Origin of the sequence: Streptomyces sp. NRRL S-244 (assembly GCF_000717915.1) — a bacterium.
Taxonomy (GTDB): domain Bacteria; phylum Actinomycetota; class Actinomycetes; order Streptomycetales; family Streptomycetaceae; genus Streptomyces.
On sequence record NZ_JOCX01000025.1, the window covers coordinates 1 to 112,420 of the forward strand.

Sequence of the window (112,420 nt, forward strand, 5' to 3'; positions counted from 1 at the left end):
GATCTCGGACGGGCCGGCGTTGAAGGACTGCGGCTTGATCGCGGTCGCGCCCAGTTCCTTCTGGATCAGGCCTTCCTGGAGACCGACCAGCGCGGTGGCGTGCGTCAGGTTCGGGAAGTACCCGATACGCACCTCGGAAGCCGACAACTTCTTATCGCCGACGGCCGCGGCAGTGGCCTTGTCGTCGTCCTTCTTCGCCTCGGAACCGTATCCGCAGGCGGTGAGCAGCAGGGGAAGCGCCGCTGTGACGGCGATGGCGCGAAGGGTGGTGAGCGGTCTTGCGGCAGACACGGAGGTGTCCTTTCACGGGATGGTGTTCGGGGACGCACGGAGAGATGGGTGACGCGAAGTCGTCGGCGCACGGGGCACCCGCTGCCGGCCGTTGCCGGCGGGATCGCGGTCGCAGGCTGAGGAGTGGGTGACTGTCGGACGTCCAGGGGGCGGACGTGGAGCCCGCACTTCGGACACCCGCGCTCGAAAGCACGCGGTCGGTGAGGCCGGCCGAGGGGTCTGCCCGCCCGGCGGGGGTACGCGCGGAGCCGGCTGCCCGGCGAAGGTGTCAGCCGGGCTGACAGATGGCGCTGGAGGTACGGCCCAGGTCGATGTGCCGGCGGGAGGTCAGGGACAGCATCCGGCCTGCGTGGTGCAGTGTTCGCACGGACACCTCCCTTGATTCCTAGTTTTCCCACCTGGTTGGTAGGCATATTGGCAGAGCCGGACACCGGCCCCAAGAGGTTGACCGCATGGTGGACGCCGATATCTCGCAATGCGAGAAACCGCAGGTGGGGGAGGGGTCAGGGATTGGTCCAGGCCCCGGGGGTATCGGCCAGTGCCGATACGCCGGAGGGCAGATCGGAGGACGCGACGTCGGCCAGGCTCACGCCGTCGAGGATTTCGCGCACGTTGGCCCGCAGCGCGATCCACAGGGGGAGCAGCGACTGGGCGGGGCCGGTGTAGGACAGGTCCGGTGGACGGACCCCGCGCACCGAGACCAGCGGTCCGTCCACGACGCGGATGACGTCCGCGATGCTGATGGACCGGGCGGGCTTGGCCAGCCGGTAGCCGCCGTTGCCGCCGCGCTGGCTGAGCACGAGACCGCCCCGGCGCATGTCGTTCAGGATGCCCTCGAGGAACTTGTGCGGGATGTCCTGGGCGTCGGCGATGGCTTCTGCCTTCACCGGCCCGTCATCCTGTGCCGCGGCAAGCTGCAGTGCGGCACGTACCGCGTAGTCCGCCCTGGCTGAGATCCGCATAGGGCCATTATCCGGCATGGATCACACCGGCGTCCGTCGTGGGTGGCCGCAGGCTGCCGGGCAGGTGTTCGTGCCCGGCAGCCGAGGGACCGAAGGTCGCGGACCTGCGTCCTTCGTGGCACCCCGCGTCAGTGGAAGGCCGCCGCCACCGCGCGGTGGGAGCCGTTGAGGTAGTGCTCGCCGATGGAGCGCAGGCGGTGCGCGACCGGGCGGTGGGCCGTCAGGACTCGGGCGTTGCGCCAGAACCGGTCCAGTCCGGGGGCGTCGGCGAGTTCCAGCACCCGGGCGGTGATGTGCAGCGCGGCCTTCGACATCACGGCCTCGGCCGTGGCGACCAGGGCGGCGACCCCCGCCGGTACCTCGGCGTCGAGCTGCGCACCCGTGGCGAGAGCCTGCGCCATGACCTCCGTCGCCCGGTCGACCACGGCGGTGGCGGTCTGAGCGGCAGAGGCGAGTTCCCCGTAGGTCAGGAAGAGGTCCGGGTCCTCGCCGGGCAGCCGGTGTGCGCGGCCGCCCCTGCTGAGGTCGCGTGCTTCGGTGAGGGCGCCCTCGGCGATGCCGAGGCCGACGTGGCACAGGGCGAGCCGGAGCGCCGGTTCCGCGAGCGCGGTGACGGGTGCGGTCGACTCCTCGTCGTGCGGCCGGCGGCCCAGCACCTGCTCCGGCGTGATGGCGACCCGGTCCAGGACGACCCGACCCGCGCCGGCGACCCGCTGCCCGAGGCGATCGTGGGCGGGCTCGACGGTCACGCCCCGTGCGCCGGCTGGGATCCGTACGACCAGGACGTCGCCGGTCGTGGCGCAGACGGCGTCCACCACGATCTGGTCGGCCGCGGCCACCGCCGTGTCCACGGACCGGCGCCCGTTCAGCAGGTAGCCGGTGGTGCGCGGCCTCAGGGTGAGGTCCGGTCCCTCGGTGTCGTCGCTGGACGAGGGAGTGCGGACCGCCCCGGTCCACAGCCACTGCTCGCGCACCGACTCCTCTTCGAGGGCGGTGGCGTGCTCGTGATCCGCGTAGAAGCGTCCGCTCCAGGCGTGTACGTAGTGACGGGCGAGCAGGTCGCCTACAGAGCTGTCCGCTGCGGCGATCTCCCGTACGACGGCGCATCCGGTACGCCAGTCCGCCCCGCGGCCGGGCCCGGGCGGGGTCAGGGCCGCCGGCAGGCCGGCCTCGCGCAGGCGGGCCGTTTCGTCGGTCGGCGGCTTGCCGGCCTGGTCGCGGGCGATGGCGTCCGCGGCGAGGTCGTCCGCCACATCGCGGGCGGTACGCAGGAGCGCGCGGTGCCGCTCGTCGGCGGATCGGGGCCCGGCGGGGCTGGGTGTCGTCCGCATGGGTGTCACCGGCAGGCCCCGGTGCCGCCGTGTGGCGCGGGGGCTGGGCGGACAGCGGTGCCATCGGGGCTGGCGGTGGTCATGTCGGCTACTCCGGAACGTTGTTGGTCGGCGTCGCCCGGTTGCTGGGCGGGTGAGGGAGGCGCACGAGAGGTGGCGGACGGTGGGTGTGCGAGCCGGCCGCGATCGGACAGGGCGGCGGGCAGCGGATCCCCACCTTTCCCATCGGATTGATAGGGATACTCGCCCGAAGCTGCCTTCCCGGCAAGAGCGTGACCGAATGATGGACAGTGCGATCTCGGGATGAAAGACGATGCAGATCAGTGGCCGGTGGGTGGGATCGCGACCGGATCCCCCGTCAGGGAGTGCGTGGAGTCGGGGAGTTCCGCCCCCGGTCCTTGCGGCGGCGCGGCCCTTCATCCGGCCATTTCCTATTCAATCAGTAGGGAAGTATTGACGCGCGTCCGCCACGCACCCCACGATGTGCCCATGTCCCCGTCGCAGCCGTTGCTCGTACGCCGCAGGCACGTTGACCTCCGTCGCGTAGCCAGCGCCGTCTGCCGACCCGTCTAGGGCTTCTTCGTCAGGGCATTTCCTCGATGCGCGCCGGTGATCCGGCTTGCGCTTCTCTGTGTGCGTCGCGCTTTCGTGACCCCGGCTCTTCCGGAGCGTGAGGGTCGGTCCGGCGTGTGACGCGCCGACCCTCACGGTCGGCTCCGTCACGGAGACACCTTGCCCTGTCGCGCCCGAACACCCGGCCTCCGTACCTCACTCCGCGCAGCCGAAGGGGCTCATCGTGACCACCGCCATCTCCGCACCCGTACCCGCATCCGCCGTCCGCCGTTCCCCGGCCCCGCGCCTCCAGCTGGTCGGCGACCGTCCGCCCGCTCTCCCCGTCGGCGGGACCGATGGCGGTCGCGTCGGATACCTCGTGTTCCTGCCGGCGAACGTCGACCCGGTGGCGCTGATGCAAGCGCACGGCATACGCCCGGAGATCCATCCCCTCGGGCTCGGGCTGCCCCAGGCTCCCGCGTCGGAACCGGCCCCGCACCCCGAACCCGTCGGGCTCGACGACGCGATCCGGGTCGACCGGGCACGCCGGCTGGTCGAGGTCGACGGGCGCGAACTGGATCTCACCTACCTGGAGTTCGACCTCCTGGCCCACCTCGTGAGCCACCCGTACACGGTTCACACGCGTGATGCCCTCATCTCGGGCATCTGGGGCTACGGGCACATCGGCGACGGCCGTACGGTCGACGTCCACGTGGCCCGGCTGCGCCGCAAGCTCGGACCCGCCTACCGGGACCGCATCTCCACCGTGCGCCGCGTCGGCTACAAGTACGTTCCGGACCACCAGTAGGCCCCGGGGCCGGCCGGGGAAGGACTCCTGTCCCGTACCGGCCCCAGGTGCCAGGGGCGGCAGCCCCCGCTGCTACCGGAACAGACGGTCACCGGGGGTGGCCATGCGGTGGGTGCCGCCGTGGCGGTTCACCCAGTCACGGACGAGGTTGACGGCGTTGGCGCACTGCCAGGTGTCGTCGTACTCGCGCACTCCGGTGAAGGCCCCGTAGCCCGCGATGATCCCGTCCACGCGCCCGTCGCCCAGCAGTTTGTCGACGTACCACGGGTCGTTGTAGGTGGTCGTCCAGGACAGCGTGGCCGCGAGCTGTCCCGCGTCACGGTCCCCGGAGCCCTTCTTCAGTTCCGCGCAGGTGTTGTAGGTGGCTTCCGTGCAGTTGCCGAACCCCTTGGTGATGTCACTGTCGCCGTAGTCCATCACCCGGCGTCCGGCCGGGAATCCGGAACCGGACCGGTTGAACGCGCCTCGGACCTGGTCGCGGGTTCCGGTCGTCGTGATGCCCTCCAGGCCGCCGAGCCGTCCCTCCAGGCTCTTCCAGCCCCTGCCGCCGACGTCCGGGGTGCTGCCGCCGTGGTACTCGTAGAACCCGTAGAGCACCTGGATGCCGGCAGCCGTCAGCCGCTGTGCCTTGTCGCGCAGTCCGGCGACGCTGCACCCGCGGTTCTCCTGCTCTCCGCAGTAGTTCGGGTCCTTGATGTCCAGCCAGACCATCGCCAGCCGGCGTCCTGCGTTGGCGTGGGAGAGCATGCGGTCGATCATGCTGTCGAAGCTGGGGCCCAGCCGGTTGTCACCGGCCGAGGAGCAGTCGTGATAGGCCCGCCATTCGTTGGGGTTCCACCAGGCGCAGACGTCTATCTCGATGCTGTTGGCGCCGTGCTTGAGTGCGGCGTCCACACCGTCCAGGGTGTCGACGCGGTGCGCGATGGCGTAGATGGGGTGCCGCTGATCGGCTGCTGCCGCCGGGGTCGTGCCGAGCGCGGTGGTGCCGATGACTGCGCACAGGGCCGTGAGCAGCGCCAGTAACAGCCGTGGGCCGGCGCCGCGCTTGAGGTGAGTGGTCAAGAAGATGCTCCTTCATGCATGTTCATGCCGCTGTCCTGAACCGGACAATTGATCTCACCCGTCACATGTTGACGCACGATAAATGCATGATGAACGAAATCGGTTCCCGTCGGCCGTCGGCCGTCGGCCGTCAGGTGCGGGCGGCGCGGCGGGAGCGCAGCACCTCCAGGCCGACCGGGATCAGGGACACGGCGACGATGGCCGCGATGATCGGCAGCAGGTAGCGGTCGACGTTGGGCACGGAGGCGCCGAGCGCGTATCCGGCCAGGACCAGGCCGACGGTCCACAGCAGACCGCCCAGGACCTGCCAGAGGGCGAACGTGCGAGCCGGTACGTTCAGGATCCCGGCGAGCGGGTTCAGTACGGTCCGCACGATGGGCAGGAAGCGGGCCAGGACGATGGCCTTCGCGTACCCGTAGCGTTCGAGGATCTCCGCCGCCCGGGCGGCGCCTGCGCCGATCTTGCGGGACTTCGCCCGGGTCAGGAACGCGGGCCCGGCCTTTCGGCCCAGCAGATAGCCGGTCTGAGCGCCGGCGAGGGCGCCGCCCGCGGAGGCGAGGAGGACCCAGGGCAGCGACAGGTGCCCCGGGGAGGCCGCCGAGCCCGCGCACAGCAGTCCGGCCGTGAACAGCAGCGAGTCCCCGGGCAGGAAGAAGCCGACGAGCAGGCCCGTCTCGGCGAACAGGACGACCGCGATGCCGATCGTCCCGAACGTGGCGAGGAGGGATTGGGCGTCGAGCAGGTTCACGGCGAGGTGCATCGGCGGCGCTGCGGCGAGCTGCGTCAGGGGCATCGGCACGGTCCCATCGATAATGGTGGTCGGGGTGGGGTTCACCGCCGCAGGCAAGGGGCTGCCGGACCGCACGGGTGCCGTCCGCCCCTCCTTGTCTACAAGACAGTAGTCCGTCTACTTCACTGTAGACGATCTCTCCGAGGGGAAGGTTCCATGACGGACAGCGCGAGCGAACGCCGGCCGGCGGGTGAGCTGGAGTCCAGCGTTCTGGCGGCCTTGTGGGCGGCGGGAAAACCGCAGTCCGCGGCTCAGGTGCGAGCGGCGATACCGCAGCCGCTGGCCCGGACCACGGTGGCCACGCTGCTCGCCCGGCTGCACGAGAAGGGCGTCATCGACCGGAATCCGGCCGGGCGGGGCTTCCTGTACTTTCCGGTCGAGGACGCGCACGGCCTCACCGCCCGCCGGATGCATCGTGAACTCGACCAGGACGGCGACCGCAGTGTCGTCCTGGCGCGGTTCGTCGAAGGACTCAGCGCCGACGACGAGGCGGAGCTCAGGCGCCTGCTGGAGGGAGGCGGTCAGTGATCGTCCTGCTGCTCGTCCCCCTCCTGCTGCCCTGGGCCCTGCCGCCGCTCGCGCGGCGCGTGGCCGCCCGGGTGAGGCCCGACGTCGCGCTGTGGACGATCACCACCGCCTCCGGGGCACTCGCCGTCGGGGTCGTGGCGTGCCTGGGTGTCCTGCTGTTGCCCCTCGCGCTGACCGTCCCGCCCCTGGCAGCCCTCGTACACCTGGTCCAGCCGCTCCAGGCCGGGCCGGCGCCGCTGGCCCTCGGGGCGTCGGCGCTGTCCGCCGGGGTCGTCGCGGTCACCGGCGTCACCGTGGTCCGGCACGGATGGTCCGAGGTGAAGCGCCTGCGCAGCGCCCATGGCGATGTCGCCCACCTTCCGCATGTGGGAGGAGTGTGCGTACTGGATGATTCCCGGCCGGACGCCTACGCCCTGCCCGGGCTGACGGGCACGGGCCGGGTCGTGGTGACCAGCGGCATGCTGCGCTCCCTGGACCCGCACGAGCGCGAGGTGCTCCTGGCCCACGAGCGCGCCCACCTCGCCTCGCGCCACCACCTCTTCCTCGCCGCCGCCCAGCTCGCCGGTTGGTGCCACCCGGCACTGGCCGCGGTCGTTCCCCAGGTGTCGTTCGCCGCCGAACGCGCCGCGGACGAGGCCGCCGCCGGCGTCACCGGCAACCGGTTGCTCACCGCGCAGGCCGTGGGGCGCGCGGCGCTGGCCACCACCCGTGGCGGCGGACGGTCCGGAGGGTCAGAGCGGTCCGGACGATCCGGGCGGTCCGGGCGGTCCGTGCTCGCGGCGGGCGCCGTCACCGGACCCGTCCCCGCCCGCGTGAAGGCCCTGCTGACCCAGGCGCCCGCCCGGCGCATCGCCCCCGCGGTGCTGGCCATGGCCCTGCTCTGCGCCACGGCCGGCGCTTCCTCCCTGGCCGGGGCGGCCTGGCTGCACCGCGGGGTCGAAATCGCCCAGGGGGAGCACCCCTCCGACTGAAGTCGGACCGGCCCCGAGGGCTACCCGGACCGCAGCGCCCCCCGCCTCCGCCTCCGGCCTCCGGACCGCGCTCACCGAGGGCGTTCCCCGGCTGGTGGGCCGTCAGGAAGGCGATGGGTCCCGGGGAGCCGAGGGCCGGTCGCCGGTGCGCGACAGGTACGCGAAGGCGAGGAGGGACAGCCAGGCGGTGGCGAAGAGCCAGCCTCCGATGACGTCCGTGAACCAGTGGACCCCGAGGTAGACGCGGGTGAGGCCGATCGCCACACCCCACACCGCGATCACTGCGGCCGCGGTCCGGGGCACCCTGGGGCCGCGCAGGAACAAAGCGGCGATCAGGAGCCCGGCGGTCATCGCGCCGGTGCTCGCGTGACCCGAGGGGAAGGACCAGCCCGAGGCCTGGGTCGCCCAGTCCGCTACCGCGGGGCGGGGTCGGGCGATCAGCATCATGGTCGCGTAGCGCAGGCTCTGGCCCGCGCCGAGGCACAGGACCAGCGCGGCGGCCGTGAGGGCACGCTGCCGGGCGGTGCGGCCGGCGTAGAGGCCGGCCAGTACGAGCAGGACGTACGGGACGAACCCGGTGCCGGTGTAGGTGACGATGCGGGCGAGCGCCGTGGGGACGGCCGGGCGGTGCTCCACGGACCAGCGGTGCAGGGCCACATCGGCGGGCAGCGGATGATCCGGGGTGCGTACGACCCACACCGCCAGCAGGGCGAAGAGCGCGGCGGCGGTCAGGGCCAGCCAACCGGCTCGGTGCGCGAGTCGGGCGCGGGTCACGCGCAGCCCGCCGGCTGCGGACGCAGCGGGCCGGCCTTCGGATGTGTGTCGAGCAGACTGACCGCGAGGTTGGTTGCGGTGTGTACGGAAGCGGCCATGCGGGTGGAGCCTCTCAAAGCAGCCGGGCGAAAGGCGACCGGACGGAACCCCCGGGCGACAACCGGGCCGTAGGTGGTCTACTGCACTGTAGACGACTGTGGGGTAAGGGTGAGGTCAATGGCCGGGCCGCCGGCCGATCGCGGACCGGCCGGCGAACCGGAGGCATGCGTACGCGCGGCGCTGTGGGCGGCGCTGTGGGCGGCGAAGGAGCCCCGTGTCCCCGTCAGGCGGTCAGGATCCCGGTGCCGAGGAGGCCGAAGAGCAGGACTCCGATGACGATCCGGTAGATGACGAAGGCGTTGAAGGAGTGCTTGGCGACGTACTTCAGGAGCCAGGCGATGGAGGCGTAGGCGACGGCGAAGGAGACCGCGGTGCCGACGACCAGCGGAACGGTGTCCACACCGGCGCCGATGGCGTCCTTGAGCTCGTACAGGCCCGCACCGGTCAGGGCGGGAATGCCCAGGAAGAACGAGAGGCGGGTGGCGGCGACGCGTTCGAGGTCGAGGATGAGACCGGTGGACATGGTGGCGCCGGATCGGGAGAAGCCGGGGAAGAGCAGGGCGAGGATCTGCGAACAGCCCACCAGCATCGCGTCCCTGAGGTCGGTGTCGTCCTCTCCGCGCTTGTGGCGGCCCATCTGGTCGGCGGCCCACATCAGGCCGCTGCCGACGATGAGGGAACCGGCGACCACCCACAGGGAGGCCAGGGTGCTCTCGATCAGGGGTTTGGCGGCCAGTCCCACGACGACGATGGGGATGGTGGCGTAGATGACCCACCACGCGAACTTGTAGTCGTGGTGGTACCGCTCTTCGCGGTTGGCCAGGCCGCGTCCCCACGCGGTCATGATCCGCACGATGTCCTTGAAGAAGTACACCAGGACCGCGGCGATGGCGCCGACCTGGATGACCGCGGTGAAGGCGACGACGGCCTTGTCGTCCACCGGGATGCCCATCAGCCCCTCGGTGATCTTCAGGTGGCCGGTGGAGGAGATCGGCAGGAATTCGGTGACCCCTTCGACGATGCCGAGGACCGCTGCCTGTCCGATGCCGATGGTGCTCAATTCGTCCGTCCCTGGGGTTGGTCCGATGTGTTGGTGGTGAAGCGTCGACCGGCGGGTCCCGGACCCGGGTACCGGGCGCCGGCCGCTGCCGAGCCGGTGACCGCGATGGCGGCGGGTGGGGTGTGGGGGGAGGGCGGGCACGGCACACTCGGGGAAGACCCTCGTCGTCTACACGTATGTAGACGACGAGGGTGACTGTAGAGGATGAGCGAGGAGGCAGCCAACATCGGACGGGCATGACCCCGCCGGTCCCGCGCACGCGGGGGACCGCCACCCGGCCAACGGGAAGCGAGCGGTCGGCGGTCCTGCTGCCATCCGGTAGACGTCGTCCGTGGACAACCTCCCTGCTCGGCCGGACGGTCGTCCGACCTCGAGGGTTACAGTCGGCGGATGGAACTGCGGCAGCTGAGGTACTTCGTCACCGTCGCCGAAGAGCTGCACTTCGGTCGCGCCGCAGAGCGGCTGCACATCGTGCAGTCGGCGGTCAGCCAGCAAGTGCAGCGGCTGGAACGGGAGCTGGGGGCCGATCTCTTCGACCGTTCGCCACGCCACGTTCGGCTCACCGGCGCGGGGGAGCGGCTGCTGCCCGAGGCGCGGGCCGTGCTCGCCGCCGCCGAACGGGCCAGGGCCGCCGTCCGGGAACAGGCCGGCCTGCGCCTCGGCACCAGCACCGGCCTCGGGGAGCACCTGGACCGGGTGCTCGGAGACCTGGCCGTCCTGGCCCCCGACACCTCGGTCCAACTGGTTTCGGCCCCGGCTCACGACCGCCTGGAACAGGTCGCGGACGGCCGCCTCGACGCCGCGTTCGTACGTTCCCTGGAGCCCACCCCGGGCGTGCGGATCCTGCCGCTGTGGAAAGACCCCCTGGTGGCGGCCCTCCCGGCGGCCCATCCACTCGCCCGCGAAACGGAACTGGCCATCTCCGACCTGGCCGGCCTGCGACTCTGTATCACCGCCCGCCGCAACAACCCGGCCCTGGTCGATCTGGTCGTCGGGGCCTGCCACTCGGCCGGCTTCGAGCCGCTGCCCGGACCGGTCAGCGGATCGCTGCAGGACACCCTCGCCACCATCGGCGCCGGCTCCATGCCGATGTGGACCGTGCTGTACGCGGCCCAAGCGCGCGTGCTGCTCAGCCCCCGGGTCGCCTTCCGCCCCTTCCGTGCCCCCGGCCTGGCCCTGCCCATCGGCCTGGCCGTCCGCCGCGAGACCCCGCCCGCTGCTCTCGCGGTCCTCCTGAAGGCGCTCCCAGCAGTCCCGACCGGCAACGATCACGAGAGCTGATCGCTGCGGTCGCGGTCTGCTTCTTGGTCGGTCGGCACGGATCCGATGGACTGGCGTCACGCCGGTGAGCGACCCGGAAAGGCCGGGAAGCCGCCGCTGGCAAGGGAGTTCGGTCATGCCCATCGTCACCATTCAGCAGGGTCCCCGCGATGTCGAGCTGAAGCGCGAGCTCGTCAAGCGGGTCACGGACGCGTTCGTCGACGCGTACAAGATCCCGGCCGAGACCGTTCAGGTGTGGATCCACGAGGTCCCGACGGACAGCTGGGGCGCGGCCGGCACGCTCATCGCCGACAAGTAGCACCTGAGCGCGCGGTGTCGGAGGAGCCGGTGCGGGCGAGGGCGGCCTGCACCGGCTCACCGTTCGTACCCATGACGGCGTGGAACGCTGTCAACTGTGAGCCCGCTGATGCCCAAATCGCCTTCCGCCGCACGGGTGAGCAATCCTTCACAAGCGCCGGTGCATCGGGGTCACGCACCTCGTCGGCACCCCACATGACACCCGCCGGCAGAATGCCGGACAGTGCCTCCACCCACGTCAGACGGACGAAGTGGCGGCGCTGAGCGAACAGGCGGCTGCCGGTGCCTCCGCCCCGGCCTCCTCCTCGCCGTCTCTCCCCTCCCCGTCCAGGCAGGCCGCGTACACGCTCGTCTTCGAGGACAAGCCCTTCACGCTGCGCGCACCGGCCTACAGCACCGGCACGCACGTCGATCTGGACGCGCCGAAGGTATTTCCCAGCGGCAAGACCGGCCAGGCCGCCGGGCCGGCGGGGGAGCCTGCGCCTTCAGGGGCGTAGGCCGGCTTGTCTGAGTGCCACCCGGGACAGGTCGCGGATGACCCGCTCGTCCGCCCGGCGCCAGGCGTCGGCGAGACCCTCCGGTGGAACGGGGACCGATGCGAGGTCTCGCGTCGGCCCGGTCAGGGCGCGTAGGGCAAGCAGATCGGCACCGCCGGGGGCGTCGAGGAGACCTCGGATCCGAGCGCTGCGCCGGATCCAGCGCACGCGCGGGGGAAGCCAGAGTGCCAGCACGATCGCCACGGAGGTGACGATCAGGACCCATGTGGTCAGGTCAGCCACCCGGCCCACCACGTCCTGCATCGACTGGCCGGCATCGGAGAGCCCGTTGCTGGCCTCGGCGGCGGACTGCAGCGGCTTCTTCAGGATGCCCCCGACCAGCGGCACGTTCGACGCCGCATCCCCCGCGTCGCCGAGGCCGGAGGCGAGGCTGCCGCCCGCGTCCTCCACCTTCCGCCCGGGCTCGGCCAGCAGCATGATCGCCCCGTGGACGGCCAGCGCGAACCTCACCGCGGTCACCATCAGGACCACGGCGATCAGGTCGGCGAGCACCTGCCGGCAACGACGTGCTCGAGTCTGGGCGTAAAGACGCATCGGCGTGCTCCTGTTCCGGCGCCATCAACGGACGAGACCGGTCCTCAACCGGATGAGGGGCGGCAGCCGTGACAGCAAGCCACGGCCCACCGCCGACCGTACGCGGCACCCTTCCCGTCCAGTGGTCATCACATGCCGAGTTCACCGCCACGTTCACCAGAGCGCCCCGCGAGCCTGTCCGGCAGTGCAGCTGTTCGTCGGCTTCGCGATTGCCCATCGCCCACGCAGTGTTATAGCCTCTAATGACAGCTTGATGCTCTATCGCACGATGACGCCCATCCACTGAACAAGACAGGGGAACCCCATGCCCGGCATCCACCGCACCCGCATCCACGCCCTGTTCACGATCCCGCTCGCCATCGGCCTCCTCGGCGCCGCCGCGTTACCCGCCGGCGCAGCCACCTCCCCCAGCCCCCGCACCGCCAAGTCCCTCACCTGCCGCGGCGCCGGTGTCGATCCCGCCGCCCGCGTACGCCACCGGGCCGAGATCCTCATCAACGCCCCGCTGCGCACGGTCTGGAAGCTGCAGACCGACGTCGAGGGGTGGCCGTCCTGGCAGGCTCCCGTCACCACCGCGGAGCGCCTCGATCGCGGTCCCCTCCGTCGGGGTTCGGCCTTCCGGTGGACAACCCCGGTACCCCCCAACCCGACTCCGGCCACCAGTCTGGAGATCACCTCGACCGTCGAACAGCTCGCGTACCGCTCCTGCATCCGCTGGACGGGCCCCGCGGCCGGCGAGGGACTGCACATCGACGGCATCCACGTGTGGAACTTCACCGAGACCCCCGGCGGCGTCAGGGTGAGCACCGAGGAGACCCACACCGGCCCTCAGGTCGACGCGGACGTCCCCACCGCGACCGCCATCCTCCGCCAGGGACTCGAGGCATGGCTGAGCGACCTCAAGGTCACCGCCGAGCCGCGCCCCGCACCGGCAACCGCGCAGTGCAGCACAGTGCAGTGCAGTCTGCCGGGTCGGTCGTTGGGAGTAGGGCCGACGCCCGATGTGCGCTTCGATGCCGCTGCCTAGGGTCGGTACTCATGCAGAACACGGAACCTGTCCGCCGCCCGGTAGCGGAACGCAGGCGCGACTCTCTGGAACGGCTCGCCACGGAGCGGGACATATGGGTAGCCACGGCCCATCCTGATCACGGACCGCATCAGGTGCCGCTGTGGTTCACGTGGGACGGCCGAGCACTGTGGATGTGCACCGGCGCGACTTCCGCGACCGCGCGGAACATCCGCAAGGAACCGCGGGTGCGCCTGTCGCTGCCCGACACGTTCGATGTGGTGCTCATTCAGGGCGAGGCGGAGTGCTTCACCGACCGGGACGTGCCCGGAGACGCAGCGGATGCATTCGCCGGAAAGTTCGGGTGGGACCCGCGCACGGAGGACGGCCCCTTTGTGTACGTACGTGCGGTACCGAAGACCGTGCGCGCCTGGAGAGGTGAACGAGAGCTGCAAGGCAGAGTCATCATGCGCGACGGAGCGTGGCTCGAGTAGAGGTCGGGCCGTCAGGGGCGGCGGCCCCACTCTGCCCCCCGTCCGTGAAGCCACAGGCCGCGGAGCGCCCGTAGCGCCTGGATGTGGCCGCATGTCGTTGACACCTGCCGAACGGCGTGCGACAAAGGCCTTATGAGTTCGGCCGGTCTCCTCGTCTGAGGTGCGGTTCTCCGCGTGACCCGGCCACCAGTAGTACGAACCCGTGCCGACGCCGGGGCCGCGTGAAAATTCACTGTCGCCATACGCGAGACTGTCGAACAGTGGGCACACCACCGCACATATGTGAACGGACAACTCTCCTTTGACCACGATTCCCGGATCCCGTGTCCCGGGGCGGACCTGGACGGTCCGTCTGACCGGCCACGGCGACCACACCGTCTCCGTCAGCTGCACCACAGAGGCATGCCGCATGCCGCCCCGGTCCAAGGACACGGCGGCCATGCGACGGTTCGCCGCCGAGCACGCCCGCGCGCACGCCCGCCTCGCCACCGTCCGTCCCCACGCGGCGTGTGCCTGCCGGGCCGCCGAATGCGGATTCCACGAGGACACCAGAGCCGCCTGTACCGGTGCCCCGCTGCTCGTCCTCATCCACAACCCGGCCGTCGGCCAGGTCTGGACCCTCGCCGAGATCTGCCAGGCCTGCGCACCGCTGATCTCCCACACCGCCGTCCTCGGCCGCGCCCAGCAGTCGGCGCCTCCTCGTACCCCCGCGGCATCGGCCGCCGCGTCGCCCCTCCCCGCCTCGCCGGCTCCGGCACGTGTGGCAGTGGCGGGCGGCTTCTCGTCCCCCGAGGCCGCGCCCGAAGCCGTCTCCCGCCGCCGCCCGTACCGCGGCGGCCCCCGACGCACCCGCTGACGGTCCGCTCGGTCGCGCCCGGTGGTGACGGCGAGGGTTGTTGTCAGTGGTGGGCGGGAGGATAGGGCGTATCGCTGAGCCGCCCACATTCCGAGGGGTTTTCCATGTCTGCATCCGTTTCCGGTCTTGCCTCAGATGCCGTGTCCGCCCGGTTCCCCACCGGCTGGTGCGCCACGGACCTGGGGCGATACCGGTCGTGTGCGTCCACCTATGAGGTGTACCCCTTGGACAGCCTGCCGCCGCTGGACGCTGGGCAACTCGACGGCGGCTTCGGCTGGCTGGGTGGGGTGGACGGGCCGGGGTCGGAGCATGGTGAGCATCTCGCGGCCGTGGAGCGGGATCTGGCGTCGGTCGGGCTGGCACTCCCCGGGGACTTCGCCGCCTTCTACGGCAGTGAGCGCGTCTGCCGTTCCTTCGACGAGGTCTCGGTGACGGGCTGCTGGAGCCACCTTTCCCGTCCGCTGCGCAGCCCGGCCGAGGAGGGTGCCCGTCTCGTACGGTTCCTGCGGGACCAGCAGGACTGCGTCATCTGGTACCTGTACCTGCGTCCCTCCGGTGAGGCGTTCGTGGTCTGCTCGCCCGTGGAGCTGGAGTCCGCCGGGTGGCGCTCGGACGGGGAGCCGGCGGAGGAGGTCCGGGGCGCGGTGGCCTCCTCGCTGATGCGATGCGCCGGCAGCTTCGAGGAGTTCGCGTATCGCTTCGTCGTGGAGAACGAGCTGTGGATACAGGTGAATTCCACCGGGGCTGACGGCCCGCTCGCTCCTCGCCTTCAGTCGTACGCCGACCACTACGGTGCCGCCGCCTCCTGATCCGCCCGCGCAATGATCGGCCGTGTTGTCAGCCGGCGATCTGGTCCCCGTCAGGTACATCCTCGACCGTGACAAGGTGCCGGGGCAGTCCGAGTCCCTGCGATACCGCATCGGCAAGTCCTTCGGGGTCCGGGCGTGCCGGGTACGGAGGCTGTTCCCCCTCGCCGTAGCTCTCGATCGCCTTCACGAAGTAGCTCGGGTGCCAGGCGCCGACGGCCCCCTTGACTTGGACCGCGGTCACGGGGCGGTGGCCGACGAGGTGCTTGAGCGCGGCCGGAATCTCATCGGATCGCAGTTCACCCGCAACCTGGAACAGGCTGGCGTGAGCGCCGACGAGGCCGCCGTCCCGCAACCGCACGGTCACGGTGAGGCAACTGGTGACGCTCGGATAGGTGATCACGCCTCCGGGCGCGACCTCCTTGACCTGCCCTTCCGTGACCGTCGCCTTGTCGGGTGCCGCAAGGCTGAGCGCCGGGCGCGGTCTTCCGTGGGCGGGTTCGTAGAGTGCCCCGTCAGCGGCTGTACTGGGTGAGGTCAGGGCCAGGGCGCCCACAAGGGCAACTGCGAGGGTGGCGACGCCGCGCTTGAGTTCGATCACAACTGGGCATTCTCCGCCATCAGCTGCCCTGTGTCGCCGGACCTTGATCATTGCCATTGAAGCCTGATGATCATTAGGTTTGTGCCATCGAAGTTTGAGTGTCACAGGGACGTCAGAAGGTGAGTAGACAGATGCAACCGACGTTCGTACTGGTTCACGGAGCCTTTTCGAACTCTTTCTCATTCGCGCCGCTCCAGGCCGAACTCGGACTCCTCGGGCACCGTTCGGTCGCGGTCGACCTGCCCGGCCACGGTTTCGGGGCGACCTTCACGCGGGCCTACCAGGTGCCACAAGATCTCGGCGGGCTCGCCACGGAACCCGGCTCGATCAAGGGCGTCACGCTCGCCGACAATGCCGCGCACCTGATCGGGATCCTCGAACGGGCCAAGCAGAACGGGCCGGTGATCCTCGTCTCCCACAGCCGCGGCGGTATGACGGCCACGGCTGCGGCCAACGCACGGCCGGACCTGATCGACCGCGTCGTGTACGTATCGGCCTGGTGCCCTGTCGATCTCGACGTCAGCGACTACTACGCCGAGCCGGAGATGGCCACGGTCGACGCCGCTTCCCTGGGCCTGGCGCTGGCCGGGAACCCGGCCGAACTCGGCCTGCTCCGCATCAACTTCCGCACCGCGAACCCGGAGGCCCTCGCGGCCCTCAAGACGGCCTTCCTCGCTGACGGCACCGACGAGGAGTTCCTGACCTTCCTGAACACCTTCCAGCCCGACGAGAACCTGGACGTCGGCACCTCCGCCGACCGGGCACAGGCCGAAACCTGGGGCCGCATCCCGAAGACCTACATCCGCCTGACCGACGACGCGAGCCTGCCGCTCGCCCTGCAGGACCGGCTGATCCGCGAGGGCAACGCGCTGACGCCGGACAACCCCTACGACGTCCGCACCCTTGAGGGCAGCCACCTGAAGTGGCTGGTCGCACCGGCACCAGCGGCCCGGGTCCTGGGCGAACTCGCAGCAATGGAGGGATAGGGACAACGCCACGGCGGAGTCGTGGCAGAGGTGCTGGACCTGGCCGGCGGCCCGCTGTGGGACGGGTATGCCATGCGGTGAGCCGGTCCCCATAGGGGTCCGCCGGGCTGTCGGAGCGGTGCTGCCCGATAGGCGCGCCACGCCCCCCGTGCCCGCCCGATGCGCTCTTTCGATCGGGCCGGCGGTCGGGCAGGATGCCCGGTGCACCGGGAACTCCCGGGCGCCGGCCGCGAGACGGAGGCTGTGTGTCAGCAGGGCACGAGCAAGCGGAGCAAGCGCTTCGGGACGCGTTCTACCGGGATCCCTACGCGCGCTACGCCCTGGCCCGCCGAGCCGAAGGACTGACCTGGGTGCCGGAGGTCGACGCCTGGTTGGTCGCGCGCGAGGGCGACGTACGGGAAGTCCTGCGGCGCGCCGAGGACTTCTCCTCCGCGAACGCGTTGCTGCCGGACGTCCCACTCTCGGAGGCTGCGCTCGGTGTCCTCCCGCGCGGGTTCGGGCCGCGTCCGACCGTGGTCTCCTCGGACGGAGCCGCCCATCTGCGCTACCGGGCCCCGTTGAACCGGGGCCTGTCCTCCGGCCGGATCGCGGCGCTGATGCCGTACGCGCGAGAGCAGGCGCGCGAGCTGGTGGACGCCTTCGCCGGTGACGCCTTCGCCGGTGACGCCCTCGTCGGGGACGCCCTCGCCGCGGACGGCTCGGCCGAGCTGGTGGAGGCGTACGCCCGGCGGTTGCCGGGACTGGTCATCGGGCGGCTCATCGGACTGGATCCCGCCGATGTCCCCTCGGCGGTGCACGGCGGCTACCGCGCCGAGGAGCTGTTCTTCCGCCCGCTGTCACCACCCGAGCAGGCGGCCGCCGCGGAGGACGTCGTGGCGCTCCAGCACGTGCTGGACGGCTACGTCCGCGACCGCCGGGCCCACCCCCGTGAGGACCTGTGCTCGGACCTCGTGGCCGCCTTGGCCCCGGGGGACGGCGAGTTGACCCTCGAGCAGCGTCACGAGATCGTGGCCAATCTGCAGAACCTGCTGATCGCCGGTTTCCTGACGACGAGCGCGCTGATCTCCACCGCCCTGCTGCACCTGCTCGGCGACCGGGAGCAGTGGCTCCTGCTGTGTTCCGATCCGACGCTGATCGGCGCAGCCGTGGAGGAATGCGCCCGCTTCGACACGGCCATCCAGGGCTTTCGCCGGGTCACGACGCGGCCCGTGACGCTGGGCGGGACGAAGCTGCCGGCCGGGGCCACCGTGCTCGTCGCCTACGCCTCCGCCAACCGCGACGAGCGCCGATACGCGCAGGCCGACCGGTTCGACATCCGCCGTCCCGCGGACCGGCGCCACCTCGCCTTCGGCCACGGGCCGCACAACTGCCCCGGCTCCCGCCTGGCCCGGGCCCAGCTCCACCTGACGCTGGAGCTGTTCTCGCAGGCCCTGCCCGGTCTGCGGCTGGACCCACGCCGCCCGCCGCCATCCATGCGCCCCACCCTCATCCACCGTTCACCCGAGACCCTGCACGTGACGTGGTGAGCGCCGGATCCCAGCCGCAGCATCGACCGGCATGAGCCCCATCTGGCCCCATCAGGCCCCGACAGGCCCCAACAACCCCTGGAATCAACCCGGTTCACGATCCCTCTCAAACGACTGACAGGGCTGCGGCGCCGTGCGAGGTTGTACGTGCAACGACCGCCGAGGGGGAAGGGGGACGCATGCCCGAGTACGCAAGTTCCGACGAGGAAGCGGAAAAGGACCTCATCGCGTACTGCGAGAAGATCGATTTTGACCCGGAGTGGGTGGCCGCGGACAAGTGGGCCTCGTCCATCAGGATTGCCCAGCAGAAGGAGTACGGCTTCGTACAGGCCCGCAAAACGATCCTCAGCGACCAGGAGGAGCTGGTCAAGGCGGGCGCCCGGGACGCCCGCAAGGCGAAGCTGGACTCGGACGCAGCGGATCTGCTCGCCCAGATCAAATACGACCACAACCTGAAGGATTCGCTGGTCGTCACCATCCTCAACCAGTGTGCCGCCGCCTACGTGGGCGGGGAGCGCGTCAACCTCGGCCTCGGCGGTGCCCCCATGGACCGCGGCGCCTACGGCGACCTCCGCGACGAGTGGACGGCGGCCGCGGAACTCGCCGACGGAGGCGTGTTCACCGGGTTCGTCAGCCACGCCCCTCAGAACAAGGCCGTGCTCGGCAAGGGCCAGGTCGGCAGCACCCTTGCCAAGCGCAAGGTCCAGGGCAACCTTCTCGTACGCATTGCCGGCGTCCGCTTCAACATGCACATCGACATCGCCGACTAGTCCGTCCGCTTCTTGGCGAGCACCTCGCCGACCAGATCGCTCCTCGCACCCCCGGCAGCCAGCCGGAAGGGCACCGTGTACGGGCGCCTCGACCGCACCCCCCGACCCCTTGTCCGGGTCAGCCGAGGGCGCGGTCGAGGTTGAACGCGGCGCTGATCAACGAGAGATGGGTGAAGGCCTGCGGGAAGTTGCCGAGCTGCTCGCCGGTCAGCCCGATCTCCTCGGCGTAGAGGCCGACGTGGTTCGCGTACGTGAGCATCTTCTCGAAGGCCAGCCGCGCCTCCTCCAGCCGTCCGGCGCGGGTGAGCGCCTCGACGTACCAGAAGGAGCAGATCGAGAAGGTGCCCTCGGCTCCCCTCAGGCCGTCCGGGCTGGCTTCGGGGTCGTAGCGGTAGACCAGCGAGTCGGAGACCAGGTCCGCGGTGAGCGCGTCCAGGGTGGCGAGCCATTTGGGGTCGGTGGGTGAGATGAACTTGGCCATCGGCATCATCAGCACCGAGGCGTCGAGCACGAGGTCGTCGAGGTGCTGTACGAACGCCCCTCGCTCGGGCGACCAGCCGCGTTGCATGATCTGCCGGTAGATCGCGTCACGGCTCTGGCGCCAGCGGGGGAGATCCGCGGGCAGGCCCCGCCGGTTCGCCATCCGGATGGCCCGCTCGATCGCAACCCAGCACATCAGCCGGGAGTACACGAAGTTCTTTCGTCCCCCGCGCGTTTCCCACACGCCGTCGTCGGGCTGGTCCCAGTGGTCGCAGAGCCAGTCCACCAGTACGCAGAGCTCCTCCCACCGGTCGCTGCTGATGGGCTGCCCCCACTTGTCGTACAGATACACGGAGTCGATGAGCGCTCCGTATATGTCCAGCTGGAGCTGCCCGGTCGCGGCGTTGCCCACCCGTACCGGGGCGGACCCCAAGTAGCCCTCCAGGTGGGGTAGTACCTGCTCGGGCAGCTCGCTGCGCCCGTCGATCCCGTACATGATCTGCAGTGGGCCGGCGGGGCCGCTGCCCCGCATGATGCCCCGCTCGGACAGGAAGCGCATGAACGCCTCGGCCTCGCCGGTGAAGCCCAGTCTGAGCATGGCGTACACGCAGAAGGCGGCGTCACGGACCCAGACGAAACGGTAGTCCCAGTTGCGTTCGCCGCCGATCTTCTCGGGCAGGCTGGTCGTCGGGGCGGCCACGATGGCACCGGTCGGGGCGTACGTGAGCAGCTTCAGCACGAGCGCCGAGCGGTGCACCATCTCCCGCCACCGTCCGTGGTAGCGCGAGCCGGCCAGCCAGCCGCGCCAGAACCTGACCGTCGTCTCGAACTGCCGCTCGGCTTCGGCCTGGGGGCAGGCCTGCGGGATGACGTCGTCAACGACGGGGTCGAGGGCGAACACCGCCGACTCGCCCTCGAGGAGCTTGAAGCGGGACCACGCGTCGAGGCCGTCGCACTCCAGCGGCGCGGTGGCGGTCAGCGCCAGCGCCAGGCTCCCGGAGTGGAAGACCACGGTGTGGCTGCTCCGCGCCTGCGCGGAGTGGGGGTCGGCGCCGTAGCCGAAGCGCGGAGCCACGTGCGCCGTGAAGGGAAGCGATCCCCGTACGCAGATCACCCGCCGGATCAGCCGGTGCGGGGCCGGCGCGCCCGAGTCGTCGGTGATCGGCATGAAGTCCTGGATCTCGGCCACCCCGTCGGAGGCGAAGAACCGCGTGATGAGAACGTTCGTGTCGGGAAAGTAGAACTGCCGGGTCCGCGTCGGCACGTCGGCGGCGAGTTCGAACGACCCGCCTCGGTCCGCGTCCAGAATGGAGGCGAACACGCTCGGTGAGTCGAAGCGCGGGCAGCAGTACCAGTCGATGGTGCCGTTCGTGCCCACGAGCGCCGCACTGTGGAGATCACCGATGAGGCCGTGTTCTGCGATCGGCAGATAGGACGAGAGGCCCGTTCCTTCGAAACCGGCGTTCACGATACCGGCCTCCCTACGATGGCAGGGCGCATAGTGCGTACACGTGATGGTAGATCTTCACGGGTGCGGCTGCCATCGCGTCCGGCGGTGCCGCGCGCCCTCGCAGGCGGCGCAGTACTTACCCTCACTTACCCTCGCGGCCTGGGGCTGGGCGGTCAGCCGCAGGTGCTCCGCGGCGCGGGTGCCGCCGAGGATTCGCCGCACCCCCTGACGACGGACGAGGAAGCGCTGCTGCGCGAGATCGGCCGGGTGATGGTCGTCCTGCCCCGCGTCATCGACGCCGACATGGTGCGAGAGCAGCGCCTGCCGCTCGGAGGAGCAGGGGCTGGTCGAACGGGCACGTGCGATGCGGACGCCCGCGGGTGGAACGCGGTCCTCAGCGATGCGGGCCTCGCCCGGCTGGAGCAGGCCTGGCCCTGCCACCTGGCCAGCGCCCGCCGCCATGTCTTCGACCACCTGGAAGACGCCGACCTGGCTCTGCTCGTCGGAGCGCTGAGGCGCATCGCCACCCCGCCGTCCTAACGGCCGGTCGGCCCGTCGGCCCCGGAGGCGGAGAAGCTTCGCGTGCTAAGGTTTTTGTGATCTAAGATGGTTGGTCATATTGCACGAGGGGGTGCTCCCGGTGGGCAGAAGGAGCATGCGCGAGGAGATCGTCGAGGCGGCGGTCGAACGGTTCCATGCCCGCGGGTTCAACGGGGCCGGCGTCAAGGACATCACCGACGGCGCCGGGGTCCCGAAGGGGTCGTTCTACAACCACTTCGAGAGCAAGGAAGCGCTGGCCGTGGTGGCCCTGGAGCGGTACGGCGAGAGCCGCCGGCTCCACGAGCTCACCGATGCGTCCGTCGATCCGCTGCTGCGGCTGCGGCGGCACTTCGAATTCCTCCGCGATGAGAACACCAGCCGGGACTTCACCCGCGGCTGCCTCATAGGAGGCCTCGGCACGGAGATGGCCGATCACAGCGACCTCATCCGCGAGGCGGTACGAACCGGCCTGGCTGGCTGGGAGCAGGCGCTCGCGGCCCCGATCGCAGAGGCCCAGGCGTCGGGCCGGGTGGCGGCGACCACGGACGCGCGGATGCTCGCCCGGTTCATCCTGAACGCCTGGGAGGGGACGCTCATCTCCACCCGGTCCGACCGTTCGGAAGACTCCTACGAGGTGTTCTTCGACGTGGTGTTCGGCACGCTGCTCGCCTGATGACACCGCCTGTCTGACGCCCTCTGCGTCAGACCGCCGCATCCAGCACGACACGGAAACGGGCTCCGCCGGACATCATGCGCTCGTACGCCTGGGGAGCCTGGGCGAGCGGCATGACCTCGGTCATGGGGCGGACGTCCCGGTCCGCGGCGAACCGGAGGTTGTCCTCGTTCTCGATGGAGCTGCCGGTCAGGCTTCCGCTGATCGTCCGGGTGCCGAAGATCAGGTCGCTGGTCTGCACCTGGATCGGATCGGGGGCGGCCCCGAGGACCACCATGTGGCCGCGCGGCGCCAGTCCGGAGACCAGTGGCGACATCGAAGCACCGCTCGCGGCGGTCGCGACGATCGCGGCCGCCCCGCCGAGCCGCCGCAGCGCCTCGCCGGCGTCCTCGGCGGAACTGTCGATGTAGTGGTCGGCGCCGAGCCGCTCGGCCAGCTCCGCCTTGTCGGCGCCCCGGGCGATCGCGGCGACGCGGTACCCGAGCCTGTCCGCGTACTGCACGCCCAGGTGCCCGAGGCCGCCGATCCCCTGCACGGCCACCAGGGCGCCGGGGGCGCCGGCGGCCTGCCGAAGCGCGCTGAAGACCGTCAGCCCCGCGCACAGGAGCGGTGCCGCGTCGATCGCGCTCAGCGTCTCCGGGATCCGTACGAGGCCGCTGGCCCTCGCGACCAGCACCTCCGCGTAGCCTCCGTCGATGTCGGTGCCCGTCTGAGGCTGATCCTCGCAGTTGACGAAGTCGCCGCGCCGGCAGAAGCCGCACACTCCGCAGTGGCCGTTCAGGTAACCCACGCCGACACGCTCGCCGACCCGCCACGTCGTCACCCCCGGGCCGACCGCGTCGATCACGCCGACGACCTCGTGCCCGGGAACCACCGGGCTGGACGGGTCGGGCCGCATCCCCTCGACGGCCAGGACGTCGGAGTGGCAGACCCCGCATGCCTCGACCCGCAGGCGTACGTGCCCCAGCGGTGGCTCCGGCGTCTCACGCTCCACCCACTCGAACTTCCGTGACCCGGTGACCTCGAACGCTCGGTATGTGGACATGTCATTCCCTCGTGTGTGTGGACTGGGCGGTCAAAATGACCGGTCGTCTCACTTCCATAGTGATCGGTCGTCTTGAACCCCGTCAAGCGGGCGGGGCGCGGCGTACGGGGTGGAGCGGTACGTGATCCATTTCTGGCGGAAGGCCGGAAGGCCGGAAGGCCGGATGGCGGGAGCGGGCAGCAAGGGTCGGCCGCCCGGCGTGCCGGAGCGGCCGAAGCCCTGCACGCTGGACGCATGCCGGACCAGACCGAGATCATCATTCATCCCGTGTCGCCGAAGGGCGGGCGGAAGATCACCGTGCACGCGCTCGGCGTGGACGCCGACCTCGGCCGCGCCCACCGCCCGGCCGACGTGTCCGAACTCCTGCGGCGCGCCGGCTTGGAAGGCGTGGACCTGTCCGAGGACGGACCGATCCGCTGGGAAGGCGGCGGCCCCGAGGTGTGGACCGCCGACACCTGACACGACTACTCGGCGTCGAGCAGCGGGGCTTCGCTTGACCGACCAGGTGTAGCGGGGGCCGTGTCCTGGATCGTGAGACGGGTTCGCTCCGCCCACGCGGCCACCGGCGGGCCCGCCGCCCCCAGAGCCGCGAAGAACGCGCCGAGCAGCAGCCAGCCCGCGTGTCCGAGTCCAAGGACTGCCGTTGTGAGGATCACCGGAGCCAAGGCCTGTCCGGCGTTGAAGCCGATGCCGAAGAGGCCCTGGTATTGCCCCTGGGCGTGGTCGGGGGCGAGGCCGAAGCCGAGCGCGAAGCCGGCCGAGGACTCCCACACCTCCCCGAGACTGTGCACGCAGACGGCGAGGACGGCGAGCCCTGGCGCGACCCAGACCGGAACGTCCGCGGTCAGGGCCATCAAGGGGCAACTGACCAAGAAGAGCAGCCCGGCGACGCGGAACGCCCGGCCGCCCTGGCGCGGTGTTTCCACCCGCGAGCCGATCCTGCTCTGGAGCAGTACGCACACCCCGCTGTTGACCGCGTAGACCGCCGCCACGGTCCAGCGGGGCGCGTCGGTGTGAGCGGAAAGCCAGATCGGCAGCAGCAGGGAGACGGTCTGGTATTGCAGGCCCATGGCGCCGTAGAGCGCGACGAAGGCCATGTACGGCCGGTCGGCCAGGACGGCCCGGCCGTGGTGCTCCCGGGGCCGGGGCAGGGGCTGGTAGTTCGGGACGCCGATCAGGGCGATCAGGCCGGCGCAGGCGAAGCTGGCGGCGTTGGCGAGGATCAGCGCGGTGTATGCCGGGCGGGTGTTGACCGAGACGGCGAACGCGGCGCCGAGGGTGCCCAGGACCACGCCGAGGTTGACGAACGTGCGGAGTTTCGCCCTGAATGCGGCCGGGCGTTCGCCGCCGGCGCGGGCGACGAGCGCACCGCCTGCGCTGCCGCTCGCGGTTGCTGCCAGCCGGTCCAGGGTGGCGATGAACGTGAACGTGACCCAGTCGTCGATGAAGACGAAAGCGGCCATCGCCGCGGCTTGCATCGCGACGGACGTCAGCCAGACCGTACGCGGCCCGTAGCGGTCGGCCAGATTCCCCGCCGGAACCCCGGCCAGCAGTCCGGTCACACCGGCGATCGTGAGGCCGACACCGACCTGTGCGGCGGGCAGGTGTACGACCAGCGTGAAGTAGAGCACCGAGGCGGTGTTGAACAGCCCGTTGCCCACCCGACTGACGAAGCTCGAGATGATGAGAGCGCGCTGCGGACCGTTCGGCGCCGATAAGCTGGATATCCGCTGCTTGGAACTCTTCCCGATCATGCGGAGCAGGCTAGCAGCGCCCCTTCCAGGACCTTCCAAGTGGGCCGGGTCGGCGAACGCTGCCTGTCAGGGCGCTAGCGCGCAGCGAGGCGCTCCAGCAGGGCGGCGCTGCGTGCCAGCAACGCCCGCTCCTCATCGCTCAGTTCGGCCTCGATGGCCTGCGCGAGCCAGCCGGCCCTGCGGCCGCGCTCCGCTTCGAGCGCGATCCGGCCCGCGTCCGACAGCTCGACCAGCGACTTGCGGCCGTCCGTGGGGTGCGCCCGGCGCGTGACCAGGTCCTGTTCCATGAGCAGCCCCACCGCCCGGGCCATCGACTGGGGGCGTACGCGCTGATCGGCGGCGAGGTCGCTGGTGGTCATGGCGCCGTTGCGGTCGAGCGCGCCGAGCACGGCGGCCTGGCCCAGCGGGATGCGGTCCTCGTGTTTGACGCGTCGGGTGAGCTTGCCCATCGCGGTGCGCAGTTCGGTGGCGATGGCGGCGGCTTCCGAGGTGGGCATAGGGCACCTTACCCCGGTGGTCAGCATTGCTGTGCACCTGACCTGCACAGCAATGCTGTACAGCAAAACTGCGCAGCATTGCTGTACGGTTTGGTGTTGCCGGGCTCAGCGTCAGCGTCGTCGCAGCCGGGGCCACGGCATACGACCACGGGAAGGAACTCCCATGTCCGCACAGGCAGTCGGAACCGTCGACGCCGCCATCGAGACCGTCACCGCCCGCCGGATCATCGACAGCCGGGGCAACCCCACGGTCGAGGTCGACGTCGTCCTGGCGGACGGGTCCCTGGGGCGCGCGGCCGTCCCCTCCGGCGCCTCCACCGGTGCCCGGGAGGCCGTGGAACTGCGCGACGGGGACTCCGCGCGCTGGCACGGCAAGGGCGTCGACCGCGCGGTGGCCCACGTCAACGGGGAGATCGCGGCGTCCGTACGCGGCAGGGACGCGGCGGACCAGGCGGGCCTCGATGCCGCGCTGGTCGCCCTCGACGGCACCGCCACGAAGTCCCGGCTCGGCGCCAACGCGATCCTCGGCGTCTCCCTCGCCGCGGCCAAGGCCGCCGCGGCGGCCCACCGCCAGCCCCTCTACCGCTACCTCGGCGGCGCCGACGCCCACCTCCTGCCGCTGCCGATGATGAACATCGTCAACGGCGGCGCCCACGCCGACAATCCGCTGGATTACCAGGAGTTCATGATCGCGCCCGTGGGCGCGGACACCTTCGCCGAAGCCGTCCGCATGGGCAGCGAGGTCTTCCACACCCTGCGCCGCGACCTGCTGGCCGCCGGGCACTCCACGGGCGTCGGCGACGAGGGCGGCTTCGCGCCCGCGCTGCGTACCGCCGAGGAGGCGCTCGACTTCGTGATGGCAGCCATCGAGCGCACCGGCTACCGCCCCGGCACGGACATCGGTCTGATCATGGACCCGGCGTCGTCGGAGTTCTTCCGCGACGGGGTGTACGACTACGCGGGCGAGGGAGTGCGCCGCACCCCCTCCGAGCACGCCGACTACCTGGCCAAGCTCATCGACGCCTACCCGGTCCTCTCCATCGAGGACCCGATGGCGGAGAACGACTGGGACGGCTGGCGCGAGCTGACCGCCCGCGTCGGCGACCGGTGCCAGCTCACCGGCGACGACGTGTTCTGCACCAACGAGACGCTGCTGCGCGAGGGCATCCGTACCGGTGTCGGCAACTCGGTCCTGGTCAAGGTCAATCAGATCGGGACCCTGACCGAGGCGCTGGCCGCGGTGGCCACGGCCCACCAGGCGGGCTGGACGGCCGTCATGTCGCACCGCTCGGGCGAGACGGAGGACACCACCATCGCGGATCTGGCGGTGGCGACCGGCTGCGGTCAGATCAAGACGGGCTCGCTCTCCCGCTCCGACCGTACGGCGAAGTACAACCAACTGATCCGGATCGAAGAGGAGTTGGGTGCCTCGGCGCGCTTCGCGGGCCGCTCCGCGCTGCGGCGGGCGTGAAGGGCAGAATCGGGCTGGCTCGGCGCCAGGTGCTGGTGTCGACGATCTCGCCGGTCTCCAGGTGGATGCGGCCTCCGGCTCCCGCTCGGCCGGCGTTCATCAGCTGCTTCCTCGGCCGTTCTCGGCCGGGGGCAGGGGGCGCTTGTAGTAGCGCCACGGGAACCAGCCGTTGCCGACCGGGATCCATCCCTCGGCTTCCAACCGCCGTTGGCGTCCGCCGTAGGCCAGCGACATCCGGCAGTGCTGCCAGGGGTGGCCGGAGGCCTCCACCTCGTGGAAGAAGGCTCCGTAGCCGACGAGATGCCACCCGTCGCGCCCGGCTTCCTCGAGGGCGGCCATCTCGTTGAACGCGGTCAGGGGGGTGAGGGTACGGCGCTTCGGAGCATCGGGACCGCTGCCGGACGCGCCGGACCGTACGGCGTCCTCCGCCTTGTTCGAGAACCGCTGCTGCGCAGCCTGGCGGCTCACGCCCAGGACGCGCCCGATGGTGTCCCAGCTGTGCCCGGCCGCTCTGGCGCCCTGGACGGCCTCGCGCAGCAGTCGGCTCGCCTCCTCGGCGCCGACGCGGGAGGCATCGACCAGCCGCAGGTAGCCGGCCGCGTCGTGCTCGAGGGAGTCGGCCAGATTGGCGGAGACGTCCAGTACGGCCGCGGCGATGCCCTCTCGGATCCGCGCGGACTCCTGGGGACGCAAGGGTTCGCTGTTCAACGTCGCGCTCCGGCAAGGGGTTCGAGGGCGTCGAGTATTTCCTCGTCGCTGCGTACGCGGTCGGCCGCGGCCCGGGCTGTCTGTGCCATCTTCAAGATCGACATGCGTCAAGGAAACCTTGACGCGGGTGGCTTGTCAAGAACTCCTTGACGCCCAGGGGGGAGTCGCAGGGCCGACCCGCTCCGCCGCGGAGTTCCGCTGCGGACGCAAGGCGGCTCGTGCCCGGAGGTGGCTCCAATCACCGGGATCACGCGCCGATTTCTTAGCATCAGAGGCCAACTATTCGCCCGGCCTCCACCAGGACGACTACAAAGGACCGAACCGATCCGAACCCTGCGATGGGGATGATGTCAAAGGCGGTGGATGCGATGCGCATGTACGCGTACAGCACGATTGAACCGAACGCGGTCAGATTACTTCAGGGAAGGCCGAGTCCCGGCTACCTCCCGTGATGTGGGCGGCCATGCTGAAACCTGTGTGGTTTTCCCCGACGCACGCATCGGTGGACGAGTATCGGCACCTGACGTCGACGATCCGGTCGAGGGCCGAGAATGCTCAGGGATTTTTCGGCGGGGCCTCGCGCCGACCGGGGGAGATGGCCCACATCCCCCTCCGTATTCAGCTGCGGGGTTTGTCCATCGAGCTCTACATCGAGCTCGGCCTGCAGAATGCGGGCATGCGCATCGCCGGATTCCGCAACACTTTCGAGAACGGGCAGGCACCGCCGGAATCGTGCGCCCGCCTGGTACGGGACTCCATCGCACCACCGGGGATCCGCCGAACCGCAGTCCTGCCGTTCGGCGGCAGCCGCTCCGACCTGGAGGCGGCCGCCGCCGTTCGGCGTTCGGGGATCGTCCTGGGGCGCCGGCCCCTGGGCAACGCGGTTGTCTGGCTGCACCAGAACCGCGATCCGAAGTGGACCGCACACGGAATGCTCGTGCTCTCGGAAATGATTTGTGAGGCCGCCCGATACCCGGCCCTGGCCGATGCGATGTCACGTATCTGGATGATCGGCGGCCGCCTGTCGGCCGCAGCACCCGCCTGAAAATTCCTTACCCGGCATCAATACGCAGGCGTTGGGGCATCGAATAAGGAGCGATCCCCTCGCCAGGAGCTCCGGCGTTCTGGCGAATCTCCGCGGGACCTCACAGTTCAGGTGAAAGGAGGGTCAGGCGCAGGAGCACGGAAAGTGCCAGCAGTGCCGGAATGGCGAACCACACCCTGCGCAGCCACTCGGCCTTCACGAACACCCACGTGAGCAGTGCCGTCACGAAGGCCAGAGCCAGAGCCAGGCCGGCTGCGATGCCGGAGTGGGCGGCGGTCTCACTGTCCCAGGGGCCACGCGGCTGAGCCGCATAGGCGAGCATGGCGAGGTAACCGGTCGCCAGGTTGCCCACCATGAGGAAGAGGGCGCATACGACAGTACCCACCCTGCGGGAGTCACCGCCGGGGCGCTGCTGGGCCACATTCCTCGTCTCGTTCACCGCAACGCTCTCCCCACGTCGTCCGGACTGCCGTCGAACAGCCGACCGTATACCTCCGCACCTCCGATGACCGGGTGCGGGTACGTGGGTCACAGAACGCGGAAGGGCGGCATGAAGGGTCGCTGGTCCGGTCCGCCGTTGACTCGGATACCCCGAACAGTGGGGCGAGTTGACGTGTCATCAGGTTTGTGTGCCAGTGCGTCGCGGTTCGGGACGGGGCCGCTGCGTTGGTGTCCGTCAGCGGCGCGCCGGCGCCGAAGACGAACACCAGGATGGCGATGCCGGCGGTGACCATTCCAACGGCAACGCGACCGCTCAACTTGAGCGAGTCGATCGTCGGCAGGCCGAAGGCCTTCCCGACCAGGTAGGTGATCAGGCTGATGACGAGCACGGTGATCATCAGCAGGCCGACGAGGAGCAATACGAATGCCAGACGCGCGGGCATGGCAAAACCTCACGATGATGTCGGTGGTGATGGAAAGGTGATGATGGAAAGGTGACGGTGGAGCCGGCTCATCGGCGGTCTCAGCGACGGGTGCGGTCGCTCCAGATGCTCCGGTTGACGACCATGGCGGAGACTCCGATGGCGATGGTGAGGACGCTGTCGGGAATCAGCCCGATCATGGTGGCGGTGAACACGCAGGGGAGCACGGCCATCGTGATCGGCACGCGGAGCGAGGCGAGGTTCCTGCGCTGGGGCGCCTTCGGGAGGTTCTCCGGCCGGGCTGCCGTCCGAAAGGCGTTCTCCGTCATCGTGACTGCGTCCAGAGGCTCCTCCTCGACAAGCCCATCCCGCTCGTGGACGGAGGCTCGCCGAAGCAGGTCCAGTCGGTCGTCAACGTCGTCGGCCCAGTCCGGCCTGACCAGCTCACGCCCCAGCAAGCGGCTGAGGAGGAGCTGCAGCTTCGTCGGGAGGTTGTCCCGGCTGTGCAACGATCCGTCCATGTCGGTCCGGTGGATCTTCATGCCTGTCCTCCCTGCGTGCGCGGCGTGATCGGGAACTGCTCGGGGTGGAGGCGGAATTCGCGAAGCCGCCGCCGGCCACGTTCGATGTTCCGGGTGACGCTGGCCGGCTGGATGAGGAGGACTTCGGCGATCTGCTCGGTCTCGTAGCCGATCACGTGGAGCAGCAGGCACTCCCGCTGTGCCTTGGGCAGGTGCTGCTCGATCACGGCGAGGATCTCCTGGAGTCCGTAGATTTCCTCGGGCTCCGACCACACGTGCAGAAGGCCGCTGAGCGGAATGAAGGCCGGGCCTCGCCGGTCCTTCCGCCGCTGTTCCAGCGCCTTGCGGGTGGTGACGGTGGTGATCCACGCGTGCGGGTTTCTGATGTGGGTGCCGCCACGCAAGTCGACGATCAGGAGGGCGAACGCTTCCTGGATGCGATCGTCGGCATCCGACAGATCGCAGTTCTGGATGGAGCGGACCGTGTGTCGCAGTTGGCCCATGAGTTGCCGGTCCCCGCTCATCGTCGTGACCAGCGTCCGGATCTGCTCCTCGGGCATCGGGAGGCCCTCGGGCATCGACGCACCGAAGATGGTTGCCAGCCTCACGCGGCCACCTCCGTGGGGATGACCAAGCGGGTCCCGAGCACCACTTCGGCGCCCCTGAGTTGTTCCGTCATACCCATACCGATGCCAAAGCGGCTCCCAGCCCGACAGCCGGATCACGACTTCTTCGGGATCCTTTGCTCACGAGGCCTGAGCAGAGTCTCCGAGGGTGGGTGACGGCCACGTCGGCGTCCTGCCCATGACGACATTCCTGGCCCCTGGCTGCGGAGAGTCGAGGCGTACGAGTCATGCCTCCATCGATTCATGGCCGTACGAGACGCCCTGCGTAAATGACGTGCTCACCTGCCTCCACCGCCTGGGCCGACCCGGGGCCGGCGCGATAGCTTCGGCCGGAGTCACTTCACCCAGTCACGGACAACCCGGGGGAAGACATGACAGATGCGGTCACTCTCGCCGGGGTCAGCGCCATCGTGCTGGCCGAGGGCATCAGGTTCTGTTACGAGCAGGCAGGCGTACTGCTCTCCGGCTGGCAGGAGCGCAGGGCCGCGCGCCGGGAGGCGGGGACGGAGGCCGTCACCGTGAGGACGCCGGCCGCACTGGGCGGTGAAACATTCGACGCGGTAGTGGATCCGGCCCTGGTCGACGAGATCGCCGAGCCCCTCATCAGGGTACGCGGGCGACTTGCGAACGTCGCCGACGGGACGCTTGAGGCCGACCTCTCCGACCAGCAACTGCTGTCGGACTTCTGCACCGCGCGCGAGCTGCTGGAGCGGGCCTACGGCGTACGGCTGATGCTCACCGGCGAACTGCCCCCGGCCACGGGAGCTCCCGTGGTCCACAGCCACATCCAGATCGAGCACCTCACCGGCCGGGCACACGCCACCAGCGCGCACCTGGACGAGATCAACGGTGGCGCCACGGTCGACGCCAGTGCCACCGCCGGCACCGTGGACGGCGAAAGCCGCCTCGAAGGGCTTCGTGCCAAGCGGGTGGGAGAACCGACTCGGCGGGAGCACTGACCGGTGACGATCACGACGATCACCACCTTCGCCGACGTCGTCGACGCGAACGTCGACGACGCGGACACAGTGGAACGCACATGGCTGCTGGAGGCCGTGGAAAGCGCGGTGGGTGCGGGCGACGACGTCCTGGTGGTGGCCGAGCCGGGCGCGGGCAAGACGGGCCTGGCGGCGGCACTGGCGCACCGCAATCCGCAGTGGCTGCGCTACTTCGTCCGGAAGGACAGTGTCACCCGGCTGTCCGGCGGCGACGTGCAGACCTTTCTGCTTGCCATCGGCCACCAGCTCGCGGCGCAGCGGCCCGAACTGTTCGATCAGGGTCTGTTGGAGATGGTGGTCCGGCAGCGGATCGGCCAGGTCGGCCCCGACGCGGCGGTGACCGGCATCAGGATCGACGACCTGGTCGTCTCCCCGTTCTACCGCATCGCGTTGCTGGCCGAGCAGTGGGCGGACCGGGTGGACGGACGGTTGGAGGGGATCGTCATCAGCCGTGCCGAGGTCGAGCCGCGCCTCCTGCAGCCCGACAACCTCGCGATGCTCGCGCTGGGCGCCCCGGCAGCGGTGCTGGCCGGCCGGGCGCCGGGTGAGCGGATCGTCGTCGTGGTCGACGCCCTGGACGAATTGTTCGGATACCACGGCGGCGAGGGACTCCTGGACTGGCTCAGGTCCCGCCCCGAACTGCCGGCCAACGTGTCGTTCGTCATGACCTCACGACCCGGCCGGGAACTGCGCTCCCTCACGGCCGGCAGGGGCCGGCGACAGCCGCGGGAGATCATCATCAGCCCGGCCTCCGGAGACGTCCGCGACGACGTCGGCAAGTACGTCACCGCACTGGCCCGCAAGCCGGCCGCCGCCGACGTCATCGCCGGCCGGGACGGCGGAGCCGCTCGGTTCCGCACCTCGCTGGTCGCCCGTGCGGACGGCAACTTCTCCTACGTCGTCTCCTACTCCCGGGCCCTGCTGGCCGCGTTGGGGCGAAACGACACGGCGACCGTGGACAGGCTGCTGTCGTACGAGGAACTGCCGCACGGACTGGACGAGATGTACGGCTTCTTCCTGGACCTCGTGCGCAGCGGCGTCGAGCAGATCGGGGTGCTGACCGTCCGCACCCCGCTGTCTCCCGAGGACCGCGCGGTGCCGGCCTGGGAGGGCGTGGGCCGGCCCGTGCTCGCCGTCCTCGCCGTGGCGTTCGAACCGGTCTCCCGCGAGCAGGTCATCCGGCTCGGCGGCATCCGCGTGTGGCCGGACGGGTGCAAACCCGTGTTCGAGTGCTTCACCCCGTTCCTGGACATCGAGAACGGCGCGATGCGGTTCTTCCACAGCTCTCTGGGCGAGTTTCTCGTCAAGCCGACCACGCGGGAGCGGTATCCGGACCTCGCCGTGGACCCGGCCGAATGGCACGCCCGGATCGTGCGGAGCTACCTCGACGGTACGGGGGCGGGCTCGCTGCGCGATCCCGACTGGGCCGCCATGGACCGCTACGGGCTGGCGCGCCTGCCCGAGCACGTGCTGGCCGGCGAGGCGGACGCGGGACCCGACGGCGAGGCGGTCCGGCTCGCCGACTTCGTGACCCCGCGCTACCGCCGGGCGCTGCTGCGGGAGTTCGGTGGCGACGAGCGGTTCAACGCCGTGCTCCAACTGGCCTCGGACGACGTCGTGTACCGGCCGTACGACGAGCGGACCGTGCCGGACGTCGTGTTCCTCGGGCTCGTACGGCGCGGGCTGCACGAGTCGGGATCGAACGTACCCCCGCTCGCCCTCGGCCTGCTGGTCCGTCTCGGCCGAACCGACGAGGCGTTGCAGAGGCTCTCGCTCCTCGACTCCACTGCCGCGCGCTTCCAGTGCCTGCAGCAGATGCGCCGCTTCGCCTCGCCCGATGAGATACGGCGGCTGGAGTCCCGGATCGGGCTTGAGGCCCTGGTCGACTGTGCGTTGGCGGTACCCGGCAGGGGGCTTCCGGAGCGGTCCACGCGGGACGAAACCGTCCTGAGTGCGGCGGAGGAGCTGGCGGCCGTGGACCTCGACCGGGCGCTCGCCCTGGCCGAACTCATCGGGCATGAGACACGGATGTCCGGCAGACCCTCAGCCGCCCCCAGGTTGCGTGACCGGGTGCTGCGGGCGGCCGCCGCCCGCGCCGAGCCGGACCGGGCCGTGGAGCTGATCGATCTGATGAGCGAGGAGCGGACCGTCGCCCTGCTCGATGTCGCCGAGCGGGTGGCGGACCCGGTCGCGCGGTCGCGGGTGCTGTCGCGGCTGGAGGCCGCTCTGGACGCGATGCCGGGCGAGGAGCCGCAGGCCCGACGGCTTCGCCGGCGCTGGGTGTCCGAGGCCCGGCTGGCCGTGCTCCTGCACGCCTCCGATCCGGAGCGGGCCACCGCGCGCATTGCCCGACTGCATGCGGGACTCGCCCAGGAGCGCACGGAATGGGCCGCTGAGGAGTTCCCTGACATCGGGCAGTGGGTCCGGGCGGCGGAGAAGCTTCGCGACATCGCGCCGCGTGACGCGGAGCGGATCCTCGACGGCGCCTGTACCGTGCCCGCGTCCAGCTCCACCAGCGGTACCCTCGCCACAGCCGCCGGCCTGTGGGCCCGGTGGTGTGAGCCCGAGCGCAGTCGGCAGGCGGCAGAACGGGCACTCGACTACTACCGGGGCCTCGGTTGGTTCGGCCCGGCCGGAGACATCGCACGCGTCGCCCTGAACGTGCTGCCCGTCGATGCCGCTTACAGCCGTCGGCTGCTGGACGAGGCCCTGGGCATGGTGCCCCCGCCGGACTCGGACATCTACCGTTCGGACCCGCACGTCGAATCCGTCGTCGCGAAGCTGGCGCAGACCCTGTTCGACCTGGGCCGGACCGACGAAGCCGTCGCGATGGCGAGGGAGCTGCCGCGCACCGGCCCGGTGCCCGGGTCCCAGCCCGACTGGGCGGACGACCGGGATTCGCTACTGGCCCGCTTCGCACGGGGTCTGCTGGAGGCATCTCCGCGGCGCGCCGAGGAACTGCTGAGCGAGTGTCTGCGCCGGCCGACGACGCCCGTTCCCGTCGACGTCCACGTCGGCGGCCATGGCGGCGCGGCGCCCAATCCCCTGTTTCGCCGGGAGGCGGAAGCCCCCGAACCGTCGGTCGACCCGTCACCGCACACCCTCTTGGAGGCGGCCGCCTACCTGTCGAACCTGCTGGAGTCCTACCGCGTCGCGCGCCTCGTCAGGTTCTTCTGGCACCCCTGCGACATCGCCAGGGCCGCCCTTCCCCCACCCGGCTTCTACGGGTCCACCCAGAGCTGGGATCTCGTCGTCCGCACGGCGGCCGAGACCCTGGCCGAGACCGATCCCGCTCTCGCGCGCCGGATTCTGGACCGGGTCACCGATCCGGTGGAGTCGGCCATCGGTCTCGCGGCACTGACGGCGAGGGCCCTGGCCACCGGAGATTCCGAGGCTGAGGCCCTGCGCCGGGAGTTGGACGCGTCGCTGGCCGCCCTTCCGCCGTACACCGCCGTGTTCGATGTGGACAGGCTGGATCCGATGGGTGTCTCCCGGCTGCTCGACCCGTCGGTCCGTGCCCGCTTCGAGTGCGCGGTCCGGCTCCACCCCGTGGCCCCGGAGGCGGCGATGGCCCTGGTGGAGGGGACCGGGGCCCGGTACCTCTCCCAGGCCATCGCCGCAGCGATCCTGTGCGGTGAAGCGGAGAGGATGGCAGCCATGCCGGACGCGCGACTGCGGCTCCTCCGGTACCAGGTGGAGCGGTACGCGGCGGCCCTCCCGGCCAAGTTGGCGCAGGGCGACCCGCCGGTCGTGTCAGTCGTCCTGATGCACTCCGCCCTCGTGCTGGCGGGCATCGGTGTGGCCGTGCCGACCGAGCCGATTCCCGGACCGGCCTACCGGGCCATGGCTCAAGTGCTGACCTCACCCGATGTCGCCACGGCGGTCGCCGTACTGGACGGGCTGCCCGCATCGGTGCTTCCGCACCATGCCGCGCTGATCACGGCGGTCGTCGCCGGCGGCGCGCTCCTCGTCGAGAGCTCCGGTACGGGACGGGTCCAGCACGGCACCAACGCCGCCGGGCTGACCCAGCGGGCACTGGCCCTCGCCCGCTCGATCCAGGACCCCGCTCTGCGGGCGCGCGGGCTGATCGCGGTGGTGGCGCAGCCGGGGCTCACGCCGTTCCTCGACCTTCCCGAGACACTGGCGCAGATCCGCGACGCGGTCGAGGCGGTGGACGAGCCGGAGCACTACGACGAGCTGCTGCGGGAGTTGTTCGTCGTGTCGCTGATGTATGACGCGGACCGAGCGGGCGAAGTGCTGCTCGCGAACGTCCGGCAGAACTGGCACTCGGCGATGGGCGCCCTGGCCGAGTCCATCGGCGTGCTGCTGGATCAGTTCGGCGTCGGTGTACTCGAGGCCATCCACCAGCGGGCCCTCGATGCCCAGGAGTGCCTGACCGACCCCTTCGACCACACCGAGCGCCCCGGCGGCGGCACGGGCGGTGGATGACGCAGTGTCAGAGCTCCGACGCCCGGCCGGGAAGATCGGGCTGCTCGGTGCTCCCACGAGGAGGTGGACGTTGCCGAGGTCCATGACGACCCGGGCGTCCGGCACGGCAGCGCAGACCGGTATGTGTACGTGGGCAGCGATTTTCTGTTGCCGGATCCGGTGGGTGTGCCTAGCCTCCGGACATGACCGTTGCCGGGTATGACGAGTTGGTCTCCGCTGCGATGGCTGCTCCCATCGAGGGGTGGGACTTCGGCTGGCTGTCCGGACGGGCCGAGGGTTCGGAGCCGTCGTGGTCCTATCCGGAGATCGCCCGCGCGCACATCGCCACCGCCGATCGCTTGCTGGACGTCGACACGGGTGGTGGCGAGCTACTGGCCTCGCTCCAGCCATTGCCCCGGCACACGTGGGCGACCGAGGGCTGGCTGCCGAATATCGCCGTTGCGCGTGATCGACTGGAACCACTGGGGGTCACGGTCGTGCCGGCCCCCGACCAGGCGCAACTGCCCCTCCCGGACGGGTCGATCGACGTCATGCTGAATCGACACGGAAGCCTGGCCGCGCACGAAGTCCGGCGTACGCTGCGCCCCGGCGGCATCCTGCTGACACAGCAGGTGGGCAGCCAAGACTGCGCCGGTCTGAACGAAGCCCTCAGCGCTCCTGCCGCGCACCAGCCGGGCAGTTGGACCCTTCAGACCGCAAGTGAAGCTCTGTGCGCGGCAGGCCTGAGGCTGACCCGGACCGAGGAAGAGTTTCCGGTGCTGACCTTTTACGACATCGGCGCCGTGGTCTACCACCTGCGCCTGGTCGCTTGGCAGATCCCCGACTTCGGCCCCCGGCGCTATGAAGCCGCGCTGCGCCGCCTCCACGGGCGGATGCGCTCTGAAGGACGTCTGGACGTGCGTGCTCACCGGTTCCTGATCGTCGCTGAGCAACCGGACGGACCTGCGGCATGCCCGTGAACCAGGGCGTCAGGCCCGTACCTGGGATGGGCTCGCAGAAGCGCCGGGTCGCCCTCAACGGGTCACCACGGACGAGTTGCCCGTGGCGCTGAGAACGGCCCCTTCTCGCAGCTCCGACCAGCCGCTGTTCCCCGTCGGTCTCTGACGTCGCACAGCGGCTGTGAGAGGGTGCGGTGTGCCCTCCTACCTGCGGTTTTTCTTCGAACACGGCGTCCACACCCCATTGTGGCCAGGTCCGCACGGTGATCCCTTTCTCGGTAGTCCCTACGGATACCCCTGCGAGCTGGAGCGCCTGCCGATCAGTTCTGGTCTCCAGGCCGAACTGGCGAGACTGGCCGATGGGTTCCAGTCGTCGCTCGACTGGGAGTACCCACCGAATCCGTCTCCGTGGCCCAAGGAACAACAGGAGCTGTTCGCACGGCAGGCGGACGCCGCACTGGAAGCTCTCCGCCGTGAGCTGGGTGACGGCTGGACGGTGGAAGACCGGCGCCGGCCGATCTGAAGCCTCGAGCGGGGCCCTGACCGGGGTCCGCCCGTCGGGCCGCGCGGGGGTCAGAGGCGGACGATGACGAGGGCGGAGTCGTCGGTGGCGCCGCCGGGAGGGAGGAGGTCGAGGAGGATCGCGTCGGCGAGGGTCTCGGGGTCGGTGCCCTGGTGGCGGGTGAGGGCGTGGGCGAGGCGGGCGAGGCTGGTGTCGATGTCTTCGCGGCGGCGTTCGACGAGTCCGTCGGTGTAGAGAACGAGGGTGTCGCCTTCGGCGAAGCCGGTGGAGGCCTGGGGACGTGGGACGTGTTCCGGGCGGGCGCCGAGCGGGGGGTCGGTGGCCTGGTCGAGGAACTCGACGCCGCCGTGGGTGTGGAGCAGGGCGGGTGGGAGGTGGCCGGCGCTGCTGTAGGTGAGGGTGCGGGTGTCCCAGTCGATGTAGGTCTCGACGGCGGTGGTGTTCTCGGCGCCGGCGACGGAGCGGGCGTACAGTCCGAGGACCTCCAGGGCCTGGGCGGGGCCGTTCGAGACGAGGGAGGCGGCGCTGAGCGCGCTGCGGAGCAGGCCCATGATGCCGGCAGCGTGCAGGCCGTGGCCGACTACGTCGCCGACGGCCACCGCGATGCGGTCACCGGGCAGGTCGACGAGGTCGTACCAGTCGCCGCAGACGTTGAGGGCGCCGACGGCGGGCCGGTAGCGGACGGCGGCACGGTGGTGGCCGATGTTTCCGGGGGTGGGCAGCATCGCCTCTTGCAGGGCGAGGGCGATCTCGCGTTCGCGGGCGTGGGCCTGTCGCAGGCGTTCGTTGACCTCCTGCAGTTCCCGGGCGCGGGTATAGAGCTCGGCTTCCAGGACCCGGGCTCGGCTGCCGTCGGGGGAGCCGCGGGCCGCGATGAGCTCGGTGACCTCCTCGACCCGGTGCACGATCAGGACGACCTGGCCGTCGGGGCCGAGCACGGGGGCGTTGACCGGGCTCCAGTACCGCTCCTCCCACTCGCCGGGCCGCTGCGTGGACTGGACGTCGTAGCGTTGCAGGGCCATGGTGTCGCGCTCACCGGTGGCCAGTACCCGCCGGAGCGAGGCGTGCAGGTTGCGTGCGCCGCTGGCGGTGGGGTCGTTCGGGTTGTCGGGGAAGACATCGAACAGGTAGCGGCCGATGACCTGCTCGCGGGTGCGCCCGGAGGCGCGCAGGAACTCTTCGTTCGCGTCCGCGTACACCAGCTCAGGGGTCAGCAGCGCCACCATGCCCGGCAGCGTCTGGAACACCGCTGGGTAGTCGATCTCCGCATCCGTCATGCCGGCTCGCTTCAGCGCCTGCCATCCCTGCTGATTTCAACGATAGGGTCCCGCCGGTGTTCGCGCCCCCCGACATCCACCTGCTGCCCGCCTGGGACCGAGCCTCGGCGGCACCTGGCGTCCCGCGCCCTGGTTGGCGAGTGACCGCGAGACGCCATGGCCGTGGCGGTGGCTGCGGCCGTGGCCGCTCCGGGACGGGCGTCAGGACACCACGGGAGCGGCGTCCACCTCGGTCAGCTTGACCGTGCACAGACCGCCGCGCTCGCTCTTCACGTCCGTCACCTTGAGCTGCGTGCCCGGCGTGAGGATGTACTCCTCCTCCCCGGTGAAGGCGGAGAAGCGCCTGATGCCGACCGCGTGCGCGGGCGTCACCTCGAAGAGCGTCCGCTTGCCGCGGCTGCCTAGGAAGGACCGGGCCACGTTCAGCTCGGAGGTGCAGGAGGAGACGCCCCACCAGGTGACCGTCCGCCCCACCGGGTACTGCGCCCGCAGGTCCAACGACACACCGCGCCACAGCGGCTGCGTGTGTGCGGGCAGCCCCGACACCGCGGAGAACAGCAGCCGCAGGTACGGAAGGTAGGGCGCGACCCTGGTGCGGTCGGGGGAGCGGAGGACTGCGTTGATCTCGCGGTAGAAGGCGGACTCGCAGGTGTAGAGGTAGAGCGCGGCGATCGCGTCGGCGGACAGGCCGGCGGAGGTCTCGTCCGCCCGCCGCTTGCCGAAGTCGCGTGACCGGTCGATGTGTCCCGCGAGCCCGGACAGCGTCTCGGCGACCGGTGCGACGGCGTCCTGGAAATCCATCAGCGGGGTGTCGAACACGCCGGTGATCGCAGGGAGGACCAGGCCCTCGTCCTTGACGCTGGTGAGCCGCTCCAGGTACAGCTGGTGCAGGTTCATGGTCGACTCGATGAAGGCGCCCATGCGCGCAGCGACACCGCCGTCCGCACCGGCCGCCGCCCCCTCGTTCCACCCCTTGCTCGGCAGCCAGTCGATCACGTCGGCACCCAGCGACGCGAGGGCCTCGTTCACCAGGGCGAAGTGGTCGCCCTCGCAGAACATGTCGCCCTGCGCCGCCGGGTTCACGTGGTCGATGTGCCGGACCTTCACGTCCGGGTACTTCTCCTGGAGGCGCAGGACGACCGCCTTCAGGCTGCGGGCGTGCGCCCCCCACCAGGCGAACACGATCCCGCGGTCCTCCTCGTCGGCGTCCTGCTTGGCCTTGAGGATCTCCTCGACGATCCGTTCGGCGACGGGCCGCCAGAACGCCGTGTGCCGGTCGGTGCCCATCGCTCCGTCGCCGCTGGCGGTGAGCGAGGCGTTCAACAGCAGCACGCCCTGGGTGAGCATCGCCTGGAACCACTCCGGCGGCTGGACGGTGTCCCGTTCCTTCAGCAGCGCGCGGATGTCGGCGATGGGCGTCTTCTTGGCGATGCCGTACTTCCACATCGCCGCCGCTTTGATGATGCAGCGGATGCTGATGACCCTGCCGAACTGGCTGTCCTTCCAGTCGTTGAAGGCGTTGTCGAACATGGCTATGCCGGTCGCGCTCTCCGGCCTCGGGTAGGGGTTCTGGCCGAAGGCGACGACCTTCCACTTGTGCGGTGGGTTGGGCTTGAGAGCCTGGAACGTCAGCTCACGCACCGGGACGACCTCAGGACTGCGGCCCTTCCCGATGAACCGGGCGGCGTCCGGCTGCGCCTCGATGACGGGCTTCAGGAGCGGAAGCCAGGGCTCACCGCCGCCGTCGAAGAGTTCGGTGAGAGCCAGAGGGTCGTTCGCGTCGGTCATGGGGGAGGGGCCTTCGTTCGTAGTGGGCGAGGGAGGGGCGTGGCCGGCCGGATCGCCTGCCGGATCGGCGGTGGGGACGGGCGGGGCGGCCTTCGGCGGAACGATGCGCACCCGCTCCTCGACGGGGGCGTTCTCGATGCCGCCCAGCTGGGTGACGATGGTGGCGCGCAACTTGTCGTCATCCTCGAACCAGTGGTCGTGGAAGAGCGTGTACCCGGTCCACATCAGGTTGGCGCACACCCTGGCCGGGACCCGCCCGGTCTGCGCACCCATCCCGACCAGCGCCACGGAGCGGATGCTGCCCGGCGCTTGCCGGTTCTGCCGGTGGACGGCCTGGAACGCGGCGGCGCACGCCAGCGCCACGTTCAGCGTGGCACTCACGTTCTGCGAGGACCCCACCATGGTCGGCGTCGATATCAGGTACCGGGGGACGGTGGCCCCCGACGGGACGCAGACCGCGCTGCCCACCGGGAGGGCGCCGGCGAACCGGTCGCGGATCGCGCGCTGCACGCGCAGCTGGATGCCGGATCCGAGGTGACGCTTGATGGCGGCGTCGACCCCGCCGTCCATCCGGCCCCGGGAGTTCGTCGGGGTGACCCAGGCGTCGACGTCCTCGTCGAGGATCGACCCCCTGCGGATCTCGATGCCGGGCGTGTCCGCGAACGCCGCCCGCCATGCCTCCACGACGCGCTCGTTCACGTCCGTCAGCACCACCCTCAGCGTGGGCTGAACACTGCTCTCGGTCATCGTCCGCTCCTGTCGGGAAAAGGCCTTCGCAACACCCCGAACGTAACCGCCGCCACTGACAACGGCGCTCCGGGAAGGGGCTGATGACCAGCCGTCACGGCTCCGGGACCGGCCCGCTCACGGTCCTCGCGGCAGACTGCCTCGAACGCCGTACCGGATTTCCAACTCCCGTTCTCATCACCCGAGATGACGGTGATGGCAGGTTCTCGGAGCCCGTGCCCGGAGGGCTATCGTGGGCCGCATGTCAGCCCCTGAACTCATCCGCATCGTCTCCCGCGACTCGCCCATGGCCCTCGCCCAGGTGGAGCGCGTCCGCGCGGAACTCGCCGCGCTCCATCCCGGCACCGCCACCGAGGTGGTCCCGGTCAAGACGACCGGCGACAAGTGGACGGGGGCCCTGGCCGCCGTCGAAGGAAAGGGGGCGTTCACCAAGGAAGTGGACGCGGCCCTGCTCGACGGGAGCGCCGACCTCGCAGTGCACTGCGTCAAGGACATCCCCGCGGACCGGCCTCTCCCGGCCGGGACCGCGTTCGCCGCCTTCCTCAAGCGGGACGACGTCCGCGACGCCCTCGTCCACCCCGACGGGCTCACCCTGGACGAGTTGCCGGCCGGAACCCGCATCGGCACCTCCTCGGTCCGGCGCATCGCCCAGCTCGCGGCCTCACACCCGCACCTGGAGTGCGTACCGATCCGGGGCAACGCCAACAGCCGGCTCGACAAGCTCGCCGCCGGAGCCGCCGACGCCCTGCTGCTGGCCGTCTCCGGCCTCGAACGGATCGGCCGCCCCGACGTGATCAGCGAAATCCTGTCGGCCGAGACGATGTGTCCCCCGATCGGCGCGGGCATCCTCGCCCTCCAGTGCCGGGAAGGCGACACCGCCCTGATCGAATCCGTGAGCGCGCTCGGCGACCCCGCCACCCACCGCGAAGCCACCGCGGAGCGCATGTTCCTCCACGTACTCCAGGGCCACTGCAACAGCCCGATCGCCGGATACGCCTCCACCGAGGGCAACGGCGAGCTCGCGCTGTACGCGAAGGTCTTCACCCCGGACGGCAAGCGGATCCTGCGCGCACACGAATGGGCCGGCGCGCTCGACCCCGCCACGCTCGGCACCTCCGTCGCCGTCGCCCTCCTCCGGCAGGGCGCCCGTGAACTCATCGACGGCATCCCCCACTGAGACGGCATCCCCACTGACCGACCGACCGACCGACTGCCCGACCGACTGCCCGTCCGTCCGTCCGGCCCGGTTCCTACGTCGTGCGCGTGAAGGCCCGGCGGTACGAGCGGGGCGGGACTCCCCGTCGTCGTACGAACTGTTCGCGCAGTACCGCGGCGCTCCCGTAGCCGACCTGGCGGGCGATCTCCTCGACCGGGAGGTCAGTGGTTTCCAGGAGTTCCTCGGCTCTGCTCAGTCGCAGGCTGCGCAGCCAGGCGTGCGGGGTGGTGCCGGTCGCGGCGCTGAAGCGGCGGGCGAAGGAGCGTTTGCTCATCATGGCGCGGTGGGCCAGTTCCGTGACGGGCAGTGGCTGGTGGAGGTGCTCGCGGGCCCAGGTGAGGACCTCGGCGAGGCGTTCGTCCCGGCCGTTCTCGGGGGCGGGCGCGGCCAGGTACTGGGCCTGGCCGCCGTCGCGGTGGGAGGGCAGCACCATGTCCCGGGCGACCGCGTTGGCCAGGGCGGCGCCGTGTTCGCGCCGCAGCAGGTGGAGGCACAGGTCGAAGCCCGCCGCGGCGCCCGCGCCGGTGACGATGCTCCCTTCGTCGACGTAGAGCGCGTCGGGATCCACGGTGACGTGCGGGTGGCGGCCGGCGAGCAGTTCGGCGAACCGCCAGTGGGTGGTCGCCCGGCGGCCGTCGAGCAGTCCGGCGGCGGCGAGCGCGAACGTGCCGACGCAGTGGGCCGCGACGACGGCGCCGCGCTCGTGCGCGGCCCTCAGGGCGTCGAGTACGGCGGGCGCGGGCGGTGTCCGGAATCCGGCCCCGGGCAGGGCGATGAGCAGGTCGGCTGCGGCGAGTCGGTCCAGGCCGTGCGCGATGGAGAGGGGTACGCCGCAGTCCGTGGGCACCGGTCCGGGCCGGTCGGCGCACAGGGCGAAGTCGAAACCCGGTACCGCGGCTCCGTGGGGACCGAACACCTCGGTGACGATGCCGACGGCGAGCATGCCGGCGCCGGGAGGGACGTATGCGGCGACGGTCTTGAAGGGCGGCACGGTCGAAGTGTGGCACACGGTTGGCACGAAAGCTGCGATGAGAGGCAGCACTGCCACTCGTGAACAGCCGCCGCTCCCGGAAGGATTGGGGCCATGACAGACGCACCGGTCGGCCGCAGCGCCGCATACAAGATCCTGACCACCGGCTACGTGGGATCCACCGGTCCCGGAGTGGCCGCGACCGTCTCCTACGTACACGACGCGGGACGACACGTGATCTTCGACCCGGGGATGGTGGCGAGCCACGACGACATCCTCGTCCCGCTCGCGGAGCTGGGGCTCGGGCCCGAGGACATCACCGACGTGGTGCTCAGCCACCACCACCCGGACAACACCATGAACGTGGGCCTCTTCGGTCGCGCCCGGATACACGACCACAAGGTGGAGTACCTCGCCGACCAGTGGCGGAACCGCGACGCGGAGGGCTACGAACTCACCCCCTCGCTGCGTCTGATCCGCACCCCGGGCCACAGCCTTGAGGACATCACGCTGCTGGCGGGCACCGATGCGGGTGTGGTGGCGTTCGCCGGCGACCTGTGGTGGCACGCGAACGGCCCGGCGGACGACCCGGTGGCCCCTGACCGCGAGGTCCTGCGCGCCTCCCGGCTGCGGGTGCTGGCCGCGGCGGACCTGATCGTGCCGGGCCACGGCGGCCCGTTCGAGGCCGACGAGAGCACCCCGCTCTAGCGGTTGCGCATCTCGGCGAGCCGGGCTGCGGGGAGGATGCGGCCGCCCAGGGGCGCGGTGGAGGCGCCGGCGGTCGATCCCCGTCTTCGCCCGCCCGACGGCGACTTCACCCACGCCCAGGCCCGGACATCCTGACGAAGGTGTACGCCCTCGCGTGAGCCGAACGGGACATAGGCGTGGGAGATGGTCAAAATGGTGCACTGAGCTGTCCCTGCCTGCCGTGTGCCTCGTGCAGGGGAGGGGCCCTGGAAGGTGAGGTGGCCGCGGTGGTGGAGTCTTCGTCCGATGCCCGGGGTGATGAGGGGTCCGTCGAGGCCGGAGGCTACCGGCAGGAGCTGAAGCGGACGCTCGGCTCCTTCCAGGTGTTCGCGATCTCGTTCGCGTTCATCTCGGTGGCGGTCGGCATCTTCGCGACCTTCGACGAAGTCCTGCTGACCGCCGGACCGGTCGGGATCTGGTTGTGGATCATCGTGGCGGCAGGACAGACCCTGGTGGCATTGGTGGTCGCGCAGTTCGCGGCCCGCATTCCGCTCAGTGGTTCCTCCTACCAATGGGCCTCGAGGCTGGCCACCCCGAAGATCGGCTGGTGGTTCGGGTGGCTGACCTTCTGTTACCTGGCGATCGGCGTGGTGGCGGTCGACAACGCGCTCGCGAGTCAGGCGTTCATGCCGCTTGCCGGCATCGCACCGGACGAGGACACCGCGCGCCTGATCACACTCGTGGTACTGCTCATCCAGACCGTGCTGGCCGTGGCCTCCACGCGCATCGTCAGCATGATCAACACCGTCGCTGTGGGGCTCGAACTGGCGCTCGTCGTGGTGGTGGCGATCGCGCTCGTCATCGCCGTCGCGGTCACGGGCGACGGCGCCGTCGGCAACCTCACCTCGCGCGGTGTCGTCGAACGCGCCCCCGACTACTTCGCGGTCGGCGGCGGTTTGATGCTCGCGATGATCATGGGACTCGCCACACTCGTCGGCTTCGACTCGGCGGCGAACCTGGCCGAGGAGGCCAAGGATCCGTTCCGGACCATCCCGCGCGCGATCGTGGGATCGGTCGTGGCGGCCGGCGTCCTGGGGATGCTGTTTCTGATCACGCTCACCGTCGCGATCGATGACATCCCCCGCATCAGCGCCAACGGCTCACCGGTCGCGGCAATCATGCGTGACCAACTCGGTCCGGCGACGGAAAAGGCCCTGCTGGTCGCAATCACCATCGCATTCTTCGGCGCCGGGATCGTGGTGATGGTCGCGTGCTCGCGCCTCGTCTACGCCATGTCGCGCGACGGGCGCTTCCCCGCCCACCGCCTGATGCGGCGCGTGAATCCCCGCACGAGGACACCGATCCCCGCAACCGTGCTGGTCTTCGCCCTGGGCATCGTCATGATGGTGGCGCTGCCGGGCGCCGCGCTACTGGAACTGGTCACGGCCTCGACCATCCTCCCCGCGGTCACTTACGGCTCGACGATCGTGCTGTACCTGACGGTACGCGGGCGCCTGAGCCGCAAGAAGGGTGCCTTCGACCTGGGACGCTTCGAACTGCCGGTCGCCATCTGCGCTCTGGGGTGGACGCTCATCGCGTTGTTCGTCCTGGTGACCCCGAATGAGGCGTTCGTCTCCGTCGTGATCGTGGCGGGCCTGCTTCTCCTGGGCGGCCTGTTCTTCCTCACCATGCTGAGGTTCGACCGCCAGGCCATGGAGACGGAGCCGGGTGAGGCGGACTCTTTCACCACCTGACCAGGCGCAGGGCCCGGTCTGGCTGGGAGCCCACGTGACTGGGTACGGGATCCTCCCATTCCGTACCGAACTCAGACGGACGCCGCACGTTCACTCCGGCCACTGCGCGTCGATCCAGCCCTTGAGGTAGACGACCAGCTCGTCCCGTCCGGCCCAGGGCAGTTACATCGATCCCTTGCCCTCGGGGGGCGCCGCCATGCAAGAAGCCGCCCTGCGGGGCGAAGAAACGGAGCGGCCGTGCGTGAGTTCGGCGCCGTGGCGCCATCCGGGGCCGCCCGTGTCTGCCGCAGAAGGCGGAGGTCTTCCTCTACCGTGTTCTGTTGATCTTTCGTGCCTTCTTGAGCCAGGGGTTCAGCATGTCGAGCAAGGTGTCGTAATTCTCGGGAGTCAGTTCCACCTCGTAGGCGATGTCATCGATCTGAAGCATGTGCGTACGCGTCTCCGCACCGTCGAACTCGTCAAGGTCATCGAGCGACTTGGGCATCGTGGGTTCCTCTCTGTCGGCGTGCTGCCTGTGCGTCTGTTGCCTCTGCGTCGCCAGTCGGCCGGTGGCCCCGCCCTGGACGCGGGCCGCCCCGTCGGTGAGTCGGCCCGCGCCCGAGCAGTTTGCCGAGTTCGCGGTGGTCCGTGGGTCTGGACTGTACGTTCTTGCCACAACGGCCCGGGCTCGGCGAGGAGTTCAGCGACCACCACGGCCGACAGGCCAGTGGCCCTGCGGTCGCTGGTGATCGCTGCACGAGTCGCGTTCCCCGCCACGCAACCATGATCGGCGATCCCGAGCTCGACGACTCACCGCCGGCCAAGCACGCGCTCGCTAGTTGCCGATACCGGAGTTGCCGACGCCGGAATTCCCGAGGCCGGAGTTGCCGACGCCGTAGTTCGCGATGCCCGAGTTGCCCAGGCCCAGGTTGGTGATGCCGGAGTTGCCGACACCGGTGTTCCCGATGCCCGAGTTGCCGACCCCGGTGTTCCCGAGGCCGGAGTTGCCGACACCGTCGGCGCTGGCCGCCGCGGCTCCGCCCAGACCGAGCGCCGCGGCGGCACCCAGTACGACGGTGAAACGGAGAATACGTGCACGCATGGCATACCTCCATGAAGCGGTGTGATTGCAATACATCAATAACATTCGGTTCATCGCACTCCCGGAATAGGTGCCGTAAGGGGCCGTGTCGACACCGTTTGGCCTACACGCAATCCTTCGCACGCGCGCGGAGGAGCGCCATGCCGAGTGCTGCCAGGCAGTCAGGCGAGGCCGGTCTTGAGCGCGGCGAGGGAGTCGTCCAGCGCTCTCGCCGCGGCGGGCACGTAGGGGGCGAGGGTGCAGAAGGCGTGGACCAGGTCCTCGTGGTTGTGGTGTTCGACCGGGACGCCGGCTGCGCGGAGCAGCTGGGCGTAGCGGATGCCTTCGTCGCGGATGGCGTCGCCCTGGACGGTGGCGATGTACGCGGGCGGCAGGCCGGCATGGCTTTCCGCGTAGGCGGGTGCGGCGCCGGAGGTCTTGGGGTCGCGGTTGCCCAGGTACCAGCCGGCACTCAGTACGACGGCGCGGTGGGGCAGGACGGGCGCGTTGGCGTTCTCCGTCTCCGAGGGGAGGGCGGGGTCGATGTGCGTGCACGGGTACCACATCAGCTGGAAGCGCAGCGGGGGCCCACCGGTGTCGCGGGCGCGCAGGGCGACCATGGCGGCCAGGTTCCCGCCGGCCGAGTCGCCGGCGACGGCGATGCGGTCCGGGTCCCCGCCGAGTTCGCCGGCGTGGGCGGCGGTCCAGTGCAGCGCGGTGAACGCGTCCTCCACCGCCGCCGGGTACGGGTCCTCGGGAGCGAGCCGGTAGTCGACGGAGACCACGACCGCGCCTGCTCGGTGGGCGATGCTGCGGGCGACGTTGTCGTGGGTGTCGAGGTTGCCCATGAAGAACCCGCCGCCGTGGCAGTACACGACCATCGGCAGAGGGGCGGCGCCGGCCCGGGGCCAGTAGATGCGCACGCCCACCCCCTCGACGCGGTGGTCCTCGATGCGCGGCAGTTCGACGACGCGTGGCTGCGCGATGGCGTTCGCGATGTTGGCGCGACGCAGTTCCTCCGGCGAGACCGTGTCGAAGTCGGTCGCCGGCATGCCGTCGAGCAGTTTCTGCAGAATCGGATCCAGTGGCACGGCGTCGCCCACTCCTCTCACCTTCTGCAGCAGCCTCCGGAGCCCATCCGTGAACGGCGCTCGCACCGGAGTCCGGGGCGCACGCCGATCACTCTAGAACTCGGAACCGCAAAACCCCCTCGTACGCACCGACCGCGCCGCCGAGAGTCGGCTGTGGTCGGGCCGCGCGGCCTGGCCACGGGCAATGCGACCGCGCTGCCATGCCTGGGGACCCGTACGACCGAGCGGCAGCTCAGATGGCACGCAGGTGCCCTCCGGGTCGCGGATACGGCAAGGCGCCCCGCACCGTTTGAGCTTGGGTGCGGGGCGCCGAGGTGTTCGGTCAGACGGTGGTGACGTTCTCCGCCTGCGGGCCCTTCGGGCCCTGGGTGACGTCAAAGTTGACCTGCTGGTTCTCCTGGAGCTCGCGGAAGCCCGTGGAGTTGATCGCCGAGTAGTGGACGAAGACGTCCGGACCGCCGCCGTCCTGCGCGATGAAGCCGAAGCCCTTTTCCGCGTTGAACCACTTCACGGTACCCGTGGCCATGTGTTTCCCCTGTCGAGGATCGTGGGGTACTGGCTTGTCAGTACCCCTGGGTGAGGTGATCGCCCTGGTCCTCGGACACTGCTGTACAGCACGACGCCCGCGATGCGAACCGCGGGCGCTGAGACTTCGGAGCCACGACTACTAGGAGGGAAGTTAGCCGATTCGCAGTCAATTGGCTACAGACCGCAGTGAACGAGGGGTCCACGCGTTCTGGGGTTGGGCTCTGTGACCGGGCTGCGGTGGACCGGACGCATCGCGTCGCGGGCGACTGCACTCGGGTGGTAACTGAAGTTACCTTCTGGAGGTTCGTGAACTATGGTTGTCGCATGACGGTCCCTGAGATCACCCCAGAAGAACAGGTAGCGCTGGACAAGGCCCTGTACGACGCCTTGAATCCGCTGGCCGCAGCCGTTCGCTCCCGCGAGACCGGACTTCCTGCGGACCGCATGTGGGACGCGGAGCCCGTTGACGTGGCTCTGTCCGTCCTTGCCGCGTGGAAGGTGGTGGATGCCGAGGTCAGGCGGTTGACTGCGCAGGCGGCGGCAACCGCCGGCTCCTACGGCGCGAGTTATGAACGGCTGGGGGCGGTGTGGGGCATCACCCGACAGGGTGCGCGTAAGAAATGGCCCGACGCCGTCAGCCGGCCGGCGCCGGTGGCGGCAGGCGCGAGCACGCTTGCACTCTTCGGGGGGACTGCTGAGCTGGTGCAGGCACCTTCCGGTGACTGGGGCTGGACGGGCAAGGGCGCCGATGGGGCATCCAGCACGGCCGGCGCCGGGGCGTGTTACGCGACCGCGGAAGAGGCGGCGGCCCATGCGGGCGCCTTCCTCAAGGACCATGCCCTCGACGCCCCTGGCCGGCCCTGAAGCACACCCTGATAGGCAACGGCCGGACCGTCAGTGCGGATCGCGGGCCGGGTCCCCGCTGTTTCAAGGCTTCGAGGGAGCGACGGGGACGAGTGAGTGCCCCCGTGCGCCGCTGGCCAGATGGGTCGGCCACCAGCAGTGCTTAGGGCGTGTGTCGGGAGTGCTCTAGGTTGGCTGATGTGAGTGCGCGGGGGCGGAGTTACCGATATGTCGGACCGGTCGAGCTGAAGGCTGCGGTCCGGCCTGGCAGCGGCGGGTGCCGGATCGGCTCGGCAGATGAGTTCAGCGACTGGATCGCTGGGCGATCGGCGGCGGAGCTGGCCGAGCCGTTCACCTTCGTGGTCGGCACGGACGGTGTGCTTCGGCTGGCGCCGCGGCGGAGCGAGCATGTGGCTTGTGCCGGCGGAGCCATGGTGCTGAGTGCCGGCGAGATCGGTTTCGTGCGCGAGGCGGACCGCTGGGCCGTGAACGAGGTCAGCAACCAGTCCACCGGGTATTGCCCCGACGTCGGCTCCTGGTCGGAAGTCGCTCGTGCTCTGGACGACGTAGGGCTCGAACGGCCCTCCGGCTTCACCCACGAGGTGGTGTTCCGGCGGTGTCCTGGCTGCCAGGAGCACAACATCGTGCGAGAGGACGACTTCGTCTGCGTCTTCTGCGGCAGCGATCTGCCGGAGACGTGGAACGTGGATCCCGCCGAGTGATGGCCGAGGTTCACAGCCACTCGTGGATGGCCGCGACGAGGACGGTCGCCTCGTAGCGGCCGGCCGGCTTGTCGTATCGCGTGGCGACAGCGCGGTGTCCCTTGAGGCGGTTGATCCCGCACTCGACTGCATGACGCTCGCGGGGCCGACCGGGTCGAAGTACGGTGGCCGGCCGCCGCGGGAGCCGAGCTTCTGGCGGTTGCGCGCTTGGTCGGCCTTGTCGGGGATGGTGCAGCGGGTTCCGCGGCGGCGCAGGCAGGCACGGTTCGTGCGGGAGGCGTACGCCTTGTCCGCACGGAGCCGATCGCACCGGCCGTCCGGGAGGTCTCGGCACGAGTCCTGCGTCATCTGGACACGGCGCAGAACCCGGACGGCGGATGGGGCCACCGCCCCGGCGACACCAGCGGCTGGCAAAGTGCGGCAGATGGCCGCGGCTCGGCGGCGTGTCGGGGAGGCGGGCCGCAGGCGTCGGCAAGGGGGGCTCGATGCGCTGCCTGCGTCCGTGCCGGTCCCCGTTCCCGTGCCCGTCACCGTGTCCGCCGCGGCCGCGGAAGAGGCGGAAGAGGCGGGAGAGACGGCTGAGACGGCTGAGGACGTGGTGGGCGGGCCGGCCACGGACGCACCGGCTGACGGAGGAGGCGAACTGGGCGAGGCGGAGGCGAGCCGCCGCACGCGCTTCCTCGCCCTGGTCGCTGCGGTTGCCGTCGTGGCAGCCATCGGATGCGGGGTCCTGGTCCTGCAGCGCTTCGGCGACTCGAAGGGCGCGGGGAACTCCGCCGGGGCGGCCCCGCACGCCGGCACCTCGGCACCGATCACGCCGATCACGCCGAGCTCGCCGGCCACGGCCTCCGCACCCGAGCCCCCCGCCACCGGCGCGGCCGCGAATCCCGGCCCCGGCGGCAGCCCGGGCCGCGCCACGGCCGGGGCCGCGGGCGGCGGCGGCAACACCACACCCGCCCCCCAGACTCCGAAGGCGTCGCTCCCAGGCCAGAAGACGCCCGTCGCGGACCCGATGGCCGACTCGAAGCACGGCCGGTACGTCTCGCGCATCGCCTGGTCCGACAACGGCGGTTCCACGGTCGTACAGGTCTACGCCGACTACACCGACACCGACCGGGGCCGGGGATCGGCTACGGGGCACGACTACGACATCGGCCAGGACATCGTCGTGCTGTGCCAGGTCGCCGGGCGCGCCGTCCCGCTGGGCGACTACCACGGCCCCGCCGAGCGCAACGGTTGGTGGTACCGCATGTCCACCGGCGAATACATCCCCGCCGTCTACGTCGACACCGGCCGGGAATCGCTTCCGGCCTGCTGAATCCCCGGCATCGCTCGGCCCACAGCGAAGGGGGCGCCGATGGCGCCCGCCTCGCCTGCCAAGAAGCCTCACCGACTGGCCCTGAGCGCCGCGGCGGTGACCGCGATCGCGGCCGCCGCCGCGGGGATCGGCTACGCCGTGGCGAACACCTTCATGTACGGCGACACCCCCGGCCAGAACCCCCCGACCAATACGGACTGGTCAGTTCCGGCCTGCTGACCGTGGCTGGGGGCAGCTCGGCATCATCGACCGCCGCCCGGCAGGTCGCCGTCTCGGAGGGTGCTCAGTCGAGACAGAACTCGTTGCCCTCGATGTCCTGCATCAGGAGGCACGACTCGTTGTATTCATCGGCACGCAGCAGTTGCAGGCGTGTCGCCCCGAGCGCGACCAGTCGTGCGCCTTCCGCCTCGAGCCTGGCCACGCGCTCTTCGCCCACGAGCCCGGTGCCGGCCCGCACGTCGAGATGCACCCGATTCTTGACGACCTTGCCCTCGGGAACGCGCTGGAAGTACATGCGCGGGCCCGCACCTGTGGGATCCATACAGACGAACCCTGCACCCTGACGTTCAGGCGGCAGCGAGCGATCGTAGTCGGCCCAAGTGGCGAAACCCTCCGGTGCCGGCGGAACGACGTACCCCAACACCTCACACCAGAAGCGAGCGACGCGCTCGGGTTCTGCGCAGTCGAAGGTGACCTGAATCTGCTTGATCAATGACATCGGCGCACCATAGCAGGCGGACCCTGATGCTCATCTCCCGGTAGCCACACGCATGTTGATGGGGGAGAGGTCCTGGGGAGCCCCGGCCTTGGCCGGCGCAGGACCGGGCAAGGGTCTCCGCCGGACAGGCCCGCCACCCCGCGGGGCCGGTACGGGAGCCGGACCGCGATCGGGACAACCCGCGGTTCGAGGCGGCCTCGGGGCAGGAGAAGGGCCCCGTACCGCCATGGTGATGGCGGTACGGGGCCCGGGTCGGCAGGCTGGGTGCCGGGTTGCCCGGGTCAGCGCGGTGTGGCTGCGGTCACCAGGTGCCGGGCAGGGTCTGCCAGCTCAGGAAGCCGTTCTCGAAACCGCCGTCGGGGCGGCTCTTGAAGGTGAAGGTTCCCGAGGCGCCGCTCGCGTAGTTGTACAGCGAGGAGATGTCGGCCCGGCCGTCCCCGTCGGAGTCGCCCGAGAGCGGCATGCCGGCGTTCGTGCCGTACCAGTTCCCCTCCGGGGTGTCCCAGCTGCGGACCGCGTCCCCGACCGTGCCGTCGGGCTTGGCGAGCAGCGTCGACAGCGAGGCGTGGCCGTCCCCGTGGTCGTACATCAGGGCGGCGTCGGCGCGGCCGTCGCCGTTGTAGTCGCCGGCCGTGAACTTGATCTTCGCGTACTCCCACGCGCCGCCGGCGGGCTGGTTCCACGACTTCACGGGGGCGGCGACGCCGCCGTTCGGCTGGGCGAGGAAGGTGAAGACCGCGACACCGCCGGCCGTGTAGCCGTACAGGGCGACGATGTCGTCCCGCTTGTCGCCGTTGAAGTCGCCGACCCGCCACGTGGCGTGGTCGGTCCACCAGTTGCCCGCGGGGGTACGCCAGCTGGCGGCGGCCGGGTTGAAGAACCCGTCACCCTTCGAGGTCCAGGTGTGGGCCCCCGCTTCGCCGTTGCCGTAGTCGTAGACCATGGCGACGTCCGCCTTGCCGTCGCCGTTGAAGTCGCCGGCGAACGGCTTGGTCCTGGCCCAGTCGAAGGAGCCGGCGCCGGTGCCCGCGGTGGTCGTCACCCCCTTGACCGGGGTGAAGGTGCCCGTGGTGTTGGACAGGAAGCTCCACAGGGAGTTGGAGCCGTCGGCGTAGCCGTACAGCGCGACGATGTCGGCGCGCCCGTCGCCGTTGACGTCGCCGGCCGTCCACTTGGCGCGCTGGTGGGAGAAGCCGCCCTTGGTGCTGGTCCAGCGGACCGTGGGCTCCGCGTACCCGCCGCCCGGCAGCGCGTCGAAGACCCACAGCGCGGTGGTGTTGTCGCCGTAGTCGTAGGCGGTGGCGAGGTCGCTGCGGCCGTCGCCGTTGAAGTCGCCGGACAGGTCGGTGCGCAGGTGCGCGGTCCGGTCGGCCGGCTGGTGCTCGAACGTCGCGCCGGTCACGGTGTTGGCGCGGATGTAGCCCTTCTCGAAGTCCTCGCGGACGCCGCCCGCCACCTCGTACTCGTAGGAGGTCGGGTAGCCGAGGGTGCTCTTCTCGGCGCCCATCGCGATCCACCGCCTGCGGATGGAACCGCGGATCGCCGAGGCGCCGTTGCCCTTGCTCCAGTAGATGGATGCGGTGGCCTCGGCGTCCGAGCGGGGCCGGAAGTGGTTGAAGCGGGCGACGGAGCCGTCCCCGACGTTGGTCTCGTCGGTGACCGGGTAGCCGATCCGGCTGGCCGGACCGCCGAGGGAGACGTACGTGGCGTAGATCGAGCCGTGGACGGACCACGCGCCGGTCTCGGTGGACCAGTAGATGCCACCCTTGCCGCCCGCGGCCGAGTAGAAGGTGGAGAACCGTCCGGTGCCGTCGAACGTGGGCGTCTCGTCGGAGGTCGGGTAGCCGAGGATGCCCTTCTCGGCGCCCATCGCGAGCCACTTGGCGCGGATGCCGCCCCACACGACCCACGCGCCGCTGCTCGGATGCCAGTAGATGGAGCCGTTGTCACTGGTCTGGCCCGGTCCGCGGAGGTTGACGTAGCGGCCCACCCCGTCGGACGGGACGAGCACGTCGGTGGTCGGGTAGCCGATGGAGGTGCCGCCCTTGGCCAGGTACTTGGCCAGGATCGGACCGCACAGGGTGTGCGTGCCGGTGGCGGCGGAGGTGAAGGCCTGGCACTCCGACCAGGAGGTGCCGCCGAGTACGAGCTGCCTGCCGGCGCCGAAGGCCGAGCCCCCGGCCGGGGCCTGCCCCGGGAACTCGGTGATGCGGCCGTTGCCGTCGCGCGACCACAGGTCGGCGAGGCCGTTGGCCTCGAAGTCCCCGTTGCTGGACAGGTGGGCGTAGGCCGCGCCGGTGAAGCCTGAGCCGATGGAGGTCGTACGGACCGCCGGGTCGGCGAAGACCGACAGGTCGGCCACGGTGACCGCGCCCGGCTCGGTGGTGACGCGGCTCGTGTACTGGTGGATCTTGCCGGTGACCGTGTCGCGGGCCCAGACCTCGGGCAGCCGGTCGCCGTTGAGGTCGCCCGGTGCCATGAGCGTCATGTTCTTCCAGTCGGCGTTGCCGAGCAGGACCGGCTCACCGAAGGCGTCGAGGAAGCCGACGGCCGAGCCGCGGTACAGCCACAGCTGGTCCCCGGTCTTCACCAGCAGGTCGGGCTGGTCGGCGTCGTCGACCTTGCCGTCGCCGTTGTCGTCGTCCACGCTCCCGATCGCGACGGCCTGGTCCGCGTCGGACCAGTGGTCGTCCACGTCGGGATTGCCCACCTGGAGCTCGATGCGGTTCGCGTCCGCGCTCTCCAGGTCGCCGTCGCCCTTGTTGGGGTAGACGTAGAGGTTCTTGCGGGAGTTGTCGGGGCTGGGCTGCAGGGCGACGAGGTCCTCGTAGTAGTCCTCGTTCCAGCTGCCGCGGTGCGTCAGCGAGGCGGCGTCGGCGAAGGAGCCCTGGTCGTCGAGCTGGCGGGAGAGGTCGAAGGTGCCGTCGCCCTTGCCCGGGTGCATCCACAGCAGGCCGGAGCCCGGGTCGACGCTCCAGATGTCCACCGTGCCGTCGCCGTTGAGGTCGCCGTGCTTGTCACGGGTGGCCAGGCGCTTGGCGTAGAACAGGTACTCCTTGAGGTTCGACCGGTTGCCCGAGGCGTCGAGGCTGCGCACGAACAGGCGCTGCGGACCGGCCGTGGTCGGCGTGTACTTGACGTCCACCGAGCCGCCGACGGTGGTCGGCGCGATCTTGTTCACCTTCGGGTTGGAGTCGGTCCACCACTCGAATCCCGTGACGTCCTTGACCCCGTTGGCACTCAGCGTGAAGGTCCCCTCGGAGCGTGCGAATCCGGTCTTCGCGGGGTCGTCCTCGTTCTCCGGGAACTGCTTCGACGTCACCAGCGGCGTCCGGTCCGGGCGGGTCCGGTCGATGGTGAAGAGGCACTGGCCGGCCCAGGGGCCGGGCGGGCCGACGTTGTCCAGCGTCCGTACGTCCCACCGGTACGTGCCGTTCAGGTCCTTGGCCGGGATGCGCAGCTGTGCGACGTTGCCGTTGGTGGCCTTGATGACGGACTTGGTCTGGCTGGAGGAGCCGTCCTTCCACCAGTGGAACTCGGCGCCCAGGGAGTTGTCCCCCTTGTCCTTGTCCTTCACCCGGGCGCGTAGGACGATCTCGTCGGTGGTCCCGATGACACCGCCCGTGCAGGGCACGGAGGGGTCGGTGGAGCGGTCCGTGATCTTGTCCGGGGTGGTGTTGAACGTCGTGGAGACGCGGGCGCTGTTCGGGTCCAGCTTGCGCCAGGAGACGTCGACGGTGTCCTTGGCGGCCTTCAGGCCGATGGTCCAGGTGCTCCAGTGCTTCTGCGCGGCCGCCGCGACGGCCGACTTCACGTTGAACTCGATCAGGTCGCCGTCGCCGGGGCAGTTGCGCCCGCCGTAGGACTGGCCGCTGGAGTCGACGAGGCGCCTCCAGTCGGGCTGGTTGTTCCAGGTGGTCGACTTGGAGATGGGGCCCGTCTCCCAGGCCTGGATGTCACCGGACTTGCAGCTCCAGGAGCCGGCCGACTTCTGCTTGATGCGCAGGGTCGACTCGATGATCTGCTTGTCCCAGTAGTCCTTCATCCCGACCTGGAAGAAGGTCTTGGCGCAGATCACGGCGTCGCCGTTGGCGGCGTCCTTGGCGCAGCCGACGCGGGCGTCCTTGCTGAGGGTGCCGCCGTTCCAGTAGTTCGTGCTCGGCGAGGACGGGAACGCGTTGTGCTTGTACGCGATCGTCCACGCCGTCTTCCAGGCGTCCCAGGTCGGGTCGATCACGACCGGGTACGTGGTCTCCGGCGCCTTGAGCAGGCTCTGGTCCGGGGTCAGGGTGAGCGTGGAGCCGTTCAGCCGGACTCCGAGGTCGGCCTGCCTGGCACCGGTGGTGACGCCCTCGACCGGCGCCGGGGGAGCCTCGGCGGCCGCGGAACGCAGGAGGGACTTGGCAGCGGTCGCCGGTGCGGCCGGCGTGCCGGCAGCGGCCTCGGCCTTCTGTCCGCCCGCGTCCCACATCTGGGGCTTCGCCGAGCCGAAGACGGTCTGCCCGGCCGGGTCCACGGCGCGCAGCTGCCCGTCGGCTTCGGCCCGTACGGTGAGCCCCTCGGCCTTCAGGCCGAAGGAGAGGGAGGCCAGGGCCGGGTTGGCGGCGGCCTCACGGGACTTGACGACGAGCGCGTGGGAGAAGCTGTCCACGGTCGCGCTCACCCGCAGGTCCACCCCGGGCAGCACCTCGGGGTAGAGCGCGCTGCTGCCGTCGAGCCGGGGTTCGGGCAGCGGCGCCGGCCAGCTCAGGGCCACGTCGCGGCCGTTCTCCGACATCACCGCGAGGGGGGAGTCGCCGCCCCCCGAAAACGTCAGCCCGATGGAGGCGGCCTTCGGGGCGAGGCGGCCGTCGGGGCCTTTCTGCAGCGTGGTGTCGACGGGAATGAGCTTTCCGCCTCGGCGTACCCGTACGGGAACCAGGGCGTGCTCCGCCGTTTGTGTTCCGTTCGGATTGGCCCACACCTCGTCCGTCTCGGTGCGCAGGCCCACGATTTCGACCGGCTTTCCGGTCCGCTCGGCCTCGGCGGCCGCCTTCTCGGCTTCGGCGGCGGGCGCCGACCGCCCGGCGGCGGGGCCGGAGTCCGCCGCCGCGGCGAGGGGTGCGGTACCCATCAGGCCCGCGGTCAGGGCCAGTGTCGTGACCAGTGCCGACGCCCGCAAGCGAGGCTGGCCGGTGGCGCGTTGCCGCGCCAGGGGTGGTCTCACGGAGGTTCCTCGTAGTCGATCCGGGCACGTACGGAGGGTTCCTGCGCACGGATGGCTTGATCAGTCCGGGCGAGCTTCTCATGACCTGCGGCACCTCCGGGAAAACCGGAAGTGGAAATTCCTATTCCATTCTCCTTCTGTCCGACTTTGCCTCGACTTGATGCGTACTTTGCGGTACGGAATTACTGCTCTGGAGGCGGTCGGAAATGTGGTGCAGCCCTCACTGTTACGGTCTTGGGCCTACGTCCGAATAGTGTGTACATTCGTGCACGCGTGAGCTTTGACGGAACCCAATTTGCGAAATCGAAATTGGTACGCTAGGGACGGAAAGCGCAGACGCGCACTCGGCTGGGCGATACCGGCCCTGTCCGTTGCCCTCTGCGTGACCGGGCTCGCCTCGCCACCGGCGTCCGCAGCCTCCTCCTCCCCGCCGGCCCTGCAGAAGCTGACCAAGGTCGGCGGCAAGCCGGTCACCGGCAAGCCCGCCCCCACACCCGCCGAGTCCCAGCGCAACAAGTGGACCGCACCGCCCAAGGTGGCCTGGCCCGCAGCCGGTTCGGCCGAGGTCCAGGTCCCCGCCCCAGTCCCCGTCCCAGTCCCCGCCCGGGGCTCCGCGCCCGCCGACGGCCGCTCGCGGATGCTCTCGGCTCCCGCGGCGGGCGGCCCCGCAGCCCCGCCGCCGGGCCCGGCCAAGGCCGGGACCCTGCCGGTACGGATCGCCGCCGCGGCCCCGGCGGCTGCCGGCGCGCCCGCAACCCCCGCCGCGCCGCAGCCTCGTAGCGCCGGCGCCCCGCAGGCGCTCTCCGCCCCGGCCGCCGACGCCCCGGCCGCCGACGCCCCGCCCGCGGTAGCCCCGGCCGCCGACACCCCGGTCAAGGTGAAGGTCGACCTGCTCGACCGCAGCGCCGCCGACAAGGCGGGCGTCCCGAGCGGGCTCCTGATGACCGTCAAGCGGACCGACACCCGCGCCGGCGACGCACCGGTCTCGGTCGAGCTCGACTACAACGCCTTCAAGAACGCGTACGGCGGCAGCTGGGGTTCCCGGCTCCGCTTCACCGCGCTGCCGGCCTGCGTACTCACGACGCCCGAGCGCCCCGAGTGCCGTATGGCCACCCCGGTCACCGCGAAGAACGACGCGAGCACCGGCACGCTCACGGCCACCGTGGCGACGGCGGCACAGCCCGGCTCCGCCGCCGCGGCCGGCTCCTTCGCCACCCAAGGCACCGGCGGTGCGCGCTCCGGCACCCCCATGATGCTGGCCTCGGCCGCCGCGGCCGCCCCCACGGTGCTGGCCGCAGCGCCGAGCGCCGACGGCGCCAACGGCACCTTCAAGGCCACCTCGCTGAACCCGTCCGGCTCCTGGCAGGCGGGCGGCTCGGCCGGCGACTTCTCCTGGTCCTACCCGCTCGAAGTGCCGGCCTCGCTCGGCGGCCCGAGCCCGTCCCTGGCCCTCGGGTACTCCAGCGCCCAGATCGACGGCCGCACCTCGGCGTCCTCCCAGCAGACCTCCTGGGTCGGCGACGGCTGGGACCTGGGGTCGAACTTCATCGAGCGCTCCTTCATCCCCTGCAGCCAGGACAAGAAGGAGGGGTCCGGGTTCAACAACCCCAAGGACGACACCGGCGACCTCTGCCACTCCGTCTCCACGGTCACGATGTCCCTCAACGGCGGCTCCACACAGCTCGTCCGGGACGACAAGACCGGCCTCTGGCGCCCCTCCGACGACGACGGCTCCCGCGTGGAGCTGCTCTCCGGCGCCGACAACGGTGACAAGAAGGGCGAGCACTGGCGGGTCACCACCCCGCAGGGCGTCCAGTTCCACTTCGGCCTGAACAAGGTGCCGGGCTGGAGCACGGGCAAGCCCGTCACCAACTCGGCGCTGCTGGTTCCGGTCTACGGCAACCACCCGGGCGAGGACTGCTTCAAGGCCGGCGACTTCGCGAACTCGGTCTGCGACGAGGCCTACCGCTGGAACCTCGACTACGTGGTGGACCCGCGCGGCAACGCGATGACCTACTGGTACGACAAGGAGGTCAACCACTACGGGTCGAACTACAAGATCGCGGGCGGTTCCACCAACCGCGCCTACGACCGCGGCGGCTGGCTCGACCACATCTCCTACGGCCTGCGCAGCGACAACCTCTTCGCCAACGCCCCGGCCCAGGTGCGGTTCACCGTCGCCGAGCGCTGCCTGAAGACGAAGGACTTCGACTGCGCCGAGGACAAGCTCAAGCCCGAGGTGGACTGGAACATCGCCAAGATGTGGCCCGACACCCCCGGCGACCAGCTGTGCGCGGCCAAGGAGGAGTGCAAGGCACGCTTCACGCCGACCTTCTTCACCCGCAAGCGGCTGACCGAGATCACCACCGAGGTCTGGAACGGCACCACCCACCAGCCCGTCGACACCTGGAAGCTCACCCAGGACTTCCCGCAGACCGGTGACGGCACCGACTACCCGCTGTGGCTCTCCGCCGTCCGGCACACCGGCAGGAACGGGAAGGACGGCAAGGAGACCAGCCTCCCGCCGGTCACCTTCCGCGGCAAGCAGCTGCCCAACCGCGTCGACGGCCTGGACGACGGAAAGCCGCCGTACCTGCGCTACCGCATCGAGGCCATCGACACCGAGACCGGCTCCACGGTCAACGTGCACTACCGCGAGCCGGAGTGCCGGGCCGCGAACCCGCGCGTGATCCCGTCCTCCCACGAGTCGAACACCCTGCGGTGCTACCCGGTCATCAGCGAGATACCGGACCCGAACGACCCCAAGCGCGAGAAGAAGCTCTACGTCACCGACTGGTTCCACAAGCACCTCGTCGACCAGGTGCAGGAGGAGGACCGCAACGGCAACTCCCCGACGCGCGTCACCGAATACCAGTACCTCGGCACGCCGGCGTGGGCGTACGACGACGAGACCGAGACGATGCGCCCGAACACGCGCACGTGGTCGCAGTGGCGCGGCTACGAGCGCGTACGGACGCTGATCGGAGCGGCGCCGGACAAGAGGTCCCTGACCGAGACCCTGTACTTCCGCGGCCTCGACGGCGACCGGGCCGCCCCCTCGGGCGGCAAGCGTTCGGTGAAGGTCAAGGACTCCGAGGGCAAGGAGCTCGCCGACCACCGCCTCTTCGCCGGCCAGACCCGCGAGGTCCTGGCCTACAACGGCGAGGGCGGCGCCCTGGAGGCCGCGACCACGTACACCCCGTGGCTGCACGGCCCGACGGCCACCCGGCTGCGCGAGGGCATCGAGCCGCTCCAGGCCTTCGTCCGGGGCACCACCAACGTCGCCTCCCGCACGCTGCTCTCCGACAACCGGGGATGGCGGCGCAACGCGCAGGAGACCGAACTCGACGAGCAGGGCAAACCGCTGACCGTCTCGGACCTCGGCGACCTCGCCGATCCGAAGGACGACAGCTGCACCCGCTACGAGTACGAGTCCGACGAAACCCTGTGGATCATCGGCCGCGAGAAGCGGATCGAGACGGTCGGCAAGGCCTGTGACGCCAAGGACGTGAAGCGTCCCGACGACGTGATCTCCGACGCCCGCCTGTCCTACGACGCCGTCGGCAACGTGGTCCGCTCGGAGTCCCTGTCCGGGTACGCGAACGGCAAGCCCCAGTACACGCTGGACGGCTCGCTCACCTTCGACGCCTACGGGCGCCCGAAGACGACGACCGACGTGTTCGGCAAGGTCACCAAGATCGACTACACCCCGGCCGCCGGACAGATCGTCACCAAGGTCGTCACCACCAACCCGCTCGGCCACACCGACACCACCGAGACCGACCTCGGCCGCGGTTCGATCCTGGCCAAGCAGGACACCAACGGCCGGCGCAGCGTCATGCAGTACGACGCACTCGGCCGTCTCGCCAAGGCGTGGTCCCCGGACCGCGACCCCGTCACCAAGTCCCCGGACGCCGAGTTCGCCTACGACGTCCGCCCGGACGCGCCCGTCGTCATCAGCACCAAGTCCCTCGTCGACGACGGCACCTACCGCAGCAGCTACGAGATCTTCGACAGCAGCCTGCGCATCCGCCAGACCCAGCTGGAAGCCCTCGGCGGCGGCCGGGTGATCGCCGACACCTTCTACAACAGCCTCGGCCAGGTCTGGAAGTCCAACGGCGCCTACTACACCGGCGGCACCGCCTCCGGCGAGCAGTGGGCCCCGAAGGACAACGAGGTGGCATCCTCCACCGTCACCGAGTACGACGGCAGCGGCCGGCCCACCGCGCAGATCTCCCGCAAGTTCGGCGAGGAGACCTCGCGGACGACCACCTCGTACGGCGGCGACAGCATCACCGTCGACCCGCCGACCGGTGAGACGCCCACCCAGGCGTTCCTCGACGGCCAGGGCCGCAAGACCGAGCTGCGCTCCTTCCGCTCGGACTCGCCGACCGGCGCGTACGACAGGACCCGCTACGGCTACGACCAGCGCGGCCAGCTGGAGAGCGTCGTCAACGCGGCCGGGGACACCTGGACCTTCCAGTACGACATCCGGGGCCGCCAGACGAAGGTCACCGACCCGGAGAAGGGCACCACGTCCAAGGTCTTCGGCAAGGGCGACCGTCTGGAGTCGGTGACCGACCAGCGGAACAAGACCGTGGCGTTCGCCTACGACGGCCTGGGCCGTGTCACCGAGACCCACGAGGGCTCGCCGGCCGGCGCCAAGCTCAGCGAGATCGTCTACGACACCCTGCCGGGCGCCGTCGGCCTCCCGGTCTCCTCCACCCGCTACGTGGGCGGCAACGCGTACACCCACGCCATCACCGGCTACGACCAGGGGTACCGGCCCACCGGATCCACGGTGACCATCCCCAAGTCGGAGGGCGCGCTCGCCGGCACGTACTCCTTCTCCACCGGCTACCGGCCCAACACGGGCCTGACCGCGTGGACGCAGCAGCCGGCGATCGGCGGGCTCCCCGCCGAGCGCGTGACGATGACCTACAACCACTTCGAGCTGCCCACCGTCATGGGTGTGGCGGGCAAGACGTTCGTGGGCAAGGTCGACTACTCGCCGATGGGCGACGTGCTGCGCACGGAGACCGGATCCGCGGGCTCCCAGCTGTTCACCACCAATTTCTACGACGAGCAGACCCGGCGCCTGACCCGCACCGTCAACGACCGGGAGAAGGCCCCCGGCCGCATCAACGACACGTCGTACGACTACGACGCCGTCGGCAACATCCTCAAGGTCAAGGACCAGGAGGGCGCGGCCGCCACGGGCACCACGGACACGCAGTGCTTCGCCTACGACTACATGCGCCGCATGAGCGAGGCGTGGACGGCGACCGACGACTGCGCGGCCAAGCCGAACGCCACCGGCCCCGGCTCCGCGCCGAAGGTCGGAGGCCCGGCCCCGTACTGGACGTCGTACTCCTTCGACACGGCGGGCAACCGCACCAAGGAGGTCCAGCACTCCACCAGCGGCGACCTGACCAAGGACGTCATCCGCTCCTACGGGTACGGCACCCCGGGCAAGCCCGCCGCCAACCGCCTCCAGCGGGTCGACACCACCGGCCCCGGCGGCACCCGCAGCGACTCGTTCACCTACGACGACGCCGGCAACACCGAGACCCGCACCGTCCAGGGCAACAGCCAGCGGATGGAGTGGGACGTCGAGGGCCACCTCGCCAAGGTGACCGAGGGCGCGAAGACGACCGAGTTCCTCTACGACGCCAACGGCAACCGCCTGATCAAGCGGGACCCGGCCGGTACGACGCTGTACCTGCCCGGCACCGAGGTCCGAATGGCGCCGAACGGCGCGGTGGAGGCCACGCGCTACTACGCGCACACCGCCGGCCCGACGATGGTGAGGACCGCCAAGGGCGGTGCGGTCACCACCTCGTACCTCCTCGCCGACAACAACGGCACGGCCACCACCGCCGTCGACGGGGCCACCCAGGCCGTCACGCGCCGCAAGTTCACCCCCTTCGGGGACGCGCGGGGCACCGCCCCGGCGGTGTGGCCCGGCAAGAAGGCCTTCGTCGGCGGCGAGACGGACGAGTCCACCGGGCTGGTGCACCTGGGGGCGCGGGAGTACGACCCGGCCACCGGGCGGTTCCTGTCCGTCGACCCGATCGTCGACTACAACGAGGCCGCGCAGCAGAACCCGTACGCCTACGCCAACAACTCGCCCGTGACGTTCTCGGACCCCTCCGGCCAGGCCATCGCGCCCCCAGTGATGCCGATCAAGGACTTCACGGACGCCGAAGTGGCCTGGGCGAACTGGGCGAACGGCCGCAGCGCCCTCGACGTCGCGCTGGACGTGGCCATCGGCATCCTCAAGGACGCCTCCGGCTACAACGACATCAAGGCCTGCCTCGGCGGTGACTGGGGTGCCTGCGCCGGCCTCGCCTTCGAGGCGGCCCTGCCCTTCGCCGGCAAGGCCAAGCGGATCCTCAAGGCCCTGGACCGGGCCTGGGACGCGTTCAACAGCTGGATGGGCAAGCTGAAGCTCGCCCGGGACATCCTGGCGCGCGTCGAGCGCTACCAGCAGGCCATGGCCAAGTACGCCGAGGACCTGGCCGAATGGAAACGCCAGATCGAGGAAGCGGCCGAACGGGCCAGAAAACTGGAGGAGGAAGCGGCGGCGGCCCGAAGAGCCGCGCAGGCGGAACGCGCCGCGGCGGCGGCGCGCAAGGCCGATGAGGCCAAGGCCACCGCGGCCCGGCAGGCCAGGGAGGCCGCGGCGCGCGCGAAGAAGGCCGACCGGCACGGCAAGTCCTCCAAGTCGGCCGAGCCGAAGAAGGCGTCGAAGGACGGCGGCGGCGACGGGGGAGGCGGCGGCTGCAAGGTCCGCAACAGCTTCACCCCCGGGACCGAGGTCGTGATGGCCGACGGCTCCGCCAGGCCCATCGAGGACGTGCGGATCGGTGACGAGGTCCTCACGACGGACCCCGAGACCGGTCTGACCACCGTCGAGCCCGTCTCCGCGCAGATCGTCGGCGAGGGCGAGAAGCACCTGGTCCGCATCACCGTCGACACCGACGGCGACAAGGGCACAGCCACCGACGTCATCACCGCGACCGACGGACACCCCTTCTGGGTGCCGGAGCAGCGGCGCTGGGTCGACGCCGGCGAGCTGAGGGCCGGCCAGTGGCTCCAGACGTCCTCGGGGACGTGGGTGCAGGTCGCCTCGGTGGCGGCGTGGACTCAGGCACAGCGCGTCCACAACCTGACGGTCACCGACACGCACACGTACTACGTGCGCGCGGGCGCGGCCGCCGTCCTGGTCCACAACTGCGGCGCTCTCAAGAACGCCTCGGACGACGACCTGCGGGCCGCGGCGCTGAAGGAGATCCCGCCGAAGAACGGCAAGCCGTTCCAGCGCGACTTCCACATGACCGAGGCCGGCCGGGCCCTGCAGAAGCACACCGACCCGGTCAAGCGCACCGCCGACCACGTCAAGAAGTACCTGCCGTTCCTCAACGGGGCCAACCGCCTCACCGACAAGCGGGCACTGAACGACGGCGGTGAGGTATTGCTGGACGAGATCCTCGGCAGTCCCACGGCCACCAGAACCATCGAGCAGGCCTCGGCCTTCTACGGTGGGCACGTTCTCGACATCATCGAGAAATCCACCGGCCGCGGCGCGAGATGGAGTCTGCGCGGTGGCGGACTGCAATTCGAGGGATGGCTATGAGGCACTTCACCGTAGGGGCGCGCGAGTACGCCGCCCTCACCGTGCTCGGCAGCGAGGAATTCGACGCCATGGAGGTGGTGGAGATGACCGACGCCGGACGCGGTGGGCTGCTGCTGGAGTTCCGCATGGACGAGGAGTCGGCCACGCTGACGCACCTCGGTGCGGAGGTCGGCATCCCGCTGCTGAGGGCCTCCCTGGAGATCTTCCGGGAGGACTTCCTGGAGCCGAGGCGCGCGGCGGGCCTGCCGCTGCCGCCCTGGTAGCCCGTACGGCCTGAACCCTTCGGGAGAGCCCCGCCGGACACCCGTCCGGCGGGGCTCTCCCGCGTCCGCTTCCTCGTGTGCTCAGCGGCCGAGTTCGTGCCGGTCGACGGCTTCGCGTACGGCTCCCACGAAGCCGTTCCAGAAGTGGGCCTGGTCGCCGTCTCCCACACCGGCGGTCCGCCGGCGGTCGGCGGCGCTGCCGAATGCGCCGAACATCGCCTCGCGCAGTGCGGTCGAAAGCTCCAGCTGGGCGCCTGCCCCGGTGCGGGTGCGGTTGACGATGTTCGCGGGGTCGTTGCCGTCCAGGGAGGCGTCCGTCCCGGACACGGTCACGGTCACGGCCAGCGCGGGGGTGGCGGCCGAGGGGGTGAACCCGTACTTCTCGAAGGCCCACGCCAGGTTCCGCATCAGCCGCTGGTCGCGGCCGCCGACGAGGATCTGCTTGGCCGGCTCGCCGGCCTTCGGAGCGAAGCCGTGCAGGGAGACCGCGTACAGGTTGTTGCCGCAGACGGCCAGAGCGGCCGGGTCGTCGCAGTGGGTGGAGGTGACGTGGAGCTCCCCGGAGGAGGCCAGCGCCTCGAACATCCAGTAGTCGCGCTGCGGTACGCCGCTCAGGGGCGCGGGCAGGGAGTCTCCGGCCCCGACGGGCTGGTAGCCGGCGACGGCCAGGCACAGCTCGCTGGTGCCCGCCTCGATGCCACCGCCGTGCGGGGCGATCACGGCCGTGCTGCGGACGGGGGCGCTCGTGGGACCGGCGTTGTCGAGGAGCTCGGTCCGAGGGGTGCAGCGGAAGCGGCGCATCCAGTGCACGCCCTCCTGGAAGGCGGCGCTGTTGTACAGCTCGGAGTTCGAGGCGAACCGGTCGCCCGCGGCCGCAGCGGTGGCCGCCGCGGCCGTACTGCCGTTCCCGGCAAGGTCGTTGAGCAGGGGCAGACCGGCGGTCTGCGGCCACGGAGGTCAGGACGGTACGCCGACTGGTGAAGTTCATACGGAGATCATCCCCGATGCCGCCGGCCGGGGAATGGGGCGTCCGGCCGTCGCGAACGTGAAAGGGGCGAGGTCCCGCACGGGCTGTGCGGTACCTCGCCCCTCGCTGGGCCGGCTGCGTCAGAGGATGACGTTGTAGCTCTGCCAGCCGTCACCGATCAGGGTGCGTCCGGTGCTCGGGAGGAAGTCGTAGAGACCGCCGTCCCTGGTGGTTCCGACAGGTTCGGGGGCGCCGTCGCTGTTGAGGTCGGTCGCGTACGGGTTCCACTCACCCTGCCAGAAGCCGTTGCCGCTGAAGGTGGGGGCTCCGAAGCTGACGACTCCGCCCTTGGTGGTGTTCGGATAGATGTAGATCTCGCCGCCGTTGACGTTGCGGGCCTGGATGTCGATCTTGTAGTCGCCGTTGAGATCGGCGTACCGCAGGGTGGTCCAGCCGTCGGGCCAGAACCCGTTGCCCAGGAAGACCCGCGCCCCGACGGTGGCGGTGCCGCTTCCGCCGGTGTGCGGGTACATCCACAGGTCGCCGCCGTTGTCGCGGGCGATGACGTCGGTACGGCCGTCACCGTTGATGTCACCGAAGCCCAGCGCGTGGAAGTTCCAGCCGTTGCCGATGAAGACCGGCGCGTTGAAGGAGTAGGGGCCGGTACCGCCGTTGCCGGGGAAGAGGTAGAGGTCGCCTTCCTTGGTGCGCCCGACGACGTCCGTGTAGCCGTCGTTGTTGAGGTCGGCCGTGTACGCGTTGGTCCAGCCGTCGGGCCACCACCCGTTGCCCACGAAGTAGCGGCTTCCGAGGGTGCTCGTTCCCGTGCCGCCGGTGCCGGGGTAGACCCACATGTCTCCGTGCGGGTCGATGGCGAGGACATCGGTGTAGCCGTCGCCGTTGTAGTCGGGGCGGCTCTGCGAACCGCTGGTCCACAGACCCTGACCGGAGGCGTTGTAGAGGACGAGTACGCCGCGGGGGTTCAGCACGGCGTACGAGTACGGAGTGTTGGTGTTGCTGCTCCAGAGCGCGGTGGTGCCGTCGGCCTTGTAGACGACGAGGTTGCCGTCGCTCTGCATACGGGCGATCGCGCCGGGGTTGCCGGCGGTGTTGGTGGCCCAGATCGGCTTGGCGTCCTTGGTGAGCAGCACGAGGTTGCCGTCGCCCTGCATCACCAGCTTGGAGAGACCGCTGTTGAATTCCTGCCCGGAGGCCAGTGTGGTCCCGGCGGCGATGCGCGCACCCGGAACACCGTCGATGGGGAAGGGAGCGGTGAAGGAGACGTTGTCGGCTCCGGGCGTCTTGCCCGCCCAGCCGGTGACCGTGTTGTCGGCCTTGCGGGCCCACAGGTCCGAGATGCCGTCTCCGGTGATGTCGCCGACGGAGCCGACGCCCGGATAGGTGGCAGCAGTGACGCCGGTCCAGATCTTGACGCGGGCGGCGGTGTCGCCCCACGTGGTGGGGTCGACGTAGCCGTTGGCGGCCTTCTTGCCGTAGGAGCGCAGGATGTCGCCGTTGGCGTCGTCTCGCAGCCACAGGTCGGCGATCCCGTCGCCGTTGACGTCGCCCGGGGCGATGACGGTGAACTTGTCCCAGTCGCCGCCGCCGACGAGCACCGGCTCGCGCACGTCGAGGGTGCGTGAGGTGCGGTTGCCGTAGTAGGCCCAGAGGAACTTGCCCTGCTTGACCAGGAGGTCGGGCTGGGTGTCCCCGTTGAGGTCGCCCGCGGAGACGACCTGCTCGGCGTTGAACCAGTGGTCGTCGCCGGTCCACGTGCCGTCGCCGACGCAGCCCATTTCCTCGTTCACGACCGGGCAGGAGACGGACAGTGCGGTGTACCGATCGGTGACGGTGCCGCTGCCGTTGTTGGGGTAGGTCCAGAGCCGCTTCTTCTTCTCGACGCTGTCGTACTTGAGGGCGACGAGGTCGTTGTAGCCGTCCTGGCCCCAGTCCCCGCTCGCCTGGATCTGAGCACCCTGGAAGTTGCGCCCGGCGTTGGTGGCGGCGGAGAACTTGCCGTTGCCCTGACCCGCGTACGCGAGCAGCGAACCCTGGCTGTCGAGCGTCCAGATGTCCCGGTTGCCGTCACCGTTCAGGTCGTTCGGGCCGTCACGCTCCGCGGAGCGGGCCGCGTAGTAGCGGTAGACGGCCGTATTGGAACGGTTGCCGGCCTTGTCCACGGTGTAGGCGTAGACGAGGTGGGGTCCGTAGCCGGGCGGCGTGATGGACACGGTCGCACCGGGCGCGATCGAACGCGGTCCGGGCTCGACGTCCGTGTAGTAGAGGATCTCCTTCGCGTCGGTCACCCCGTTGGCACCGAACGTGAAGCTTCCCGGGGTGCGGGCCTTGCCAGTGGTGGCCGGCCAGCCGTTCGCCCCGTCAGGGAACTGGGCAGAGCTGATCAGCGGCGGCTTCTCGGGCCGTGTGCGGTCGATGGAGAACTTGCATGCGGCCGACCAGGCCGAATACGCGTTCTCCTGGTCCTTCGCGCGGACCCTCCAGGTGTAGTCGCCGGTGGGCAGCGTGGCGTCCGGCACGACCCACGTCGCCATCCGGCCCCTGTTCGCCGGGATCGACTGAGTCGCGGACGGGGTGCTCTGGCCTGCCTTGTAGATCTCGAAATCGGCCTGGAGGTTGCCGCCGTCCGCGTCGTCGATGGTGCCGTACAGGCTCACCTGGGTGTTGCCGATGGCGCCGCCGTCCGTGCACGAGGTGGACGGGTTCGTGCCGAGCGCGCTGGGGGTGCCGGGCGGGTTGTTGTACTCGGTCTCGACCGTCAGGGTCTTCGGGTCGAAGCGCTTCCAGCCGAAGGTGTCCGACTCGTTGCCGGCGTAGAGGCCGACCGTGACACTGGCCCAACCGCCCGCTGAGGCCTGCCGGACGAGCGAGGTCGCGTCGAACTCCAGGTTGCCGGCGGCGCAGTCGTTGCTCCAGCCCTTGGAGTCGTTGACCGTTGCCAGCTTGGCGGCCTTGTCGGGCTGGTTGTTCCAAGTCGTCTCGGACGTAATGCCCCTGCTGAGGGACCACAGCTCCACCGGACGGTCCTGGCAGGACCAGGACCAGGTGTTGCGGACCCGCAGGGTCGACTTGTTGACCTGCGCGCCCTTGATGTTCGACGTGTCGAACTGGAAGAAGGAGCGTGAGAGCCCGTTGGTCTGGGCCTCATAGCCGACCCTGACGTCGTCCTTGGTGTTCCAGTACGAGGTGTTCGGGTACTTCTTGTAGACCCGCGTCCAGTTCTGCCGCTCGCCCCACGCCCACGAAGGGTCGATGAAGACCGGGTACTTGGTCTGCGCGCCGGTCAGCAGTGCCTGGTCGGGCTTGATCTCCAGCGTGCCGTTCGCCACCGTCGTCGGCATCTGCGCGTCCTTGGCGCCCGCCGGGGGAGTGAACGCGTCGGCAGGTGCCGGCGGGGTCTCGCCCGCGGCAGCCGCGGCGAACTTCAGCGACTTCGGGGCCGCGGCGGACTGCACGCCCGCGGGGGCCGCCGTGGTGGTGGAGTCCCACATCAGCGGGGACGGGCTGGTGAAGACCGTCTGGCCGGCGGGGTTGACCGCGGTGATGGCTCCGGTACCGGCGTGGGTGGAGACGTTCAGTCCGACCGTGCCGACCTTGAACTTCAGAGAGGCGAGCTCCGGGTTGGCGGCGGCGGCCGCCGTCTTCACCACGAGCAGCTGCGAAAAGCCCTCGACCTCGGCTTTCACCTGGAGGTCCACGTCCGGCAGCACGTTCGCGTACGTCGCCACGTTCGCCGCCAGCGTCGGCTTCGGCAGCGCCTTCGGCCACGACAGCGACAGCACCGGGGTGCCGTGCCGCTTCACCGACCACTTACCGGCCGGCGTGGCCCAGGTGTCGGAGGACTCCGTCCGCGCGGACACCAGCTCGTACGGCTGACCCGTCTCCTTCGCCTTGGCGAGGGCGAAGTCTTCCGCGCTCATCGATCCCTCGGCGACCGGGTCGGTGGCCGCCATGGCCGTCGGCGCGGGTGCGAGCGCACTCAAACCGGTCGCAGCAATTCCGCTTATGAGGGCAAGCGAAATGAACCGTGAGACCCCCCGTCCGCCCGGATATCCGGAACGAACCGCTCTTCGTTTCACACACACTCCAAATGTTGATATTCGGAGTCACTCTACTGGCTGCATTGGCGGATCGATCCCCCTCTGACCTGGCCTTTTGTGTCGTTTCTTATGTGTGGCATCCGGTTTGACCGGCAAGGTCATTTTCGCGTGTCACTCCGGAAAGTTCCGGATGTTCCGGCCGGTGCTCCCGCCACTACTTTGGCGACCGCGTACGACGTCCCGACCGGCCCAGGGAGCAGTGATGCCGACGACCGCCACCATGCTCAGGCAGCAGGAGCGCAGAGTGCTCCATGCCGTCGGCTGCGGCCTGCGGGACGACGAGATCGCCGCCGACCTCGCCATCCCCGAAGACGCGGTGGCCGGCCACCTCGCGGGCATCCTCGCGAAGCTCGGGCTGCGCGACCGGGCCGCCGCCATCGTCCACGCCTTCGACTGCGGCCTCGTCGTTCCCGGCAGCGGCCCCCGTACGCGGGAAGCGGGCCCGGTGCCGCGAACTGCCGTGGTGCCGAAGGCCGGACCGAAGGTACGGATCTCCCTGCTCGGACCGCTGCAGGCATGGCGGGACGGGCGGCCCCTGAACCTCGGGCACCTCCGCCAGCAGTCCGTCCTGGCCGCGCTCGCGCTGGGCGCGGGGCGGACGGTCAGCCGGCAGGACCTGCTCGACGGAGTATGGGGAATGGAGTCGCCCCTCACGAACGTGGTGCCGGTGTACATCTACCGGTTGCGCAAGGCCCTGCGCCTCGGGGACGGCCCGGACTCGGTGATCGAGTACGACCGGTGTGGCTACCGCCTCGCCCCCGGCGCCGTCGACGTGGACGTGGCGCGCATGGAGGGGCTGCTCACCGATGTCGGGAAGGCGGACCGGGCGGGGGAGGGGACCGAGGTCGTCCGCCTGTGTTCCCAGGCCCTGGACCTGTTCCGCGGGGAGCCGCTGGCCGGCCTGCCCGGGCCGCTCGCCGAGGTGGAGCGGCTGCGGCTCACCGAGCGCAGGACCGCCGTCATGCAGCGGAAGGCCCAGTGGCAGCTCCGGCTGGGGCTGCACTTCGAAGCGATCGCCGAGTTGTTCGCCCTGTCCGCGGCGCACCCGCTGAACGAGCCGGTGGCCGCGACTCTGATGCGCGCGCTCCACCGCAGCGGCCGGCGGACCGACGCCCTGACCGTGTTCGACCACGCCCGCCGCCGTCTGGCCGACGACCTGGGGGTCGCGCCGAGCCGGATGCTGCGGCGGACGTACGAGACGGTCCTGCGCGGGGACCACCTGTCAGCAGCCGACTGCTCGGCCGTTGACAGGTGGTGAGGATCCGCTCCGTGGTTACCAGGGGTACCAGGCGCCGTTGTACCACTGCTCGCTGGCGCTGTCGTTGTGGTGGTCCATGTTGAAGTCTTCGGGGTAGTTCTTGACGTGGTTGTTCGGGTAGGTCCAGATGCCGGCGGACTCGTCGCAGACGTAGTCCCAGTGGCAGATGGTCTTGACGGGCACGTTGCCGAAGAACCTGTCGGCACCGGCGAGCGGGGCGCCGATGATGCCGCCGAACGGCACGGACCCGCCGTTGGCGCCGGGAGGGCCCTGGCGCTTGGGGTCCGCGATGAGAATGGCGTTGACGTTGTCGAACGTCTGCCAGTTCTCGGTGACCCAGGTGTGCACCACCGCGGCACCCAGTGAGTACCCGCCCACCTTGACGTGCTGCCACGGACAGGCGGCACGCTGGTCGCGGACCAGCCGGTTCAGCTCATTGACGCCCGCCCGGGCGCTCGCGCCGTTGGGGATCTGGGTGGGGTACCCGACGTGCTGCTGGATGTTGCCGTAGAAGCCGTCGTTGTTCCAGGAGCTGCCGGTGCCCCCGACGACGATCGTGTACGTGCCCTCGCACGAAGCCGTCGCCTTCGCCGCGGCCCCCTGTGCGTTGGCCCCCTGTACCGCTGAAAGCCCGACCGTCAGCAGAAACCCGGCCGCCACGGCCGCGATCCTTCGTGCTCGCATTCGATCCTCCCCAAGTAGTCGGCCCACGCGTCCGCCTTGCGATGCGGAGCGCAGTCGGCCGAGGTCACCGGACGACAGTGGCAGCGGCCGATGACATCCCGATGAAACCCGCGACGGTGCGGCTGCTCCATCGGGATTTCATCGGTCCTCCTTACCGTGGCCGCGTTCGGAGAAAGGCCTGGACCACAGGGAAGGACGGCTGGATGGCGCGGAGGAGATTCATCGCGAGGCTGCCGATGGCGGTCATGGCCGCGGTGGCGGTGATGAGCACGATGGCGGCCGCCGGATCGCCTGCCGCCGGATCGCCGCCCGCCGGGGCATCGGCCGTCACGTCGGCGACCGCCGGACAGGGGCCGGACAAGCCGACGATCCGTTACACCGAGTACGGGATCCCGCACATCACCGCCTCGAACTGGGAGGGGCTGGGAACGGGCTACGGATACGCCGCGGCCAAGGACAACGTCTGCACCTTGGCCGACGCCTACCTGATGGTCAATGCCCAGAGGTCCCGCTACCTGGGCCCCGATGGCAAGGCGAGCCCCGGCGAGAACCAGAACACCACCACCAATCTCAACAGCGACCTGTACTTCCAGCGGATCAACGACAACCGGGTGGTGGAGCGGCTGCTCGACCGGCCCGCCCCCGACGGGCCGGAGCCGGAGGTCAAAGAGGCCATTCGCGGCTACGTCCAGGGGTACAACAGGTACCTGGCCGAGACGGGCGTGGACCACATCTCCGACCCGGCCTGCCGCGGTGCTGCCTGGGTGCGGCCGATCACGGAGCTGGACGTCTACCGGCACGCGCACGCCGAGATCATCATGGGCAGCGCCGATCCGCTGCTGGACGGTCAGGTCACCGCCGCACCCCCCGGGTCCTCGGCCGCCGCGCCGCCGGCCTCCTCACCCCAGGAGACCGCGGCGAAGATCCGGGACGCGCTGGCCGTCAGCCGGCAGCAGAGCATGGGCAGCAACGCCTTGGCGGTGGGTTCACAGGGCGTGTCCGGGGGCACCGGCATGCTGCTGGCCAACCCGCACTTCCCGTGGCAGGGCAAGAACCGGATGTGGCAGAGCCAGCTGACGATCCCGGGGAAGATCAACGTCTCCGGGGCCAGTCTGCTCGGATTCCCCGCCGTGAACATCGGGCACAACGAGGACGTCGCCTGGAGCCACACGGTCGCCACGGTGGCCCCGTTCGGGCTGTTCGACGTACAGGTGGATCCGCTGAACCCGACCAACTACCTGGTCGACGGCGCCTGGCAGCAGATGACCTCGCAGCAGGTCGGTGTCGACGTACTGAACGCGGACGGCTCCATCGGCAAGGTCACCAGGACGCTGTGGTCCACCCGGTACGGCCCGATCGTCACCTCCGTGCTGGGCATCCCGCTGCCGTGGGTGGTCAGCGCGCACGCGGTGCGCGACGTGAACATGGACAACCTGCGGGCGCTCAACACCTGGTTCCACCTCGACCAGGCCAAGGACGTCAACGAGGTGGTCGACACCCTGGAAACCACTCAGGGCGTCCCCTTCTTCAACACCGTCGCCTCCGACCGCAAGGGCAACGCGCTGTACGCGGACATCCAGGCCACCCCGAACATCACCGACGAGCACGCGGAGTCGTGCCTCACCCTGACCGGGCGGCTGCTGTTCAACCAGGAGCTACGGCTGCCCAACGTGCCGCCGGTCTCCATCTTCGACGGCAAGCGCAGCGCCTGCGACTGGCCCGACGACCCGAACGCCGTCGCGCCGGGACTGCTGGACCCGCACAAGCAGCCACGCCTGATCCACAAGGACTTCGTGGGCAATGCCAACGACAGCGCCTGGCTGGCCAACCCCGAGCAGCCGCTGTCGTTCCCCAGGGTGATGGGCGATACGTCGGCGCCCCGATCGCTGCGCACGCAGGAGCTGATCCTGACCGCGCAGAACCGGATCAACGGCACGGACGGCCTGCCCGGCAGGGGTTTCACACCGGAGAACATGCGGCAGTTGCTGTTCGCCGACAACAGCAGGGCGGCCGACCTGGCCCTCGACGCCACGGTGGCGATGTGCCGGAGCGTTCCCTTCGGGCTGATCCTGGTGGACGGCAACCTGGTCAACATCAGCGAGGCCTGTCCGATCCTGGCCGCGTGGCGGGACCACGACTACACGGCGGGCAGCCGGGGATCGTGGCTGTTCGAGAACTACTGGGCCTTCCTGCTCGGTGGGCAGGCGATCGAGAAACTGCCGTGGCGGGTGCCCTTCGACCCCAAGGACCCCGTGCACACGCCCAATTCGCTCGACCCCGGAAGCTCGGCCGTGCGTGATGCGTTCGGCCGGGCGGTGCTCGCGCTGCGCAAGGCGGGCATCGCGCTGAACGCGCCGCTGTCGGACGTCCAGAAGATCACCCGCAACGGTGAGCAGATCCCGATCCACGGTTCGATCAGCGAGCTGGGCGTACTGAACGTGGTCACTCCCGGCATGGTCGACGGGAAGCCGGACATCGTCTTCGGGTCCAGTTTCATCCAGCAGGTGAAGTTCACCGCCGACGGCCCGCCACAGGCCTCATCGGTGCTGGCCTACTCCCAGTCGGCCAACCCGAACTCGCCGCACCACGCCGATCAAACCAAGCTGTTCGCGGCCGGCCAGTGGGTGACGGAACGGTTCACCGAGGAGCAGATCGCGGCTTCGCCGGCACTGGAGACCAAGGTCCTTTCCTGAGGCCGAGGCCGCTCTTTCATCAGGACTCCAACGACAAGGCTCCCGAGGGGGGAACACCGTGATGAGGAAAACGAGTCGGTGGCGCATGCTGGTGGCGTTGATGGCCGCCATGGTGGCGATGGCCGTGCCGGCGGGTTCGGCGCAGGCCGCCGAGCGCAGCGCGCCGCCGCCGATGGCGGACGGGTTCGGTCTGACCCAGGTGGACACGGCGACAGGCGGTCCCACCAACTTCTACATCACCGTGACCACGCCGGAGGTCACGGGCAAGCACCACATCAAAATCATTCTGCCGAGCGGGTACTACGACGACCCGGCCAGGCGCTATCCGGTGCTGTACTTCCTGCACGGTTCTCCCGACGACCCGATCCAGCAGAACTATCCGGCGCTGACGACCTCGGACCAGATGATCACCGTCATCCCGGACGGCGGCGCGCGGGGCTGGTACGCCAACTGGCTCAACCAGAGGACCCAGCTCGGTGCCCAGAACTGGGAGAACTTCCACCTCAAGCAGGTGATTCCGTTCATCGACGCGAACCTGCGGACCATCGCCACCAAGAAGGCGAGGGCCGTCGCGGGTGTCTCCATGGGCGGGTTCGGGGCCCTCCACTACGCGCAGGTCCGTCCCGACCTGTTCAGCCAGACCGCTTCCCTGTCGGGGGACATCGACCTGTCGGCCCGCTCCATGGACCTGCGGCTCGCCGTCGTGGCGTCCCTCATCGACGCGCAGGGCGCGATCTGCGGCCCCTACTCCGGTGTCTGCGGCATCCCCGACTCCCCCTACAAGCCCGGCGTGGACAGCGACGCCCTGTTCGGCTCGCCCTACCCGGTGTTCAACGTGGACTGGCGGTGGAACGAGGTCGACCCGTCACAGCACATGGACAAGATCAAGGCCGGCGGAGTCGGGGTCTCCATCTATGTCGGCAATGGGGGCGGCTCGCCCGCCGACCTGGAGTTCTGGCTCGAAAGCGCTTCCCAACACGTCAAGGACGCCATGGACGCCCTGGACATGTCGTACCACTACGTCGACTACGGCGACGGCTCCGCCTGGGGCACCCAGTGCAACGGCGGCCACAACGCCGGCTGCTGGGAACAGGACCTCCGGGACCTGATCCCCAGGCTGGAGAGGCATTTCGCCTCCTGACGCGGCCGCCGGCGCCCCTTCCTGCCCGGCGACCGTCCTCCACCCGGCCGGGATCAGCCGGTGCAGGTGATGGAGAAGGGGACCGGGTTGGAGGTGGTGCGGGTGGGGCTCTGGAGCTCCACGGCCATCCCGGTGGTCAGGGTGCCGGCCTTCGCGTAGGTCGTCAGGCGCACCGTGTCGTGTCCCGTGGGGTTGGCCTTGTCCCCGATCGACATGGTGCGCCAGTGCGGATCCACGACCGAGCCGTCGCCGGACACCCAGCGGTAGGAGATCAGGGTCGGCTCTGACGCGGTGAAGGTCGCGGTGAACGCCGGGGCCTGGCTCGCGGGGGTCGGGCAGCGGCCGGTGTAGGTCGTGTTCGCGCCCGCCACCGACATGCGTACGCCCGAACCGGCGCCGCCGTCACCGTCGTTGCCGGTGAGGGCGTAGGCCAGCCCGGCGGCGCCCAGTACGCAGACGGCCGCGCCGGCCGCGACGAAGGCCACCGTACGGCGCTTGCGGGGCGATGCGGCGGGTACGGGCGCGGCGGGTGCGAGCGGGGCGGGTACGGGCGCGGCGGATGCCGGCGCGGGGACGGGGGCCGTCGCCGTGGCGGGTGCCGTCGCCGTGGCACGTGCCTCGGGAGTCGCCAGGACACGGGCGGCGGCCGTGGTGGCGTCCGGTTGCTGGGCGATGTCCCGCAGGGCTTCGGCGACCTGGGCGGCGGGGGTCCGCTCGGCGGGCTCCTTGCGGAGCAGCCCGGCGATGACCGGGGCGAGCGGGCCGGCCCGGGTCGGCACCGGGGGTTCCTCGTCCACGACGGCCCGCAGCGTGCTCAGCGCGGTGTCCTGCCGGAACGGGGAGACCCCCTCCACGGCCGCGTACAGCATCACGCCGAGCGACCACAGGTCCGACTCGGGGCCCGAGGAGCGGCCCAGCGCCCGCTCCGGCGGCAAGTACTCGGGGGAGCCGACCACTTCGCCGGTCATGGTCAGGGCGGTGCTGCCCTCGACCACCGCGATGCCGAAGTCGCCGAGCACCACCCGCCCGTCCTCGGCGAGCAGCACGTTCGCCGGCTTCACGTCCCGGTGCTCCACCCCGACGGCATGCGCGGCGCGCAGCGCGCTCAGCACCTCCGCGCCGATGTGCGCGGTGTGCCGCGGGCTCAGCGGCCCCTCGGCCCGCAGCAGATCGGCCAACGACTGTCCGCGGACCAGCTCCATCACGATCCAGGGCCGGTCGTCGTCCATGACGACGTCGTGGACCGTCACCACATTGCGGTCGGGTATCCGCGCCGCCGCCCACGCTTCCCGCTCCAACCGGCTGTACATCCGGGCGATGTCGCCGGCCTCCAGACCGGCCGGGGCCCGTACCTCCTTGACGGCGACCTCGCGGTCCAGGGTCTCGTCGCGGGCCCGCCACACGGTGCCCATACCGCCCTCGCCGAGCCGGGACAGGAGCCGGTAGCGGCCCGCGATCAGCCGTTCCCCGCCCGGGATACCCGGTCCCGGTGCACCCGGTGCGGCCGCGGTGGCCTCGGTGGTGGCCGTGCCCGCCGCGGTGGCCGCGAGCGCGGTCTCCGTCACGGTCTCGGTCTCGGTTTCCTCGTTGTGCATGGGGGCGGTTCTCCCTCTCAAAGCCGTCCGACGTGAGCATCACGTACGGGCCGGGCCCCGAGTTCAGCCGGGCGCGAGAAAATTTTCGAAGATGGTTGAACCGAACACCTTCTCGATGGCGTGTTGCTGTCGTAGGAACAGTCAGCAGCGTTTCGCTTTCAAGGAGTGTGCAGTGCCATCGGTCATCGTCGGGCGCACGGGTCCCTTCACCGGACAGAGCGTGGTTCTGAGCAGCGAGCCCCTCAGCTTCGGGCGCAAGAGCGACAACGGCGTCGTGATCGTCAGCCCCAGTGCCTCCCGCCTGCACGCCGAGATCCTCGCGGAGGACGCCGGGTTCGTCCTCTACGACCGGGACAGCCGGAACGGCACGTTCGTCAACGACCAGCGCGTCACCCGCCACGTCCTGCGCTCGAACGACTGCGTCCGGATCGGCGACGAAACGTTCCTCTACGAGGCGCAGGACTCCATGGAGACGGTCATGGACCTCTCCCTCCTGGACGTACCCCGGCCGATCGCCGCAGACCCCGGCACGCTGCGGGTCACCATCACCGGCGGCGGCCCCGTCGGCCTCGCCTTCGCCCTGGCGCTCGACGAGATGCTGCCCGGCCGGACCGCCATCACCCTCTACGACGGGCGCTGGACCAGGAAGGGTCCCGAGATCGTCTGGAAGGACGAGACCCAGGGCAACTTCCGCCGCCAGCAGGTGGTGACCGTCCAGAGCCGGCAGTACCTCGCCCTGTCCGAGGAAGTGCTCTCCGCGCTGTTCGACGACGACAGTGCCTACTCCGAGATGTGGCCCGTCGGCCCCGACTCCGTCGACGGCCGCCCGCCCCGCAACATCCGGATCGCCCGCATCGAGGACCGGCTGCTGGCCCTGGCCAACCGGCGATCGGCGATCCGGCTCGTTCCGAAGCGCTTCGACGTGGAGGAGCAGCAGAACCGGCTCACCCAGGAACACGTCCTGGTGGTCTGCGAGGGCGGCCGCTCCCGCACCCGCGAGCACTACGCCGACCGCTTCGGCGCGGCCGACGCCTCCATCTACTCCCTCGACGGCGAGCACCTCCAGGACATCGTGCTGGGGCTGCGCGTCAAGTCGAAGCTGCCGGACCCGATGAGCGTGCTGCTCACCGTGTCGCAGAACCGGTTCCTCCTCAACTCGCTGCGCGGCGAGGGCTTCCTGAACATGCGGCTCACCCGGGAGGAGGCCAAGAACGTCATCGGCATCGACCCGGTCCGCCAGGTCTTCGAGGAGTGCATCGCCACCCGCCCCTGCCTGATGAGCCGGCAGGAGGAGGACAACGAGTTCCGCTGCCCCACCCACGGCACCCTCTTCCTGCCCGCCCTGCTGCGCAGTTCCCCGCTGTGGAAGGAGATCCGGCAGGGCCTGAGCCTGTTCGGTGTGGCCGAGGACGACCTGTCCGCGATCACCTCGTTCCGGCTGGACATGGTCCAGCGCCCCCGGTTCACCGCGCAGCTGCACCGCCCGACCGCGACCAGCCCCGGCACGTACGGTTTCCTGCTGGGCGACGCGGCCAACGCCATCCACTTCTGGCCGGGCCGCGGCCTCAACAGCGGCCTCGCCTCCGCCACTTCACTGGCCCGCTCGCTCAGCCGCGCCTGGCAGGGCAAGCCGCTGCGGGACGCCGACTTCATCCGGCACGAGGCGGCGATGTCCATGCTCCAGTACCGCCACAAGAGCCGCGCGTGGAACGCCATGGTGACCACGGACGAACAGGGCGTCACCCGGGCCATCAAGGACATCATCGCGCGCAGCGCGGAGGCCGGTGCCGGTGCCGGTGCCCGTGCCGGTGCCGGTGTCGGCGCGACCGGTGCCGCCTCCGGCGCCGATGGCGTCGACGGGAGCGACCTGGACGCTCTGCTGGAGCGGATGGCCGGGATCCGCGACCGGCTGGGCTCCCGGCTGCCCGGCCTGCCCACGGACGAGGAACTCCGCTCCCACCTGGCCTCGATCGCCCCCGCCACCCTGCGCACCCTGCGGGAGAGCGGGGCCTGGGACACCCTGATCGTCGGCGGCGAGGAGGCCGACATCGATCTCTTCTACCAGTCGGAGTCCCCGGTCTTCGTCCCCCGCCCGGCCGACCCCCGGGCCATCCCGCTGCCCAGGAACGGAGTAGCCGCCCACTGACTGGTAACAGCTGTTACCATCAGGGCATGGCGAAAACACAGCTGGGTGCCCGCGTGGACGCGGACATCGCGGAACTCGCGAAGAAGCGCGCCGCCGACCTGGGCTTGAGCATCGGGGACTACCTCGCACGCCTCGTGCAGGACGATGCCAGCGGACTGCGGGCCCGGGCGGTGGACGCCGCCGCCCGGTTCCTCGCCGAGTACCAAGGCGTCTTCGACGAGGCCGAGGACGCCCGGCAGGCTGCTCCGGGGGCACGTGCCGCCTGATGGAACCGCGCATCGACGTCGCCTGGATCCTGCAGGTCGCCGAAGCGGCCGGGGTCGGGGATCCGGCCCCGGACGACTACGGCGTGCCCGTCTCGGCGGTCGCCCGCCACCGGGCCGAGCTGTTCGAGCAGCCGCTGTACGACGGCCCCTACGCCAAAGCGGCGGCGCTCGTCCACACCCTCGGCCGCTGCCGCTGGCTGGAGCGTTCCAACCTGGCCGTCGCGGCGGCCACCGGCGTCATGTACCTCGAAGCCGCGGGAATCCGGGTCAAGCCCACCCGCGACGACGCCATCGCCCTCAAGGACCTCCTCCTCAGCCCCGCCTGCTCCGCCGGGAGGATCTCCGCGCTGCTGCGGACCTGGCCCACCGCCACCTGAGCCCCGCCGCTGCCCCTCAGCGCAGTACGGCCGCCAGCAGGTCGGTGCCCAGCGCCGTCAGGTCGGGCAGATTGAGGGTGTAGCGGACGTAGCGACCGTGCCGCCGGGCCGTGAGCAGGCCCGCGCCGCGCAGGACGGCGAGGTGGCGGGAGACCTCCGGGGGCGAGAGCTCCCAGGCGTGGGCCAGCTCGCCGTTGGTGTGCGGGCCGCGGGCCAGCGTACGCAGCAGCCGCAGCCGTACCGGATGTGCCAGCGCCTCCAGCCGCAGCGAGACCGTCTCCAGCGACACGGGCCCGGCCGGACCCGGCTCGGCGACGGGGTACTGCACCACCGGCTGCCAGCCGGGCGCATGGACCACCACCAGGTGCGGACTGCCGAAGACGCTGGGGATGAAGGTGACCCCGGCGCCGTGGGCGGCGGTCGCCTTGTCCTGGAGTTTGTCCACGATGATGCAGTCGCCGTCCGGCGCCAGGGTGACGGCGCCGGAGACCGATGCGAGTGCCGCCGCGATGCCCTGGTGCTTCAACAGGTCGTTCTTGAGGCGCAGATCGGTGGCGAGCGGCACGGCGGCCTCCGCCCACGCGGCGTCGAAGAAGGCCTCGGCGCACTGTTCGAGGGTCTGCCGCACCCGCGCCCGTACGGCCGCCGGGTCCGCCAGCAGCCGTTCGGCGAAGGCCTCTTGCCGCGCGCCGCGCGCCTGGGCCAGGTCCAGAGCCCGCTCGCGCGCCGTGGCATCGGTGAGCGGCGACGGCACGGCGAACCGGACCCGGTTGCCGCCACACGTGGTGACGAGCGCGGCGGTCACGTACGCCTCGTCGTCGATCCGGTCCACGTCGTCCAACTCCTCGACGAGGGTCGGCCGGGGGCGGGCCGGGAGCAGGAAGTCGGCCTGCGAGGAACGCCAGAGGAACTCCGCCTCCCGCAACCGCTCGGCCAGCTCCGGCCGGAGCCCGGCCCAGACGTCCGCGGCCCAGCCGGCGAGCTGCGGATGATGCCCGGGTTCGGCCAGTACGTGCAGCATCGCGGTCAGCTCGGCGAGCGGGGAGGCGGCGAACCGCAGCCGCTCCGACGGCAGCCCGCCGATGTCGATCCTCAACGTCATCCCCTCAGCATCGCCGACCGGACGGCCGCCGACGGCATCGGTTGACGGTGTCCGTCAACCGACGCGGCCGGCCCGGCGGCCGAACGCACGGTTGACGCCATGGCAACCCTGACCAAGATCCGGCCCCGCGCCCTCGTCCGTGCCTCCGGAGGCCCCCGCTATGCCGTCGCCCTCGCCGTGGACGCGCTCGGCACCGGCCTGCTGCGGCCCTTCCTGCTGCTCTACGGGGTGACGGTGCTGGGACTGTCCGCACCGGTCACCGGCATCGCGATGACGGGCGGGGTGGTCGTGGGTCTGGTGTGCATGCCCGCGGTGGGCCGCTGGCTGGACCGCGGAGCACGCAGCTCGGTCGTGGCCGCGTCGATGCTGGTACGGGTGCTCGGCGTGGCGGTGCTGCTGGCCACCCCGGCGGGGCACGCCTGGCCGTTCGCGGCGGCGGCGCTCTTCCTCGGCATCGGCAACCAGGCCTGGCCGGCCGCCCACGCGGCCCTCGTGGCCGCGGTCTCCCACGGCAGGGAACGCGACACCGCCCTCGCGGGAGGCCGCGCCCTGCGCAACGCCGGCCTGGGAGTGGGCGCGCTGCTCGCCACCGCATGCCTGGCGGGCGGCACCACGGCCCTGCAGGCGCTGGCAGCCGTCACCGGGCTCGCCTATCTCACGGCGGCGGCCTTGGCCTGGTCGGTCCACCTCCACGCGGATCCGTCCGCCACCCGGATCGAGAACAGGGCCGGCGAACCCGCTCCCCGCATGCGCGCGCTGCTGGCGGCCAACGTGGTCTACGTCTTCTGCCTCAACGTCCCCGAGATCGCGCTGCCCCTGGTCCTGGTGACACAGCTGCACGCATCCCCGATGTGGTCGGCAGCCATCTTCGTGGCCAACACGGTGCTGGTGGTCACCCTCCAGGTTCCGGTCACCGTCCTGATGTCCCGCTTCTCCCGGCGGACCGTTCTGGCCCTCGCCGGCGTGGTGCTCACCGCGTCCTACCTCGGCTTCCTCGCAGCGACCTCACTGGGACCCGGGTGGGGCGCCCCGGCCGTCGCCGCGGTGTCCGTGGTCTGCACGGTCGGCGAGATCATCTACGCGGGCAGCGCCACCGCGCTCGTCACCGCCCTCGCCCCGCCCCACGTCCTGGGACGCACCCTCGCCCGCTTCGAGCTCTCCACGGGCTTCGGCCTCGCCGTCTCCCCGGCGGCCATCACCGCCCTCGCGCCCCACGGCCCGGCCGCCCTCTGGGGCACCCTCGCCACGGCCACCCTCCTCTCCGCCTTCGCCGTCGCCCCCGCGAAGACCGCTCCCCTCCCGCGACCTCTCCCACGGCCTCACCCCTGAGACCCCGGGCCGGCCCGGCTGCCGAGAGGGCGGCCCGGGCCCGCAGCGGGTGCGGGTGGCGGGGGGCTGCTCTAGCGTCGATGGGAGGGGAGGGAACGGAAGCCGTGCTCGGCGGATCTGCTGCGGAGCCCGGGTCCTCGGGCCGCATGCCCGGCCGCGTGTTCTCGGCGCCGTTCCTGCGCGGATCCGAGACCAACCGGCCCCGGGCCGCGTGACGACCCCGGAGAGCAGGTGCGTCCCATGCGCGCGTCGACCCGTATCGCGAGCGTCCTCACCGGCCTGACCCTCGCACTCGGCGGTGTGGCCTTCACCGCCCCTGCCGCCCAGGCGGACGTCTCGGCCTGCATCAACCAGGTGGAGCGGGAACTTCAGGGCGGCGAGGCCCCGGACTCCGTCCGGATGGCCTGTTACGTCGGACTGACCGGAGACCAGGCGCACTGTGTGTCGGGTCTGACCGCGGGCGGCGTGACCAACGGGACCGCGGCAAGCGCCTGCCGAGTGGCCCCCGAGTAGCGGCGGTCGACGCTCACAGGCTCGTGAGGAGGTCCTCGAGCGGGGCCGGTACCCGGCCGGGGTCGAGGGCCTCCACCAAGAGGCGACCGTAGCGGATCTTGCGGCCCTTCTTCGTGCCGAGGAAGCGCCGCAACTGCCGCTGCCGGGGCCGACCGTCCTGTGCGGGCTGCCGCAGGAAGGTCTGCCAGGCACGCAGGTCGCCCTCGACCCGGATGATCTCCTCGACCGTCCTCGCGCCGAGTGCGCGGATGAGCTCGTCCTCCAGGTCCGCCGCGCACACGAAGAACCCGGCGCCGTTCGCCCCGGCCCGCTTCAAGCCGCGTTCGTAGTAGGGCTGTTCCCTCTCGTCGCACACTCCTGTCAGGCGCAGGCCGAGTCCGGGAGGCCCCAGGAGGCCGGCGTAGCGGCCGACGTTCATCGCTCCGCCCATCGACACGACGCACACCCCTTCGGCGGCCAGGTCGCGGCCACGCCGTGCGGCGAGCGCCTCGACGGCCGCCAGGTCACTCAGCCCTTCCAGCAGCACCGCCGTACGCAACCCCAGCCGCGCTGCCAGAACCCCCGCCGGTCCGCCGGGCCCACCGGCCGCCCAGCGGCCGACCGCGTCCCGGAACGCCTCCATGTCCCCCGTGTCCCCCGTGTTCACCATGGAGGGAGTCTGCACTTCCGGAGACCGGCACGGCTCGGAATTACCGACCAGGGCGCCTGAGACGTCGGAGCGGGGCGGGCCCCGCTCTCCGGCCGGGCCGCGCCCGCCAGGAGCTGATTCCCCCTCACCGCCCGGAGGCGGGACCGTACCGGCGTGCGGAACGGATCTGCGGCAGGGAGGATGAGGACTGTGCAGGACAGACGGAGCGCCGCCGGGGAGTCCTACGGGGAGCCCTCCTACGGTGCTCCGATCGGGACCGGTGGGCCGGACGGAACCCCGCCGGGGGAGTCCGGCCGCCGGGGCGGGGCGCCGAAGCAGACCATCGCCCTCGCGGCCATGCTCTTCGCGGTGGCGATGGTCTTCATCGACCAGACGATCGTCAGCATCGCAGCCCCCAGCATCGTCGAGGAACTCGGTCTCTCGTCCTCCGGACTGCAACGCGTGGTCAACGCCTACCTGCTCGCGCTCGCCGCGTTCTTCGCGCTCGGCGGGCGCCTCGCCGACGTCCTCGGGCACCGCCGGATGGTGGTGGCGGGCACCCTCGTGTTCGTCATCTCCTCCGTGCTGTGCGGCTCGGTGCCGTCCGGGGACTTCGCGCAGAGCTGGCTCGTCATCTTCCGTGCCACCCAGGGCGTGGGCGCGGCACTGGTGTTCCCCGCCGCCATCGCCGTGGTCGTCGGAGTCGTCCCCGTCGGCAAACGGGGCCGGGTGCTGGCCCTGTTCTTCGTCCTCGCCGGCGCGCTCACCGCCATCGGACCGCTGCTCGGCGGCTGGCTGACCTCCTGGACCTGGCGGGCCGTGTTCTGGATCAACGTCCCCGTGGCCGTCCTGGCGCTCGTCCTGACCGCCCTCGCCCGCATCCCCGACGCCCGTCGGCGCGAACGTCTCGACGCGCCGGGTGCCGTACTCGTCGCCACCGGTATGGCACTGAACGTCTTCGGGATCCAGCAGTCGGCCACCTGGGGCTGGAGCAGCCCCGCCACCTGGGCCTGCCTCATCGGCGGACTCCTCGTCCTCGGGCTCTTCTGCTGGTACGAACTGCGCACCGACGAGCCGCTCATCAAGCTGCGCGTCTTCCGCGACCGGGCGTTCACGGCCGACGCCCTGGTGCTCTTCTTCTCGATGCTGGCGTTCATCCCCGTGTTGTTCTTCGCATCGGTGTACGCGCAGATCTCGCTCAGCTCGTCGCCCCACCAGGCCGCGCTCTACGTGCTGTACTTCTTCGCCGGCTACGGCCTCTCGGCCCAGTGGGGCGGCCGGATCCTCGACAAGCACGGCGCCCGGCCCACCATGAAGCTCGGCACGGCGCTCGCCTGCGCGGGATTCGCCCTGTGGGCGTGGAAACTGACGGACCTGTCCGCCCACGACCAGTGGCCCTACGTCTGCCTCGCCGGAGTCGGCATGGGCCTCGTGCTCTCCCCGGCCTCCACGGACGCCGTGAACCGGGCGATCGACGCCTCGTACGGCGAGGTCACCGGCATCACGCAGACCGTACGCAACTACGCGGGAGCCGTCGGCATGGCGGTGTTCGGCACGCTCCTCACCCACGTCACCACCAGCCGGGTCGCGGAGACCCTCGCCGCGAAGGGCCTGCCGGAGTCGGAAGTCCAGGGTGCGGCCCACAGCATCGCGGAATCGGTCATCGGCCACCCGGACGACCGCACGCCCACCGATGGCGGACCGACCGCCACGCTGATGCGGAGCTCCTTCCAGGCCATCCACGTGGACTTCGCCGAGGCCAACCAGTGGGTGTTCTACGGGATGGCCATCGCGCTGGGGCTGGCATGTCTGTGCACCTTGCTGCATCCGGGGACGCGGGTGACGGGCGAGGCCACGGAGGCGGCGGGGGCCACGCAGGAGAGGACGCGTCCCTGAGCGCCGCGCGCCGTCATCGGCCGCGGCCGCGGCCGCGGTACGCACGCCGCGTGGAGACGGCGATGTACGTCCCGAAGCAGATGACCCACACGACGCTGGGCCACGCGGCGATCCGCTCGAACAGTCCTTGGACGTAGGGGTCCGGTCTGAGCGCCGTGAGCGTGGCCGAGACGATGGACGTGACGCCGCACAGGATGCCCGCCGCGCCCCAGTACGGGCGGTGCGCCTGTCGGAGCATGCCGCCCAGCAGCAGTACGCCCACGGCCCCGCAGAAGAAGCAGGTTCCGGCGGACAGCAGGTGTACGGCCGGACGGAGGTTGTAGGGATTGAAGCCGGTCGACACGAGTCCCACTCCGCTGACGGCCAAGACGCCGAACGCCAGGTTCCGCAGACGGTCCGGCGGGAAGACCGCTGCGTTGAGCAGCGCGCCCACGATGAGGCAGACCCCTCCGATGATCCAGGCGATGTCGGCGGCCTCGTGCCAGGGCGAGCAGAAGCGGAACCCCCCGACAAGACCGCACCGGGTATCGCCGAGCGCCGAGATGATGTGCTCCACCAGGTTCCGACTCGAAGCACGGGGCAGGACGATGGCGTTGTTCACCACGAAGATCTGGGCCAACGAAGCCCAGAGGAGGCCCCCGGCCGCGAGACCCCTCGAAGCCGTGAAGGTGAGTTCGCGCATGCCGCCACTTGCTGTCGGGCGAGTCGTGGAAAGCCGTCGCGGCACCACGTCAGGTGTCCAGTATGTCCCGCTGCGGGCCGCCTCGGGCCGATCCCTGCGCGGCGAGTCCCGTCCCGCGTCGCCGGATTCGCCCACCAGGTGGGCGAACGAACGCAGGACAGGCGCGTCGCGGTGGCGGGGAATAGAGTGGAGCTGTACGTCCTGCGCTCACCCCCGGGCTGTGTCGGCCGCCCGCGTACGGGCCCGGCGAGGGACCAGCCCGGAAGGGGCTCCGGCGCGCCGCCGGCGCCCAGGGGGCGACACGGATTCCGCCCGTGGGCCGCGCGCCCGGTAGACCGCCCGGGGCCGGACCACCCGTCCGGGAGGCTGACCATGACCCGCCACTTCCGACGGCGCGCGCTCGCCCCGCTCGCACTGCTGTCCGCACCCGCGCTGGTGTTGCTGGCGGTCGTTCCCGCCGCCGCCCAGCGGCCGGCGCCGGCCGCAGCGGCCTTGCCCTCGATCTGCCACGGTCTGACACAGGGCCAGGACCCGTACCACCGGGGGTGCCGGGAGGGCTACCTCCAGGGCTCCAGCGTCGGCAACCGTGACGGCAAGCCGCCCATCTGCCGCAAGACCCTTCCGCCGCTGGTCCCGCCCAACCCCACCCCCTTCGTAACGGGGAAGGCCGAGGGCTACACCTACGGCTACAACCAGGCGTACGCCAAGTCCGCGGCCGCCAACAAGGCCGCGTGCGACGCGCTGAACAAGCCGACGGCACCCAAGCCGCCGCAGCAGACCCAGCAGAGCATGGCGGCCGCCGGCCAGGCCGCGGGCGAGACCTGGGGGCGCGATGAGGGCAAGGCATGCGTCACCGCACGCACCCACGCCCGCCTGATCCCGCCGAAACAGCCCGACGCGCTGATCCTCGCCTACCAGAACGGCTACGCGGTCGGCTACGACACCGCGTACGACGAAGCGTTCCGCCAGAACTGCCTCAACAAGTAGCGCCCCAGGCTCAGTAGGTGACGGTGATCCGCCGCGTCCGCCCGTCCACCCGGATGCGGCCGCCGACCGGGACGACGAGTTGCGGGTCGGTGTGGCCGAGGTCGACGTCGAACACCGCCATGGCGTCGGGGGCGTACTGCCGGAGAGCTCGCAGCACGGCCGGCAGTACGGCGCGGTCGGCCATCAGCAGCCAGGAGATGATCTCCAGGTTGCCGCCCCAGCCGATCCCTTCCACGACGCGGTCGCCGTTGTGCCAGATCCAGCCGTCGGCGGGTTCCATCTCGGGTTCGGACTCGAACGTACGAGGGTCCTCCCAAGGCCGGTTGACGTCGCCGAAGGCGCCGGCCGGGGTGAGTTCGTACGTTCCGGAGGTGAACAGGGCCGCCCTGAGGGAATCCGCGGTCAGCGGATGCAGCGCGCCGGGCCGCCCGAGCTCGACCATCACCGAAGCCCCCGTGGTATCGACGATGCCCGCGGGGATGTCCGCAGCCCGTGCCCCGGGCGGCGCGCCATCGTGCGGAGTGGAGGGGCGCCGGTGCAGTGTCGTTCCTGCGGTGAACTCGGCCACCCGCTCGGGTGAGTTCTGGGGCCGGTGCCTGTCCGGGGTGGCGGAGGGCGTTACACCTTTGGTCTGGCTGTCACTGCCGTTTTGTGCGTACACCTTGCCTGCTGATGGAGAGAAGGCCTTCCGTGAACCACCGCCTGCGATACCTCACCGCCACCCTGGCCGCCGGCGCCGCCCTGGCACTCGCCGCGGCCGCACCCGCCGACGCGCGCCCCAGCGGTGTCGACAGCCATTGCGGCAAGTACATCTGCGTGATGACCGCGCACCACAACCGGTTCGTGCAGGACATCACGGTGCAGACCCGGGACGGTCTGCCCGGCACCTTGCGCTCCTACTGGGGCAACTTCCACAGCTCGAGGGTGAACGCTGCCTCACACCGGTGGGCGGTGGGCTACGAGCAGCAGGGGGCCAAGCTCGTGTGCGGCGGCCTGGAGCGTGACGGCCGGTCCATCGAGGACGGCATCTGCGTCACCATCTGACCCGGCTCAGCCCGCGCCGGGCCGGTCTGCGCCGGCGGGGCCCGGTGCGCTTCCGTGCCCCGCCGCCACCAGGCCCGATTCGTACGCCGCGATGACCGCCTGGGCCCGGTCGCGGACGCCCAGCTTCGTGAAGATGCCGGTGATGTGGTTCTTGACCGTGGAGACGCTGATCTCCAGGTCCCCGGCGATCTCCGCGTTGTCGAACCCGGTCGCCAGCAGCTGCCAGATCTCCAGCTCGCGCGGCGTGAGCCCGGCCGGGGCCGAAGCCGCCGGGCGCGGCCGGGCCGGGGAGGCCCGTACGTAGGTGGAGATCAGCCGGGTGAGCAGTCGGGGCGCGACGGCGGCCTCGCCGGTGTGGACGGTGTGGACCGCGGCGATGAGCTCCTCCGGGGAGACGTCCTTGGGGAGGAAGCCGTACGCACCGGCGCGCAGTGCGGCGACCACGTACTCGTCCATGTCGAAGGTACTGAGGGCCAGAACGCGGGATTCCGGCAGCGTCCGCGCCAGCTCCTCGGTGGCCCGTACGCCGTCGAGGACCGGCATCCGGATGTCCATGACGACCACGTCGGGCCGCAGCTCGCGGGCCAGGGCGACGGCCCGGGCGCCGTCCTCGGCCTCGCCCACCACCTCGAACGCCGGGTCGGGCGCCAGGATCAGCGCCAGGCCCCGCCGTACCAGCGGCTGGTCGTCGGCTATGAGCACACGGATCATCCGCGTCGGTCCTCTCGCTGGCCCCCCGGGTCGCCCGCCGGGAGCCTGGCCGCCACCCTGAATCCGCCGCCGTCGCACGAGCCGGCCTCCAGGGTGCCGCCTTGCAGCGCGACGCGTTCCCGCATTCCGATCAGACCGTACCCGCTGCCGGCGCCGGGCCGCGAAGCCCCCGGCCGCGAGGCCGCGGGCCGCGAATCCCCCGCCCGGGCGCCGTCCGCGCCGTCGTCCCGTACCTCGACCTCGACGCCGTCCGGACCGTAGGTCAGCCGTACGTGGGCCCGCGCGCCGACGGCGTGCTTACGGGCGTTGGTCAGTGCCTCCTGGACGATCCGGAACACCGTCAGACCGACGGTCGGCGGCAGCGGGCGGGCCGTCCCCCGTACGGTGAACTCGGTGGGCGTACCCGCCAGCCGGGACTCGGTGATGATCCGACCGAGGTCCCCGGTCCCGGGCTGCGGCGCCGGCGGGACCTGCTCCGGTTCCTCCCCGGCCCGCAGGACGTCGAGGAGCTGCCGCATCTCCCGCAGCGCCATCCGCCCGGAGTCCTCCAGCGTGACCAGCGCCTCGCGGGCCGCGCCCGGGTCGTGCGCCAGGTTGGCCCGGGCGCCGCCGGCCATCAGCTGCATGGTGGTGATGTGGTGCGCGACGATGTCGTGCAACTCGCGCGCGATCCGGCGGCGTTCCTCGGCCACCGCCCGGTCGGCCAGCAGGGTGCGCTTGGCCTCGGCCTCCTGCTGCCAGCGCCGCACCACCAGTCCGGTGCCGACGACGAGCACCACCGCGACCGTGTTGCCGAGCAGGCCCGTCAGGACGGACGGGTCACCGTAGCCCCCGCTGATCACCGTGACCGGTACGGTCGCCGCGGCGGCCGTCACCGTGACCGCCGTGCCGCGCAGGCGGGTCACGGTGTACAGCGCGACCATGTAGGCGGCGGAGAAGTGCGGGCCCTGCGGCGTGGTCAGGTTCAGCGCCACGCCGAGGGCGAGGACGGCGCAGAGCACGGTCACCGGCCGGGTCCGGCGGGCCAGCAGACAGGGCGCGGCCAGGACCACGAGGACGAGAGCCTGCACGGTGAGGGGCCGGCCGTCGTCCGCGGCGCCGAGCGCATAGCCGATCAGGTCGTTCACGGCCGCCCCGATGGCCACGAGGGCGTCATTGCGGGTCCAGTCGAAGACCGGCCCGCGCGCCTTGCCCCGGCCGGTCTCGCCGAAGCCGCCCTCGACCCCTGCCCTGTCCCTGTCCCTGTCCCTGGCCCTGTCCCTGCCCCCGTCCGTCTTCTCGGCCGCCCGGTCCTGACTGCGTATCGGCATACCCGCCGGTCCCCCTCCGTCACCGGCCCGCCGGATCCGGACCGGAGCGCCGCAGTTCGCGTACCGGATCCATTCTCGCAGCGGTGCGAGAGGCAGGCCTGGGCCCGCAGGCGGAGGACGGACCAGGACTGAGGTCCTGGTCCGGGGAGCGCGCCGGACCCGGGTCCCGAGTGCGGGTTCCTCCCAGGTCACGACGTGTCCCGGCGCGGGCGCTGATGAGCTGGACAACGTCCGGGAACCCCCGGTCGATCAAGTTACGGAGGCCCCCGTGATCCGCGCCCTGACCGGCTTCGCCACCCGAAGTCCCTGGAAGGTCATCGCTCTCTGGGCGGTGCTGGGCATCGCCATGACCATCCTCGGCCAGGCGTTCCTCTTCCGCGCCACCCAGCCCAGTGCGGGCGAGTTCCTGCCCGCCACCTACGATTCGGCGGCCGCGCTGAAAGTCGCCGAAGAGCACTTCGGCGCCGAGCCCGACGCCAATCCGCTCACCATGCTGGTGGCCCGGGCGGACGGGGCGAAGCTGTCCGAGTCCGACGAGCGGCTGATCGACGCCGAGGCCTCGAAACTCGCCCGGCGCGAAGTGGCGATGCCCAGGACCGAGGAAACGCCGCCCTTCACGCAGGACCATTCACAGGTCCCCCAGGTCAGCCCGGCGATGACGGCGCCCGACCGTACCTTCCGGCTGCTGTCGGTCGAACTGACCGGCAATCCCTTGGATCCCGGGATGCAGGACCTGTACCGGGCCTTCCGGGACCACGCCCGGGCCGAGTTCGCCGAGGCCGGTCTGCGGACCGGGTTCACGGCCGGGCTCGCGGACAGCGTGGACACCGCCGATGCCGAGAAGACCCGTTCGGCTGTCGTCGGCGCCGCCATGCTCGCGGTGATCGTGCTGCTCCACGTGCTGGTGTTCCGCAGCGTCCTCGCGGCGCTGCTGCCGCTGCTCGTGGTGTCGGTCATCGGCGGCGCGGCCGCCGGTGTGGTGGTCGCGGCGTCTCTGCTCACGGGCGTCCAACTCGACGCCTCCACCCCGCAGTTGATCAGCGTGGTACTGATCGGAATCGGCATCGACTACTTCCTCTTCCTGCTGTTCCGCTTCCGTGAGCAGCTGCGCAGCCGGCCCGAGCAGACCGGGCGCGCCGCGGCGGCCGAGGTCGCCGGCCGGGTGGGTACGGCGGTCACCTCCGCGGCGCTGACGATCGTCGCCGCGTTCTCCACCCTCGGGGTCGCGTCCTTCGGCCAGTTCCGGGTGCTCGGCCCGGCGATCGCCGTGTCCGTACTGGTGATGCTGCTGGGCAGCCTCACCCTGATGCCGGCCCTGCTGGCCGTCACCGGGCGGAAGATGTTCTGGCCCTCGCGCGACCTGCGCCGCGAGCCCCCGGAGGGGATGGCCGGGCGGATGGGCCGCCGGGTGGCGAGGCGACCGGTGACCATGGTGCTCGCCTCTCTGGCACTGCTCGGCGCGCTGGCGGCGGGCCTGGCGGGGATGCACACCGACTACGGGCAGGGCGGCTCGGGGGACACGGGCACGGCGGCGGCGCGCACGGCGGCCGAGATCTCGCGCGCCCTGCCCGCCGGGGTGTCCGACCCGACCACCGTGTTCGTCACCGCCTCCGACGGGGGCAGGCTCGACACCGGAGTGCTGGGCGGACTATCCAAGGCGCTCGCCGCGGTCGACGGCGTCGGCCAGGTCGCCCCGGCCGCACCCAGCGAGGACGGCAGGGCGGCGCGGATCGACCTGTTCCTGACCGCCGATCCGCACGGGCAGCAGGCCCGCGACCTGGTGTCCGGACCGGTCCGGGACGCGGTGGCCGCGCACCGGCCCGAGGGTACGGAAGCGCACGTGGGCGGCACGGCCGCGATCTTCGCCGACATCTCGTCCGCCGTCTCCGGCGACCTGAAGGTGGTCTTCCCGGTGGCCGCCGGCCTGATCTCGCTGATCCTGCTCCTGCTCCTGCGCAGTCTGCTCGCCCCGCTGGTCCTGATGATCTCCGTCGGCCTGGGCTTCGCGGCGACGCTCGGCGCATCGGCGCTGGTTTCCCAGCACCTCCTGGACCGGCCGGGGGTCAACTTCATGCTGCCGCTGGTGCTGTTCCTGTTCGTGGTCGCGCTGGGCACCGACTACAACATCCTGATCAGCGACCGGATACGGGAGGAGATGGAGAAGCCCGGTCCGGCCCGGGCGGCCGTGGCCCGGGCGGTACGGCACACCGCTCCAGCGATCGCGACGGCGGGCCTGGTCCTGGCCGCCTCGTTCGGGAGCCTGGCCGTCAATCCGAATCCGGGGACCCAGGAGATCGGCTTCGCGACCGCGCTCGGGATCATGCTGTCGGCGTTCGTCCTGTCGGTCGTGCTGGTCCCGGCGCTGGCCGCGCTGCTGGGCCGGTCGATCTGGTGGCCGGTACGGCCGCGGCGCACCGACCGCACCGACCACACCGACCACACCGCCCGGCACACCGGCGGGTACGGGCGGGCCGGGCACGGGCAGAGCGGGCACGCCGACGACAGGGAGTGGTCCGTTCCGGTGGGCTGACCGGGCGACCCGAGCAGTCCGTCCGACAGGCCGTCGCCGCCCGATCGCGGCGGCGGCCGTCGTGGTCCGTCACGGGTGGTTCGGCGTCGGCGTGGGCGTCGGCTCCGGTTCGGGCTCCGGTTCCGGTTCCGGTTCCGGCTCGGGGCGTTGCGCTGCCGCGCGGCGGGGGAGCAGCAGCGGGGTCGCCAGCAGGAGTACGCCGGCCAGGCCGATGGCCGTGCGCGGGCCGAGCAGGCCGCCCAGTACGCCCCAGACGGCCGTCAGGAGCGCGGTCGAGGCCTTGGTCGTCACCGCCCAGGCGGACAGCGTACGGGCGACCCGGTCGGGAGCGGTGAGCTGGAGGCGGCAGGTGGCGTGGACGGGGTTGAAGACCCCGCAGCAGAAGATGAGCCCGAGTTCGACACCCATCACCAGCAGCAGCCCTCCCGTACCCGGCCCGAGGAAGGCCAGGCCGACGGGCCAGAGCGCGCGCAGTGTCCCGGCCGCGACCAGGACCCGGTGCTGCCCGAACCGGGTGACGAGCGGCCGGGCCAGCCGCGCACCGAGCAGCCCGCCGATCGAGGGCGCGGCGAAGGCGAGGCCGTACTCCCACGGCGCGAACCCGAGCCGGCCGAGCATCAGGACGGCCAGCAGCGGCTGGGTGGCCATCACCAGGCCGTTGAACAAGGCGGTGTTGAAGAACAGCTGACGCAGCACCTTGTCGGCGAGGACGTACCGCCAGCCGTCGAGCAGGTCCCCGGCCCGCATGCGCCCGCCCTCCCGGCGCTCGGGCCGCGGCTCGTGCCCGCCGATCGCGCGGATGCCCAGGGCCGAGAGCAGGTAGCTGGCCGCATCGGCCACCACCGTCACCACCGGACCGAGGAGTCCGATCGCCACGCCGCCCAGCGGCGGTCCGATGATCGTGGTCGTCCAGGCCGTGGACTCGAACCGGGCGTGGGCGACGAGCAGGTCCTCGGCCGGCAGCAGCGCCTTCAGGTACGCGCCCGAGGCGGCGCGGAAGGCGATGTCGGCCGCCGCGACGACGACCGAGACCAGCAGGAGCTGAAGGAAGGTGAGCACGCCGAGCGCGAACGCGGCGGGGACCGTCAGCAGCGCCGCGAACCGTACGAGGTCCATCGCGATCAGCACCGGCCGCTTGCGGCGGAACTCCACCCACGGACCGAGCGGCACCGCCATGGCGGCGCCCGCCGCAGCCCCCACGGAGGAGAGCGCGGCGACCTCGGCCGGCCCGGCGTGCAGCACCTGGATGGCGATCAGGGGGAAGGCGCCGAAGGCGAGCCAGGTGCCGAGCGCGCTGGTCCCGTACGCTCCCCAGAGCCACCCGAACCGCCGCCCCAGCCGGTGTCCGCTCCCCACGCCCGCCGCCCCTCGCCATCCACCCGCACAACCGATCCGCGTTCGGAATCATCAAAGCGAGAGTCACGACCGGGAATCAAACAACCTCCGAGCCATCGGCCACAACCATCGGTTGTACGCCTAGGGTGTCGGCATGGACCTCGACACCGTCCGGACCTTCGTCGCCGTCGCCGACACGCGCCGGTTCCAGGAGGCCGCCGCCGAGCTGGCGGTCACCCAGCAGGCCGTCTCCAAGCGCATCGCCGCGCTGGAGCGCGACCTCGGCGTGCGGCTGTTCACCCGTACTCCGCGCGGCGCCGAGCTCACCATCGACGGGCAGGCGTTCCTGTCCCACGCACGCGAGCTGCTGCGCGTCGCCGAGCGTGCGGTCGCGTCCGTGCACACCGCCCGCCGCCCGCTGCGCGTCGACATCATCGCCTCGCGCGGCGCCGCGTCGGGCCTGATGCGCGGCTTCCACCGCGCGCACCCCGACATCGACCTCGACGTGCTGATGCTGTTCCAGATCGAGACGGCCCTCGCCGCCATCCGCTCCGGTGAGATCGATGCGTCCTTCCGCGCCGTCGCCGCGCCCGGGCGGCCCCTTCCCGAGGACATCGAGTCCGTCCGGGTCCTCGACGAGCCGCTCCAGCTCCTCACCGGCCCCGCCCACGCGCTGGCGGGCGCCCGCTCGGTGCCCCTCGCCCGGCTCGCCGGGCACCGGATCTGGATGCCGGGCATCGTCCCCGGTACCGAGTGGGCCGCGTACTACGACGACCTCGTCTCCGAGTTCGGCCTCACCATCGAGGCCACCGGCCCCAACTTCGGCTCCGACGCCCTCCTCGACACCGTGGCCGACACCCCGGCCCTGGCCACCTTCATGGGCGAACACACCCGCCTGGTCTGGCCCGCCGGCCACGGCCTGCGCCGTATCCCGGTCACCGACCCGACACCGGTCTACCCGCACTCGCTCCTGTGGCACCGAGACAACCCCCACCCGGCCCTGGCCACCCTCCGCGCCCACCTCGCCGCCACACCCCCAGGCGCCGATGCCGCCACGACCTGGTCACCGAGCTGGGCGAGCCGAGACCGACACCGTGGCGAGGCGCGGCGTCCGGCGGATCACGGACGGCCCGACAGGCCACGATCCGAAAGACACGGCCTAGCTCTGCGGGAGGTCCTTGACGTACACGATGCCGTCGCCGGCCGCCAAGTGGGCCGGGTCGAACGGGGCGTAGCCGTACCACGGGGAGGAGCGGGGCACGGGCGGCGTGTCACCGAGGGCGGTGGTCAGCCGCGTGGTGTCGATGACGCAGCGGTCGTCCGGGAGCGCGTACAGGATCCCTTCGACGGTGTCCGGCGGCGGCGTGTCCACTCCCTGGTGCCGGATCGTGCCGAGGGCCGTGGCCACGAAGGCGTACTCCTCGCCGAGCTGCGCGCTCACCAGCGCACCGGCGCTCCACCATTCCACCGGCCCCTGCCACATCTGCATCGTGCTCTTCTCCCGTTGGAGATGGGAGTTGTGGGCGTGGACGAGTGCCGGGCCCCTGGCGGCGACGGCGAGCAGGTTGTGGGCCATCATCAGATCCCGCAGCGCGCACAGCCGCGCCATGCGTGCCGGCGAGCCGTCGGCCATCCAGTGGTGGTAGCGCAGCAGGCCGGTCGCGGTGCGCCCGTACAGGCGCGCCCGGTCCCAGTCCTCCCGCGTGGTCGCCTCGATCAGATGGGGCGTCTGCGCTTCGAGGAGCGCCACCAGATCGTCGGCGAGCAGCCGCAGCCGACCTGCCTCGGCCGACTGTCCCACGGACCGGGCCGGGTCCGTCATCGCGGCGGGATCGGTCCACCGGTCGTCCGTGCCGAGCAGCCGGTCGAGCGTTTCCGCGGTGCAGGGGAGCAGGTCCGCGTCCACCCCGGTCGAGAGGTAGCCGTGGAGCGCGGTGAGGGCCTGCCGTGGGCTCGCGGCGCCCGTGATCTCCAGCGGACCGTCGAAGCCGGCGAAGCGGAGCCGCTCGGACGCCGGCCGGCCGTCGTTGTAGGCGCGCATCCAGCGCACGAGCTCGCGGTTGGCCGAGGAGGCGCCCCAGCCGTGGCTGAAGCCGTGCTCCATGGCCTCGTCGAGAGTGCCCGTGCCCGAGGTGACGTAGTCGTCCACGACCAGGCCCATCATGCAGTCGCTCTCGATCGCGATCGTGCGGTAGCCCTCCTGCTCGACGAACTGCCGGAAGAGCTCGTTGCGCAGGTCGAGCAGAGAGTCCTCGCCGTGGGTGGGCTCGCCCAGGGCGAGCAGCCGGGGCCGGGCCGGGAGCAGCCTCATGACGGAGGCAGCCTCAACGGCGTGGGCGCTGTCCTTGATGTCAGTTGCCATGCCTTCAACGGTATCTTTGAACCTTCGGTTGAAACTTTGCCGCGATATCTTCGGCTTCATGCGGCAAAACCTTCAAAGCGGTGAACGGCTCAGGCCGGTCGATCTGGCGCGCGAGCACGGTCTGTCCACGCAGGCGGTCCGGAATTACGAGGAGGCCGGCATCCTTCCCGCCGCCGGTCGCACACCCCACGGCTACCGCACCTACACCTCGCTGCACGCGGCGGCCCTGCGAGCGTTCCTGGCCCTCTTGCCCGGCCACGGCCACCGGACGGCGACATCGATCATGTGCGCCGTGAACCAGGGCGCGGACGACGAGGCCTTCCGCCTCATCGACGAGAGCCACGCCCAGCTCCTCGACGACCGGCGGACCCTCCAGGCCGTGGAGAGCGCCCTGCGCGACCTGGAGCCCATCGCGGCGGCCGAGCCCGGGGAGCGCGGCGCGTCCGGCGGGTCCGACGAGTCCGGCGACCTGTTCATCGGGCTGCTGGCAGAGGCACTCGGCATCCGGCCCGCGACGTTGCGCAAATGGGAGCGCGCCGGGCTGGTGCGCCCGCGCCGCGACCCGCTGACCGGGTACCGCGTCTACGGCGAGGCCGACGTACGGGACGCCAGGCTCGCCCACCAACTCAGGCGGGGCGGCTACCGGCTGGAGCAGATCGCCCCGCTGATCGCCCAGGTGCGCAACGCCGGCGGCCTGGAGCCGCTGGAGGCCGCGCTGGGCGACTGGCGCGCCCGGCTGTCCGCCCGCGGGCGGGCGATGCTGACCGGGGCCGCAGAACTGGACCCGTACCTCCGCGCACGCGGGAGCGTCTCGTAGCACCGACAACTCATGTCGTCTTGACAAATAATTTTGTCGGTCGGATCCTGGGACGGTGCTGGACGTAGCCGTGATCGAAGAACCCGCCGCCGCCGAGGCCTCCCTGGACCCGATGCGGTCCCGGATCCTCGCCGCCCTTGCCGAGCCCGGCTCGGCCGCCATGGTGGCCGTCCGCCTGGGATTGCCCAGGCAGAAGGTCAACTACCACCTCAAGGAGCTGGAGCGTCACGGGCTGGTCGAGCTCTCCGAGGAGAGGCGCAAGGGCAACGTCACCGAGCGGATCTACGCCGCCACCGCCGCCTCCTACGTCATCTCTCCCAGTGCCCTGGCCTCCGTCAGCCCGGACCCCTCCCGGTCCCCGGACCAGCTCTCGGCCCACTGGCTGCTGGCTCTGGGGTCCCGGCTGGTGCAGGAGGTCGGCGCGCTGGTGACCGGCGCGTCCCGGGCCCGGCGACGGGTCGCCACCTTCGCCATCGACGCGGAGGTGCGGTTCGCCTCGGCAGCCGACCGGATGGCCTTCGCGGACGAGCTGACCCAGGCCGTGACGGCCCTCGTCAGCCGCTACCACGACGAGACCGCCCCACAGGGCCGCAGCCACCGGGTGGTCGTCGGCCTCCACCAGATCCCCGGCACGCCGCCCGGCACTCCCGGGAGCAAGGCCGAACCGCAGCAGAATGCCGGGGGGACTGGGGGGACCGGGGTGACCGGGGGGACCGGAGAACACGGATCCGAAGTACGACAGGAGAACTCGCGATGACGCACCCGTTCGAGATCGAGCAGGAGATGATCCTGCCGGCGAGCCCCGAACAGGTCTGGGAGGCGATCGCCACCGGACCCGGGATCGACTCCTGGTTCATGGGGCGCAACGAACTCGAGCCGCGCGTGGGCGGCACCGCCGCCATGGACACCGGCGGCAACCGGCAGGAAGCCCAAGTCACCGCCTACGAACCGGGCAAACGCCTCGCTTCCCGCACCGCCACCGCCGACGACGGCCGTTTCATGGCGTTCGAGTACTTGATCGAGGGGCGCGACGGCGGCAGCACCGTCCTCCGCGTCGTCCACAGCGGCATGCTCGGCGACAACTGGCAGGACGAGTACGACGCTCTGCGCCGCGGCTGGCCCTTCCACCTCCACACGCTCCGCGAGTACCTGGCCCACTTCCCCGGGCGCACCGGCGTCCCGGTCTTCGCCATGGCGCCCACGGGCGAGCGGCCCGCGCAACAGGTCCGGGAAGCCCTCGTCCGCGGGCTGTCGCTGCCGAGCCCGGTCGTCGTGGGTGCGCGGGCGTACGCCGAACCGGCCGGTCTGCCTCCGGTGGAGGGCGAAGTGACCTGGGCGGACGACGAACGCTTCGAGGTCCGCACCGCTGACGGCCTCTACACCTTCCACCACGGCCCCGGCATCGCGCTGATGTTCCACCACCTCTTCGGCCGGGACACGGACCGAGCCGAGCCCGCCTGGCAGCAGTGGCTGACCGGTCTCTTCGCTTGACCACCTGACCACCTGACCACCTGACCATCTGGCCACCTGACCATCCGACCATCGGCGCGCTCGGGAACGACGTGCAACGCCCATCCAAGACGACGAGGAAACCTCTCCCATGCGCACTCTGATCAGCACGGCTTTCATCTCGCTCGACGGCGTCGTCGAGGCACCGGGCGGCGAACCCGGCTACCGCAACTCCGGCTGGACCTTCAAGGACATCGACTTCGTCCCCGAAGCCTTCGAGATCAAGGGGCGCGAACAGCAGGAGTCCACCGCCATCCTCATGGGCCGGACCAGCTACGAGGCCTTCAGCCCCGTGTGGCCGGACATGGCCGAGTTCGCCCGCTACAAGACGATGCCGAAGTACGTCGTCTCCACCACCCTCACCGAGGACGAGCTCGTCTCCGACTGGGGTGAGACCACGATCCTGCGCTCACTCGACGAAGTCGCCGCCCTCAAGGAGACCGACGGCGGCCCGATCATCGTCCACGGCAGCGCCCGGCTGAACCAAGCCCTCTCGGACGCGGGCCTGATCGACCGCTACCACCTGCTGGTCTTCCCGCTGTTGCTCGGAGCCGGCAAGCGCCTGTTCAGCACGACGGACAAGGACACCCAGAAGCTGGAGCTGGTCGAGCACGAGGCGTACTCCAACGGCCTCCAGAAGCAGGTCTTCGACGTCGTCCGCTGACCGGCGTCCAGCGGCGGGCTCGCGCTGCGCCGGCAGCCCTTCGCCATCGCCGGACGGCCGGACTGCCGCCCCTACAGCACCACGATCCCCAGGGGCCGCTCGCCCGCCGCGAGGCGGCGCGTCGTACCGCCCGACAGGTCCACGACGGTGATCCCGTCCCAGTGGCCGTCCCGGGTGAAGCCACCCGTGACGTACGCGGTGCGCCCGTCCGCGGTGACCGCGACGTCCTCGTGCGGCCCGCCCAGCGGGATCGTGCGCTCCCTCCCGCCGGGGGACCGGACCGTCAGCGAGGCCGCGTCCTCGCCCTCCGCCGCGCCGACCACCAGCAGCGTGCCGTCGGGGGCGAGGGCGGCCCCGTGCTGGTGGATGCCCGCCGTCATCGGCTCTACGGTGACCCGGCCCGTGCCGGGGTCGAGGACCGCCAGCTTCTCGCCCTCGAACGGCAGCAACAGCCGTCCGTCGGAGGGCCGCACCACCGCGTAGTGCGGCTTCAGCCAGGAGCCGAGGCCCCGTTCCCCGTAAGGGGCGACCACCAGACGCCGCGCCGCGAGGGTGTCGGCGCGCACCGCCGTCACGTCGTAGGAGTCGTGCCCGGTCGCGTACACCTCGCGGCCGTCCGCCGCGACGTCCACGTCGAAGGGGCGGCGGCCGACGGGCACGGTGGCGGTCACCGTACGGGTCGCCGTGTCGATGACCTCCAGCACGCCCGGGCCGCCGGGCACGTTGACCCCCACGTAGAGCCGCCGCCCGTCGGGTGCGAGCGCGATGCCCATCCCGCCGCCCCGGTACTCGCCGGTGGTCACGGGGCCGCTGCCGGTGCGGTACGGGATGCGGCCCAGGCCGGTGCGGGTGGCGGTGTCCACCACCGCGACCCCCTCCGCCGTCGCGACCCAGGCCCGCCCGTCCGCGCCGAGCGCCAGCCCGTACGGTGCGGTACCCACCTCCACCGAGGCGACCGGGCCGCGCGCGGGGTCCACGAAGGTCACGGTCGAACCGCCGAAGTCGGCGACCAGGAGCGTGCCGTGCTCCGTGGGCACGGCCGCGCCGGGCGCCGCCGGTGGCTCGCCCCGCGGTGCCGCCGCGGCTCCGGCCCCCTCCGTGGCGCCCGTACGATCGCCACGGCCACCGCCACCGCCGCCATCACTGCCACCACCGCCACCCGCCGCGCAGCCGGCGAGCACGGCCGCTCCGGCCAGGGCCAGCGCGAGCCGGCGCGTTCCGACCCGGTGCGCCCGTGGCGCCCTCACCGCAGCAGCTCCGCGATCTCGGCGTACCCGCGCCGCTCCGCGTGGGCGAGCGCCGACACCCCGTCGCCGTCCGCCAGTTCCCGGTCCGCCCCGGCCGCGAGCAGCAGCCGTACGATCTCCTGGTGGGCCGGGCCCCCGTCACCGAGGATCACGGCCTCCAGCAGGGCGGTCCAGCCGAGCCGGTTGACGTGGTCGACGTCGATGTCCGTCACCGCCAGTACCTCCCGGACGTACGCGACGTGCCCACGCTCGCTCGCCGGGATGTGCGACACGCCGCCGAACCGGTTGGTGCGCCGCAGGTCCGGCCCCGCCGGGAGCAGCACGCGCAGCATCGCCACGCTGCCCGTCACCCCGGTGACCAGCCAGGCACTGTCCTGGCGGGCATCCTGTGCGTCGGCGTCGGCGCCCGCCGCCACGAGCACCCGGGCCGCCTCCACGTGGTTCCCGAGGGAGGCGAGCAGCAGCGGCGTGCGCAGCTCCGTGTCGCGCGCCTCGACGTTCGCACCCGCTTCGACCGCCGCCCGTACGGCAACGGCGTCCCCCGCCCGTGCGGCGTCCAGCAACTGACGATCGACGGCCTTCATCCCGTACCCCTCACCGCTCCACGGCCTCGCGGCCACCTGTCGTGGCCTCGATCCTCCCCCCGCCGTCCCCACCACCCGGCCCCCGGACCGGCTCCCGCTCGTCATCCGATCGGCTGATGCGCAACGGACCGCCTTGTGGTGCCGGCCGTCGCGAGCGTCAGTGCCCGGACACCGATCGATACGCCACGGGGAAATCGAAGTACGTGTCGGGATACGTCTCCGGCTTGTACGTGAAGTGCCACCACTCCTCGGGCAGGTTGACGAAGCCCTCGGCTGCCAGGGCGCCCTTCAGGAACTGCCGGTTCGCCCTCTGAGCACCCTGGATCTGCGGGTTGTCCGTGTGCGCCAGGGGGTCGAAGCAGTCGAACCCGGTCCCCATGTCGACCGAGTTGTCGGGGCGCCGTGCGGCCTGCGGCGCATGGCAAGGGCCGGCGGGCCGCACCGATCCGCCCATGGCTGCCGGTGAGTTCACCTTGACGATCGTCAGATCGACCGTGCTGCCCCTGCTGTGGCCCGACTTCTCCGCGATGTAGCCGTCCGCGAACAGCCGGTCCTTGGCGACCCGCGGGTAGAACTCCTCTCGCATCCGGTCGTCGTCGAGGTCCTTCGCCCATCGCGCGAAGTTGTCGACGGCCCGCTGAGGCCGGTAGCAGTCGTACACCTTCAGCGAATAGCCCTGCGGCAGCAGCTTCTGCTGAGCGCGATGCAGGGCCTCGGCGGTCGGCTTGGCGAGAATGCACAGGGGCTGTTGGTAGCCGTCGATGCGCCGTCCGATGAAGTTGACCTTCGTGGCATAGCGCATGTCCTGGATGATCGAGGGATCAACGGAGTGCAGCGCGACGAAGTCCTTCGGAGCCTTCGGCGCCGGTGCGGCGTGGGCAAGAGGAGTGAGGGACCCTGCGGTCAGAACCGCGCCGGCCGTGACGAGCAGGGGCGTTCGCTTCTTCATGGCTTCCGTTCCGGGTCGAGACCTGTGGCCGGCTCCGGCTCCGGATCCGGCTTCATTTCGGCGTCCGTGCGAGATCAGGGCGTCATCGTGTCGCAGGAACGGAGCCGGAGCCGAGGACGTTGTCGAGGTAGCCCGCGAGTGCGGAGCGCAGGCCTTCAGGTGTCATCTTCTGCTCGTCGATCAGGTGTGCCACGAGGTCGGCGCGGATGGCGGCCAGCAGTGCGTGGGCGGTGAAATCCGCGTCGTGGACGCCGGGCACCTCGTCCAGCGCTGCGCGCAGCATCCCGTGCCACCAGCCGTAGTGCTCGGCCTGGTAGGGGCTGCTGGCTCCGGCGTCCTCCGCGGCCGCCATCAGGTTGCGGTTCTCGATCTTGAAGCGCAGCGAGGCATCGAGGAGCCTGACCACCCGCTCCCGAGGTGGGGAACCGGCCGCTTCCTGTGCCTCCCGCACGGATTGGTGCAGGGGCTCGAGGCGGGAGGCGATCACGGCGCCGATCAGACCGGCGCGGTCGCCGAAGCGCCGGAAGAGAGTGCCCTTGCCCACCCCCGCGGCCGCCGCGATGTCGTCCATCGACACGCCGTGGGGGCTGCTGCTGGCGGCGAAAAGGGTGTCGGCGGCAGCCAGGACGGCTTCTCGGTTGCGCTGGGCGTCCGCGCGCTCTGGGCGCTGGGCCACAGGTCCTCCTCGGTCTTCGGCCTGTCCGGGCCCCGGGAATCATATGCGGCGCCACGTGTCAGAGAGTGACAGGTGCTGTCAGACGGTGCCGCCGAGCCCGGCGGAGGGCGGAGTCTTCGAAGTCCGCCGGAAAATTTCACGAAGGGATGTCGAGAAGCCGCGCGCGGCTCCGTCCCGGCAGTGAACACGGCCACAATGGGCCGTACCTCACCAAGGAGAACACGATGGCCAAGTACCTGCTGCTCAAGCACTACCGGGGCGCGCCGGCGGCGGTCAACGACGTGCCGATGGACCAGTGGGAGCCGGAGGAGGTTTCGGCCCACATGCAGTACATGCGCGACTTCGCCGCCCGGCTTGAGGGCACCGGCGAGTTCGTCGACGGTCAGGCGCTCTCCCCGGAGGGCACGTTCGTCCGCTACGACGGCGAGGGGCGGCCGCCGGTCACCGACGGCCCGTTCGCGGAGACCAAGGACCTGATCGCCGGCTGGATGGTGATCGACGTCGAGACCTACGAGCGCGCGATCGAGCTGGCCGGCGAACTGTCCGCGGCACCGGGCGCGGGTGGGAAGCCGATCCACGAGTGGCTCGAGGTGCGCCCGTTCTACGCCGAGCAGCCCACGGCCACCGAGTGAACGACTCGCTGCTCCGGGAGCTGGTGCCCGCGGTGATCGGTGTTCTCGTCCGTCGCGGAGCCGACTTCGCGGCGGCCGAGGACGCCGTGCAGGACGCCCTGGTCGAGGCCGTGCGGCGGTGGCCGGACGACCTTCCGCGGGACCCCAAGGGCTGGCTGGTCACGGTGGCCTGGCGCAAGTTCCTCGACGCCGTGCGCGCCGACACCTCCCGGCGGCGGCGGGAGGAACTGGTCGAGGCCGAGCCCGAGCCCGGCCCGGGCGAGGCGGCGGACGACACGCTTCAGCTGTACTTCCTGTGCGCGCACCCGTCCCTGACACCGGCCTCGGCCGTCGCGCTCACGCTGCGCGCGGTCGGCGGTCTGACCACGCGGCAGATCGCACAGGCCTACCTCGTGCCGGAGGCGACCATGGCCCAGCGGATCAGCAGGGCCAAGCGGACCGTCTCCGGCGTCCGGTTCGACCAGCCCGGTGACGTCGCCACCGTGCTGCGCGTGCTCTACCTGGTCTTCAACGAGGGCTACTCCGGTGACGTCGACCTCTCCGCCGAGGCGATCCGGCTCACCCGCCAACTGGCGGCCAAGGCCAACCACGAGGAGGTCGTTGGCCTGCTGGCGCTCATGCTGCTCCACCACGCACGGCGTCCGGCACGGACCGGTCCCGAAGGCAGGCTCGTGCCGCTCTCCGAGCAGGACCGCAGCCTGTGGAACACCCAACTGATCGCCGAGGGCGTGGAGATGCTCCAGTCCGCCCTCGCCCGCGACCGCTTGGGCGAGTTCCAGGCCCAGGCGGCCATCGCCGCGCTCCACGCCGACGCCCGCGCCGCCGAGCAGACCGACTGGGTGCAGATCGTCGAGTGGTACGACGAACTGGTGCGCCTCACCGACAGCCCGGTGGCCCGCCTCAACCGGGCCGTCGCGGTGGGCGAGGCCGACGGCCCGCGGGCCGGCCTGGCCGCCCTGGCGGGGCTCGACCCCTCCTTGCCCCGGCACACCGCCGTCGCGGCGTACCTGCACGAGCGTGACGGCGATCCGGTGACCGCGGCACGGCTCTACGCCCAAGCCGCCCGATCAGCGCCCAACATCCCCGAACGCGATCACCTCACGCGACAGGCCGCCCGGCTCAACGCGCAGCTGCGCGGGTGAGCGGCGAACCCCGCTGAAGGCGCAGCCCGCTCGCGGCCGGAGGCCGTAGGCCGACAGGCCGACAGACAGCCGAACGGCCCGGACCGTGTGCCCCTTCTGGGCCGGCGGGCGGAGCCGGACGGGCTTCCGTGTCCTCAGCTGGCGGAGCCTGCCGCCGAGCCCGTCGCGAGGTCCGCGCCCCAGCGCGCTATCGCGGCAGGCAGGTCGAGCGGGCCCGGGCGCATGTCGGAGTCCTCGGCGGGCCAGTCCTCGCGGGGGACGCGCCACATCACCTCGAACTCGTTTCCGTCCGGGTCCTTGGCGTAGAAGGACTTGGAGACCAGGTGGTCGCTCGCGCCGACGAGCGCGCCGCACTCCGTGAGCTTGCGTCCCAGCTCCGCCAGCTCGCCGAGCGTCCCGACCTCCCAGGCCAGGTGGTAGAGGCCGACCCGGCCCTGCTCGGGACCGGGGGCGTCGGCGCCGATCGCGAACAGCCCGAGGTCGTGGTCGTTGAGGCTGCCGGGTGCGCTCAGGAAGGCGGCGCGACCGGCGGTCAGGTGGTCGACCTGGAATCCGAAGAGGTCGGTGTAGAACGCCACGGAGCGCTCGACGTCACGGATCCAGAGCACGGCGTGGTTCAGGCGGCGGACGGACATGCGGCAGCGCTCCCGGTGGCTCGAATGGTCTGGCTCGATAGGGTGGCTACAGCATAACGTTCAAATTCGAACTACTGGCCCCGGTTCGGGGCGGGGAAGGCGATGGGGGATGGGGCCGGCCCGTGGCGGTCGGGCCGGAGTGGGTGGGCCGCAGCGGGTGGGTCAGAACGCGAAGACGGCGTTGCCGTTCAGGGTCGCGGACATGGTGCAGCTGTTGGCGAAGGTGTGCTTCCACGCGACCCGGCTGCCCTGCCAGACGCCGTCGGCGGTCACGGTCACGGGTGCGTAGTGCATCGGGCACGCGCGGTTCGTGTCGGGCGCGGCCAGCAGCCGGTCGAAGGTTCCGCCGGTGGAGTTCAGGGTCGTACAGGCGGCCTTGGGGTCGGGGTGCGTGCCCTGCGCGGACGGCATGCAGCTGAGGGTGGCGGCGCGGAGGACCGTGCCGGCGTTGGCGTCGTCCCCCTGGGAGACGGAGAAGACCATGGCGGACGGGGCGTACAGGCTGGTCGGCTTGGCCTCCGCCATCCCGGTGGCACCGGCCAGGCACAGGACGGCGGCGGCGGAGGAGATGGCGACGGAGCGATAGCGCACGACAGGACTCACATTCGATTCGAAGGTCTAGCGCGACATTTGCTTGCGTTGTCGCGCTCCGATGCGGCTGAGTCTGTCCGAGGCGAAGGCGGATCGCATATCGATGGTCGCTTTACGGACACGTCGTTCGAATATCGGATAACGAATGGTCGTTCGGGCAGCTCGCAGGGGGTGTGATCGCTCCGTATTCACTCGGAAACAGGGGGTGACGCCCGGCTCCTCGCCCGGATCCGGCTCGCTGACCTGCGCTCCCGCGTCCCGCGTTCACCTGAAGGTCATCCGGCTTGTCCGGATCGGTGCGGTTACCCGGCCTCCGTCGCGGTCCCGATCGGCCGTTCGGGGGAGGGAGTGGCCCGTACGGGTGACCTACCCTGGATCGGAATCGTGAGTTCCGGGGGTCGAGCGCAAAGGAAGAGCGCGTCCATGGGTATCACCAGCAATCCCGCGCGCCGTCGTCGGCGACGGGCGGGATCGGCCGTGGCGGCGGCCGCCCTCGGCCTTCTCGCGGCCGCCGGTACACCGGCCCTCGCGGCCGCGGACGGCTCTGCGGGCCAGTCCTCGGGCATCTCCGGATCCGCCCAGGGCGCCCGGGGCGCCGCGCCGCTCCCGATGGGCATCTCGCGCCTCGCCCAGGGTGCCGGCCGCAACGTCGCCATCACCATCGACGACGGTCCGGACCCGCGCTGGACTCCGCAGGTCCTCAAGGTGCTGCGGCAGAACCACGTCAAGGCCACCTTCTGCATGATCGGAACCAAAGCGCAGAAGTACCCGGACCTGGTCCGGGCGGTCGCCGCCGACGGGCACCAGCTGTGCGACCACTCCGTCGACCATGACGTGACCATGGACCACAAGCCCGTCGCCTACCAGCGACAGCAGATCCTGGAAGGCAAGGCCATGATCGAACACGCCGTGCCGGGAGTCGCCGTCAACTACTACCGCGCGCCGGGCGGTGCGTTCACTCCCGACAGCCGTGCGATAGCCGTCGCGAGCGGGATGCGGCCCCTGGGGTGGAGCGTGGACCCCAAGGACTGGAGCCGTCCGGGTCTGCCGGCGATCGTCGCCGCGGTGGAGGGCAAGCTGCCCCGGCAGCCGACCGTCCTGTTCCACGACGGAGGCGGTGACCGCAGCGAGACGGTCGCGGCGCTCAAGGAGTACCTGCCCTGGCTCACCGCGCAGGGCTACAGCTTCGCCTTCCCGGCCCGCACCACCCCGTAGGCGCGTGGGGTCGGCCACCGCGGCCGACCGCTACGCCTCCCGTTCGTGTACGTACGCCCCCGCGCGCGCCGCCACCGCCGCGGCCGTGGCGGCGCGATCGGCGGCGGCCCCGTCGAGCGGGAGGGCGGTGGTCAGGAGGCGGTAGTAGAGCGGGGCGGACGCCGCGCGGATCACCTCGTGCGGATCGGTCCCCTCGGGCACTTCCCCGCGGGCCGCGGCCTGCTCGACGCACGGCACCCATTCCTCGACGCGGGTGGTGTAGAAGCCGTACAGGGCCTCCGCCGCCTTCGGGTCACAGGTGGCGGCCGCGATCACCGCCTTGAACAGGGCCCCCTGTCGCGGATCGGACAGTGTCCGCTGCGCCAGGGCGGCGTTGGCCCTGAGGTCCCCGAGCAGCGAGCCCGTTTCCGTACGGGGCTGCGACTGCTGTGCCATGTCCAGCAGCAGGTCGGTCACGAGACCGGTGACGGTGCCCCAGCGGCGGTAGACGGTCGTCTTCCCGACCTCCGCGCGGCGCGCGATGTCCGCGAGGTCCAGGTGGGCGAAGCCCTGCTCGGCCAGGACGTCCGCGGCGGCACGCAGCACCGCCGTGCGCACCCTCGCCGTACGCCCTCCGGGCCGGGCGGTCCTCGGATCCGCCTCGGTTTCCGCCAACTCCATAACGGGACTCCAGTTCCATTAGCTGCCGAGCCTTGCTAGGGTGAGGCCATCTTAACGGAACCGCAGCCCCATTAGCGTGGTGCGTGGGAGGGGATTCGTCATGAACGAGATGAACGACATGGACGAGACGAAGGACGCGAAGGACTTCAAGGACATGGAGTACAGGCGGCTGGGCGCCTCCGGACTTCAGGTGCCGGCGCTCAGCTTCGGCGCCGGGACCTTCGGCGGACGGGGACCGCTCTTCGGTGCCTGGGGCAATACGGGTGTGGAAGAGGCGCGCCGCCTCGTGGACATCTGCATCGACGCCGGGATCACCATGTTCGACACCGCCGACGTCTACTCCGACGGCGCGTCGGAGGAGGTGCTGGGAGCCGCCCTCAAGGGGCGCCGGGACCAGGTGCTCATCTCCACCAAGGCCGGGTTGCCGATGGGCGACGCCCCCGGCGACGCGGGCACCTCGCGGTCCCGCCTGATCACTTCCGTCGATGACGCCCTGCGCCGCCTCGACACCGACTACATCGACCTCTTCCAGCTGCACGCCTTCGACGCCGGCACGCCGGTGGAGGAGGTGCTGTCCACGCTGGACGATCTGGTCCGGGCCGGGAAGATCCGTCACCTGGGCATCTCCAACTTCTCCGGCTGGCAGGCGATGAAGTCCCTCGCCACCGCCGACCGCCGCGGCCGCGAGCGCTACGTCGCCCACCAGGTGTACTACTCCCTCATCGGCCGCGACTACGAATGGGAACTGATGCCGCTCGGGCTCGACCAAGGCATGGGCGCGATCGTCTGGAGCCCCCTCGGTTGGGGACGGCTCACCGGCAAGATCCGCCGCGGCGCACCGCTCCCCGCCGGCAGCAGGCTGCACGACACCGCCGACTTCGCGCCGCCGGTGGAGGACGAGTACCTCTACCGCGTGGTCGACGCGCTCGACGAGATCGCGCAGGAAACCGGGAAGGCGATCCCGCAGATCGCCCTCCGGTGGCTGTTGCAACGGCCGACGGTGTCCTCCGTCATCATCGGGGCCCGCAACGAGGAGCAACTGCGCCAGAACCTCGGGGCGATCGGCTGGACGCTCACCCCCGGGCAGATGGCGCGGCTCGACGAGGCCAGCACCCGCCCGGCCCCGTACCCGTACTTCCCGTACCGGCGCCAGGAGGGCTTCGCCCGGCTCAACCCCCCGGTGGTCTAGGCCGGGCGAGGCCGTCGCCATCGCCGTCGCCTGCCGCGACCACGAGATCGTCACCTTCGACCACACCACCCGCCACGGCGCGACCGTGTCCCGCCGCGCGCAGCCCTGTCACCCGGTCGCCCCGGGCAGCCTCTGGTACCTGCTCGCCCATGACTGCCGAGACCGGCTGGGACGGCGCGTGAGCGCCAGGAATTCGTCGCGGCTCGGTCGCCGGCGAGCTCGGCGGCTGCCCAGTGCCCGGTCTCGGCCGGGACCCTGGGCCCTCAGCCGTGGATCGGGAAGGACGCCTGGAAGGCCAGGCGCCCGTCGGCCCCGTCGCCGATGCGGGCGAGAACCTCGTCGAGCGCGATGAACTCCTCCCATGCCGCCCGGCCAGTCGCCGCGGCCAGCCGAGCCACGACGAGATCCTCCAGGTCGGGTACGCGCTTGTTCTTCCAGATCTTGTCGGCGAGGCTCACCAAGAGGTCTTCCAAACCGGCACGCGAGTTCGTCCACGACGCATGCGTCTCGGCGAAACGGGCCAGCTTCGGGCTGACGCCGTGGGCAAGCAGAAGAGTCCGCCCCGCCTCCTCATGCGCGGACCCGGGCCGGGAGAGCTCAGAGACGTGCACCGTCTTTCCGATGTCGTGCGTCGCCGCCCCGAAGAGCACCGCCTCGCGGTCGAAGACCACGGCGGGGTAGCGGTGTTCCACCCACTCGACCAGCTGGTGCGCGACATCATGGACGGCCCGCAGGTGAGCCGCCAGCCGCGGTGGACTTCCCAGCTCGGACAGAAGCTCCGCAACACGATCCGGTAGCGGGAGCAGCGGCGAATCGGCGCTGCCACTCATGGCCGTCGACAAGAGGGTGTTGGTCGTCACCGCGTCAGGGTACTGACAGCATGCTGCTGTGTTCGTCTCCCGCATTCACGTCCCAGAGGCTCTCGCCGCCTCTCACCGTGCTCATTCCGGCGCTTGCGGCGAAGCGTGGATCGCCGGGCTTCCCGCGCTCGCCGCGGACTGCTCGGACCGCTGGGAGCTGCGGCTCGACGGGGCGCCGCGGCACGGGGTGGTCGCTCTCGTGCTACCGGTGGTCCGTGCCGACGGCACCTCGGCGGTGCTCAAGCTCCAGCCCGTGGACGAAGAGACGCGGGGCGAACCCCTGGCCCTGACCGCATGGGCGGGAAAGGGCGCGGTCTCGCTCCTCGAAGCCGACCCCGGCACCGGCGCCATGCTGCTGGAGCGCCTCGACGCCGGCCGTTCGCTCGCCGCCGTCGACGACGACATGACTGCCTTGCAGGTCCTGTCCGAGGTCTTGTCCCGTCTGGTCGCCCTTCCGGCCCCCGACGGAGTACGCCGCCTGGCCGACGTCGCCGCAGCCATGCTTCGAGAGGCGCCGGTGGAGCTGACGCGCCTGGCGGATCCCGCGGACCGCCGACTGGCGGAGAACTGCGCGGCGGCGATGCGGGAGCTCTGCGACGAGCCGGGTGATCGCCTCCTGCACTGGGACCTGCACTACGACAACGTCCTGGCTCCCCTCCGCACCGCCGACGGACGGGAGCCATGGCTGGCCATCGATCCCAAACCCCTCGCCGGAGACCCCGGTTTCGACCTGATGCCGGCCCTCCGGAACCGCTGGGACGAGGTGGTGGCATCGGGGGATGCCGCACGGGCGGTCCGGCGGCGCTTCGACCTGATGACCGAGGTGCTCGGGCTCGACCGGCAGCGCGCCGCCGGGTGGACGCTCGGCCGGGTCCTGCAGAACACACTGTGGGACGTCGAAGACGGCGAGACCTCGATGGATCCGGCCCAGGCGGCCATCGCCAGAGCACTGCTGACGGACCGTTGACCCGTACGGGAGACCGGGACTGGGTCCGGATCTTCGTGGTTTCCGCCAGTACGGCGGCCCGTCCGGGTGTGGAGAGACTGCCAACCAGAGGTCGCGGCGCGTCCCGAGGGCCAGGCCGTCCGCGACCGAGGATCATGACCACACACGGGGAGGACACGCGATGAACGCGCAGCAGTACGACGAGATCGGCGAGGCGTACGAAGGCTTCAAGGCGCTGCCGCTGGAGCAGTACGCGGTGGTGCCCGGCTTCCTGGCCCTGGTTGGCGACGTGACCGGCAAGTCGATCCTCGACCTGGCCTCCGGCACCGGCTTCTACAGCAGGGAGTTCAAGCGGCGCGGCGCCACGGAGGTGCTCGGCATTGACATCTCCGGTGAGATGGTCTCCGTGGCGCGGGCGCTGGAGGAGCGCGAGCCGCTGGGCGTGCGCTACGAGGTGGGCGACGTGTCCGAACTCCGGCCCTTCGAGCGGCGGTTCGACGTCGCGCTGGCGGTCCAGCTGCTCAACTACGCGCCGGACGTCGCCACCACGGAGCTGATGTGCCGGGCCGTGCACCGGAGCCTGGAGCCGGGCGGCGAGCTCTTCTTGCTCAACCAGTCGCCCGATTTCAGCTTCGACGGGCCGACCCCGGAGAAGTACGGCTTCCTGAGCGTGCCGACCGGCGAGGAGGTCGAGACGGGACCGCAGGTCCGCACCACCGCGCTCCTCGACCCGCCGGTCTCGTTCGTCGCGAACCGTCCGCGCCGCGAGGTGTACGAGGACTCCCTGCGGGCGGCCGGATTCAGCGACCTGACCTGGGTCCCGATCCCGGTGTCGGAGGCCGGGGTGCGCACGTTCGGCGCGGAGTTCTGGGCGGACTTCCACACCAACCCCCCACTGGAGATGCTCCGCTGCCGCGCCTGAACCGCAGCAGGGACACCCGGTCGGCCGGCGCCCGCTCCAGCGGGGGCCGGGCGGCCGGGAGTTACGGCGTTGGTCCGGTCGGGGAGCGGGACCACGGCGGCCCAAGGGCCACGGCCGCGGTCGCGGTCACTGCCGCGGTCACGCCGCAGCCTCGATGC

The 112,420-nt window shown here is 70.9% G+C and carries 101 protein-coding genes and 3 pseudogenes (1 of these 104 cut by a window edge); 55 read left to right on the forward strand and 49 right to left on the reverse strand.

What is annotated here, in order from left to right:
• The 4 genes and pseudogenes from IF02_RS0125385 to IF02_RS0125395 form a co-directional block, all read right to left on the reverse strand.
• Nucleotides 1-291: pseudogene (locus IF02_RS0125385) on the reverse strand (sulfate ABC transporter substrate-binding protein); the annotation flags it as partial.
• Between the two features lie 268 nt (nt 292-559).
• On the reverse strand, nt 560-658 hold the full coding sequence (locus tag IF02_RS36140; RefSeq protein ID WP_324603785.1) for a putative leader peptide: 99 nt from the start codon (nt 656-658) through the stop codon (nt 560-562).
• A gap of 136 nt (nt 659-794) precedes the next feature.
• Nucleotides 795-1,253 carry an RrF2 family transcriptional regulator gene (locus tag IF02_RS0125390; protein WP_030160736.1) on the reverse strand — a complete coding sequence of 153 codons (459 nt, stop codon included), beginning with the start codon at nt 1,251-1,253 and terminating at the stop codon, nt 795-797.
• Between the two features lie 128 nt (nt 1,254-1,381).
• The gene (locus IF02_RS0125395; protein ID WP_037837082.1) at nt 1,382-2,584 is read right to left on the reverse strand and encodes an acyl-CoA dehydrogenase family protein; all 1,203 of its coding nucleotides are present in this window, start codon (nt 2,582-2,584) and stop codon (nt 1,382-1,384) included.
• A 489-nt stretch (nt 2,585-3,073) separates the two neighbouring features.
• Here IF02_RS0125395 and IF02_RS36260 point away from each other — a divergent pair, with 489 nt between their 5' ends.
• Complete coding sequence (locus IF02_RS36260; RefSeq protein ID WP_324617234.1) at nt 3,074-3,157, forward strand: putative leader peptide; 84 nt, start codon at nt 3,074-3,076, stop codon at nt 3,155-3,157.
• A gap of 223 nt (nt 3,158-3,380) precedes the next feature.
• Nucleotides 3,381-3,944 (forward strand): winged helix-turn-helix domain-containing protein, encoded by a 564-nt coding sequence (locus IF02_RS0125400; RefSeq protein ID WP_030160738.1) that lies wholly within the window; start codon nt 3,381-3,383, stop codon nt 3,942-3,944.
• Between the two features lie 72 nt (nt 3,945-4,016).
• Here the strand turns inward: IF02_RS0125400 and IF02_RS0125405 are convergent, their stop codons facing one another.
• Entirely contained in the window at nt 4,017-5,006 is a 990-nt protein-coding gene (locus tag IF02_RS0125405; protein ID WP_030160739.1) for a phospholipase D, read from the reverse strand.
• A gap of 130 nt (nt 5,007-5,136) precedes the next feature.
• On the reverse strand, nt 5,137-5,799 hold the full coding sequence (locus IF02_RS0125410) for a DedA family protein (RefSeq protein ID WP_030160744.1): 663 nt from the start codon (nt 5,797-5,799) through the stop codon (nt 5,137-5,139).
• A gap of 153 nt (nt 5,800-5,952) precedes the next feature.
• On the opposite strand from IF02_RS0125410, the gene IF02_RS0125415 reads away from it, so the two are divergent.
• Nucleotides 5,953-6,324: a BlaI/MecI/CopY family transcriptional regulator gene (locus IF02_RS0125415; protein ID WP_030160746.1), complete on the forward strand. Its 372-nt coding sequence runs from the start codon at nt 5,953-5,955 to the stop codon at nt 6,322-6,324.
• On the forward strand, nt 6,321-7,295 hold the full coding sequence (locus IF02_RS0125420) for a M48 family metalloprotease (protein ID WP_030160748.1): 975 nt from the start codon (nt 6,321-6,323) through the stop codon (nt 7,293-7,295). The genes IF02_RS0125415 and IF02_RS0125420 overlap by 4 nt, the downstream gene beginning before the upstream one ends.
• 102 nt (nt 7,296-7,397) lie before the next feature.
• Here IF02_RS0125420 and IF02_RS0125425 read toward each other — a convergent pair whose 3' ends face one another.
• Nucleotides 7,398-8,069, reverse strand: a complete 672-nt coding sequence (locus IF02_RS0125425) for a phosphatase PAP2 family protein (protein WP_051696530.1) — start codon at nt 8,067-8,069, stop codon at nt 7,398-7,400.
• Nucleotides 8,070-8,391: 322 nt separating this feature from the next.
• Entirely contained in the window at nt 8,392-9,228 is an 837-nt protein-coding gene (locus tag IF02_RS0125430; RefSeq protein WP_030160752.1) for an undecaprenyl-diphosphate phosphatase, read from the reverse strand.
• 390 nt (nt 9,229-9,618) lie between these two features.
• Here IF02_RS0125430 and IF02_RS0125435 point away from each other — a divergent pair, with 390 nt between their 5' ends.
• The 3 genes from IF02_RS0125435 (at nt 9,619) to IF02_RS0125445 (ending at nt 11,303) form a co-directional block, all read left to right on the forward strand.
• Nucleotides 9,619-10,509 carry a LysR family transcriptional regulator gene (locus IF02_RS0125435; RefSeq protein ID WP_030160754.1) on the forward strand — a complete coding sequence of 297 codons (891 nt, stop codon included), beginning with the start codon at nt 9,619-9,621 and terminating at the stop codon, nt 10,507-10,509.
• A gap of 115 nt (nt 10,510-10,624) precedes the next feature.
• Nucleotides 10,625-10,807, forward strand: a complete 183-nt coding sequence (gene dmpI / locus IF02_RS0125440; protein WP_030160756.1) for a 4-oxalocrotonate tautomerase DmpI — start codon at nt 10,625-10,627, stop codon at nt 10,805-10,807.
• A 250-nt stretch (nt 10,808-11,057) separates the two neighbouring features.
• Nucleotides 11,058-11,303, forward strand: a complete 246-nt coding sequence (locus IF02_RS0125445; RefSeq protein WP_030160758.1) for a hypothetical protein — start codon at nt 11,058-11,060, stop codon at nt 11,301-11,303.
• Here IF02_RS0125445 and IF02_RS0125450 read toward each other — a convergent pair.
• Nucleotides 11,292-11,897: a hypothetical protein gene (locus IF02_RS0125450; protein WP_030160759.1), complete on the reverse strand. Its 606-nt coding sequence runs from the start codon at nt 11,895-11,897 to the stop codon at nt 11,292-11,294. The two genes, IF02_RS0125445 and IF02_RS0125450, sit on opposite strands and share 12 nt — an antisense overlap.
• Before the next feature lie 304 nt (nt 11,898-12,201).
• Between IF02_RS0125450 and IF02_RS0125455 the strand changes: the two genes are divergently transcribed.
• From IF02_RS0125455 to IF02_RS0125470, 4 genes are all read left to right on the forward strand, one after another.
• Nucleotides 12,202-12,924: an SRPBCC family protein gene (locus IF02_RS0125455; RefSeq protein ID WP_106977359.1), complete on the forward strand. Its 723-nt coding sequence runs from the start codon at nt 12,202-12,204 to the stop codon at nt 12,922-12,924.
• 11 nt (nt 12,925-12,935) lie between these two features.
• A complete protein-coding gene (locus IF02_RS0125460) occupies nt 12,936-13,397 on the forward strand; it encodes a pyridoxamine 5'-phosphate oxidase family protein (RefSeq protein ID WP_030160764.1) in 462 nt (153 codons plus the stop codon).
• 439 nt (nt 13,398-13,836) lie between these two features.
• Nucleotides 13,837-14,253 (forward strand): hypothetical protein, encoded by a 417-nt coding sequence (locus IF02_RS0125465; protein ID WP_234318324.1) that lies wholly within the window; start codon nt 13,837-13,839, stop codon nt 14,251-14,253.
• A 215-nt stretch (nt 14,254-14,468) separates the two neighbouring features.
• The gene (locus tag IF02_RS0125470; RefSeq protein WP_234318327.1) at nt 14,469-15,062 is read left to right on the forward strand and encodes a hypothetical protein; all 594 of its coding nucleotides are present in this window, start codon (nt 14,469-14,471) and stop codon (nt 15,060-15,062) included.
• A 28-nt stretch (nt 15,063-15,090) separates the two neighbouring features.
• On the opposite strand, the gene IF02_RS0125475 is transcribed toward IF02_RS0125470, so the two are convergent.
• Nucleotides 15,091-15,660 (reverse strand): hypothetical protein, encoded by a 570-nt coding sequence (locus tag IF02_RS0125475; protein WP_078622320.1) that lies wholly within the window; start codon nt 15,658-15,660, stop codon nt 15,091-15,093.
• A gap of 131 nt (nt 15,661-15,791) precedes the next feature.
• On the opposite strand from IF02_RS0125475, the gene IF02_RS0125480 reads away from it, so the two are divergent.
• The 3 genes from IF02_RS0125480 to IF02_RS0125490 all read left to right on the forward strand — a co-directional run bounded on the left by IF02_RS0125480 (nt 15,792) and on the right by IF02_RS0125490 (nt 18,942).
• Nucleotides 15,792-16,646, forward strand: a complete 855-nt coding sequence (locus tag IF02_RS0125480) for an alpha/beta hydrolase (protein WP_030160773.1) — start codon at nt 15,792-15,794, stop codon at nt 16,644-16,646.
• 245 nt (nt 16,647-16,891) lie between these two features.
• Nucleotides 16,892-18,172 carry a cytochrome P450 gene (locus IF02_RS0125485; protein ID WP_030160775.1) on the forward strand — a complete coding sequence of 427 codons (1,281 nt, stop codon included), beginning with the start codon at nt 16,892-16,894 and terminating at the stop codon, nt 18,170-18,172.
• Between the two features lie 179 nt (nt 18,173-18,351).
• Nucleotides 18,352-18,942 carry a hypothetical protein gene (locus IF02_RS0125490; RefSeq protein ID WP_030160777.1) on the forward strand — a complete coding sequence of 197 codons (591 nt, stop codon included), beginning with the start codon at nt 18,352-18,354 and terminating at the stop codon, nt 18,940-18,942.
• A 118-nt stretch (nt 18,943-19,060) separates the two neighbouring features.
• Here the strand turns inward: IF02_RS0125490 and IF02_RS0125495 are convergent, their stop codons facing one another.
• Nucleotides 19,061-20,890, reverse strand: a complete 1,830-nt coding sequence (locus IF02_RS0125495) for a glycoside hydrolase family 15 protein (RefSeq protein ID WP_078622322.1) — start codon at nt 20,888-20,890, stop codon at nt 19,061-19,063.
• Between the two features lie 165 nt (nt 20,891-21,055).
• Here IF02_RS0125495 and IF02_RS0125500 point away from each other — a divergent pair, with 165 nt between their 5' ends.
• Together IF02_RS0125500 and IF02_RS0125505 are read left to right on the forward strand one after the other, a co-directional pair.
• Nucleotides 21,056-21,412 carry a hypothetical protein gene (locus tag IF02_RS0125500; RefSeq protein ID WP_030160782.1) on the forward strand — a complete coding sequence of 119 codons (357 nt, stop codon included), beginning with the start codon at nt 21,056-21,058 and terminating at the stop codon, nt 21,410-21,412.
• A gap of 100 nt (nt 21,413-21,512) precedes the next feature.
• On the forward strand, nt 21,513-22,085 hold the full coding sequence (locus IF02_RS0125505; protein WP_030160784.1) for a TetR/AcrR family transcriptional regulator: 573 nt from the start codon (nt 21,513-21,515) through the stop codon (nt 22,083-22,085).
• A gap of 28 nt (nt 22,086-22,113) precedes the next feature.
• Here the strand turns inward: IF02_RS0125505 and IF02_RS0125510 are convergent, their stop codons facing one another.
• Nucleotides 22,114-23,130, reverse strand: a complete 1,017-nt coding sequence (locus IF02_RS0125510) for an alcohol dehydrogenase catalytic domain-containing protein (protein WP_030160786.1) — start codon at nt 23,128-23,130, stop codon at nt 22,114-22,116.
• Nucleotides 23,131-23,364: 234 nt separating this feature from the next.
• On the opposite strand from IF02_RS0125510, the gene IF02_RS0125515 reads away from it, so the two are divergent.
• The gene (locus IF02_RS0125515; protein ID WP_030160788.1) at nt 23,365-23,589 is read left to right on the forward strand and encodes a hypothetical protein; all 225 of its coding nucleotides are present in this window, start codon (nt 23,365-23,367) and stop codon (nt 23,587-23,589) included.
• A gap of 5 nt (nt 23,590-23,594) precedes the next feature.
• On the opposite strand, the gene IF02_RS0125520 is transcribed toward IF02_RS0125515, so the two are convergent.
• On the reverse strand, nt 23,595-24,884 hold the full coding sequence (locus tag IF02_RS0125520; RefSeq protein WP_078622323.1) for an MFS transporter: 1,290 nt from the start codon (nt 24,882-24,884) through the stop codon (nt 23,595-23,597).
• Nucleotides 24,885-24,958: 74 nt separating this feature from the next.
• Complete coding sequence (locus IF02_RS0125525) at nt 24,959-25,381, reverse strand: MarR family winged helix-turn-helix transcriptional regulator (RefSeq protein WP_030160792.1); 423 nt, start codon at nt 25,379-25,381, stop codon at nt 24,959-24,961.
• A 163-nt stretch (nt 25,382-25,544) separates the two neighbouring features.
• Here IF02_RS0125525 and eno point away from each other — a divergent pair, with 163 nt between their 5' ends.
• A complete protein-coding gene (eno, locus tag IF02_RS0125530) occupies nt 25,545-26,852 on the forward strand; it encodes a phosphopyruvate hydratase (RefSeq protein WP_030160794.1) in 1,308 nt (435 codons plus the stop codon).
• 99 nt (nt 26,853-26,951) lie between these two features.
• On the opposite strand, the gene IF02_RS0125535 is transcribed toward eno, so the two are convergent.
• Entirely contained in the window at nt 26,952-27,560 is a 609-nt protein-coding gene (locus tag IF02_RS0125535; RefSeq protein WP_030160796.1) for a hypothetical protein, read from the reverse strand.
• 463 nt (nt 27,561-28,023) lie between these two features.
• Here IF02_RS0125535 and IF02_RS0125545 point away from each other — a divergent pair, with 463 nt between their 5' ends.
• Complete coding sequence (locus IF02_RS0125545; protein ID WP_234318325.1) at nt 28,024-28,605, forward strand: ribosome-inactivating family protein; 582 nt, start codon at nt 28,024-28,026, stop codon at nt 28,603-28,605.
• 100 nt (nt 28,606-28,705) lie between these two features.
• Here the strand turns inward: IF02_RS0125545 and IF02_RS0125550 are convergent, their stop codons facing one another.
• The 4 genes from IF02_RS0125550 to IF02_RS0125565 all read right to left on the reverse strand — a co-directional run bounded on the left by IF02_RS0125550 (nt 28,706) and on the right by IF02_RS0125565 (nt 30,597).
• Nucleotides 28,706-28,990 carry a hypothetical protein gene (locus IF02_RS0125550; protein ID WP_158708562.1) on the reverse strand — a complete coding sequence of 95 codons (285 nt, stop codon included), beginning with the start codon at nt 28,988-28,990 and terminating at the stop codon, nt 28,706-28,708.
• A 10-nt stretch (nt 28,991-29,000) separates the two neighbouring features.
• Nucleotides 29,001-29,489 (reverse strand): DDE transposase family protein, encoded by a 489-nt coding sequence (locus IF02_RS35245; protein WP_030160802.1) that lies wholly within the window; start codon nt 29,487-29,489, stop codon nt 29,001-29,003.
• Nucleotides 29,490-29,569: 80 nt separating this feature from the next.
• Nucleotides 29,570-30,010 (reverse strand): hypothetical protein, encoded by a 441-nt coding sequence (locus tag IF02_RS0125560; RefSeq protein ID WP_030160804.1) that lies wholly within the window; start codon nt 30,008-30,010, stop codon nt 29,570-29,572.
• The gene (locus tag IF02_RS0125565; protein WP_030160806.1) at nt 30,007-30,597 is read right to left on the reverse strand and encodes an RNA polymerase sigma factor; all 591 of its coding nucleotides are present in this window, start codon (nt 30,595-30,597) and stop codon (nt 30,007-30,009) included. The genes IF02_RS0125560 and IF02_RS0125565 overlap by 4 nt, the downstream gene beginning before the upstream one ends.
• A gap of 389 nt (nt 30,598-30,986) precedes the next feature.
• Here IF02_RS0125565 and IF02_RS0125575 point away from each other — a divergent pair, with 389 nt between their 5' ends.
• The 4 genes from IF02_RS0125575 (at nt 30,987) to IF02_RS34030 (ending at nt 37,523) form a co-directional block, all read left to right on the forward strand.
• Nucleotides 30,987-31,574, forward strand: a complete 588-nt coding sequence (locus IF02_RS0125575) for a hypothetical protein (RefSeq protein WP_030160808.1) — start codon at nt 30,987-30,989, stop codon at nt 31,572-31,574.
• Nucleotides 31,575-31,577: 3 nt separating this feature from the next.
• Nucleotides 31,578-36,062: a hypothetical protein gene (locus IF02_RS0125580; RefSeq protein ID WP_030160810.1), complete on the forward strand. Its 4,485-nt coding sequence runs from the start codon at nt 31,578-31,580 to the stop codon at nt 36,060-36,062.
• 182 nt (nt 36,063-36,244) lie between these two features.
• Entirely contained in the window at nt 36,245-37,021 is a 777-nt protein-coding gene (locus IF02_RS0125585; RefSeq protein ID WP_051696533.1) for a class I SAM-dependent methyltransferase, read from the forward strand.
• 175 nt (nt 37,022-37,196) lie between these two features.
• The gene (locus IF02_RS34030) at nt 37,197-37,523 is read left to right on the forward strand and encodes a hypothetical protein (protein ID WP_078622324.1); all 327 of its coding nucleotides are present in this window, start codon (nt 37,197-37,199) and stop codon (nt 37,521-37,523) included.
• A 50-nt stretch (nt 37,524-37,573) separates the two neighbouring features.
• Here the strand turns inward: IF02_RS34030 and IF02_RS0125590 are convergent, their stop codons facing one another.
• Entirely contained in the window at nt 37,574-38,800 is a 1,227-nt protein-coding gene (locus IF02_RS0125590; protein WP_030160814.1) for a PP2C family protein-serine/threonine phosphatase, read from the reverse strand.
• Between the two features lie 201 nt (nt 38,801-39,001).
• Complete coding sequence (locus IF02_RS0125595; protein ID WP_234318326.1) at nt 39,002-41,335, reverse strand: ADP-ribosyltransferase domain-containing protein; 2,334 nt, start codon at nt 41,333-41,335, stop codon at nt 39,002-39,004.
• A gap of 241 nt (nt 41,336-41,576) precedes the next feature.
• On the opposite strand from IF02_RS0125595, the gene hemC reads away from it, so the two are divergent.
• Nucleotides 41,577-42,512: a hydroxymethylbilane synthase gene (hemC, locus tag IF02_RS0125605; protein ID WP_030160816.1), complete on the forward strand. Its 936-nt coding sequence runs from the start codon at nt 41,577-41,579 to the stop codon at nt 42,510-42,512.
• A 73-nt stretch (nt 42,513-42,585) separates the two neighbouring features.
• Here the strand turns inward: hemC and IF02_RS0125610 are convergent, their stop codons facing one another.
• Nucleotides 42,586-43,494 carry a GlxA family transcriptional regulator gene (locus IF02_RS0125610; RefSeq protein ID WP_051696542.1) on the reverse strand — a complete coding sequence of 303 codons (909 nt, stop codon included), beginning with the start codon at nt 43,492-43,494 and terminating at the stop codon, nt 42,586-42,588.
• Between the two features lie 141 nt (nt 43,495-43,635).
• On the opposite strand from IF02_RS0125610, the gene IF02_RS0125615 reads away from it, so the two are divergent.
• Nucleotides 43,636-44,229: an MBL fold metallo-hydrolase gene (locus tag IF02_RS0125615; protein WP_030160820.1), complete on the forward strand. Its 594-nt coding sequence runs from the start codon at nt 43,636-43,638 to the stop codon at nt 44,227-44,229.
• Nucleotides 44,230-44,486: 257 nt separating this feature from the next.
• A complete protein-coding gene (locus IF02_RS0125620; protein WP_037837089.1) occupies nt 44,487-45,962 on the forward strand; it encodes an APC family permease in 1,476 nt (491 codons plus the stop codon).
• 307 nt (nt 45,963-46,269) lie between these two features.
• Here IF02_RS0125620 and IF02_RS34035 read toward each other — a convergent pair whose 3' ends face one another.
• From IF02_RS34035 to IF02_RS0125640, 4 genes are all read right to left on the reverse strand, one after another.
• Entirely contained in the window at nt 46,270-46,446 is a 177-nt protein-coding gene (locus IF02_RS34035) for an Lsr2 dimerization domain-containing protein (protein WP_078622325.1), read from the reverse strand.
• A 330-nt stretch (nt 46,447-46,776) separates the two neighbouring features.
• Nucleotides 46,777-47,043, reverse strand: coding sequence for a pentapeptide repeat-containing protein (locus IF02_RS0125630; protein WP_030160824.1), 267 nt, complete (start codon nt 47,041-47,043; stop codon nt 46,777-46,779).
• Between the two features lie 161 nt (nt 47,044-47,204).
• Nucleotides 47,205-48,113, reverse strand: a complete 909-nt coding sequence (locus IF02_RS0125635) for an alpha/beta hydrolase (RefSeq protein ID WP_199809279.1) — start codon at nt 48,111-48,113, stop codon at nt 47,205-47,207.
• A 322-nt stretch (nt 48,114-48,435) separates the two neighbouring features.
• The gene (locus IF02_RS0125640) at nt 48,436-48,639 is read right to left on the reverse strand and encodes a cold-shock protein (protein WP_030160827.1); all 204 of its coding nucleotides are present in this window, start codon (nt 48,637-48,639) and stop codon (nt 48,436-48,438) included.
• A gap of 326 nt (nt 48,640-48,965) precedes the next feature.
• On the opposite strand from IF02_RS0125640, the gene IF02_RS0125645 reads away from it, so the two are divergent.
• From IF02_RS0125645 to IF02_RS0125660, 4 genes are all read left to right on the forward strand, one after another.
• The gene (locus IF02_RS0125645; RefSeq protein ID WP_030160829.1) at nt 48,966-49,505 is read left to right on the forward strand and encodes a hypothetical protein; all 540 of its coding nucleotides are present in this window, start codon (nt 48,966-48,968) and stop codon (nt 49,503-49,505) included.
• 179 nt (nt 49,506-49,684) lie between these two features.
• Entirely contained in the window at nt 49,685-50,206 is a 522-nt protein-coding gene (locus IF02_RS0125650; protein WP_030160832.1) for a hypothetical protein, read from the forward strand.
• Nucleotides 50,207-50,708: 502 nt separating this feature from the next.
• Nucleotides 50,709-51,524 carry a hypothetical protein gene (locus IF02_RS0125655; RefSeq protein ID WP_158708563.1) on the forward strand — a complete coding sequence of 272 codons (816 nt, stop codon included), beginning with the start codon at nt 50,709-50,711 and terminating at the stop codon, nt 51,522-51,524.
• A 39-nt stretch (nt 51,525-51,563) separates the two neighbouring features.
• Nucleotides 51,564-51,743, forward strand: a complete 180-nt coding sequence (locus IF02_RS0125660) for a hypothetical protein (protein ID WP_030160835.1) — start codon at nt 51,564-51,566, stop codon at nt 51,741-51,743.
• A 64-nt stretch (nt 51,744-51,807) separates the two neighbouring features.
• Here IF02_RS0125660 and IF02_RS0125665 read toward each other — a convergent pair whose 3' ends face one another.
• On the reverse strand, nt 51,808-52,242 hold the full coding sequence (locus IF02_RS0125665) for a VOC family protein (protein WP_030160837.1): 435 nt from the start codon (nt 52,240-52,242) through the stop codon (nt 51,808-51,810).
• Between the two features lie 301 nt (nt 52,243-52,543).
• Nucleotides 52,544-57,355: an FG-GAP-like repeat-containing protein gene (locus tag IF02_RS0125670; RefSeq protein WP_030160840.1), complete on the reverse strand. Its 4,812-nt coding sequence runs from the start codon at nt 57,353-57,355 to the stop codon at nt 52,544-52,546.
• 475 nt (nt 57,356-57,830) lie between these two features.
• Here IF02_RS0125670 and IF02_RS35990 point away from each other — a divergent pair, with 475 nt between their 5' ends.
• Nucleotides 57,831-65,087, forward strand: a complete 7,257-nt coding sequence (locus IF02_RS35990) for a polymorphic toxin-type HINT domain-containing protein (RefSeq protein ID WP_051696534.1) — start codon at nt 57,831-57,833, stop codon at nt 65,085-65,087.
• On the forward strand, nt 65,078-65,350 hold the full coding sequence (locus IF02_RS0125680; protein WP_158708564.1) for a hypothetical protein: 273 nt from the start codon (nt 65,078-65,080) through the stop codon (nt 65,348-65,350). Before IF02_RS35990 ends, IF02_RS0125680 begins: the two co-directional genes overlap by 10 nt.
• An 81-nt stretch (nt 65,351-65,431) precedes the next feature.
• Here IF02_RS0125680 and IF02_RS32695 read toward each other — a convergent pair whose 3' ends face one another.
• Nucleotides 65,432-66,151 carry a poly-gamma-glutamate hydrolase family protein gene (locus tag IF02_RS32695; protein WP_234318329.1) on the reverse strand — a complete coding sequence of 240 codons (720 nt, stop codon included), beginning with the start codon at nt 66,149-66,151 and terminating at the stop codon, nt 65,432-65,434.
• Between the two features lie 306 nt (nt 66,152-66,457).
• Nucleotides 66,458-70,318 (reverse strand): FG-GAP-like repeat-containing protein, encoded by a 3,861-nt coding sequence (locus IF02_RS32700; protein ID WP_158708565.1) that lies wholly within the window; start codon nt 70,316-70,318, stop codon nt 66,458-66,460.
• 319 nt (nt 70,319-70,637) lie between these two features.
• Between IF02_RS32700 and IF02_RS0125695 the strand changes: the two genes are divergently transcribed.
• Complete coding sequence (locus IF02_RS0125695; protein ID WP_051696535.1) at nt 70,638-71,693, forward strand: BTAD domain-containing putative transcriptional regulator; 1,056 nt, start codon at nt 70,638-70,640, stop codon at nt 71,691-71,693.
• Between the two features lie 15 nt (nt 71,694-71,708).
• Here IF02_RS0125695 and IF02_RS0125700 read toward each other — a convergent pair whose 3' ends face one another.
• On the reverse strand, nt 71,709-72,377 hold the full coding sequence (locus tag IF02_RS0125700; RefSeq protein WP_030160851.1) for a cutinase family protein: 669 nt from the start codon (nt 72,375-72,377) through the stop codon (nt 71,709-71,711).
• A gap of 203 nt (nt 72,378-72,580) precedes the next feature.
• Here IF02_RS0125700 and IF02_RS0125705 point away from each other — a divergent pair, with 203 nt between their 5' ends.
• Both IF02_RS0125705 and IF02_RS0125710 read left to right on the forward strand, forming a co-directional pair.
• The gene (locus tag IF02_RS0125705; RefSeq protein WP_030160853.1) at nt 72,581-75,070 is read left to right on the forward strand and encodes a penicillin acylase family protein; all 2,490 of its coding nucleotides are present in this window, start codon (nt 72,581-72,583) and stop codon (nt 75,068-75,070) included.
• Nucleotides 75,071-75,131: 61 nt separating this feature from the next.
• Nucleotides 75,132-76,211, forward strand: a complete 1,080-nt coding sequence (locus IF02_RS0125710) for an alpha/beta hydrolase (RefSeq protein WP_420708211.1) — start codon at nt 75,132-75,134, stop codon at nt 76,209-76,211.
• A gap of 53 nt (nt 76,212-76,264) precedes the next feature.
• On the opposite strand, the gene IF02_RS0125715 is transcribed toward IF02_RS0125710, so the two are convergent.
• Nucleotides 76,265-77,806, reverse strand: coding sequence for a serine/threonine-protein kinase (locus tag IF02_RS0125715; protein WP_078622330.1), 1,542 nt, complete (start codon nt 77,804-77,806; stop codon nt 76,265-76,267).
• Between the two features lie 172 nt (nt 77,807-77,978).
• Here IF02_RS0125715 and IF02_RS0125720 point away from each other — a divergent pair, with 172 nt between their 5' ends.
• Genes IF02_RS0125720 through IF02_RS0125730 form a run of 3 tightly spaced genes read left to right on the forward strand, consistent with a single transcriptional unit; the run spans nt 77,979 to nt 80,595 of the window.
• Nucleotides 77,979-79,952 carry an FHA domain-containing protein gene (locus IF02_RS0125720; protein ID WP_037837100.1) on the forward strand — a complete coding sequence of 658 codons (1,974 nt, stop codon included), beginning with the start codon at nt 77,979-77,981 and terminating at the stop codon, nt 79,950-79,952.
• 26 nt (nt 79,953-79,978) lie between these two features.
• Nucleotides 79,979-80,218, forward strand: a complete 240-nt coding sequence (locus IF02_RS0125725) for a hypothetical protein (RefSeq protein ID WP_030160863.1) — start codon at nt 79,979-79,981, stop codon at nt 80,216-80,218.
• The gene (locus IF02_RS0125730; RefSeq protein WP_030160864.1) at nt 80,218-80,595 is read left to right on the forward strand and encodes a hypothetical protein; all 378 of its coding nucleotides are present in this window, start codon (nt 80,218-80,220) and stop codon (nt 80,593-80,595) included. The genes IF02_RS0125725 and IF02_RS0125730 overlap by 1 nt, the downstream gene beginning before the upstream one ends.
• Nucleotides 80,596-80,611: 16 nt before the next feature.
• Here IF02_RS0125730 and IF02_RS0125735 read toward each other — a convergent pair whose 3' ends face one another.
• Nucleotides 80,612-81,697 (reverse strand): helix-turn-helix domain-containing protein, encoded by a 1,086-nt coding sequence (locus IF02_RS0125735; RefSeq protein ID WP_030160866.1) that lies wholly within the window; start codon nt 81,695-81,697, stop codon nt 80,612-80,614.
• 99 nt (nt 81,698-81,796) lie between these two features.
• Between IF02_RS0125735 and IF02_RS0125740 the strand changes: the two genes are divergently transcribed.
• Together IF02_RS0125740 and IF02_RS0125745 are read left to right on the forward strand one after the other, a co-directional pair.
• On the forward strand, nt 81,797-83,026 hold the full coding sequence (locus IF02_RS0125740) for an MFS transporter (RefSeq protein WP_051696536.1): 1,230 nt from the start codon (nt 81,797-81,799) through the stop codon (nt 83,024-83,026).
• Nucleotides 83,027-83,266: 240 nt separating this feature from the next.
• Complete coding sequence (locus IF02_RS0125745) at nt 83,267-83,539, forward strand: hypothetical protein (RefSeq protein WP_030160870.1); 273 nt, start codon at nt 83,267-83,269, stop codon at nt 83,537-83,539.
• A 13-nt stretch (nt 83,540-83,552) separates the two neighbouring features.
• Here IF02_RS0125745 and IF02_RS0125750 read toward each other — a convergent pair whose 3' ends face one another.
• Nucleotides 83,553-84,188 (reverse strand): TOPRIM nucleotidyl transferase/hydrolase domain-containing protein, encoded by a 636-nt coding sequence (locus IF02_RS0125750; protein WP_037837102.1) that lies wholly within the window; start codon nt 84,186-84,188, stop codon nt 83,553-83,555.
• A gap of 336 nt (nt 84,189-84,524) precedes the next feature.
• Between IF02_RS0125750 and IF02_RS0125755 the strand changes: the two genes are divergently transcribed.
• Nucleotides 84,525-86,063 carry an MFS transporter gene (locus tag IF02_RS0125755; protein WP_234318330.1) on the forward strand — a complete coding sequence of 513 codons (1,539 nt, stop codon included), beginning with the start codon at nt 84,525-84,527 and terminating at the stop codon, nt 86,061-86,063.
• Nucleotides 86,064-86,076: 13 nt separating this feature from the next.
• Here the strand turns inward: IF02_RS0125755 and IF02_RS0125760 are convergent, their stop codons facing one another.
• Entirely contained in the window at nt 86,077-86,745 is a 669-nt protein-coding gene (locus IF02_RS0125760; protein WP_030160877.1) for a DUF998 domain-containing protein, read from the reverse strand.
• A gap of 372 nt (nt 86,746-87,117) precedes the next feature.
• Between IF02_RS0125760 and IF02_RS0125765 the strand changes: the two genes are divergently transcribed.
• On the forward strand, nt 87,118-87,732 hold the full coding sequence (locus tag IF02_RS0125765; RefSeq protein WP_030160879.1) for a hypothetical protein: 615 nt from the start codon (nt 87,118-87,120) through the stop codon (nt 87,730-87,732).
• 10 nt (nt 87,733-87,742) lie between these two features.
• Here IF02_RS0125765 and IF02_RS0125770 read toward each other — a convergent pair.
• Nucleotides 87,743-88,204: pseudogene (locus IF02_RS0125770) on the reverse strand (LD-carboxypeptidase); the annotation flags it as partial.
• Nucleotides 88,205-88,422: 218 nt separating this feature from the next.
• Here IF02_RS0125770 and IF02_RS0125775 point away from each other — a divergent pair.
• The gene (locus IF02_RS0125775) at nt 88,423-88,776 is read left to right on the forward strand and encodes a hypothetical protein (protein WP_030160883.1); all 354 of its coding nucleotides are present in this window, start codon (nt 88,423-88,425) and stop codon (nt 88,774-88,776) included.
• Nucleotides 88,777-88,782: 6 nt separating this feature from the next.
• On the opposite strand, the gene IF02_RS0125780 is transcribed toward IF02_RS0125775, so the two are convergent.
• A complete protein-coding gene (locus tag IF02_RS0125780; protein ID WP_051696539.1) occupies nt 88,783-89,487 on the reverse strand; it encodes a response regulator in 705 nt (234 codons plus the stop codon).
• On the reverse strand, nt 89,484-90,797 hold the full coding sequence (locus tag IF02_RS0125785; RefSeq protein WP_078622332.1) for a sensor histidine kinase: 1,314 nt from the start codon (nt 90,795-90,797) through the stop codon (nt 89,484-89,486). The genes IF02_RS0125780 and IF02_RS0125785 overlap by 4 nt, the downstream gene beginning before the upstream one ends.
• 268 nt (nt 90,798-91,065) lie before the next feature.
• Here IF02_RS0125785 and IF02_RS0125790 point away from each other — a divergent pair, with 268 nt between their 5' ends.
• Entirely contained in the window at nt 91,066-93,327 is a 2,262-nt protein-coding gene (locus IF02_RS0125790) for an MMPL family transporter (protein ID WP_051696540.1), read from the forward strand.
• A 69-nt stretch (nt 93,328-93,396) separates the two neighbouring features.
• Here IF02_RS0125790 and IF02_RS0125795 read toward each other — a convergent pair whose 3' ends face one another.
• Nucleotides 93,397-94,683, reverse strand: coding sequence for an MFS transporter (locus IF02_RS0125795; protein ID WP_030160891.1), 1,287 nt, complete (start codon nt 94,681-94,683; stop codon nt 93,397-93,399).
• Nucleotides 94,684-94,816: 133 nt separating this feature from the next.
• Here IF02_RS0125795 and IF02_RS34055 point away from each other — a divergent pair.
• Nucleotides 94,817-95,737 (forward strand): annotated as a pseudogene (locus tag IF02_RS34055) (LysR family transcriptional regulator); the annotation flags it as partial.
• Nucleotides 95,738-95,821: 84 nt separating this feature from the next.
• Here IF02_RS34055 and IF02_RS0125810 read toward each other — a convergent pair.
• The gene (locus IF02_RS0125810) at nt 95,822-97,024 is read right to left on the reverse strand and encodes an erythromycin esterase family protein (RefSeq protein ID WP_030160895.1); all 1,203 of its coding nucleotides are present in this window, start codon (nt 97,022-97,024) and stop codon (nt 95,822-95,824) included.
• A gap of 58 nt (nt 97,025-97,082) precedes the next feature.
• Here IF02_RS0125810 and IF02_RS0125815 point away from each other — a divergent pair, with 58 nt between their 5' ends.
• The 4 genes from IF02_RS0125815 (at nt 97,083) to IF02_RS0125830 (ending at nt 100,014) form a co-directional block, all read left to right on the forward strand.
• Complete coding sequence (locus IF02_RS0125815) at nt 97,083-97,841, forward strand: TioE family transcriptional regulator (RefSeq protein ID WP_030160897.1); 759 nt, start codon at nt 97,083-97,085, stop codon at nt 97,839-97,841.
• 55 nt (nt 97,842-97,896) lie between these two features.
• Entirely contained in the window at nt 97,897-98,598 is a 702-nt protein-coding gene (locus IF02_RS0125820; protein ID WP_078622333.1) for an ArsR/SmtB family transcription factor, read from the forward strand.
• Nucleotides 98,595-99,332 carry an SRPBCC family protein gene (locus tag IF02_RS0125825; protein WP_030160900.1) on the forward strand — a complete coding sequence of 246 codons (738 nt, stop codon included), beginning with the start codon at nt 98,595-98,597 and terminating at the stop codon, nt 99,330-99,332. The genes IF02_RS0125820 and IF02_RS0125825 overlap by 4 nt, the downstream gene beginning before the upstream one ends.
• Before the next feature lie 109 nt (nt 99,333-99,441).
• Nucleotides 99,442-100,014, forward strand: coding sequence for a dihydrofolate reductase family protein (locus tag IF02_RS0125830; RefSeq protein WP_030160903.1), 573 nt, complete (start codon nt 99,442-99,444; stop codon nt 100,012-100,014).
• A gap of 71 nt (nt 100,015-100,085) precedes the next feature.
• Here IF02_RS0125830 and IF02_RS0125835 read toward each other — a convergent pair whose 3' ends face one another.
• The 4 genes from IF02_RS0125835 to IF02_RS0125850 form a co-directional block, all read right to left on the reverse strand.
• Entirely contained in the window at nt 100,086-101,261 is a 1,176-nt protein-coding gene (locus tag IF02_RS0125835) for a YncE family protein (RefSeq protein WP_030160905.1), read from the reverse strand.
• Complete coding sequence (locus IF02_RS0125840) at nt 101,258-101,845, reverse strand: ankyrin repeat domain-containing protein (RefSeq protein ID WP_030160907.1); 588 nt, start codon at nt 101,843-101,845, stop codon at nt 101,258-101,260. Before IF02_RS0125840 ends, IF02_RS0125835 begins: the two co-directional genes overlap by 4 nt.
• A gap of 157 nt (nt 101,846-102,002) precedes the next feature.
• Entirely contained in the window at nt 102,003-102,794 is a 792-nt protein-coding gene (locus IF02_RS0125845) for a M15 family metallopeptidase (RefSeq protein WP_030160909.1), read from the reverse strand.
• An 82-nt stretch (nt 102,795-102,876) separates the two neighbouring features.
• Entirely contained in the window at nt 102,877-103,470 is a 594-nt protein-coding gene (locus tag IF02_RS0125850; RefSeq protein WP_030160911.1) for a TetR/AcrR family transcriptional regulator, read from the reverse strand.
• Nucleotides 103,471-103,694: 224 nt separating this feature from the next.
• Between IF02_RS0125850 and IF02_RS0125855 the strand changes: the two genes are divergently transcribed.
• Together IF02_RS0125855 and IF02_RS0125860 are read left to right on the forward strand one after the other, a co-directional pair.
• Nucleotides 103,695-104,102 carry a YciI family protein gene (locus tag IF02_RS0125855; protein WP_030160913.1) on the forward strand — a complete coding sequence of 136 codons (408 nt, stop codon included), beginning with the start codon at nt 103,695-103,697 and terminating at the stop codon, nt 104,100-104,102.
• Nucleotides 104,099-105,244: an RNA polymerase sigma factor gene (locus tag IF02_RS0125860; protein WP_030160916.1), complete on the forward strand. Its 1,146-nt coding sequence runs from the start codon at nt 104,099-104,101 to the stop codon at nt 105,242-105,244. The genes IF02_RS0125855 and IF02_RS0125860 overlap by 4 nt, the downstream gene beginning before the upstream one ends.
• 134 nt (nt 105,245-105,378) lie before the next feature.
• Here the strand turns inward: IF02_RS0125860 and IF02_RS0125865 are convergent, their stop codons facing one another.
• Nucleotides 105,379-105,879, reverse strand: a complete 501-nt coding sequence (locus IF02_RS0125865) for a VOC family protein (RefSeq protein WP_030160919.1) — start codon at nt 105,877-105,879, stop codon at nt 105,379-105,381.
• 162 nt (nt 105,880-106,041) lie between these two features.
• Nucleotides 106,042-106,470, reverse strand: coding sequence for a subtilase-type protease inhibitor (locus IF02_RS0125870; RefSeq protein ID WP_030160922.1), 429 nt, complete (start codon nt 106,468-106,470; stop codon nt 106,042-106,044).
• Between the two features lie 423 nt (nt 106,471-106,893).
• Between IF02_RS0125870 and IF02_RS0125875 the strand changes: the two genes are divergently transcribed.
• On the forward strand, nt 106,894-107,685 hold the full coding sequence (locus IF02_RS0125875) for a polysaccharide deacetylase family protein (RefSeq protein WP_030160924.1): 792 nt from the start codon (nt 106,894-106,896) through the stop codon (nt 107,683-107,685).
• A gap of 30 nt (nt 107,686-107,715) precedes the next feature.
• On the opposite strand, the gene IF02_RS0125880 is transcribed toward IF02_RS0125875, so the two are convergent.
• Nucleotides 107,716-108,345 carry a TetR/AcrR family transcriptional regulator gene (locus IF02_RS0125880; RefSeq protein WP_030160926.1) on the reverse strand — a complete coding sequence of 210 codons (630 nt, stop codon included), beginning with the start codon at nt 108,343-108,345 and terminating at the stop codon, nt 107,716-107,718.
• A gap of 154 nt (nt 108,346-108,499) precedes the next feature.
• Here IF02_RS0125880 and IF02_RS0125885 point away from each other — a divergent pair, with 154 nt between their 5' ends.
• Nucleotides 108,500-109,534: an aldo/keto reductase gene (locus IF02_RS0125885; RefSeq protein ID WP_030160927.1), complete on the forward strand. Its 1,035-nt coding sequence runs from the start codon at nt 108,500-108,502 to the stop codon at nt 109,532-109,534.
• A gap of 263 nt (nt 109,535-109,797) precedes the next feature.
• On the opposite strand, the gene IF02_RS0125890 is transcribed toward IF02_RS0125885, so the two are convergent.
• Nucleotides 109,798-110,364: an HD domain-containing protein gene (locus tag IF02_RS0125890; RefSeq protein ID WP_030160928.1), complete on the reverse strand. Its 567-nt coding sequence runs from the start codon at nt 110,362-110,364 to the stop codon at nt 109,798-109,800.
• Between the two features lie 58 nt (nt 110,365-110,422).
• On the opposite strand from IF02_RS0125890, the gene IF02_RS0125895 reads away from it, so the two are divergent.
• Complete coding sequence (locus tag IF02_RS0125895; protein WP_030160929.1) at nt 110,423-111,361, forward strand: aminoglycoside phosphotransferase family protein; 939 nt, start codon at nt 110,423-110,425, stop codon at nt 111,359-111,361.
• 160 nt (nt 111,362-111,521) lie between these two features.
• The gene (locus IF02_RS0125900) at nt 111,522-112,262 is read left to right on the forward strand and encodes a class I SAM-dependent methyltransferase (protein WP_030160932.1); all 741 of its coding nucleotides are present in this window, start codon (nt 111,522-111,524) and stop codon (nt 112,260-112,262) included.
• 138 nt (nt 112,263-112,400) lie between these two features.
• Here the strand turns inward: IF02_RS0125900 and IF02_RS0125905 are convergent, their stop codons facing one another.
• Nucleotides 112,401-112,420 carry the 3' portion of an arsenate reductase ArsC gene (locus IF02_RS0125905; protein WP_030160933.1) on the reverse strand. It continues 400 nt past the right edge of the window, so 20 of the gene's 420 nt are visible here — the last part of the coding sequence; its start codon lies beyond the right edge, outside the window; its stop codon occupies nt 112,401-112,403.

What these genes read in the sequence shown, in the direction of transcription:
- IF02_RS0125815 (WP_030160897.1), top strand. Translation starts at nt 97,083, where the DNA reads ATGCGGCAAAACCTTCAAAGCGGTGAACGGCTCAGGCCGGTCGATCTG.
- dmpI (WP_030160756.1), top strand. Translation starts at nt 10,625, where the DNA reads ATGCCCATCGTCACCATTCAGCAGGGTCCCCGCGATGTCGAGCTGAAG.
- IF02_RS0125855 (WP_030160913.1), top strand. Translation starts at nt 103,695, where the DNA reads ATGGCCAAGTACCTGCTGCTCAAGCACTACCGGGGCGCGCCGGCGGCG.
- IF02_RS0125845 (WP_030160909.1), bottom strand. Translation starts at nt 102,794, where the DNA reads ATGAAGAAGCGAACGCCCCTGCTCGTCACGGCCGGCGCGGTTCTGACC.
- eno (WP_030160794.1), top strand. Translation starts at nt 25,545, where the DNA reads ATGTCCGCACAGGCAGTCGGAACCGTCGACGCCGCCATCGAGACCGTC.
- IF02_RS0125460 (WP_030160764.1), top strand. Translation starts at nt 12,936, where the DNA reads ATGCAGAACACGGAACCTGTCCGCCGCCCGGTAGCGGAACGCAGGCGC.
- IF02_RS0125880 (WP_030160926.1), bottom strand. Translation starts at nt 108,345, where the DNA reads ATGGAGTTGGCGGAAACCGAGGCGGATCCGAGGACCGCCCGGCCCGGA.
- IF02_RS0125640 (WP_030160827.1), bottom strand. Translation starts at nt 48,639, where the DNA reads ATGGCCACGGGTACCGTGAAGTGGTTCAACGCGGAAAAGGGCTTCGGC.
- IF02_RS0125725 (WP_030160863.1), top strand. Translation starts at nt 79,979, where the DNA reads ATGGCGAAAACACAGCTGGGTGCCCGCGTGGACGCGGACATCGCGGAA.
- IF02_RS0125510 (WP_030160786.1), bottom strand. Translation starts at nt 23,130, where the DNA reads ATGTCCACATACCGAGCGTTCGAGGTCACCGGGTCACGGAAGTTCGAG.
- IF02_RS0125715 (WP_078622330.1), bottom strand. Translation starts at nt 77,806, where the DNA reads ATGCACAACGAGGAAACCGAGACCGAGACCGTGACGGAGACCGCGCTC.
- IF02_RS0125615 (WP_030160820.1), top strand. Translation starts at nt 43,636, where the DNA reads ATGACAGACGCACCGGTCGGCCGCAGCGCCGCATACAAGATCCTGACC.
- IF02_RS0125480 (WP_030160773.1), top strand. Translation starts at nt 15,792, where the DNA reads ATGCAACCGACGTTCGTACTGGTTCACGGAGCCTTTTCGAACTCTTTC.
- IF02_RS0125840 (WP_030160907.1), bottom strand. Translation starts at nt 101,845, where the DNA reads ATGAAGGCCGTCGATCGTCAGTTGCTGGACGCCGCACGGGCGGGGGAC.
- IF02_RS0125490 (WP_030160777.1), top strand. Translation starts at nt 18,352, where the DNA reads ATGCCCGAGTACGCAAGTTCCGACGAGGAAGCGGAAAAGGACCTCATC.
- IF02_RS0125560 (WP_030160804.1), bottom strand. Translation starts at nt 30,010, where the DNA reads ATGAAGATCCACCGGACCGACATGGACGGATCGTTGCACAGCCGGGAC.
- IF02_RS0125735 (WP_030160866.1), bottom strand. Translation starts at nt 81,697, where the DNA reads ATGACGTTGAGGATCGACATCGGCGGGCTGCCGTCGGAGCGGCTGCGG.
- IF02_RS0125785 (WP_078622332.1), bottom strand. Translation starts at nt 90,797, where the DNA reads ATGCCGATACGCAGTCAGGACCGGGCGGCCGAGAAGACGGACGGGGGC.
- IF02_RS0125585 (WP_051696533.1), top strand. Translation starts at nt 36,245, where the DNA reads ATGACCGTTGCCGGGTATGACGAGTTGGTCTCCGCTGCGATGGCTGCT.
- IF02_RS0125390 (WP_030160736.1), bottom strand. Translation starts at nt 1,253, where the DNA reads ATGCGGATCTCAGCCAGGGCGGACTACGCGGTACGTGCCGCACTGCAG.
- IF02_RS0125680 (WP_158708564.1), top strand. Translation starts at nt 65,078, where the DNA reads ATGGCTATGAGGCACTTCACCGTAGGGGCGCGCGAGTACGCCGCCCTC.
- IF02_RS0125590 (WP_030160814.1), bottom strand. Translation starts at nt 38,800, where the DNA reads ATGACGGATGCGGAGATCGACTACCCAGCGGTGTTCCAGACGCTGCCG.
- IF02_RS0125465 (WP_234318324.1), top strand. Translation starts at nt 13,837, where the DNA reads ATGCGACGGTTCGCCGCCGAGCACGCCCGCGCGCACGCCCGCCTCGCC.
- IF02_RS0125610 (WP_051696542.1), bottom strand. Translation starts at nt 43,494, where the DNA reads ATGCTCGCCGTCGGCATCGTCACCGAGGTGTTCGGTCCCCACGGAGCC.
- IF02_RS0125695 (WP_051696535.1), top strand. Translation starts at nt 70,638, where the DNA reads ATGCCGACGACCGCCACCATGCTCAGGCAGCAGGAGCGCAGAGTGCTC.
- IF02_RS0125630 (WP_030160824.1), bottom strand. Translation starts at nt 47,043, where the DNA reads ATGCGTGCACGTATTCTCCGTTTCACCGTCGTACTGGGTGCCGCCGCG.
- IF02_RS0125865 (WP_030160919.1), bottom strand. Translation starts at nt 105,879, where the DNA reads ATGTCCGTCCGCCGCCTGAACCACGCCGTGCTCTGGATCCGTGACGTC.
- IF02_RS0125410 (WP_030160744.1), bottom strand. Translation starts at nt 5,799, where the DNA reads ATGCCCCTGACGCAGCTCGCCGCAGCGCCGCCGATGCACCTCGCCGTG.
- IF02_RS0125830 (WP_030160903.1), top strand. Translation starts at nt 99,442, where the DNA reads ATGCGCACTCTGATCAGCACGGCTTTCATCTCGCTCGACGGCGTCGTC.
- IF02_RS0125525 (WP_030160792.1), bottom strand. Translation starts at nt 25,381, where the DNA reads ATGCCCACCTCGGAAGCCGCCGCCATCGCCACCGAACTGCGCACCGCG.
- IF02_RS0125700 (WP_030160851.1), bottom strand. Translation starts at nt 72,377, where the DNA reads ATGCGAGCACGAAGGATCGCGGCCGTGGCGGCCGGGTTTCTGCTGACG.
- IF02_RS0125545 (WP_234318325.1), top strand. Translation starts at nt 28,024, where the DNA reads ATGCTGAAACCTGTGTGGTTTTCCCCGACGCACGCATCGGTGGACGAG.
- IF02_RS0125665 (WP_030160837.1), bottom strand. Translation starts at nt 52,242, where the DNA reads ATGTCATTGATCAAGCAGATTCAGGTCACCTTCGACTGCGCAGAACCC.
- IF02_RS0125435 (WP_030160754.1), top strand. Translation starts at nt 9,619, where the DNA reads ATGGAACTGCGGCAGCTGAGGTACTTCGTCACCGTCGCCGAAGAGCTG.
- IF02_RS0125415 (WP_030160746.1), top strand. Translation starts at nt 5,953, where the DNA reads ATGACGGACAGCGCGAGCGAACGCCGGCCGGCGGGTGAGCTGGAGTCC.
- IF02_RS0125780 (WP_051696539.1), bottom strand. Translation starts at nt 89,487, where the DNA reads ATGATCCGTGTGCTCATAGCCGACGACCAGCCGCTGGTACGGCGGGGC.
- IF02_RS0125710 (WP_420708211.1), top strand. Translation starts at nt 75,132, where the DNA reads ATGAGGAAAACGAGTCGGTGGCGCATGCTGGTGGCGTTGATGGCCGCC.
- IF02_RS0125745 (WP_030160870.1), top strand. Translation starts at nt 83,267, where the DNA reads ATGCGCGCGTCGACCCGTATCGCGAGCGTCCTCACCGGCCTGACCCTC.
- IF02_RS0125750 (WP_037837102.1), bottom strand. Translation starts at nt 84,188, where the DNA reads ATGGTGAACACGGGGGACACGGGGGACATGGAGGCGTTCCGGGACGCG.
- IF02_RS36260 (WP_324617234.1), top strand. Translation starts at nt 3,074, where the DNA reads ATGTCCCCGTCGCAGCCGTTGCTCGTACGCCGCAGGCACGTTGACCTC.
- IF02_RS32695 (WP_234318329.1), bottom strand. Translation starts at nt 66,151, where the DNA reads ATGCGCCGCTTCCGCTGCACCCCTCGGACCGAGCTCCTCGACAACGCC.
- IF02_RS0125760 (WP_030160877.1), bottom strand. Translation starts at nt 86,745, where the DNA reads ATGCGCGAACTCACCTTCACGGCTTCGAGGGGTCTCGCGGCCGGGGGC.
- hemC (WP_030160816.1), top strand. Translation starts at nt 41,577, where the DNA reads ATGTCAGCCCCTGAACTCATCCGCATCGTCTCCCGCGACTCGCCCATG.
- IF02_RS0125900 (WP_030160932.1), top strand. Translation starts at nt 111,522, where the DNA reads ATGAACGCGCAGCAGTACGACGAGATCGGCGAGGCGTACGAAGGCTTC.
- IF02_RS34035 (WP_078622325.1), bottom strand. Translation starts at nt 46,446, where the DNA reads ATGCCCAAGTCGCTCGATGACCTTGACGAGTTCGACGGTGCGGAGACG.
- IF02_RS0125885 (WP_030160927.1), top strand. Translation starts at nt 108,500, where the DNA reads ATGGAGTACAGGCGGCTGGGCGCCTCCGGACTTCAGGTGCCGGCGCTC.
- IF02_RS0125740 (WP_051696536.1), top strand. Translation starts at nt 81,797, where the DNA reads ATGGCAACCCTGACCAAGATCCGGCCCCGCGCCCTCGTCCGTGCCTCC.
- IF02_RS0125575 (WP_030160808.1), top strand. Translation starts at nt 30,987, where the DNA reads ATGACAGATGCGGTCACTCTCGCCGGGGTCAGCGCCATCGTGCTGGCC.
- IF02_RS0125890 (WP_030160928.1), bottom strand. Translation starts at nt 110,364, where the DNA reads ATGAGTGGCAGCGCCGATTCGCCGCTGCTCCCGCTACCGGATCGTGTT.
- IF02_RS0125450 (WP_030160759.1), bottom strand. Translation starts at nt 11,897, where the DNA reads ATGCGTCTTTACGCCCAGACTCGAGCACGTCGTTGCCGGCAGGTGCTC.
- IF02_RS0125645 (WP_030160829.1), top strand. Translation starts at nt 48,966, where the DNA reads ATGACGGTCCCTGAGATCACCCCAGAAGAACAGGTAGCGCTGGACAAG.
- IF02_RS0125520 (WP_078622323.1), bottom strand. Translation starts at nt 24,884, where the DNA reads ATGATCGGGAAGAGTTCCAAGCAGCGGATATCCAGCTTATCGGCGCCG.
- IF02_RS0125595 (WP_234318326.1), bottom strand. Translation starts at nt 41,335, where the DNA reads ATGACCGAGAGCAGTGTTCAGCCCACGCTGAGGGTGGTGCTGACGGAC.
- IF02_RS0125730 (WP_030160864.1), top strand. Translation starts at nt 80,218, where the DNA reads ATGGAACCGCGCATCGACGTCGCCTGGATCCTGCAGGTCGCCGAAGCG.
- IF02_RS35245 (WP_030160802.1), bottom strand. Translation starts at nt 29,489, where the DNA reads ATGCCCGCGCGTCTGGCATTCGTATTGCTCCTCGTCGGCCTGCTGATG.
- IF02_RS0125660 (WP_030160835.1), top strand. Translation starts at nt 51,564, where the DNA reads ATGGCGCCCGCCTCGCCTGCCAAGAAGCCTCACCGACTGGCCCTGAGC.
- IF02_RS0125810 (WP_030160895.1), bottom strand. Translation starts at nt 97,024, where the DNA reads ATGGCAACTGACATCAAGGACAGCGCCCACGCCGTTGAGGCTGCCTCC.
- IF02_RS0125875 (WP_030160924.1), top strand. Translation starts at nt 106,894, where the DNA reads ATGGGTATCACCAGCAATCCCGCGCGCCGTCGTCGGCGACGGGCGGGA.
- IF02_RS0125515 (WP_030160788.1), top strand. Translation starts at nt 23,365, where the DNA reads ATGCCGGACCAGACCGAGATCATCATTCATCCCGTGTCGCCGAAGGGC.
- IF02_RS0125670 (WP_030160840.1), bottom strand. Translation starts at nt 57,355, where the DNA reads ATGGGTACCGCACCCCTCGCCGCGGCGGCGGACTCCGGCCCCGCCGCC.
- IF02_RS0125455 (WP_106977359.1), top strand. Translation starts at nt 12,202, where the DNA reads ATGCCCGGCATCCACCGCACCCGCATCCACGCCCTGTTCACGATCCCG.
- IF02_RS0125765 (WP_030160879.1), top strand. Translation starts at nt 87,118, where the DNA reads ATGACCCGCCACTTCCGACGGCGCGCGCTCGCCCCGCTCGCACTGCTG.
- IF02_RS0125825 (WP_030160900.1), top strand. Translation starts at nt 98,595, where the DNA reads ATGACGCACCCGTTCGAGATCGAGCAGGAGATGATCCTGCCGGCGAGC.
- IF02_RS0125705 (WP_030160853.1), top strand. Translation starts at nt 72,581, where the DNA reads ATGGCGCGGAGGAGATTCATCGCGAGGCTGCCGATGGCGGTCATGGCC.
- IF02_RS0125755 (WP_234318330.1), top strand. Translation starts at nt 84,525, where the DNA reads ATGCTCTTCGCGGTGGCGATGGTCTTCATCGACCAGACGATCGTCAGC.
- IF02_RS0125395 (WP_037837082.1), bottom strand. Translation starts at nt 2,584, where the DNA reads ATGCGGACGACACCCAGCCCCGCCGGGCCCCGATCCGCCGACGAGCGG.